General features: G+C 38.1%; 108 protein-coding genes, 1 tRNA gene, 1 other RNA gene and 2 pseudogenes (1 of these 112 running past the window's edge). 15 read left to right on the top strand and 97 right to left on the bottom strand.

Annotated features, from left to right (window positions below; genetic code table 11):
• The 8 genes from BAZO_RS07620 to BAZO_RS07585 form a co-directional block, all read left to right on the top strand.
• On the top strand, nucleotides 1–148 hold the 3' portion of the coding sequence (locus BAZO_RS07620) for a DUF421 domain-containing protein (RefSeq protein WP_003330804.1). 392 nt of this gene lie to the left of the window's left edge; only the last 148 of its 540 coding nucleotides appear in the window; its start codon lies beyond the left edge, outside the window; it ends in the stop codon at nucleotides 146–148.
• A 423-nt stretch (nucleotides 149–571) separates the two neighbouring features.
• Nucleotides 572–1,621, top strand: coding sequence for a DUF418 domain-containing protein (locus BAZO_RS07615; protein WP_003330803.1), 1,050 nt, complete (start codon nucleotides 572–574; stop codon nucleotides 1,619–1,621).
• 122 nt (nucleotides 1,622–1,743) lie between these two features.
• Entirely contained in the window at nucleotides 1,744–2,901 is a 1,158-nt protein-coding gene (locus BAZO_RS07610) for a VanZ family protein (RefSeq protein WP_003330801.1), read from the top strand.
• A gap of 106 nt (nucleotides 2,902–3,007) precedes the next feature.
• The gene (locus BAZO_RS07605) at nucleotides 3,008–3,763 is read left to right on the top strand and encodes an ABC transporter ATP-binding protein (RefSeq protein WP_003330800.1); all 756 of its coding nucleotides are present in this window, start codon (nucleotides 3,008–3,010) and stop codon (nucleotides 3,761–3,763) included.
• Entirely contained in the window at nucleotides 3,764–5,689 is a 1,926-nt protein-coding gene (locus tag BAZO_RS07600; RefSeq protein WP_003330799.1) for an ABC transporter permease, read from the top strand.
• Between the two features lie 20 nt (nucleotides 5,690–5,709).
• Nucleotides 5,710–6,072, top strand: coding sequence for a YxeA family protein (locus BAZO_RS07595; protein WP_003330798.1), 363 nt, complete (start codon nucleotides 5,710–5,712; stop codon nucleotides 6,070–6,072).
• Nucleotides 6,073–6,143: 71 nt separating this feature from the next.
• Nucleotides 6,144–6,854: a response regulator transcription factor gene (locus BAZO_RS07590; protein WP_003330797.1), complete on the top strand. Its 711-nt coding sequence runs from the start codon at nucleotides 6,144–6,146 to the stop codon at nucleotides 6,852–6,854.
• Between the two features lie 2 nt (nucleotides 6,855–6,856).
• Nucleotides 6,857–8,263, top strand: a complete 1,407-nt coding sequence (locus BAZO_RS07585) for a sensor histidine kinase (protein WP_003330796.1) — start codon at nucleotides 6,857–6,859, stop codon at nucleotides 8,261–8,263.
• Nucleotides 8,264–8,340: 77 nt separating this feature from the next.
• On the opposite strand, the pseudogene BAZO_RS22955 reads toward BAZO_RS07585, so the two are convergent.
• The 15 genes and pseudogenes from BAZO_RS22955 to BAZO_RS07520 form a co-directional block, all read right to left on the bottom strand.
• A pseudogene (locus BAZO_RS22955) lies at nucleotides 8,341–8,468 on the bottom strand (YdcF family protein); the annotation flags it as partial.
• A gap of 540 nt (nucleotides 8,469–9,008) precedes the next feature.
• Nucleotides 9,009–9,347, bottom strand: a transfer-messenger RNA (tmRNA) gene (ssrA, locus tag BAZO_RS21620).
• Nucleotides 9,348–9,542: 195 nt separating this feature from the next.
• The gene (gene smpB / locus BAZO_RS07580) at nucleotides 9,543–10,010 is read right to left on the bottom strand and encodes an SsrA-binding protein SmpB (protein ID WP_003330795.1); all 468 of its coding nucleotides are present in this window, start codon (nucleotides 10,008–10,010) and stop codon (nucleotides 9,543–9,545) included.
• A gap of 149 nt (nucleotides 10,011–10,159) precedes the next feature.
• Nucleotides 10,160–12,514, bottom strand: a complete 2,355-nt coding sequence (gene rnr / locus BAZO_RS07575) for a ribonuclease R (RefSeq protein ID WP_003330794.1) — start codon at nucleotides 12,512–12,514, stop codon at nucleotides 10,160–10,162.
• A 12-nt stretch (nucleotides 12,515–12,526) separates the two neighbouring features.
• Entirely contained in the window at nucleotides 12,527–13,273 is a 747-nt protein-coding gene (locus BAZO_RS07570) for an alpha/beta hydrolase (protein WP_003330793.1), read from the bottom strand.
• A 216-nt stretch (nucleotides 13,274–13,489) separates the two neighbouring features.
• On the bottom strand, nucleotides 13,490–13,723 hold the full coding sequence (gene secG / locus BAZO_RS07565; RefSeq protein WP_003330791.1) for a preprotein translocase subunit SecG: 234 nt from the start codon (nucleotides 13,721–13,723) through the stop codon (nucleotides 13,490–13,492).
• A gap of 178 nt (nucleotides 13,724–13,901) precedes the next feature.
• Nucleotides 13,902–15,194, bottom strand: a complete 1,293-nt coding sequence (eno, locus tag BAZO_RS07560) for a phosphopyruvate hydratase (protein WP_003330790.1) — start codon at nucleotides 15,192–15,194, stop codon at nucleotides 13,902–13,904.
• A 154-nt stretch (nucleotides 15,195–15,348) separates the two neighbouring features.
• The gene (gpmI, locus tag BAZO_RS07555; protein ID WP_003330789.1) at nucleotides 15,349–16,884 is read right to left on the bottom strand and encodes a 2,3-bisphosphoglycerate-independent phosphoglycerate mutase; all 1,536 of its coding nucleotides are present in this window, start codon (nucleotides 16,882–16,884) and stop codon (nucleotides 15,349–15,351) included.
• Nucleotides 16,877–17,641, bottom strand: a complete 765-nt coding sequence (gene tpiA / locus BAZO_RS07550) for a triose-phosphate isomerase (protein ID WP_003330788.1) — start codon at nucleotides 17,639–17,641, stop codon at nucleotides 16,877–16,879. Before tpiA ends, gpmI begins: the two co-directional genes overlap by 8 nt.
• A 260-nt stretch (nucleotides 17,642–17,901) precedes the next feature.
• The gene (locus tag BAZO_RS07545; RefSeq protein WP_003330787.1) at nucleotides 17,902–19,086 is read right to left on the bottom strand and encodes a phosphoglycerate kinase; all 1,185 of its coding nucleotides are present in this window, start codon (nucleotides 19,084–19,086) and stop codon (nucleotides 17,902–17,904) included.
• A gap of 328 nt (nucleotides 19,087–19,414) precedes the next feature.
• Nucleotides 19,415–20,422, bottom strand: coding sequence for a type I glyceraldehyde-3-phosphate dehydrogenase (gap, locus tag BAZO_RS07540; RefSeq protein ID WP_003330786.1), 1,008 nt, complete (start codon nucleotides 20,420–20,422; stop codon nucleotides 19,415–19,417).
• Nucleotides 20,423–20,497: 75 nt separating this feature from the next.
• Nucleotides 20,498–21,526: a sugar-binding transcriptional regulator gene (locus tag BAZO_RS07535; protein ID WP_003330785.1), complete on the bottom strand. Its 1,029-nt coding sequence runs from the start codon at nucleotides 21,524–21,526 to the stop codon at nucleotides 20,498–20,500.
• Between the two features lie 149 nt (nucleotides 21,527–21,675).
• On the bottom strand, nucleotides 21,676–21,933 hold the full coding sequence (locus BAZO_RS07530) for a glutaredoxin family protein (RefSeq protein WP_003330784.1): 258 nt from the start codon (nucleotides 21,931–21,933) through the stop codon (nucleotides 21,676–21,678).
• A gap of 29 nt (nucleotides 21,934–21,962) precedes the next feature.
• The gene (gene rpoN / locus BAZO_RS07525; protein ID WP_003330783.1) at nucleotides 21,963–23,264 is read right to left on the bottom strand and encodes an RNA polymerase factor sigma-54; all 1,302 of its coding nucleotides are present in this window, start codon (nucleotides 23,262–23,264) and stop codon (nucleotides 21,963–21,965) included.
• A gap of 1,184 nt (nucleotides 23,265–24,448) precedes the next feature.
• Nucleotides 24,449–24,520: transfer RNA gene (locus BAZO_RS07520), tRNA-Arg, on the bottom strand.
• A gap of 368 nt (nucleotides 24,521–24,888) precedes the next feature.
• Here BAZO_RS07520 and clpP point away from each other — a divergent pair.
• Complete coding sequence (gene clpP, locus BAZO_RS07515; RefSeq protein ID WP_003330782.1) at nucleotides 24,889–25,485, top strand: ATP-dependent Clp endopeptidase proteolytic subunit ClpP; 597 nt, start codon at nucleotides 24,889–24,891, stop codon at nucleotides 25,483–25,485.
• 60 nt (nucleotides 25,486–25,545) lie between these two features.
• On the opposite strand, the gene BAZO_RS07510 is transcribed toward clpP, so the two are convergent.
• From BAZO_RS07510 to BAZO_RS07370, 29 genes are all read right to left on the bottom strand, one after another.
• Nucleotides 25,546–25,809, bottom strand: a complete 264-nt coding sequence (locus tag BAZO_RS07510) for an HPr family phosphocarrier protein (RefSeq protein WP_003330781.1) — start codon at nucleotides 25,807–25,809, stop codon at nucleotides 25,546–25,548.
• A gap of 173 nt (nucleotides 25,810–25,982) precedes the next feature.
• Nucleotides 25,983–26,933 (bottom strand): DNA-binding protein WhiA, encoded by a 951-nt coding sequence (whiA, locus tag BAZO_RS07505; protein WP_003330779.1) that lies wholly within the window; start codon nucleotides 26,931–26,933, stop codon nucleotides 25,983–25,985.
• A gap of 18 nt (nucleotides 26,934–26,951) precedes the next feature.
• Nucleotides 26,952–27,905 carry a gluconeogenesis factor YvcK family protein gene (locus BAZO_RS07500; protein ID WP_003330778.1) on the bottom strand — a complete coding sequence of 318 codons (954 nt, stop codon included), beginning with the start codon at nucleotides 27,903–27,905 and terminating at the stop codon, nucleotides 26,952–26,954.
• Between the two features lie 6 nt (nucleotides 27,906–27,911).
• Entirely contained in the window at nucleotides 27,912–28,799 is an 888-nt protein-coding gene (rapZ, locus tag BAZO_RS07495; RefSeq protein WP_003330777.1) for an RNase adapter RapZ, read from the bottom strand.
• A gap of 71 nt (nucleotides 28,800–28,870) precedes the next feature.
• On the bottom strand, nucleotides 28,871–29,329 hold the full coding sequence (locus BAZO_RS07490; RefSeq protein WP_003330776.1) for an NUDIX hydrolase: 459 nt from the start codon (nucleotides 29,327–29,329) through the stop codon (nucleotides 28,871–28,873).
• Between the two features lie 308 nt (nucleotides 29,330–29,637).
• Nucleotides 29,638–30,582: a thioredoxin-disulfide reductase gene (gene trxB, locus BAZO_RS07485; RefSeq protein WP_003330775.1), complete on the bottom strand. Its 945-nt coding sequence runs from the start codon at nucleotides 30,580–30,582 to the stop codon at nucleotides 29,638–29,640.
• A 129-nt stretch (nucleotides 30,583–30,711) separates the two neighbouring features.
• On the bottom strand, nucleotides 30,712–32,232 hold the full coding sequence (locus BAZO_RS07480) for a tetratricopeptide repeat protein (protein WP_003330774.1): 1,521 nt from the start codon (nucleotides 32,230–32,232) through the stop codon (nucleotides 30,712–30,714).
• A gap of 246 nt (nucleotides 32,233–32,478) precedes the next feature.
• Entirely contained in the window at nucleotides 32,479–33,147 is a 669-nt protein-coding gene (gene hisIE, locus BAZO_RS07475) for a bifunctional phosphoribosyl-AMP cyclohydrolase/phosphoribosyl-ATP diphosphatase HisIE (RefSeq protein ID WP_003330773.1), read from the bottom strand.
• The gene (gene hisF, locus BAZO_RS07470; protein ID WP_003330772.1) at nucleotides 33,144–33,902 is read right to left on the bottom strand and encodes an imidazole glycerol phosphate synthase subunit HisF; all 759 of its coding nucleotides are present in this window, start codon (nucleotides 33,900–33,902) and stop codon (nucleotides 33,144–33,146) included. The genes hisIE and hisF overlap by 4 nt, the downstream gene beginning before the upstream one ends.
• Nucleotides 33,899–34,633, bottom strand: coding sequence for a 1-(5-phosphoribosyl)-5-[(5-phosphoribosylamino)methylideneamino]imidazole-4-carboxamide isomerase (hisA, locus tag BAZO_RS07465; protein WP_003330771.1), 735 nt, complete (start codon nucleotides 34,631–34,633; stop codon nucleotides 33,899–33,901). Before hisA ends, hisF begins: the two co-directional genes overlap by 4 nt.
• Before the next feature lie 69 nt (nucleotides 34,634–34,702).
• On the bottom strand, nucleotides 34,703–35,332 hold the full coding sequence (gene hisH / locus BAZO_RS07460) for an imidazole glycerol phosphate synthase subunit HisH (protein WP_003330770.1): 630 nt from the start codon (nucleotides 35,330–35,332) through the stop codon (nucleotides 34,703–34,705).
• Nucleotides 35,333–35,442: 110 nt separating this feature from the next.
• Complete coding sequence (gene hisB / locus BAZO_RS07455; RefSeq protein ID WP_003330768.1) at nucleotides 35,443–36,030, bottom strand: imidazoleglycerol-phosphate dehydratase HisB; 588 nt, start codon at nucleotides 36,028–36,030, stop codon at nucleotides 35,443–35,445.
• A gap of 34 nt (nucleotides 36,031–36,064) precedes the next feature.
• Nucleotides 36,065–37,333: a histidinol dehydrogenase gene (gene hisD / locus BAZO_RS07450; protein ID WP_003330767.1), complete on the bottom strand. Its 1,269-nt coding sequence runs from the start codon at nucleotides 37,331–37,333 to the stop codon at nucleotides 36,065–36,067.
• Between the two features lies 1 nt (nucleotide 37,334).
• A complete protein-coding gene (hisG, locus tag BAZO_RS07445) occupies nucleotides 37,335–37,979 on the bottom strand; it encodes an ATP phosphoribosyltransferase (RefSeq protein ID WP_039957157.1) in 645 nt (214 codons plus the stop codon).
• Nucleotides 37,976–39,160 (bottom strand): ATP phosphoribosyltransferase regulatory subunit, encoded by a 1,185-nt coding sequence (locus BAZO_RS07440; protein ID WP_003330765.1) that lies wholly within the window; start codon nucleotides 39,158–39,160, stop codon nucleotides 37,976–37,978. The genes hisG and BAZO_RS07440 overlap by 4 nt, the downstream gene beginning before the upstream one ends.
• Nucleotides 39,161–39,632: 472 nt before the next feature.
• The gene (locus BAZO_RS07435) at nucleotides 39,633–40,154 is read right to left on the bottom strand and encodes an acyltransferase (RefSeq protein ID WP_003330764.1); all 522 of its coding nucleotides are present in this window, start codon (nucleotides 40,152–40,154) and stop codon (nucleotides 39,633–39,635) included.
• Nucleotides 40,151–40,798, bottom strand: a complete 648-nt coding sequence (gene ppaX / locus BAZO_RS07430; protein ID WP_003330763.1) for a pyrophosphatase PpaX — start codon at nucleotides 40,796–40,798, stop codon at nucleotides 40,151–40,153. The genes BAZO_RS07435 and ppaX overlap by 4 nt, the downstream gene beginning before the upstream one ends.
• Entirely contained in the window at nucleotides 40,788–41,732 is a 945-nt protein-coding gene (locus BAZO_RS07425; RefSeq protein ID WP_003330762.1) for a nucleoside recognition domain-containing protein, read from the bottom strand. The genes ppaX and BAZO_RS07425 overlap by 11 nt, the downstream gene beginning before the upstream one ends.
• A gap of 21 nt (nucleotides 41,733–41,753) precedes the next feature.
• The gene (gene lgt, locus BAZO_RS07420; RefSeq protein WP_003330761.1) at nucleotides 41,754–42,590 is read right to left on the bottom strand and encodes a prolipoprotein diacylglyceryl transferase; all 837 of its coding nucleotides are present in this window, start codon (nucleotides 42,588–42,590) and stop codon (nucleotides 41,754–41,756) included.
• Nucleotides 42,591–42,726: 136 nt separating this feature from the next.
• Nucleotides 42,727–43,662 carry an HPr(Ser) kinase/phosphatase gene (gene hprK / locus BAZO_RS07415; RefSeq protein WP_003330760.1) on the bottom strand — a complete coding sequence of 312 codons (936 nt, stop codon included), beginning with the start codon at nucleotides 43,660–43,662 and terminating at the stop codon, nucleotides 42,727–42,729.
• 295 nt (nucleotides 43,663–43,957) lie between these two features.
• Complete coding sequence (locus BAZO_RS07410) at nucleotides 43,958–44,323, bottom strand: phage holin family protein (protein WP_003330759.1); 366 nt, start codon at nucleotides 44,321–44,323, stop codon at nucleotides 43,958–43,960.
• Nucleotides 44,320–44,526 (bottom strand): PspC domain-containing protein, encoded by a 207-nt coding sequence (locus BAZO_RS07405; protein WP_003330758.1) that lies wholly within the window; start codon nucleotides 44,524–44,526, stop codon nucleotides 44,320–44,322. The genes BAZO_RS07410 and BAZO_RS07405 overlap by 4 nt, the downstream gene beginning before the upstream one ends.
• Nucleotides 44,527–44,568: 42 nt before the next feature.
• Nucleotides 44,569–45,708, bottom strand: a complete 1,140-nt coding sequence (locus tag BAZO_RS07400; protein ID WP_003330756.1) for a DUF4097 family beta strand repeat-containing protein — start codon at nucleotides 45,706–45,708, stop codon at nucleotides 44,569–44,571.
• Nucleotides 45,709–45,750: 42 nt separating this feature from the next.
• The gene (locus tag BAZO_RS07395) at nucleotides 45,751–46,059 is read right to left on the bottom strand and encodes a magnetosome magnetite crystal formation protein family (RefSeq protein WP_003330755.1); all 309 of its coding nucleotides are present in this window, start codon (nucleotides 46,057–46,059) and stop codon (nucleotides 45,751–45,753) included.
• A gap of 224 nt (nucleotides 46,060–46,283) precedes the next feature.
• Nucleotides 46,284–47,864 (bottom strand): sensor domain-containing diguanylate cyclase, encoded by a 1,581-nt coding sequence (locus BAZO_RS07390; RefSeq protein WP_003330754.1) that lies wholly within the window; start codon nucleotides 47,862–47,864, stop codon nucleotides 46,284–46,286.
• A 227-nt stretch (nucleotides 47,865–48,091) separates the two neighbouring features.
• Nucleotides 48,092–50,962 carry an excinuclease ABC subunit UvrA gene (uvrA, locus tag BAZO_RS07385; protein WP_003330753.1) on the bottom strand — a complete coding sequence of 957 codons (2,871 nt, stop codon included), beginning with the start codon at nucleotides 50,960–50,962 and terminating at the stop codon, nucleotides 48,092–48,094.
• Between the two features lie 43 nt (nucleotides 50,963–51,005).
• Nucleotides 51,006–52,988 carry an excinuclease ABC subunit UvrB gene (gene uvrB, locus BAZO_RS07380; protein ID WP_003330752.1) on the bottom strand — a complete coding sequence of 661 codons (1,983 nt, stop codon included), beginning with the start codon at nucleotides 52,986–52,988 and terminating at the stop codon, nucleotides 51,006–51,008.
• A 331-nt stretch (nucleotides 52,989–53,319) separates the two neighbouring features.
• Complete coding sequence (locus BAZO_RS07375) at nucleotides 53,320–53,565, bottom strand: DUF2198 family protein (RefSeq protein ID WP_003330751.1); 246 nt, start codon at nucleotides 53,563–53,565, stop codon at nucleotides 53,320–53,322.
• Between the two features lie 146 nt (nucleotides 53,566–53,711).
• Complete coding sequence (locus tag BAZO_RS07370; protein WP_003330749.1) at nucleotides 53,712–55,397, bottom strand: putative bifunctional diguanylate cyclase/phosphodiesterase; 1,686 nt, start codon at nucleotides 55,395–55,397, stop codon at nucleotides 53,712–53,714.
• A gap of 263 nt (nucleotides 55,398–55,660) precedes the next feature.
• Here BAZO_RS07370 and BAZO_RS07365 point away from each other — a divergent pair, with 263 nt between their 5' ends.
• The 3 genes from BAZO_RS07365 to BAZO_RS07355 all read left to right on the top strand — a co-directional run bounded on the left by BAZO_RS07365 (nucleotide 55,661) and on the right by BAZO_RS07355 (nucleotide 57,117).
• Nucleotides 55,661–56,239, top strand: coding sequence for a DUF1259 domain-containing protein (locus BAZO_RS07365; protein ID WP_003330748.1), 579 nt, complete (start codon nucleotides 55,661–55,663; stop codon nucleotides 56,237–56,239).
• Between the two features lie 108 nt (nucleotides 56,240–56,347).
• Nucleotides 56,348–56,740, top strand: a complete 393-nt coding sequence (locus BAZO_RS07360; protein WP_003330747.1) for a hypothetical protein — start codon at nucleotides 56,348–56,350, stop codon at nucleotides 56,738–56,740.
• Nucleotides 56,741–56,808: 68 nt separating this feature from the next.
• Nucleotides 56,809–57,117 (top strand): hypothetical protein, encoded by a 309-nt coding sequence (locus BAZO_RS07355; protein ID WP_003330745.1) that lies wholly within the window; start codon nucleotides 56,809–56,811, stop codon nucleotides 57,115–57,117.
• Nucleotides 57,118–57,399: 282 nt separating this feature from the next.
• Here BAZO_RS07355 and BAZO_RS21615 read toward each other — a convergent pair whose 3' ends face one another.
• Nucleotides 57,400–57,483, bottom strand: coding sequence for a YjcZ family sporulation protein (locus tag BAZO_RS21615; RefSeq protein WP_407697156.1), 84 nt, complete (start codon nucleotides 57,481–57,483; stop codon nucleotides 57,400–57,402).
• 321 nt (nucleotides 57,484–57,804) lie between these two features.
• On the opposite strand from BAZO_RS21615, the gene BAZO_RS07345 reads away from it, so the two are divergent.
• Nucleotides 57,805–58,002 (top strand): hypothetical protein, encoded by a 198-nt coding sequence (locus BAZO_RS07345; RefSeq protein WP_003330744.1) that lies wholly within the window; start codon nucleotides 57,805–57,807, stop codon nucleotides 58,000–58,002.
• Between the two features lie 171 nt (nucleotides 58,003–58,173).
• Here BAZO_RS07345 and BAZO_RS07340 read toward each other — a convergent pair whose 3' ends face one another.
• The 12 genes from BAZO_RS07340 to hpf form a co-directional block, all read right to left on the bottom strand.
• Nucleotides 58,174–59,367 (bottom strand): PDZ domain-containing protein, encoded by a 1,194-nt coding sequence (locus BAZO_RS07340; protein WP_003330742.1) that lies wholly within the window; start codon nucleotides 59,365–59,367, stop codon nucleotides 58,174–58,176.
• A 205-nt stretch (nucleotides 59,368–59,572) separates the two neighbouring features.
• Entirely contained in the window at nucleotides 59,573–61,012 is a 1,440-nt protein-coding gene (locus BAZO_RS07335; RefSeq protein ID WP_039957152.1) for a S41 family peptidase, read from the bottom strand.
• A gap of 254 nt (nucleotides 61,013–61,266) precedes the next feature.
• Complete coding sequence (locus BAZO_RS07330; protein ID WP_268869817.1) at nucleotides 61,267–62,409, bottom strand: Ger(x)C family spore germination protein; 1,143 nt, start codon at nucleotides 62,407–62,409, stop codon at nucleotides 61,267–61,269.
• Nucleotides 62,410–62,428: 19 nt separating this feature from the next.
• Nucleotides 62,429–63,904 (bottom strand): spore germination protein, encoded by a 1,476-nt coding sequence (locus BAZO_RS07325; protein ID WP_003330739.1) that lies wholly within the window; start codon nucleotides 63,902–63,904, stop codon nucleotides 62,429–62,431.
• Nucleotides 63,894–64,994, bottom strand: coding sequence for a GerAB/ArcD/ProY family transporter (locus tag BAZO_RS07320; RefSeq protein WP_003330738.1), 1,101 nt, complete (start codon nucleotides 64,992–64,994; stop codon nucleotides 63,894–63,896). The genes BAZO_RS07325 and BAZO_RS07320 overlap by 11 nt, the downstream gene beginning before the upstream one ends.
• A gap of 436 nt (nucleotides 64,995–65,430) precedes the next feature.
• A complete protein-coding gene (locus tag BAZO_RS07310; protein WP_003330735.1) occupies nucleotides 65,431–66,651 on the bottom strand; it encodes a murein hydrolase activator EnvC family protein in 1,221 nt (406 codons plus the stop codon).
• 76 nt (nucleotides 66,652–66,727) lie between these two features.
• On the bottom strand, nucleotides 66,728–67,624 hold the full coding sequence (ftsX, locus tag BAZO_RS07305) for a permease-like cell division protein FtsX (protein ID WP_003330734.1): 897 nt from the start codon (nucleotides 67,622–67,624) through the stop codon (nucleotides 66,728–66,730).
• Nucleotides 67,614–68,300: a cell division ATP-binding protein FtsE gene (gene ftsE, locus BAZO_RS07300; RefSeq protein WP_003330733.1), complete on the bottom strand. Its 687-nt coding sequence runs from the start codon at nucleotides 68,298–68,300 to the stop codon at nucleotides 67,614–67,616. Before ftsE ends, ftsX begins: the two co-directional genes overlap by 11 nt.
• A 381-nt stretch (nucleotides 68,301–68,681) precedes the next feature.
• The gene (gene cccB, locus BAZO_RS07295) at nucleotides 68,682–69,038 is read right to left on the bottom strand and encodes a cytochrome c551 (RefSeq protein ID WP_003330732.1); all 357 of its coding nucleotides are present in this window, start codon (nucleotides 69,036–69,038) and stop codon (nucleotides 68,682–68,684) included.
• A gap of 312 nt (nucleotides 69,039–69,350) precedes the next feature.
• Nucleotides 69,351–70,452, bottom strand: a protein-coding gene (prfB, locus tag BAZO_RS07290; protein ID WP_157382088.1) for a peptide chain release factor 2 whose coding sequence is annotated in 2 segments (ribosomal slippage) — nucleotides 69,351–70,379 and nucleotides 70,381–70,452 — 1,101 coding nt in all. Because the reading frame shifts where the segments join, the coding sequence is not laid out codon by codon here.
• 123 nt (nucleotides 70,453–70,575) lie between these two features.
• Nucleotides 70,576–73,092, bottom strand: a complete 2,517-nt coding sequence (gene secA, locus BAZO_RS07285; RefSeq protein WP_003330730.1) for a preprotein translocase subunit SecA — start codon at nucleotides 73,090–73,092, stop codon at nucleotides 70,576–70,578.
• A gap of 281 nt (nucleotides 73,093–73,373) precedes the next feature.
• Nucleotides 73,374–73,925, bottom strand: coding sequence for a ribosome hibernation-promoting factor, HPF/YfiA family (hpf, locus tag BAZO_RS07280; protein ID WP_003330729.1), 552 nt, complete (start codon nucleotides 73,923–73,925; stop codon nucleotides 73,374–73,376).
• 253 nt (nucleotides 73,926–74,178) lie between these two features.
• Here hpf and BAZO_RS07275 point away from each other — a divergent pair, with 253 nt between their 5' ends.
• Nucleotides 74,179–74,745, top strand: coding sequence for a Uma2 family endonuclease (locus tag BAZO_RS07275; protein ID WP_003330728.1), 567 nt, complete (start codon nucleotides 74,179–74,181; stop codon nucleotides 74,743–74,745).
• A gap of 40 nt (nucleotides 74,746–74,785) precedes the next feature.
• On the opposite strand, the gene fliT is transcribed toward BAZO_RS07275, so the two are convergent.
• Genes fliT through flaG form a run of 4 tightly spaced genes read right to left on the bottom strand, consistent with a single transcriptional unit; the run spans nucleotide 74,786 to nucleotide 78,060 of the window.
• A complete protein-coding gene (fliT, locus tag BAZO_RS07270; protein WP_003330727.1) occupies nucleotides 74,786–75,139 on the bottom strand; it encodes a flagellar protein FliT in 354 nt (117 codons plus the stop codon).
• Nucleotides 75,139–75,537, bottom strand: coding sequence for a flagellar export chaperone FliS (gene fliS, locus BAZO_RS07265; protein WP_003330726.1), 399 nt, complete (start codon nucleotides 75,535–75,537; stop codon nucleotides 75,139–75,141). The genes fliT and fliS (BAZO_RS07265) overlap by 1 nt, the downstream gene beginning before the upstream one ends.
• A gap of 24 nt (nucleotides 75,538–75,561) precedes the next feature.
• Complete coding sequence (gene fliD / locus BAZO_RS07260; protein ID WP_003330725.1) at nucleotides 75,562–77,673, bottom strand: flagellar filament capping protein FliD; 2,112 nt, start codon at nucleotides 77,671–77,673, stop codon at nucleotides 75,562–75,564.
• A 15-nt stretch (nucleotides 77,674–77,688) separates the two neighbouring features.
• Complete coding sequence (gene flaG / locus BAZO_RS07255; protein WP_003330724.1) at nucleotides 77,689–78,060, bottom strand: flagellar protein FlaG; 372 nt, start codon at nucleotides 78,058–78,060, stop codon at nucleotides 77,689–77,691.
• 234 nt (nucleotides 78,061–78,294) lie between these two features.
• Between flaG and BAZO_RS07250 the strand changes: the two genes are divergently transcribed.
• The gene (locus tag BAZO_RS07250) at nucleotides 78,295–78,480 is read left to right on the top strand and encodes a hypothetical protein (protein WP_003330723.1); all 186 of its coding nucleotides are present in this window, start codon (nucleotides 78,295–78,297) and stop codon (nucleotides 78,478–78,480) included.
• A 118-nt stretch (nucleotides 78,481–78,598) separates the two neighbouring features.
• On the opposite strand, the gene BAZO_RS07245 is transcribed toward BAZO_RS07250, so the two are convergent.
• The 36 genes and pseudogenes from BAZO_RS07245 to BAZO_RS07070 form a co-directional block, all read right to left on the bottom strand.
• A complete protein-coding gene (locus tag BAZO_RS07245) occupies nucleotides 78,599–79,444 on the bottom strand; it encodes a flagellin N-terminal helical domain-containing protein (protein ID WP_003330722.1) in 846 nt (281 codons plus the stop codon).
• 710 nt (nucleotides 79,445–80,154) lie between these two features.
• Nucleotides 80,155–80,517: a hypothetical protein gene (locus BAZO_RS07235; RefSeq protein WP_235786712.1), complete on the bottom strand. Its 363-nt coding sequence runs from the start codon at nucleotides 80,515–80,517 to the stop codon at nucleotides 80,155–80,157.
• A 54-nt stretch (nucleotides 80,518–80,571) separates the two neighbouring features.
• Nucleotides 80,572–80,667: pseudogene (locus BAZO_RS23385) on the bottom strand (AIPR family protein); the annotation flags it as partial.
• A 189-nt stretch (nucleotides 80,668–80,856) separates the two neighbouring features.
• Nucleotides 80,857–81,138, bottom strand: coding sequence for a hypothetical protein (locus tag BAZO_RS07230; RefSeq protein WP_003330718.1), 282 nt, complete (start codon nucleotides 81,136–81,138; stop codon nucleotides 80,857–80,859).
• A gap of 784 nt (nucleotides 81,139–81,922) precedes the next feature.
• Complete coding sequence (locus BAZO_RS07225; RefSeq protein ID WP_003330717.1) at nucleotides 81,923–82,312, bottom strand: VOC family protein; 390 nt, start codon at nucleotides 82,310–82,312, stop codon at nucleotides 81,923–81,925.
• Nucleotides 82,313–82,325: 13 nt separating this feature from the next.
• Nucleotides 82,326–82,574, bottom strand: coding sequence for an acyl carrier protein (locus BAZO_RS07220; protein ID WP_157382087.1), 249 nt, complete (start codon nucleotides 82,572–82,574; stop codon nucleotides 82,326–82,328).
• Entirely contained in the window at nucleotides 82,558–84,252 is a 1,695-nt protein-coding gene (locus BAZO_RS07215; protein ID WP_039957148.1) for an HAD-IIIC family phosphatase, read from the bottom strand. The genes BAZO_RS07220 and BAZO_RS07215 overlap by 17 nt, the downstream gene beginning before the upstream one ends.
• 248 nt (nucleotides 84,253–84,500) lie before the next feature.
• Entirely contained in the window at nucleotides 84,501–85,247 is a 747-nt protein-coding gene (locus tag BAZO_RS07210) for a TylF/MycF/NovP-related O-methyltransferase (RefSeq protein ID WP_003330714.1), read from the bottom strand.
• Nucleotides 85,248–85,265: 18 nt separating this feature from the next.
• Nucleotides 85,266–86,561, bottom strand: a complete 1,296-nt coding sequence (locus BAZO_RS07205; protein WP_003330713.1) for a DUF4910 domain-containing protein — start codon at nucleotides 86,559–86,561, stop codon at nucleotides 85,266–85,268.
• A 10-nt stretch (nucleotides 86,562–86,571) separates the two neighbouring features.
• Nucleotides 86,572–87,342 carry an AAC(3) family N-acetyltransferase gene (locus BAZO_RS07200; protein ID WP_003330712.1) on the bottom strand — a complete coding sequence of 257 codons (771 nt, stop codon included), beginning with the start codon at nucleotides 87,340–87,342 and terminating at the stop codon, nucleotides 86,572–86,574.
• A gap of 242 nt (nucleotides 87,343–87,584) precedes the next feature.
• A complete protein-coding gene (gene pseI, locus BAZO_RS07195; protein ID WP_039957147.1) occupies nucleotides 87,585–88,634 on the bottom strand; it encodes a pseudaminic acid synthase in 1,050 nt (349 codons plus the stop codon).
• Nucleotides 88,635–88,659: 25 nt separating this feature from the next.
• Entirely contained in the window at nucleotides 88,660–89,718 is a 1,059-nt protein-coding gene (gene pseG, locus BAZO_RS07190) for a UDP-2,4-diacetamido-2,4,6-trideoxy-beta-L-altropyranose hydrolase (protein WP_003330710.1), read from the bottom strand.
• A 13-nt stretch (nucleotides 89,719–89,731) separates the two neighbouring features.
• On the bottom strand, nucleotides 89,732–90,460 hold the full coding sequence (locus BAZO_RS07185; RefSeq protein ID WP_003330709.1) for a cytidylyltransferase domain-containing protein: 729 nt from the start codon (nucleotides 90,458–90,460) through the stop codon (nucleotides 89,732–89,734).
• A gap of 74 nt (nucleotides 90,461–90,534) precedes the next feature.
• Complete coding sequence (locus tag BAZO_RS07180; RefSeq protein WP_003330708.1) at nucleotides 90,535–91,533, bottom strand: ATP-grasp domain-containing protein; 999 nt, start codon at nucleotides 91,531–91,533, stop codon at nucleotides 90,535–90,537.
• Nucleotides 91,534–91,540: 7 nt separating this feature from the next.
• Complete coding sequence (locus BAZO_RS07175; protein ID WP_003330707.1) at nucleotides 91,541–92,218, bottom strand: HAD family hydrolase; 678 nt, start codon at nucleotides 92,216–92,218, stop codon at nucleotides 91,541–91,543.
• Nucleotides 92,219–92,531: 313 nt separating this feature from the next.
• Nucleotides 92,532–93,710 (bottom strand): UDP-4-amino-4,6-dideoxy-N-acetyl-beta-L-altrosamine transaminase, encoded by a 1,179-nt coding sequence (gene pseC / locus BAZO_RS07170; RefSeq protein WP_003330706.1) that lies wholly within the window; start codon nucleotides 93,708–93,710, stop codon nucleotides 92,532–92,534.
• A gap of 16 nt (nucleotides 93,711–93,726) precedes the next feature.
• Complete coding sequence (gene pseB, locus BAZO_RS07165) at nucleotides 93,727–94,701, bottom strand: UDP-N-acetylglucosamine 4,6-dehydratase (inverting) (RefSeq protein WP_003330705.1); 975 nt, start codon at nucleotides 94,699–94,701, stop codon at nucleotides 93,727–93,729.
• A gap of 165 nt (nucleotides 94,702–94,866) precedes the next feature.
• On the bottom strand, nucleotides 94,867–96,696 hold the full coding sequence (locus tag BAZO_RS07160; RefSeq protein WP_003330704.1) for a motility associated factor glycosyltransferase family protein: 1,830 nt from the start codon (nucleotides 96,694–96,696) through the stop codon (nucleotides 94,867–94,869).
• A gap of 83 nt (nucleotides 96,697–96,779) precedes the next feature.
• Nucleotides 96,780–98,402 (bottom strand): flagellin N-terminal helical domain-containing protein, encoded by a 1,623-nt coding sequence (locus tag BAZO_RS07155; protein ID WP_039957145.1) that lies wholly within the window; start codon nucleotides 98,400–98,402, stop codon nucleotides 96,780–96,782.
• Nucleotides 98,403–98,622: 220 nt separating this feature from the next.
• Entirely contained in the window at nucleotides 98,623–98,856 is a 234-nt protein-coding gene (gene csrA / locus BAZO_RS07150) for a carbon storage regulator CsrA (protein ID WP_003330702.1), read from the bottom strand.
• Nucleotides 98,856–99,308 (bottom strand): flagellar assembly protein FliW, encoded by a 453-nt coding sequence (fliW, locus tag BAZO_RS07145; protein WP_003330700.1) that lies wholly within the window; start codon nucleotides 99,306–99,308, stop codon nucleotides 98,856–98,858. Before fliW ends, csrA begins: the two co-directional genes overlap by 1 nt.
• A 79-nt stretch (nucleotides 99,309–99,387) precedes the next feature.
• Nucleotides 99,388–100,530 carry a flagellar hook-associated protein FlgL gene (flgL, locus tag BAZO_RS07140; RefSeq protein WP_003330699.1) on the bottom strand — a complete coding sequence of 381 codons (1,143 nt, stop codon included), beginning with the start codon at nucleotides 100,528–100,530 and terminating at the stop codon, nucleotides 99,388–99,390.
• 15 nt (nucleotides 100,531–100,545) lie between these two features.
• Nucleotides 100,546–102,552, bottom strand: coding sequence for a flagellar hook-associated protein FlgK (flgK, locus tag BAZO_RS07135; RefSeq protein WP_003330698.1), 2,007 nt, complete (start codon nucleotides 102,550–102,552; stop codon nucleotides 100,546–100,548).
• A 23-nt stretch (nucleotides 102,553–102,575) separates the two neighbouring features.
• Nucleotides 102,576–103,070 carry a flagellar protein FlgN gene (locus tag BAZO_RS07130; protein ID WP_003330697.1) on the bottom strand — a complete coding sequence of 165 codons (495 nt, stop codon included), beginning with the start codon at nucleotides 103,068–103,070 and terminating at the stop codon, nucleotides 102,576–102,578.
• Nucleotides 103,071–103,091: 21 nt separating this feature from the next.
• Nucleotides 103,092–103,349, bottom strand: a complete 258-nt coding sequence (gene flgM / locus BAZO_RS07125; RefSeq protein WP_003330696.1) for a flagellar biosynthesis anti-sigma factor FlgM — start codon at nucleotides 103,347–103,349, stop codon at nucleotides 103,092–103,094.
• A gap of 177 nt (nucleotides 103,350–103,526) precedes the next feature.
• The gene (locus BAZO_RS07120) at nucleotides 103,527–103,931 is read right to left on the bottom strand and encodes a TIGR03826 family flagellar region protein (RefSeq protein ID WP_003330695.1); all 405 of its coding nucleotides are present in this window, start codon (nucleotides 103,929–103,931) and stop codon (nucleotides 103,527–103,529) included.
• A gap of 110 nt (nucleotides 103,932–104,041) precedes the next feature.
• Entirely contained in the window at nucleotides 104,042–104,776 is a 735-nt protein-coding gene (locus BAZO_RS07115; RefSeq protein ID WP_003330693.1) for a ComF family protein, read from the bottom strand.
• A 39-nt stretch (nucleotides 104,777–104,815) separates the two neighbouring features.
• On the bottom strand, nucleotides 104,816–106,345 hold the full coding sequence (locus tag BAZO_RS07110; protein ID WP_039957190.1) for an ATP-dependent helicase ComFA: 1,530 nt from the start codon (nucleotides 106,343–106,345) through the stop codon (nucleotides 104,816–104,818).
• Between the two features lie 58 nt (nucleotides 106,346–106,403).
• On the bottom strand, nucleotides 106,404–107,249 hold the full coding sequence (locus BAZO_RS07105; RefSeq protein WP_003330691.1) for a DegV family protein: 846 nt from the start codon (nucleotides 107,247–107,249) through the stop codon (nucleotides 106,404–106,406).
• Nucleotides 107,250–107,282: 33 nt separating this feature from the next.
• Nucleotides 107,283–107,720, bottom strand: a complete 438-nt coding sequence (locus tag BAZO_RS07100; protein ID WP_003330690.1) for a YaaR family protein — start codon at nucleotides 107,718–107,720, stop codon at nucleotides 107,283–107,285.
• Nucleotides 107,721–107,886: 166 nt separating this feature from the next.
• Complete coding sequence (locus BAZO_RS07095; RefSeq protein WP_003330689.1) at nucleotides 107,887–108,219, bottom strand: hypothetical protein; 333 nt, start codon at nucleotides 108,217–108,219, stop codon at nucleotides 107,887–107,889.
• A gap of 113 nt (nucleotides 108,220–108,332) precedes the next feature.
• A complete protein-coding gene (locus BAZO_RS07090) occupies nucleotides 108,333–109,757 on the bottom strand; it encodes a flagellin N-terminal helical domain-containing protein (protein ID WP_003330688.1) in 1,425 nt (474 codons plus the stop codon).
• A 43-nt stretch (nucleotides 109,758–109,800) separates the two neighbouring features.
• Nucleotides 109,801–110,229 carry a flagellar export chaperone FliS gene (gene fliS, locus BAZO_RS07085; protein WP_003330687.1) on the bottom strand — a complete coding sequence of 143 codons (429 nt, stop codon included), beginning with the start codon at nucleotides 110,227–110,229 and terminating at the stop codon, nucleotides 109,801–109,803.
• A 71-nt stretch (nucleotides 110,230–110,300) separates the two neighbouring features.
• On the bottom strand, nucleotides 110,301–110,600 hold the full coding sequence (locus BAZO_RS07080; protein ID WP_003330686.1) for an EscU/YscU/HrcU family type III secretion system export apparatus switch protein: 300 nt from the start codon (nucleotides 110,598–110,600) through the stop codon (nucleotides 110,301–110,303).
• Nucleotides 110,597–114,679: a hypothetical protein gene (locus BAZO_RS07075; protein WP_003330684.1), complete on the bottom strand. Its 4,083-nt coding sequence runs from the start codon at nucleotides 114,677–114,679 to the stop codon at nucleotides 110,597–110,599. Before BAZO_RS07075 ends, BAZO_RS07080 begins: the two co-directional genes overlap by 4 nt.
• A 233-nt stretch (nucleotides 114,680–114,912) precedes the next feature.
• A complete protein-coding gene (locus tag BAZO_RS07070; protein WP_003330683.1) occupies nucleotides 114,913–115,131 on the bottom strand; it encodes a hypothetical protein in 219 nt (72 codons plus the stop codon).
• Nucleotides 115,132–115,343 lie beyond the last annotated feature (212 nt).

Below are 115,343 nucleotides of genomic sequence, written 5' to 3'. Positions count from 1 at the left end.
TTTTGAGGTTACCGGTCAGCTAGGATATGAGCTAATGCAGCATGCTAAGCCTGTAACAATCGGTGATTTAGAAAAAATTCTGGATGAGAAAATACAAAAAATACTCCAACAAGTAACAGTGAACGAAAGTAAACAGTCGCCTAAATGATGATGACGTTGAATTATTTTTCTTGCCTTAGTAATTGAATTAATAAAACGGACCTACCGTTATATCGGTAAGTCCGTATAGTAATGTGACGTAAACTATATCCTTTCCATTAAATAAGCATAAACTTTCCACACTAAGAGCCACATGGCTTCAAGATACTTTTCAACCTCCTTTTCATGAAATCGAGTAAATCATCTACATTTAATTATTTATAGGTAAGCTTATACTTTATTTTTTTGTTTTAGGAATTTTTATGGTTTATTTCAAAAATGATAGCAGGAAGTCGCAAGTAAAAGGATACTTGCGATTTTTTCGTACTTAATGTTTTAAGGTTAATGTAAGGTTTGCATTAAAATAGTGTAAGGTTGGGTCGCTATACTAATTTTATAATAGAAACTACTTATTAAAGGGAGTAATTATAGTATGAATCCATCCATTACACAAAAGGAAAGAATCATTTCCTTAGATATTATCCGTGGTATTGCCTTGTTTGGGATCTTGTTAATTAATGTAGGGGCCTTTAAAATCCTTACTGATGACGTGGTGATTCCAGATTATAACGGTATAAACGAAATCGTTGCCATATTAATCGATATTCTTGTAGAGAAAAAATTCTTTTCCATTTTTTCTTTTCTATTTGGTGCAGGGTTTTATATTTTTGCCTCGCGTGCTGAAAGCCGTGGTGATAGGCCACGTTGGCGTTTTTCCAGACGTTTATTAGCTCTGTTGTTAATCGGTATTATTCATTTTTTGTTTTTTTGGGGTTCCATTCTAGCAGTATATGCCGTTATTGGCTTCCTTCTGATTCCTTTTTATCGGGCAAAGGTGTCAACGATTAGCAAGTGGCTTGGCGGATTGATTGCGGTCCATATCATATCGCTATTATTGGTAATCTTTGCTCCAAATATGGGGATGTTCTCAAAGGTTTTTACCTTTCTTGGGAATGATAGCATTACGATTTTCATCATGTTTTTATCTGGATTTTTAGCAGCTAAAGCGAATTGGATTCGAAAAATAAGTGATTTGTCCACTCAAATAAGGTTGCTCCAAATTGTTACATTTCCATTGTTTATCGGTTTTTCTATTTGGATCTGGTTCGCATCACAAGGTCATAATCAACATATTCAAGAAATCATTGCTTTAGGTACAATACCGACAACCTATTTGTACTTATCGAGTCTATTTGTAATCTTAGAAAACAAACGCATCGCCAAACTTCTGCAGCCGATTGCCCAGGTTGGGCAAATGGCGTTTACAAATTATTGGGCACAGAGCTTTATCGGGCTGGCCATCATTTCAATCATGGATTTAGAAGTTGTTTCGCCGATCAACATTGTCATCATTTCAATCATCATTTTTGCAATTCAAATCATTTATAGCGTCATCTGGTTTAAATTCTTTAAGATGGGGCCATTAGAAAAAGTATGGCGATTTATGACATATGGCAGGAATGGAGCATCCATTAGGAAGTAATTACGATTGAATGTCTTGTATACAATTAAACAATAATAAGGCAGACAAGATGCGTAATTTAGCGCATTTCGTCTGCTTTTTAAATTGATTCAAATTATGAGAGAGCAAAAAGAGGTGTATGTATGTCTGTATATATCCTACCAATAAAGGTCGCATTCATTATGTTTGGTGTATTGGGTTTTCTGCTTGTCATCCCTTGGTTGGTATATAGCTATAGAAAGTATGGATTTTTTAGCCTTTGGGCTTCCATTGTTGCTTACTCGTTTATTTTCTATATGTTATCAGCTCTATTTCTAGTTCTTTTGCCGCTTCCGTCAACTAGAAATACTTGCGCTTTTCAATCACCAAATACCGTTTATTATTCATTAAAGCCATTCACCTTTATTCGAGATATTTTTAAAGAGACCCCCATTATTTGGTCACAACCGAGATCGTATATTCAGATATTCAATCAAAGTGCCTTTTGGCAGGCGGCATTTAATTTTCTGTTATTACTTCCCTTTGGAGTATATTTAAGATACTTTTTCAAAGAAAAACGATATTGGAAAAGGGCATTCGCTTTAGGATTTGTCCTGTCTCTCTTTTACGAAGTAACGCAGGTTACGGGAATATACGGAATTTATAAATGCCCCTATCGTTTATTTGATGTTGACGATCTAATGTTAAATAGTACAGGTGCACTCTTTGGTTTCCTTATGGCTCCAGTCATACTGGCTTTATTTCCTTCTAGGGAAAAACTATTGGTGAAAGCGGAAAAAATGCAGAAGAGCCATCTAGTATCGCCGTTGTCACAATTACTTGCTGTACTTTTAGATTATATTTTCATTAAATTAACATTTTCTTTCACATTCGGACTACTAACATCCAGTGGATTCGCCGAAATGATGTATATAACAGCGGGCTTTATGGTTGTGTACTTTGTCATACCTCTTCTATGGGGTGGAAAAACAATCGGAACAAGTATAATGCGATTTAAACTTTCGAATTTGAAGGGAAATGCCCCTTCATGGCAGGCCTTGCTAAAAAGAACCGTTGCCTTATATTTACCTTGGCTTTTATCTACGTTATTTAACATTCTCGATCACATGAAATTAGAAATGGAATCTCACTTTTACGTTATCCATGTGTGGGTAACGATGGCTATCTTCACATTTATTAGCATCATGTGGCTGACTTTATCCATTCATGCCGTATTCGTTATGTTAAAAAAAGGAAAGCGCACCTTCTACTTTGACCATGTTGCAGAGATTGTCCCAAGAAAAAAGGAAGCAAATTCTTAAAACAGGATTTGCTTCCTTTTTTAAGGTTTATGTAAGGTTTAGATTAAAACGATGTAAGGTTCAGTCAGTATAATCTGATTTGTAGTCATTCAAGGAGGACTTTTTAATGAAAACAATCTTACATGCGAAAAATATTCAAAAAGTTTATGGTACAAAAGGAAATCAATATAAAGCCTTAGAAGATATTGACTTGGAAATTAAGGAAGGTGAATTTATCGGAATCATGGGGCCTTCGGGTGCTGGTAAATCCACATTACTCAATATATTATCTACCATTGATACGCCAACTTCGGGAGAAATTATTATTGCCGAGCAAAATATTGTCACAATGAAAGAAGAGCAATTATCAGACTTCCGCCGCAATAAACTCGGCTTTATTTTTCAAGATTATAACCTGCTTGATACCTTAACAGCAAGGGAAAACATATTGCTGCCGCTGGCATTATCAAAAGTGCCTGCGAAGGAAATAGAAAACCGTGTCGAGAAAATTGCAGATACGTTTGGAATTCGGGACATACTTGATAAATATCCCTATCATATTTCCGGGGGCCAGAAGCAAAGAACAGCTGCTTCCCGTGCGATGGTAACAAATCCAAGCTTAATTTTGGCAGACGAGCCGACAGGTGCATTGGATTCAAAATCTGCTACTGACTTACTAGAAAGCTTAACAGCATTAAATGAGCAGAATCAATCAACCATCATGATGGTCACGCATGATGCTTTTGCGGCAAGCTTCTGTAAACGGATTTTATTTATTAAAGATGGCAGGATCTGCGCCGAAATTCATAAGATGCAGCAAACCCGTCAAGAATTCTTTCAAAAAATATTAGATGTCCTTGCTTCACTTGGGGGTGGACACTAAATGACATTATTCAGCATTGCCAGAAAAAATATTTGGAAGAATTTTACGAACTATTGCTTATATATTGGTTCGATGATTTTTAGTATTGTCATTTACTTTACCTTTGTTTCTTTAAAATACGAGCAAACAATTCAGGAAACAACAGATTCATCCACAAAAATCAGTTCTGTCTTTAATGGTGCATCAGTTGTGTTAATGATTTTTGTAGCTGTGTTTATCTGGTATTCCAATTCGTTTTTTACAAAGAAACGCAAAAAAGAAGTCGGACTGTATTCTTTGCTGGGTGTTCGCAAAAAGCAAATTGGCCGGATGTTATTTTATGAAAATTTTATCATGGGGATTATCGCCTTATTAATTGGGATTATCCTTGGTTCAATATTGTCAAAGTTTTTTGTAACCATGTTGATGAAGGTCATGGGCTATGATGCGATTGGAAATTTTGTTATATCCCCTCAAGCAATCATAAATACTATTATCGTATTCACTCTGATTACGGCGATTACTTCGATTCACGGATATCGCTTAATTTACCGTTTTAAATTAATTGAGTTATTCAAAGCAGAGCAGGAAGGGGAACAAGAACCAAAAGCATCTGTCATCGTCGCGATCATCTCTGTTCTCTTAATTGGAATTGGCTACTGGCTGGCACTGCAGAATTTATTGGAGTCAGATGTATGGAGAAAAATAGGCTTCACGCTAACTCCACTTGTTATCTTAGTCACTGTAATCCTAGGTACGTATTTGTTATTCAATACACTAACGGTTTATCTTTTAAAGCTTTTACGGAACAATAAACGTCATTTTTGGAATGGAATCAATTTAATCAGTACATCCCAGCTTCTCTATCGAATAAAGGGAAATGCACGTACGTTAACGATTATTGCTGTTCTAAGTGCAACTACCTTAACGGCGGTTGGAGCGGTCTATAGTTTCTACTATAACAATAGACATAATGCAGAAATGGCAAATCCTAACAGCATGATGTATATTGCAAAGGATAAAAAGGGATCCAATCAGATATATGAACGAATTTCACAGGACAAAGATCATGAGATTATCTATCACGAGGCCGTCCCAACAATGCTGTTGAATGTTGATATAACAAATCTTCATAGTAAAAATTCGGCGGATGAAGTGGAATATACGATTATCGACAATAAAACCTATAACCAATTAGCGAAATGGCAAAAAAGGGATGACTCCCTGTCACTAAAAGGTAACGAGGCAGCTGCCTTAGATACCGGCTACTTTGAAGGTTTATCACCAAAGTATATAGGATCTACTATCTCGTTAAAAGTGAATGATCTCAGTGAGGATATTACTTTTACGAAATGGAAGAAATTTAATGTCCTCAATCTTCGCACAGCGGGAATAACCGTTGTTGTGAGTGATGAGTTGTTTTCTAAACTAGCAAGTGAAACAAACCTTGTAAACATGGAAGTTTACAAACTGACGAATGAAGAGGATACCAAAATATTATCGAAACAGATTCAATCGATGTTACAAGAGGATGCTGGCTTCTCAAGCTTTTATTCCGATTATTCTCAAGGAATGGAGTCATCAGGTTTACTTATTTTTATGGGCGGCTTTTTAGGACTAGTATTCCTAGCTGCAACAGGAAGCATTATTTACTTTAAACAGCTGACGGAAACTAGCCTAGATAAAGAGCGTTATGTGATTTTACACAAAATTGGTGTGAATAAAAATGAAGTAAAAAAATCCATTGCGAAGCAAATCTTATTTATCTTTGCCTTGCCATTACTAGCAGGTATTGCTCACTCTATCGTAGCTTTAACTGCGTTATCAAATTTATTGCAAACAAACTTGGTCATACCAGTATTCATCTGTATTGGTGTTTATGCTTGTATGTACATCGCCTATTATTTCTTAACCGTAAGAACCTACTACAAAATTGTCATGAAATAGAATAGAAATGGGGAATAAAAATGAAAAAACTACTCATCACTTGCGTAACCATCGTCATTATATTTGTTGGCGCACTAGTCATTTTTCAAAAGGTAAACTTTAATCGGGTAGGAGCCGATGAATATTATACTCAGATTAACGGAAAAGGAAAAGTAATCGAAGATAAAATTAACAACGGCGAAAAAATAATAAGCTATGAATATGAGCTGCCGGCTTTTGATGAGAATGGCCGACAAAAGACAATGACATTTACGGCTCAAAAACAGCTTAGGGAAAATGCTTATTTACTCTTATTTGTAAAGGATAATAAAGGTGTGACATCCTATCAGGAAGTAAAGAAGGATGAGCTTCCTAAAAAGGTAAGTGAAAAGTTAATAAACTAATGTTGTGGGAATCCTTTTAAAAAGGGATTCCTTTTTACTATAATAATATAGAAAACAAGGAGGTAGTAAGCTTGTCTATAAATAAAAAGGTTCTAATCATTGATGATGAAGAAGATATTTTACGGCTGCTCAAAACAGTTTTAATAAAGGAAGGAATAGAGCAGGTCATCACGGCAGCTACTGCTGAAGATGGGTTTATACAATTCCAAAACACTCATCCGGATCTTGTCTTGTTAGATATTATGCTGCCGGATGGAGAAGGCTATGATGTCTGTAAACAAATACGAAATCTATCAAGGATACCGATCTTATTTTTGTCTGCGAAAGCGGAGGAAAGCGATAAAATAGTAGGTTTTGCCATTGGCGGCGATGATTATATTACGAAGCCATTTAGTCCGAAAGAAGTCGCCTATCGGGTGAAGGCTCATTTGCGCCGAGTAGACTACATGCTTCAGACTGAACCTGAGAAAGAGACAAAAATAAAGGCAGGTCCCTTTGAATTAAATGAAGAAAAGGCACAACTGTCAAAGAACGGACAAGTGATTGACTTAAAGCCAAAAGAACTGGGATTAATAAAGGTTTTCCTCCAAAATAAAAATAAGGTGATCAGTAAGGAACAGCTTTACGATACAGTCTGGGGTGAGGAATTCTTCGGGATGGATAACACGGTCATGGTTCATATCCGCAGACTGCGGGAAAAAATCGAAGAGCAGCCTTCTCATCCTCAATATTTGATGACAGTTAAAGGGTTAGGTTATAAGCTGGCCATAGAGGACCTATAAGTATGAAATGGAAGTTGACGGGAAGATATTTACTATCTGTTGTATTGGTTGTCATTCTAGTTATTTTCATGAATCTTTTTCTTGGTATAGCTCTGCTGGTAGCACAATCTACTTTTGATAGCCCGCTATTTCAGGAAAGGGAAACATCTCCGGAACAATTCACGAGAAGGTTCCAAAAAGAAATTATTATAAATAAACATGGTGTAACAATTACCGAAAAAGGACAAAAAGAGTTAGTGAAAAAGAAGGCTTGGATCCAAATTTTAGATGAAAATGGAAAAGAGATTTACAGCTTTGAAGTGCCTGCGACCATTAAGAAAAAATACACGCCATCAGAAATGATTCAAATGTATAAGTACAAAGAAGTCGGTGTAAATACGGTTGTTTATATTGGAGAAAAGAAAAAAAATGGTCTTCAGTTGAGCTATTTGATTGGGATTGAAAATCGCGATTTAAATCGATATATTATTTCCTACAATAATCGAGATATTTTGATCGCAACTAAAATAGGAATGGCTATTTTACTAATAGATATCTTAATAGCGTTATTGATTGGATACCTTTTTAGTAAAAGGCTCACACAGCCATTAAATAAGCTGATTGAAGACATAAAAAAATTAGCCAATCATGAATTCGAACATCATACTGAATCAAGAGGTTTATATAAAAATGTATTCGATCATTTAAATCATTTATCTGACCAATTAAAAGTCGGTGAAAGAGAAAGAAAAAAGCTGGACGCGATGAGGGAGGAATGGATTGCTAACATTTCCCACGATATTAAAACCCCGCTATCCTCGATTCAGGGCTATGCGGAAATGATCAAGGATCCGGATTACGACTTTACCTTGGACGAAATGAGGGAATACGCAGGAATTATCGAAGTGAAGTCACTTTATATCAAGGAAGTAATGGAAGATTTAAATTTAACAACCAGATTAAAGAATAAAGAACTATCGTTAAATAAAAAAGCAGTAAACATTGTTGCTTTTTTGCGCAAGATAGTGATTGATCTATTGAATGATCCGAAATATGCAGACCGCGATATCCAGTTCCATGTAAATCAAGAGACCATAATGGTAGAAATAGATGAAATTCTTTTTCGCAGAGCAATCAACAATTTAATTTATAATGCCATCGTCCATAATGAGCATAATGTGAAAATCATCGTGAGCGTTGAAAAGGACGAATATACAAATATTATGATAAAAGATAATGGAAAGGGAATAAAGAAGGAAGAACTTGACCGGATTTTTGACCGTTACTATCGTGGAACCAACACTGGAGCAGCACATAGAGGATCCGGACTGGGCATGGCCATAGCCAATGACATTATTAAAGTCCACGATGGAAGAATTCTCATTCATAGTGAGGTTGGCTATGGAACAACGATTGACATTCAAATTTGAACGAGGGTGCTTCTTTATACTTAACTAACTCATATGGGAAAAGCCATTCACAAAAGATGAATGGCTTTTTGTATTGGTTAATTAAATAGAACTAATAAAAGGGTTAAAAGGATAGAAACTCCTAAAATGGCCCCCCTACAACGGTATGACGTTTACGTTGCATCACAATGATGGCAATATATTCTCGAATCATTGCATTTGGCCAGTTCATTATAAATGATAGTGGTATCAGTTTATAAAGCCTTTTTTATTTTGCCTATTTTTATTAGTTTACTATCAAAAAAAATATAGTTTTGCTGTTCTTTTGAACACAGCTTTAGGCTTATTTTTATTTTTCTAGAAATCAAGCATAAAATTTCCTAAAAAAATAAAGCATAAAGTTTCCAAACGGAAATTTTATGCTTTATGTCACAGTAATATGTTTAACCACCAAAGGTATGTATTTGGTGGAGACGGTGGGACGTGCTTTTCCATGCTTTCGTCATGGCACTGACTATATCTTGAACCTGAAATTTTACTCAGGCCCCTCGGCGTATTATGCGAAACTTAGATTTACCTGAACTGTCCTCAGGCAGGGTTTCACATCCTAGTACTACCAATGAAATTGGCAGCCTATAAGTCGATACACAGCTGTTGGATTGCTCCACATACTGCTCGGGATTGCCTTATTGCCTTTTGGCAACTTAGATTTCCCCGATCAAGCCGAATTTTCACTTATGTGTTACCACATAAGGCGACTAATTACTAATCGAACCCACGTCCAAAAGCATCGTGACTTAAGCTTCTACGAGTGTAGTCGATATATTGGCGCTTCGCAAACTGTTCAGCCTATCGACAGGCTTCTCAGCAGCTAGTCTGGTTGTTCTCTTCCTTCGTCCTCAGACGGCGAACTCCGGCGTAGCCCACTAAGAGTGAGTCCCTGACCCTACCACATGGGCGATGGAGGGAGGAACCGCATTAGACAGTTATTAAGCTGCTAAAGCGAAGTTATTGTTTGTTTTGCCAGTTATAGGCTTTGACGTTTTAACGAGGCCGATCCCCTCGACTCGCAACTCAAGCTCGAACTACCCCTGTCGAATCCGTAGCGTCCCCATATATAATATAAGATATATAAGGTGTACTGGATAGTATAGCTTAAATGCTTGCTGCATATTAAGTTGTGTTTGTGAAACTACCTTACGTTATTTATTATAGCACAAACATGAACCGAATCAACTGTAAATAACAGTTAAATGGCATAATATTTTACACATGTATATTGTGCGCCGCAAAACGATTGCTACATCTTTTGTCGTTCTCTGAAAGCCCGCTCAATATCACGCTTAGCTTCTTTTTGTTTTAAATCCTCACGCTTATCGTAATTCTTTTTACCTTTCGCTAATCCAATTAATACTTTGGCATATCCATTTTTCAAATATATCTTTAATGGGACTAGGGAATAGCCTTGTTCTTTTGTAATACCAAGGAGCTTTACAATCTCTTTTTTATGTAACAATAGCTTTCTAGTTCGTAATGGATCGTGATTATAGCGGTTCCCTTGTTCATATGGACTTATATGCATGTTATGTAAAAAAAGTTCGCCTTTTTCAACCTTAGCATAAGAATCCTTTAAATTGACACGCCCCGCACGGATTGATTTAATTTCAGTACCTTGAAGCACGATTCCCGCTTCATATGTATCTTCAATAAAATAATCATGGTAAGCCTTTTTATTTTGTGCAATCACCTTGCCTGCACCTTTTGGCATAAAATCTCCCCTCCTACATCCAACAAGATATAAATACTATAGCAAATACTAGGTATGCCTATCAATTATGAAATGATAACCCGCTAAGTTTCATGTGGGCACAATCAGGTGAAGTGCTCTGCCTTCACCTGATTCGAAACGTTTATATTTTATTTTCTTTTTTTCTTCTTCTTTTTCGCGACGTTTCGATAATAGGGCTGGCCGTCTTTGTTTTTGTGGTCTTTTTTAGCATTCCTGTTGCTGCCGCTGCCCTGTTTACCTTGACTTCTGGAGTTGCTTTTTCCACCACTGCTTTGGTCTCTTCCACTGCCTCGGCCTCTTCCACCACTTTGAAAGACTTTAGGGGTCTGTCTTCTTTCGGTTCTTCTTGTCCCCTTCATGCCGACAATTTCAAAGTCGACAATTCGTTCATCTTTATCGACATTGACAACACGAACGGTAATTTCGTCACCGATTCTAAAGATATTGCCGGTGCGCTCACCAATCATCGCGTAGCTAGTTTCATCATAGCGATAATAATCATCTGTTAAATAGCTTACATGGACGAGACCTTCGACGGTATTAGGCAGTTCAACGAAGAAGCCGAAGTTTGTAACAGAGCTAATAATTCCATCAAACTCTTCGCCAATCTTATCAAGCATGAACTCTGCCTTTTTCAAATCATCTGTTTCCCGCTCAGCATCAACTGCTCTACGTTCCATATTAGATGTATGTTCAGCAATGTCCGGAAGTTCTGCACGCCACAGACTCTGCGTTTGTTCATCGATTTTGCCTTCGATTAAATATGTTCTTATTAAACGATGAACAATCAAATCCGGATAACGGCGAATTGGCGATGTAAAGTGGGTATAAAACTCCGCTGATAAACCAAAGTGACCTAAACTTTCCGCATCATACCGGGCCTGTTTCATTGAACGAAGCATCACGGTTGAAATAACCATTTCCTCCGGTGTACCACGGACTTCCTCTAGAATTTGCTGCAACGCTCTTGGATGGACATCATTTGCTGTACCTTTGACGACGTATCCGAAATTCGTAATGAACTCGAAGAAGCGGCTTAATTTTTCCTCTTTCGGATCTTCATGGACACGATAAATAAACGGAAGGTTCATCCAATGGAAATGCTCAGCCACCGTTTCATTGGCAATCAACATAAAATCTTCAATTAAACGTTCACCAGACGAACGTTCTCTGATAATCACATCGGTCGGTTTGCCGTATTCGTCAACTAAAACCTTTGCTTCTTTAAAATCAAAGTCAATCGCACCGCGCTCGAATCTTTTTTTACGAAGAATTTCTGCAAGCTCATCCATTAAGAGGAACATTGGTACGAGCGGCTTGTATTTTTCAAGTAACTCAGGGTCTTTGTCATCGATTATTTTATTAACATCTGAATACGTCATTCTTTCCGTCGTTTTAATTACACTTTGAAAAATCTCATGGGAAACGACTTCCCCATTTGAGTTGATCTCCATTTCACATGACATTGTCAGACGATCCACTTGCGGATTCAAACTACAGATTCCATTTGAAAGGCGATGTGGAATCATTGGAATCACGCGGTCTACTAAATAAATACTAGTTCCACGGTTAAATGCTTCCTTGTCAATTGCTGAACCCTCTGTCACATAATAAGAAACATCGGCGATATGGACTCCCAATTTATAGTTTCCATTATCAAGTTTTGTAACGGTAACGGCATCATCTAAATCCTTTGCATCAGCTCCGTCAATCGTTACGATCGTCTGATCACGAAGGTCACGGCGATTTGTGAGCTCATCCGGATTAATTTCATCCGGCGTATTATGGGCCTGCTCCATCACATCTGGTGGGAAGTCTCCAGGAAGTTGGTGCTTATGAATAATCGAAAGAATATCAACCCCGGGATCATTTTTATGACCTAGAATTTCGGTGATTTCCCCTTCCGCATTCATCCGGCCTTCTGGGTATTTGATTAATTTCACAACAACCTTATGACCTTCCACTGCCCCATTTTTTGCTTCTTTTGCAATAAAAATATCACTGCCGATCCGCTTATCGTCCGGAATAACGAAGCCAAAATATTTATTATCGACATAAGTTCCGACGATTTGGGTGACGCCACGCTCGATGACGCGCACAATCGCCCCCTCAGGTCGACCGTCTGCCGGGTGCTTGTCAATCCGGGCTAGAACAATATCACCATGCATCGCACTTCTCATTTCTGAAGGCGGGATAAAAATATCATCTAGTGATTTATCCTCTTGCTCAACAAACGCGAACCCCTTTGAATGGGCAATCACTCGTCCTTTAACCATATTCATTCTTTCCGGCACACCATAGCGGTTGCTTCTTGTACGTACAACAAGACCTTGCTCCTCCATCTGGACGAGCATTTTTACAAATTCTTTAAAATCAGAGGAATCTTCAATCCCAAAAACTTCTTCTAGCTCTTTGATCGTTAAGGGCTTGTAGGATTCCTCGCGCATAAACGAAAGTAAACGTTCGACACGTTCTTCGCTCATTTTTTTCACTCCTTACCAATTGAGGTTATGTATAAACTGAAAAATATCTTCTTCAACTTGAAATCTTTCTTTATCAAGAGTTATCACATGTCCCGATTCTTCATACCATTTTAATTTTTTATCATCTGTTTGAACTTCGTTAAAAATAATATTGGCACTATCCGTATTAATCATATCATCATGACGTGCTTGAACTACGAAAGTTGGCGCATATATTTGATCAACATTGGCCCTCACATCGGCAATTAGTTGCTGTAATGCTTTTAGAGTTGTCATCGGTGTTTTTTCAAACTCTAGCATTTCTGCTTCTATTTGCTCTTCTGTTTTTTCTTCTCTCTTTTTATATTCTCTTGCATAGGCCAAAATCCCTTTATACATAACCTCTTCACTTTTAATATACATGGGGGCGCACATTGGAATGACTGCAGCTATAGGCTCAGTGTAGCCCAATTTCAAGGAAAAAACCCCTCCTAGGGATAGTCCACAGGCTACGATTTTTTCAAAGCCTTTATTTTTCAGAAAATGATAGCCTTCCATGACATCCTGCCACCAATCATCCGGGCCGGTGTGAACCAATTGTTCGGGCGGCACTCCATGACCTTTGTATAAAGGGGCGTGGCTTGTGTAGCCTCTTTTTTGCAGGAAACGGCCAAGCATTCGGACATCCGCTGTATGCCCTGTAAATCCATGAAGCAAGAGCACAGCCATTTCTTTGTTGTCTCCTTCAAATGTGAAGGGTCTTGCTGGAACAATCTTCATATATAAAAAATCTCCTTTTTTCTTATTCTGTGCAAAAATTAAGTATAATATAAGAAAAGCGGAAGTGCCCGTTCAGCGACGAATAAACTGGAGCCCATCGACTTATCGTAGGGAGGTGGGCGAAGTTTACTAGTCGCTGGGTGCTGGAGCTAGACATGTATACGCAAAAAGCAGCAGGCGTCGATCACCTGCTGCTTGGTTAAAGGATTTATCTTCTTAAACTTCGAAGTATGTTACCGCAATTGCCAAAACAAAGAATAGAACCGCTAAAACGATTGTTATTTTTTGTAAAACAGCATCCATACCGCGGGCTTTTTGCTTCCCGAAAAGCTGTTCAGCACCACCAGAAATTGCACCGGACAAGCCTGCGCTCTTACCTGACTGTAATAATACTACTAAAACTAATCCTATGGATACGATAATTAAAAGGGTAACCGCCACTGCATGCATTGTAATTCCTCCTAAATCCTACAACATACGCTCTTTGCAATAATCCTACTTTACCATATATGGTGGCGAATAACAAGTTTAAAACTGGCATATGGGGACAGGCACCTAAAGAAAGGACTAAGCCCCAATCCGCTTAGTCCCTCTTTGCCATACGATCTAATTGATAAAACTAATTTCGTTATTTTTTCAAATTATAGAATGCGGATAAGCCACCGTACTTGCTCATGTCGCCAAGTTGGTCTTCGATGCGTAGTAATTGATTGTATTTTGCAACGCGGTCTGTGCGTGATGGTGCGCCTGTTTTGATTTGACCTGCGTTTGTTGCAACGGCGATGTCAGCAATTGTACTGTCTTCTGTTTCACCTGAACGGTGAGAGATTACAGCTGTGTAGCCTGCGCGTTTTGCCATTTCGATTGCATCAAATGTTTCAGTTAATGTACCGATTTGGTTCACTTTAACTAGGATGGAGTTGCCTACGCCTTTTTCAATACCTTGAGAAAGCTTCTTCGTGTTTGTAACGAATAGGTCGTCTCCCACCAATTGGACACGGTCGCCAAGACGTTCTGTTAACATCTTGTGGCCTTCCCAGTCGTTTTCATCTAAGCCATCTTCAATTGAGATGATTGGATATTTATTAACAAGGTTTTCGTAGAAATCAACCATTTCAGCAGATGTTTTGACAACACCTTCGCCGCTTAAATGATATTTGCCGTCTTCTTTGCTGTAAAACTCAGATGATGCAGCATCCATTGCAAGTCGAACTTGCTCGCCTGGCTTGTAGCCTGCTTTTTCGATTGCTTCAATGATGGTTTGAAGCGCTTCTTCGTTTGAACCAAGGTTTGGTGCAAAGCCACCTTCATCCCCTACAGCTGTGTTTAAGCCTTTCGCTTTAAGGACTGCTTTTAGGCTATGGAAAATTTCTGCACCCATGCGTAATGCTTCACGGAAGTTTTCAGCACCAACAGGCATGATCATAAATTCTTGGATGTCCACATTGTTGTCAGCATGAGCACCACCGTTGATGATGTTCATCATTGGTACTGGCAATGTTTTTGCATTAAAGCCTCCAAGGTATGCGTATAATGGGATTTCTAAGAAATCAGCAGCTGCACGAGCTACAGCCATGGATACACCTAGAATCGCGTTTGCACCAAGGTTGCCTTTGTTTTCAGTGCCATCTAATTCGATTAAATAGTTGTCGATTGCCACTTGGTCCGTAACATCAAAGCCAATGATTTCGGAAGCAATTTTTTCATTTACATTTTCAACTGCTTTTAATACACCTTTTCCTAAGTAACGGTCTTTGTCGCCATCGCGTAATTCAACAGCTTCATATTCACCTGTAGAAGCTCCACTTGGAACTAAAGCTCGTCCCATTGCTCCTGATTCTGTATAAACTTCAACTTCAACTGTTGGATTGCCGCGTGAGTCTAGGACTTCACGTGCATAAACGTCAACGATAATTGGCATTTACATTCTCTCCTTCAAACATTTATTTTTCAAAAAAAACAAAGGATCCTCATCCTCGGAAACAAGAAAACTGTCTAATGTTCAAGCAAATAGCAATGTGAGTGCGCGCTTCTCACTTTTTTTGCTTTGCAATGCGAGAACCGTCCCCATGTTCCTACTTTTTAATCAACGACTTACCTGTCATTTCCTTTGGCTGTTCAACATTTAACAAATCAAGCAATGTTGGTGACAAATCACCTAAAATACCATCTTTACGAAGCTCGACGTCTTTTTTCGTTACGATCACTGGCACCGGATTTGTTGTGTGAGCCGTCATTGGGTTTCCTTCGAGGGTAATCACTTCATCAGCGTTACCATGGTCAGCTGTAATAATCGCCACACCATCTTTTTCTAAAATCTTATCGATAATTTTGCCTAAACATTCATCAACCGTTTCAATTGCTTTGACAGTAGGCTCTAGCATACCAGAATGACCAACCATATCCGGGTTCGCGAAGTTCAGAATAATGGCATCAAACTTCTCAGCCTCAAGCTCTGCTAAAAGCGCATCCGTTACTTCATACGCACTCATTTCCGGTTTCAAATCATAGGTAGCAACCTTAGGTGAATTAATTAAAATTCGCTCTTCACCAGGGAATTTCTCCTCACGACCGCCGCTAAAGAAGAAGGTTACGTGCGGATATTTCTCTGTTTCTGCAATACGCAGTTGTGTTAAACCGTTTTGTGAAACAACTTCACCGAAAGTATTATCTAAATTTACTGTTTTGAAAGCGACATAGCCATCAACTGTTTCACTGAAATGGGTTAGGCACACAAAATATAAATCCTTTGGTGCACCATCGCCACGGTCAAATTCACGGAAATCTTCATTTGTAAAAGCACGTGAAATTTGAATCGCTCTGTCCGGTCTAAAATTATAAAAAATAACAGAATCATTGTCTGAAATTTTTGCAACCGGTTCGCCATTGTCTTTTAAAATAACAGATGGTAAAACGAACTCATCATAGATACCGTTTTTATAAGAGTCGTCCACACATTCCATTGCCGTATTGTATGATGGTCCTTCACCATAGACCATCGCATCATACGACTTTTTCACACGATCCCAGCGCTTATCACGGTCCATTGAGTAATAGCGGCCGGAAATAGTTGCAAACTGGCCAACGCCAATTTCCTTCATTTTTTCTTCAGCTTCTTCAATAAAGCCTTTTGCTGTTTGCGGACCAACATCACGCCCATCAAGGAATCCATGAACATAAACCTTTTCTAAGCCCTCTTCTTTTGCCATTTTCAAAAGGGCATACATATGGTTAATGTGGCTATGGACACCACCATCTGATAGAAGGCCAAAAATATGAAGGCTTTTATCATTTTTTTTCGCATGTTTAATCGCTTCGTTGAATGTTTCATTTTTGAAAAACTCGCCATCGCGAATGGAAATATTCACACGTGTTAAGCTTTGATACACAATACGGCCGGCACCAATGTTTAAGTGGCCAACCTCAGAGTTCCCCATTTGACCTTCCGGTAAACCGACTGCTTCACCACAAGCGGTAAGTTGGGCATGCGGGAACTCTTTCCAAAGTCGATCGAAATTAGGCTTTTTCGCATGTGCGACGGCATTGCCTTTTGTCTCTTCACGACATCCAAATCCATCTAAAATAATTAATGCATGTGGTTTTTTACCCATTGTTTTTCACTGCCTCCAAAAGCTTTAAGAACGAGTCAGGCTCTAAACTAGCTCCGCCGACAAGGGCCCCATCGATGTTAGGCTGGGCCATATATTCAGCGATATTTTCTGGTTTCACACTTCCACCATACTGGATTCGTACAGAATCAGCTACATCTTTTGAATACATTTTTTCTACTACTTGACGAATGAAACCGCAAACCTCATCAGCATCTTGAGCGGATGAAGATTTTCCTGTTCCAATCGCCCAAATTGGTTCATAGGCGATCACAAGTTTTTTAGCTTGGTCTAGTAATAGACCTGCTAACCCTTTTTCAACCTGGGAGCCGACCACATCATTCGTTGTGCCGGCTTCACGCTGGTCCAAGGTTTCGCCAACACAAACAATTGGTGCAAGCTCATTCTTAAAAGCTGCATGTACTTTTTTATTAACCGTTTCATCGGTTTCTGCAAACATTTCACGGCGCTCGGAATGTCCGATAATGACATAATCGACACCGATGTCTTTAAGGGCAACAGGACTTACTTCTCCTGTAAAAGCGCCCTTTTCTTCGAAATGCATATTTTGCGCACCGATTTTTAGGTCACTTTCTTTTACTTCACTTACTAAACGCTCTAAAAACAGAAATGGTGCACAAACAACCGAATCTATCTTTTGTGGTGAAGGAATGGAACCTTTAACTTGCTCTACAAAGCTTGTTGCTTCTGTTAGAATCTTATGCATTTTCCAGTTGCCTGCAATGATAGGTTTTCTCATGTTGTGAGCCTCCTCCATTAGAAAGACACGACTTGTCGCCAATAATAGCGGAAGTTGATGTCCTTTCTTAATACTATCTACCACAGAACATAAATTCTGATAGTATAAAGTGAAACTAATCGGGGTGCTAGCGACCGTTAACTCTTTGGGTCTTACGGACGGTTGCACCGGGAAATATTTCCATACCTTATTGTAACGCAAAAGGTCGCGAATTCCCATTAAAAATGTCAGATTCTACTGACCTATTTAATTTACAATACTTATTTATCATTTAGCGCTGCTACGCCTGGTAATTCTTTACCTTCCATGAACTCTAATGATGCACCGCCGCCAGTGGAGATGTGATCCATCTTGTCAGCCACATTGAATTTTTCAACAGCTGCTGCAGAGTCTCCACCACCGATGACTGTGTATGTATTTTCAGCTTCAGCTAAAGCATCCGCCACACCTTTTGTGCCATCAGCAAACTTTTCGTATTCGAACACACCCATAGGACCGTTCCAAATAACAAGCTTTGAGCTTTGAATAACATCACGATATTGTTCAATGGTTTTCGGACCAATATCTAGACCTTGCCAATCAGCCGGAATTTGATCAATGTCGACTACCTTTGCTTCCGCATCTGGTGAAAATTCATTGGCTACGACAGAATCAATTGGCATTAAGAACTTAACGCCTTTTTCTTTTGCTTTTTCAATAAATGATTTTGCAAGTTCGATTCTTTCTTCTTCTAAAAGTGACTTTCCGATTTCATAGCCTTGTGCTTTTACAAATGTATAGGCTAGTCCACCACCGATAATGAGGTTATCTACTTTTTCTAGAAGATTATCGATAACGCCGATCTTATCCTTTACTTTTGCACCACCAATAATGGCCGTAAATGGACGTTCAGGATTGGATAAGGCTTTGCCAAGAACCTCAAGCTCCTTTTCCATTAAAAAGCCGGCAACTGCTGGTAGATGGTGAGCAATTCCCTCTGTTGAGGCATGAGCACGGTGGGCAGCACCGAAGGCATCATTCACATAAATGTCGGCTAATGCTGCAAAGACTCGCGCTAGTTCCGGGTCGTTTTTCTCCTCGCCAGGATAAAAGCGAACATTCTCTAGTAGAAGAAGATCGCCATCTTGCATTTGGCCAATTTCCTGCTCCACAATTGGCCCGTACGCTTCATCGGTCTTTTTTACAGCCTTTCCGATTAATTCACTTAATCTTGTGGCGACCGCACTTAAGCGCATTTCTTCCACCACTTTCCCTTTCGGACGACCTAAGTGGCTTGCGAGAATGACCTTCGCCCCTTGCTCACTTAAATGTTGGATGGTCGGTATAGCAGCCCGTATCCGAGTATCGTCTGTAACCTGCCCATCACTCATTGGAACGTTAAAGTCAACGCGGCAAAATACCTTTTTCCCTTTTACATCGATATCCCGTATCGATTTTTTGTTCATATCGTTTTGCGGCCTCCTTTTCCTTAAAGGGCTATCCGAGACAAAATGACCAACTATTTTGTCTTATAGCCATTTATAAAATTGTTAGAAATACCGAAAAAGAGGGACCACAGACCAATTTTTGAAAAAATTCATCCGTAGAAAAGTTAACACCCTGGACCAACATTTGGGTTTGTTACCTTTTTTCTCCCTCTATTCCTACATTTGATATTATAAACTTTCCTTGAGAACAGTTCACTATTGTTCTTAACAATTTTTTAGAAAAATGGGGACAGAGGGTCGGGTCCTCGGTCTCAGAGTGGGACACGGAACCCGACCCCATGTCTCTTTACAGTCCTTTTTTCGCGATGAAATCGATTAGGTCAACTACGCGGTGAGAGTAGCCTGTTTCGTTGTCATACCATGAAACAACTTTGGCCATGTTTCCGTCGATCACCATTGTTGATAATGCATCGATTGTTGATGATGCTGGTGAGCCGTTGTAGTCTCTAGATACTAATGGTAGCTCACTGTAGTAGAGAATGCCTTTTAATGGTCCTTCTGCTGCTTCTTGTAATGCTGCATTGATTTCTTCTTTTGTTGTGTCCTTTTCCAACTCACATACAAGGTCCACTAAAGATACGTTCGGAGTAGGTACGCGCATTGCCATACCGTTTAGCTTTCCTTTTAGCTCTGGAAGAACTAATGAAACAGCTTTTGCTGCGCCTGTTGTTGTTGGAATGATCGATTCAGCTGCAGCACGAGCTCGACGATAATCCTTGTGCGGTAAGTCTAAAATTTGCTGGTCATTTGTATAAGAGTGTACTGTCGTCATCATTCCGCGTTTTACACCGAATTTATCATTTAAAACTTTTGCAAATGGTGCTAAGCAGTTTGTTGTACAAGATGCATTTGAAATAACATGATGATTAGCTGGATCATATTTGTCATCATTAACACCCATTACAATCGTAATATCCTCATCAGTTGCCGGTGCTGAAATAATAACCTTCTTTGCGCCAGCCTCTAAATGTTTGGCTGCATCAACACGCTTCGTAAAGCGGCCTGTAGATTCAACAACTACCTCGACACCAAGGTCGCCCCAACCAAGGTTTGCAGGGTCGCGCTCTGCTTTTACAACGATTTCGTGTCCATCTACGATAATGTTGTTGCCGTTTACTTCAACCTTCTTTTCAAACGTTCCATGAACTGAATCATATTGAAGCAGATGGGCAAGCATTTTTGCATCGGTTAAATCATTAATTGCTACAATTTCTACATTCGGGTTATTAATCGCTGCCCGTAACACATTTCGTCCAATTCTACCAAATCCATTAATACCAACTTTCACTGCCATTGTTTTTCCTCCTTATATTCTCTATTCTTCGTTTTTAATTTATAAGTTTAAGGGATTTCTCCCTATTTCTTGTTTTTATTTCAGACGAACTAACTCATTTGCGGCCCCTTCATCTGTTACGAGAATCGTTTTTCGACCTTGACGCTGCTTCACGACAGCGGCTATTGCCTTTGCCTTGGAAGCACCTCCGGCTACAGCAATAATACATGGCACATTCTCCAAATTTTCTAGCTGCAGGCCGATTGTCCTTACTTTATGGACCACATTCCCATCGGCATCAAAGTAGTAGCCGAACGCTTCCCCAACCGCCTGTCCGTCAGAAATTTTTTGAATGGTCTCGGCATCAGTTTTTCGTCGTTTTGCCATTGTTATAGCATCCCCAATACCGTGAACAACCATGCTGCATTGTTGAATCATTTCTAGCGTTTCTTTTATAGCAGGCTCTTCAACCAAAGACGAATACACATCATCACTTACTTGGTCAGGTACATGGAGCAATTTATATTGTCCCATTGTTTTTTCAGCCATTTTAGCGACGATCGTGTTTGCCTGGCTTTGAACATTTTCACCTAAACCACCCCTGGCAGGAAAAAACATAATATTACGCTCATCTACAGTTGGTGTCAGCATCTCCGCAACAGCAGCAACAGTGCTGCCTCCTGTAATAGCAATAATATTATCCGTGGAAAATGCTTTTTTCATCCGACTGGCACAAGCTCTTCCCATTTCCTTTTTGACAAGTTCATTTTCGTCGCTGTCACCGGCAACAATGATGACTTCCTCAATGTTTAATATTGCTCTTAATTGCAACTCTAATTCTTCTAATCCGGAAACTTCTTTCATTACGGACTCAAGCGACCTAATTAACTGTCTGCCCTCTGATGTTAAGCTCATTCCAGCGGAAGAGACATTAACCAAACCCTGCTCTTTTAAAAAAAGAATTTCGGCCCGGAGCACCCGCTCTGTCATACCCAAATGAGTAGCTAATATCCGTCTACCAATCGGTTCCATCAAACGAATGTATTTCAAAATTTGATAGCGATGCTGCATAACCTCGAGCAAATCCGGTAATAATTTTTGTTGAATTTTTAAAACAGTATTCATCTTTACTTCCCCTTACAAGATTTTTTTACCAATAATCAGGACCTATTATGTCCCATTTAGACAAATTATGTCCCGCGTGTGGTAAAAAAAATCACTCCTGCTATATTGTTTATTGTAGCAGGAATAATTTCGACGTTCAACAAATATGCTTATATTTCATATTTTGACTGAAGAAAATGTCGAACGGCGTCTTCACTAACCATTCCATAATCCACTTCTTCACCATCAATTTCAATTACTGGAATCATAAGTTGATATTTTTCTAGTAATTCATCATCCTGATAGATGTCAATTTCATGGATTACGAGAGGAAATTCATTGGCCAGCTCCAGCAATTTTGTTTTTGCCTTATCACAGAGCGGACAAACCGGTCTCGTATAAAAATTCACCTGTATTGGCTGCTTCATATTAGTGTATGACCCCTTGCGAATAATTGTTAATATCTCTTTCGTTTGGATGAGGCTAAAATACCAAGTTGGTCCCGATATTTTGCAACTGTTCTTCTTGAAATATTATAGCCGTGTTTTTCCTTAAGTATGGCTGCAATTTGCTGATCTGACAATGGTTTCTTTTTATTTTCTCCGTCTACTATCGTCTTCATCGCTTCCTTTACTTCCTTCGAAGACGCATCCTCAAAATCTTCTGTTTGGATCGTTGATGTGAAAAAGTATTTTAATTCAAAGACACCCTTTGATGTTTGAACATATTTTCCATTAACGGCTCGGCTGACTGTTGATTCATGGACATCGATCATCTGTGCAATATCCCTCATCGTCAGCGGTTTTAATTTTGCATCATCTTTTAGGAAAAAATCCCGTTGCCGATCAATAATCGCTTTCATTACCTTTTGCATCGTTTCTAAGCGCTGCTCGAAGGCTCGTTTTAGAAAGTGGACCTGGTCCATTTTTTCACGCAAATACTTGTAGGCCTCATTATCCTTTTGTCCAATAATTGGCTCGTACGAACTATCCACCTTTATCGAAGGCATAAGCCGCTCATTAAAGCTGACCGCTAAATCTTCCTGTTCTTTTTTTATAATCATGTCCGGCACAATATAGTTGGAAACGCCTTCATTAAAGGCACTGGCCGGCCGCGGATCCAACATTTGGATAAAGTCAAACACATCTTGAATCTGCTCAATCGCTACATTGAGTTTGGCCCCGATATCTTTCCATTTACGGTCCGCTAACATTTGCAAATGATTGGCAACGACCTCTTCTGCGAGCAAATTCCGTTCAGGCAGGTTTTTTAGTTGAATTAATAAGCATTCTTGGAGATTACGAGCACCAACACCGACCGGCTCACACTCCTGAATTTTACCTAAAAGACTTTCGATCACTGAGGTCGGAACAGTAAAGCGATTGCCGATCTCTTCGATGTTGCCTGTAAAATAGCCTGATTTATCTATCGATAAAATCAAATAATTTATGATTTGTTTTTCTTCTGATCCTATTTTTAATAAACCAATTTGCTTTTGCAAATGGTCATGGATGGTCATACGGGACTCTTGTTGCTCCATTTTTGCAGAAGGCTGTCCGCTTGAAGGGGAGTTCTTTTTCTTTTTCCGGGTTGATTCTACGCGAAATGATTCAACACTTAATAGCGGATTTTCAGTTGCCTGCTCCTGAAGAAATTGATCAAGCTCTGCAGATGAATATTGAAGCAACGAAATAGCTTGCCTAAGTTCGTTTGTCATCACTAGTTTTGTAGTTTGTTGTTGTACAAGACCTTGTTTCATTTCAAATCCCCCTTACAAACATTGTACTACAGTTGTTATTATTATTGTATGGAAACGCTTACGTTTTTTGATAAAAATTTATGTAATTTTATAAAAAAATGTCATGTACATATGAAGTAACTCAGAAGCTGTAAAAAATAAGGCTTTTTTGAAGTAGTGTTTTCCTCCTATGTTTAAATAAGAATATTTGTTCTTAAAAAGAAGAATACAGGGCAGGGCTTAAAATTATGCATAAAAATACGCTACAATTATATAGCGTTGTATGTTTCACCTGATTAAATTGGTTTAATAAAATAGACCTGATCGGTACAGGTTGATTGCTAAAGTTATTTTGTTTTATAATACTAAATACCTCTTATGTTGCTCAAAACGTAATACTGTATTTTAAGCAAAAAATATTCCTACCTATCTATTAATATACAGAAAATTCGAGGTAATTTCCATTGTTCTTACAATGTTTTATACTTTTTTGCATTCTAATCACTCCTTCTAACGAAAAAAGTACCCCCGATATGGAAGTGTTTTGGTATAATAGTTTTTACGTACAATAAAGTCGGCTCACTCCCCAATAGATAGGGAGTGATGCCCATGACAACATTCGGATTACTGATTGTTGCTATGTTGTCACAAGACAAAAAGAAATAGACCATCCTTGAGCCTCAGAAACTTCTAGGTAATGGTCTATTTCACGTGACTAATTCGAGCCAGCCACTCTATGAGGGGCGACTATTGTACTCGACCGTAGGTGTTAGTAGCACTTACGTTTTCTTTTTAATTTATGCTTTATTTTCTTATATCATAACATAATCTTTAGAGGATTGAAACTTATCATCTTTTCCTGCGTTTACCTTTATTTGCTTTCCGCATTGCCTCTTTTTGCTGGACACAAATTAATGCATACATCTCCCCATATGCTTAGACACACCCATGAAACCATTTTATAGGAATCAAACGTATCGGACATTAATTATATTGGAGCTCGCCTTGGAGACGCCGATAAATCCATTTTATTAAATACGTATGGTCATATGTCGAAGCGTTCAGAACAACTTAATAATGAAAAAGTTAATAATTTTATGTGCAACTGGTTAGAGAATATTCAATAAAAAAATAAGGCCTTTTTCGAAGTAGTCGGACATTTAAATCTTAAATCTTCGAAAAAGCCTTATTTATCAATACTGTAGCGCCCTCGGAGGGAATCGAACCCCCAGCGGAAGAACCGGAATCTTCTGTGTTATCCATTACACCACGAGGGCAAGCACTTAAGTTGATACACACAACGAAGTTTATTATAAGAAAGATTTCGATTTTTTGCAAGTGGTTATTTTGGACCTTGGGTCAGAGGGTTGGGTTCTCTGGCTCAGTTTTGGTGACCTCGGGGTGGGACGCAGGGTCGGGAACCGTGGCACAACGCAGTGGGACCGGGACATAGTTCCCGACCCCATGGTCCATGGTCCACACTATGAATAAATTAAACATTTTCCGCATATGGTTTAAGTACAAAGAAAATGGGCTATCCTGAAAAAAGCACAAGATTGCATAACGTCACGTTTGACCTTCATTGACCATGGATGTATATTTAAATTAGAAGTTAATTACAGATGAGGAGGAATTTCATATGGATATGCATTTAATCCCAACAGTTATTGAGCAAACAAATCGCGGTGAAAGAGCTTATGATATTTATTCAAGACTTTTAAAAGACAGAATTATTATGTTAGGAACAGCGATTGATGATACAGTTGCGAACTCAATCGTGGCACAGCTTCTATTCTTAGCCGCTGAAGATCCTGATAAAGATATTTCACTATACATAAATAGTCCTGGCGGTTCTATCACAGCGGGTATGGCTATTTATGATACTATGCAATTTATTAAGCCTGATGTTTCAACAATTTGTATTGGTATGGCTGCTTCCATGGGCGCTTTCCTATTAACTGCAGGTGCTCCTGGCAAACGTTTTGCATTGCCTAATAGTGAGATTATGATTCACCAGCCACTAGGCGGAACACAAGGTCAAGCAACCGATATCGAAATTCACGCAAGACGTATTATTAGAATGCGTGAAAAATTAAATGCAATCATGGCTGAAAGATCCGGACAACCGATTGAAATTATTAATCGTGATACGGAAAGAGATAACTTCATGGATGCTGAACAAGCTCGTGAATATGGCTTAATCGATAAAGTTATTACTAAGAGCAACGAAGAGAAAAAATAAAGAAGTAAAAAACACGACATTAGCCTTTCAAAGGTGATGTCGTGTTTTTTTACTACAATATTAATGATGTTGTTCGTTTTCTATAAATTCGGTAAGCTTAGCTACAGCGTCTTGCTCATCATGTCCTTCTGCTAACAGCTTAACATCTGCACCAGATTCCACTGCTAAGCTCATAAGACCCATTATACTTTTTGCATTCACTTTTTTTCCTTCTTTTTCTAAAAAAATGTCAGAAGAAAAGCGATTGGCTTCTTGAACAAATAATGCTGCCGGACGGGCTTGAAGGCCAGTTTTCAGCTTAACAGTAACCGTCTTTTCTATCAAAGTGTTCTCCTCCTTGTCATACACAACCCCATTTTATCCTATTGTAACAGAGTGAGCCAGTAAAAATGTTTCATCATTGTTACAAATTATTATCTATATCTTTTCCAAAATTTAAACATCAGTAAAACGCCAGCCTAGCCCCATCTGACAAAAGTTTACCTATAATCATACGTTTAAGAATTGGAAATGGTTTCACCCAATCGTAATTTTTCTGCAATTTCATCAATCTTACGTAAACGGTGATTAATCCCTGATTTACTTATTTGTCCGCCAGATACCATTTCCCCCAGCTCCTTAAGAGTAACATCCTGGTATGTAATTCTTAGCTCAGCGATTTCCCTAAGCTTATCCGGAAGTGTCTCAAGGCCAACGGTATCTTGAATATAACGAATATTTTCCACTTGGCGGATAGCAGCTCCAATCGTTTTGTTTAAGTTCGCTGTTTCACAATTTACAAGGCGATTAACCGAGTTCCGCATATCGCGAACAATTCGGACATCCTCGAAGTGAAGCAACGCTTGATGGGCGCCGATAATATTAAGGAGTTCGCTTATTTTTTCTCCTTCTTTTAAATACGTAATATAGCCTTTCTTACGTTCCAGCGTTTTGGCATTTAATCCAAATGAATTCATTAACTCGCATAAGGAATTATTATGTTCCTCATATAATGAAAAAATCTCCAAATGGTAGGATGATGTTTCCGGGTTATTAACCGACCCTCCAGCAAGAAAAGCGCCTCTTAAATAAGAACGTTTGCAACACTTTTTCTTTAAAAATACATCAGAGATTGTTCGAATAAAGGTGAACCCTTCTCCCATAATCCCAAGATCCTCGAGAATCTCTTTTGCTTGCTGAACCATTCTAACTATATATACATTATTTTTTTTCAATCTCATTTTTTTTCTTACTAGCAGTTCAACAGAGATATTATACTCTCTTTTTAACAAAGTGTATATTCTTCTTGCAATCGCTGCATTTTCGGTTTGGACATCAACCATGATTTTCCGATTCATAAAGGACATCGAACCATTCATACGAATAAGAGCGGAAAGCTCTGCTTTTGCACAACAATTTTTCATTTCAGTATTTGTTAATTCTTTTTTTGTCTCAGAAGCAAAAGACAAGTCTCCACCCCCTCACTTTTACAATAAAGAATAGATCACCTTTGCGATTTTCTCAGTATCATGGCGGATGACACCATTTTTGATCTGCACCAAATCTTTATTGATAATTTCGAGCCCATAGTTTTCGAGTTTTTCCTTGTCATATTTCACCGGCTGGGCATTTTCAAGTTTATATCGTTGTAAAACCGCTTTCGGCAGTTCGGCATCATTTACAATGATACTATTTAAAAAGGCACATTTTAAATGATCGTACAATGCTTTGACATGGTCACTTGCTGTGTAGCCCATTGTTTCTCCTGCTTGCGTCATGACATTGCATACATACACTTTTTTTGCTTTTGAGTGACAAAGCTGCTGCCCGATTTTCGATACAAGCAAATTCGGTAAAATACTAGTATATAAACTTCCTGGGCCAATAACAACTAAATCAGCGTTATTAATTTCTTCCAATGTTTCAGGGAGTGGTTCCACATCAGATGGCGTAAGGAAAACACGCTTTATTTTCTTATTCGCATTTGGTATTTTCGATTCGCCTGTCACCACAGTCCCATCTTCCAATTCGGCATGAAGAATAATAGCCCGATTGGCTGCAGGCAATACCTTGCCTTTTACATTAAGAACCTTGCTCATTTCACGAATGCCACTCACAAAATCTCCGGTAATGCTCGTCATCGCAGCAAGCAATAAATTGCCTAATGCATGACCTGACAGTTCATTGCCATTTCGAAAGCGGTGCTGAAATAAGCTTTCGATTAGAGGTTCAACCTCTGATAAGGCTGCTAAACAATTGCGAATATCTCCAGGGGGCGGGATCTGGAGTTCACTCCGCAGTCTTCCGGAACTCCCTCCATCATCCGCTACCGTCACAATCGCAGTGATATCAATTGGATACTGCTTTAAGCCGCGAAGAAGCACCGGCAATCCGGTTCCCCCGCCAATCACTACAATTCTAGGCAGTTTTCTCCATTCCATGTATCGTTACCTTTTTCCCTTCCTTTTTTCAATATCGCGATGCCCTCGACCTACAAAATAGCCATTTTCGAAATGCTTCCCGATATATTCTGCAAGCGTCACCGAACGATGCTGTCCACCTGTACAGCCGATTGCAATCACCAACTGACTTTTCCCTTCACGCTTATATTGCGGGAGCATGAAAGTCAGGAGATCAATTAGCTTTTCAAGAAACTTTTGTGTTTCCGGCTGTTTTAATACGTATGAAGAAACTTCTTCATCAAGACCAGTTTTCGGACGCAGTGAATCAATATAATGTGGATTCGGTAAAAAGCGCACATCGAAAACGAGATCCGCATCAATTGGAATGCCATATTTAAAGCCAAACGAAATCACATTCACTGTAAAAACAGGTTGTTTATCCTGCGAAAATCCGTTGATGATTTTTTCCCGCAGCATTCTTGGGGTCAACTCGGAAGTATCAATAATATGTTGGGCTCTGCCTTTTAATTCATCAAGTATTTCTCTTTCAAGCCTAATTCCTTCTAACGGCAGACCGCTTTTTGCTAATGGATGTGACCGTCTCGTTTCCTTATAGCGGCTCACTAAAACTTGATCACTTGCATCTAAAAACAGAATTTGTGGAGTAATCCAGCTTACTTCACTCATACCATCAATCGCGTCTATTAATGTATCAAAAAATTCTCGTCCGCGCATATCCATGACTAAAGCAATTTTATTCATCTTGTTTCCGGACTCTTTTACTAACTCCATTAATTTCGGAAGTAGTGTTGGAGGTAAATTGTCAACGCAGAAAAAACCAAGGTCCTCAAAACTTTGAACAGCGACAGTTTTACCTGCACCACTCATCCCGGTTATTATAACCATTTGCACATCCTGATTTGGTGTAGCCATTTTTTACTTTCCCTTCCTTTACAAAATTCCCCAACACTAATTTGATCATTTTTATCGCATACACTTATATATTAAGATGGATCCAAGCGATATGAAATAAGTTGAAAGTCTGGTGTATACGTGAATGTGCCATACACCATTCCATTTCCATTCATACAATGGTCCAAAATATGATAATCACCAGGTGCCATTGGCAACTGCAGCACGTCTTCGGCCAAATGCCACTTAATGATACCTTCGCTAGATTCATCAAGGTTAACCCCATCATAGTCCTCGGCGAAAAATGTAAACATCATCCACTCTGAAATGACCTGATCGTTTTCTTTAATATTGATTGTAAAAATCCCTTTGACAGTTGGATCTTTTAACTTGACCCCTGTTTCTTCATGATATTCACGGATGACCGATTCCTTTACAGATTCACCTAATTCCATCTTGCCCCCTGGTGCTACCCACCAGCCTCGCCTCGGTTTCTGAAGAAGAAGAATTTTGTCACCCTTCTTTAATACACAATTCGTAATCCGCTGCAATACCATCACCTCTTTTTCCGTTCAAACCTCCACTAGAGGTAAATTTCAGGTAAAATTCCCCTAATGGTCTCCCATGAAGTCATTATACTATTATTATGTAAAGGTAACAATTTTCTTCTTTTTTCCAGTGTTAATATGTTTTTACAAAAAAAAGAGAGGCTGCCTTTATGAAGACAGTCCCTTTTCAATCAAAAATGTATTATTAAATAAAGGGGGGCTTTATTTACAATCATCATACCCCAAAAATATTTCAATCCTATTACAGCAACGTTAATTAGTTGTTAAATTTTTGTAATGTTTTCCTTTTATTAGCCTTTTAATTTTTCTTCTAGCTCTTCGATGTAATGTTGTGCACTTTGGGCAGCGATACTTCCGTCACCTGTTGCCGTAACGATTTGGCGAAGCATTTTTTCTCGAATATCCCCAGCAGCATAGATGCCCGGCACTTTTGTTTCCATCAAATCATTGGTTTCAATATAGCCATTTTCGTTCGTAATTCCGAGGCTTTTGAACGGTTCACTTAGTGGAACTAAACCAACATAAATAAACACGCCGTCTGTTTTATAGTCACGCTGTTCCCCTGTGTTCACATCTTCAATTAGAATGCTAGATACTTTTCCATCTGTACCTTTGATTTCTTTCGGAACGCTATTCCAAATGAATTCCATTTTTTCATTATCAAATGCACGCTTTTGAAGAATCTTTTGGGCACGCAATTCATCACGACGGTGGATTAATGTAACCTTTGAAGCAAAGCGTGTTAAATAAACACCTTCCTCAACAGCGGAGTCACCGCCGCCAATAACAACTAATTCTTTTCCTTTGAAAAAGGCACCGTCACAAACAGCACAATAGGAAACACCGCGTCCGCTTAATTCTTTTTCACCAGGAATGTTAAGGTTACGATGTTGGGCACCTGTTGTAATAATAACTGTTTTTGCTTTATATTGCTTGTTGCCGCAGTCTACGATTTTATATGGATCTTCGACAATGACTTGTTTAATTTCACCATAGGCATATTCTGCGCCGAATTTTTTCGCATGTTCAAACATTTTGGTAGATAAGTCAGGACCAAGGATTGATTCATAGCCCGGATAATTTTCGACATCTTCTGTGTTCGCCATTTGGCCTCCAGGCATGCCGCGCTCAAGCATTAATGTTGATAGATTTGCTCTCGATGTATATACTGCTGCTGTCATTCCTGCAGGACCTGCACCAGCAATGATAACATCCCAAATTTTTTCTTCACTCATTTTTCTTACACTCCTTTATCCAGATACCCTACACCCTATAATCGTTATATATCTATAGTATACAAATTTTTGATTGTCGTCTATTAATATGCTCACCCAACAAGGGGGTTCGGAGTTTTTTTGCTTTTTTCACACTAGATCTGTTACATAATTCATATATTTTCTTAAAGTAGATGTTGAGATCAAATATTTTTCAGCGATTTGCTTTTGTGTAACTTGCTGGTCTTCAGCTCGTAAGCAGCAATATTCAATCGCAGCTGCCCATGCATGGCTATTTTTAAAGCTGATCGGCGAATGCAAGGCATTCAGCAGTATTCTAAACCATAGCATATAAAATTTCTGCTCCAAGCTTTGAGGCCATGTACATTGATCGGAAAGAGCATCAATGACCTCCAGTCCATCGACTAGGCGTGAAGAAGTTTTCAGTTGTTGTTTGTTTGTTAGTTTGTTCAACATTAAATGCGTAAATTCTTTAACAACGTCAGATTCATTATTTGTCAATAAATAGGAGTTTATTTCCTCTAACGATCTGACATTTCCTGATCTTTTTAGTAAAAGCAAAATCAACAGCTTTTTCTCACCGCTGTCTGTTTCCTTAAATTGTTGGATTAAGGAGTGATTGATAGCTTTTCCTTTAGGCTGCGGGGCTTGAACCTTTAACCAAGGCTCTGCACCCTTTTTTTCCGGATTAAGCTTAATAACCTTTTGCCACATTTCATCCGCTAATTGCTTTTTGTTTGTATGGTAAGCTGAAACTGCAAGCCAGTAGTAAAAAGCCCCGTCTCCCTCATAGCCAAACTTTTGCAGCCAGCGCAGCCATTTGAATGCAATTTCGTATTGGCCTAATAAGGCGAACGTAACGCCAAGCTTAGAGCGATGATCCATATCGATCGGGTGTACAACGCGGAGCTGTCTTACGATATGGGCAACCTCTTTTTCACGTCCAAGATAATGGTAATAAACGGCTAAATTGCATAGAGCATGCAGATTGCCTTCACTTTTCTTAAGCACGTCCTGGGCAATTTTAATTGCTTTACTTACATTTCCAAGATAAAATTGGGCAAGCGAAAGATTGTTATGGGCAGACCAAAACTCAGGATACTCCTTAACAATCTTTTGAAGCATCATGCTTGCTTCTTCCAGTTTCCCATTTTCAAGTAGTTCCCGTGCCGCTTCCTGTCTATTAATAAGCTCTTCTTCCTCATCATGGAAGCCATCAAGCTCATTCGTTTCAATGCTTAATAAATCCAGCAAATCCTCTGTATCCTCATAGAATTCGCCATCTGGAGCGAATTCTAGATACTTTTTGGCATACTTTTTTGCTTCTTGAAAAAAACCTAAATAGGCATAATTATTGGCAAGAAATGAATAACATTCATACATTTCTGGTTCAAGCTTTTCAACAATTTCAATAAGGATGTCATTTGATTTTTCAAACTCACCCAATTCAGATAAGACAACAGCAAGCTGACACAAAAATACCGGTTCCTTCGGATCAAATTGGACAGCTCTTTCAAAATATTTTTTTGCTTTATATAAATCACGTCTGCGATAATATTTAATTCCTTTTTTAAAAAAATACTCCCCATCCTGCGAAAACTGCACAAGCTGGCCAATCGGCTGGTTCGTATTGTATTTACGAGTTTCCATAAAACCTCCATTAAGTAAAAAAGTTTACCGACCATAGTATAACACACTTCACACTTGGGCGCTTTATGGAATTAACGACAATTATGGTGAGTGGATAATATATTGAAGTTTTTGGATAATATATGGTCTAATCCAGATAATATGCAGGGCCAAATACGGTTTATGTCACTGTGTAAAAAGCAAAAAAGTATGGTGCATCGTCGTTTTTCCGAGGATGCACCATACTTTTTTCATTTCTTTGAGCTATTATTTTGATTTCTGGCTATGTCTTTCAACAAGTACGTTTAATACTTCATCTAATGGAAGCTTTTGCTCACGTAATAATACTAATACGTGATAAATTAAGTCAGCCACTTCCCATTTTAATTCCTCAGGGTCGCGGTTTTTTGCAGCAATTACCACTTCAGTTGCCTCTTCGCCGACTTTTTTCAGAATTTTATCGACGCCTTTATCAAATAAATAGGTTGTATAGGCACCTTCTGGCATTTCGGCTTCACGCTGGGCGATCACACTTTCAAGCTCGTTAATGATCGCAAAGCGGTCAAAGTTTGAAACAGCGGACTTTCGGCCGCCATCTGGTTCGCCGCTCTGACTGTCAGCTAATAAGGAGCCGCTAAAGCAGCTATATGAACCAGTGTGACAGGCTGGACCTGCGGGTACTACAAGCACAACTAAAGCATCCTGATCGCAATCATATTTGATGTCGATTATTTTTTGTGTGTTGCCTGATGTTTCACCTTTGTGCCAAAGCTCCCCGCGGGAACGGCTCCAAAACCATGTTTCTTTTGTTTCCAATGATTTTTTCAAAGATTCTTCATTCATATAAGCTAGGGTTAGTACCTCTTTACTTATCGCGTCTTGTACGATTGCTGGAATTAACCCTTTTTCATCAAATTTTACTTGTAAAACGTTCATCGAACATTCACTCCTTTTTTGCGGAGATAGTCTTTAACTTCTTTCACTGATGTTTCTTTATAATGAAAAATAGAAGCCGCCAAAGCTGCGTCTGCTTTTCCTTCCACAAAAGCGTCAACAAAGTGGTCCGCATTGCCCGCGCCACCGGATGCAATCACCGGTACGGAAACAGCTTCGCTTACCGCTTTTGTTAAAGCAAGGTCAAAGCCTGACTTTTCTCCATCTTTATCCATACTTGTTAACAGAATTTCTCCTGCTCCACGTTCGACAACCTCTTGTGCCCACGCGATCACTTCATAGTCTGTCGCATTGCGGCCACCATGGGTGTAGACACGCCATGAGCCTAACTCTTCATCATATTTTGCATCAATTGCCACAACGATACATTGGGAGCCAAAAAATTCAGCACCTTCAGTTATTAAATCTGGACGTTTTACCGCTGCGGTATTTAAGGAAACCTTATCTGCGCCGGCACGTAAAATGCGCTTCATGTCCTCTAACGTGTTAATACCACCGCCAACCGTAAACGGAATCGCAAGCTTTGCCGCTACACGTTCCACAACATCAACCATCGTTTCGCGACCTTCATGGGAGGCAGAGATATCAAGGAAAACTAGCTCATCGGCACCTTCCTGGTCATAAAATTCGGCTAATTCAACCGGGTCACCGGCATCTCGAAGCTCGACAAATTGAACGCCTTTTACAACTCGTCCTTCTTTTACATCCAAGCAAGGAATGATCCGTTTAGTAATCATCGGCCGTTCACCTCACTTAATGCTTCTTTTACAGTAAATTGCTTTGTATATAAAGCCTTGCCGACAATTGCACCAGCAACACCACTAGCTTCATATTCTTTGAGATTTACCAAATCTTTTAATTGGCTCACACCACCAGAAGCAATTACCTGTTTGCCAGTTGCCTCTTCCATTTCAACGATCGCTTTTATATTAGGACCTGAAAGCATCCCGTCCGTTGCAATATCAGTAAAAATAAACACTTCCGCCCCAGCATCTGCCAGTGTTTTGCCAAGCTCAGTTGCTTTTACATTCGATGTATTTAACCAACCCTCAGTTGCCACATAGCCATCCTTTGCATCAATGCCGATCGCAATTTTTTCACCATATTTAGCAAGCATCGCTTTTACAAAATCAGGGTCAGAAATTGCTGCACTACCAAGGATGACGCGGCTTACCCCATGTTCAAGGTAAAAAGCAACATCGTCTTCCGAACGGATCCCTCCGCCAATTTGCACTTTTACATTCAGTTTTTTGGCAACTTCAAGCACGTGCTCGTGGTTAACACGCTGTCCCGCTTTTGCTCCGTCAAGATCAACCATATGAATCCACTCTGCACCTTCGTCAGCAAAAACCTTTGCCATCTCGTATGGAGAATCGCCGTAAACCGTTTCTTTATTATAATCACCTTGTAATAGACGCACGCATTTTCCGCCGCGCATGTCAATTGCAGGATAAATCGTAAATGTCATTTTTATTCCATCTCCCCTCTGTAATGCCTAACGAAAAACGAATGTCAGTGCATTTTTTTAAAATCAAAACTACCTTGTTTCCACAACTCCCGCAAAATTCATGAGAATTGATAAGCCAATCTCACTGCTCTTTTCCGGATGAAACTGGGTTCCGTACACATTGCCTTGACCAACAACCGCCGGGACCTCAACATCATAGCTGCTGCTAGCTAGTACCACATCTTGCTCCTCAGGCACAGCATAATAAGAATGAACAAAATAAACATGGCCTTGTTCAACATTTTGGAGCAACGCTGATTCGGGTTGGTGGAAATTCAGCTTATTCCAGCCCATATGCGGCACTTTATATTTTTCACCTGAGGCTGTTACGCCTGGGAACTTCACAATTTTTCCTTTTAAAAATTGTAAGCCTGTTGTTTGTCCATTTTCTTCACTTTCATCAAATAGGAGCTGCATTCCAAGGCAAATGCCTAAAAGCGGTTTACCCACTGCAACTTCATTTTTTATAAAAGTAGTTAATTCCGTTTCATTTAAAATTGTCATTGCATCACGAAAGGCACCAACACCGGGTAGAATCAAGCCTTTGCATTCATGCAGTTTATTTTTATCGTCAGTTACAATATATTGATAGTTCATTCGTTCAAGCGCTTTGGAGACGCTGTATAAATTCCCCATCCCGTAGTCGATAATCCCAATCATTCTAACAATCCTTTCGTTTATTGCGTTTTCGGGCGGGCCATGGGGGCGGGTTCTGTGTCCCACTTGATGAGAGCCCGCACTCAGCAAATAATTGGTAACATTTTGTAAACTTACAGCATTCCCTTTGTTGAAGGAACACCTTTGACACGAGGATCGATCATCGTTGCTTCATCCAACGCGCGTCCAAATGCTTTAAAGATAGCTTCTATTATATGGTGTGTATTATGTCCGTAATGAACGATGACATGTAAATTCATTCGGGCTTCAAGCGCGAATTTCCAAAGGAATTCATGGACAAGCTCTGTATCAAAGGTGCCGACACGTGCACTCGGTAACTCAGCACGGAATTCAAGATGCGGACGGTTGCTTAGGTCAACCACAACCTGTGCTAGGGCTTCATCCATCGGAACAAACGCATTGCCGTAGCGCTTGATTCCTTTTTTATCACCCAACGCTTCTCTAAGGGCTTGTCCTAAGCAAATGCCGATATCCTCCGTTGTATGGTGATCATCAATTTCAACATCACCAACGGCGTCAATCGTCAAATTAAATTGACCGTGCTTTGTAAAAAGATCAAGCATGTGCGTTAAAAACGGCACACTCGTTTCAAGATTGGATTGCCCTTCACCATCAACAGCAAAGGAAAGCTTAATATCAGTTTCATTTGTTCTTCTTTCAACACTTGCTTCACGTGTCATCTCGGTATCCCTCCAAGTATTGGGTTGTTTATATTTATTTTAGCCTCTGCTCCACCGCACGGGCGTGGGCTTCTAGGCCTTCGAGCCTTGCGAGCGCTGCAATTTTATGACCGTTATCCATTACTGCCTTTTTACTATACGAAATGATCGAAGATTTTTTTACAAAATCATCTACATTTAATGGACTGGAGAATCTCGCTGTCCCGTTTGTTGGTAGCACATGGTTTGGTCCGGCAAAATAGTCGCCAATTGGTTCAGAGCTGTTTTCACCTAAGAAAATTGCACCGGCATGGCGGATTTGTCCGATAATACCTATTGGGTCAACTGTCATTATCTCTAAGTGTTCTGGTGCAAGTTCGTTCACTGCCTCAATCGCCTGCTCCATTGTTTCGGTAACATAAATAGCACCGTAATCGCGAATGGAAGCACTTGCGATTTCAACTCGTGGTAAACTAGCGAGCTGTTTCTCTACTTCTTCAGATACCTTTTCGGCAAGCTCCATTGATGGCGTAACAAGAACGCTTGATGCTCTCCTATCATGCTCAGCTTGTGATAATAAATCTGCCGCGATATAATCCGGATTCCCTACTTCACCATCAGCCAGAACCACAATTTCACTAGGGCCCGCAATCATATCGATATCAACATCGCCGAATACTTCACGCTTCGCTAATGCGACATAAATATTGCCTGGTCCGGTTATTTTATCAACTGCTTTAATCGTATCTGTTCCGTAGGCTAATGCACCGATCGCTTGGGCACCACCAACCTTATAAATCTCACGAACACCACTTTCATTTGCTGCAACTAACACACCTGCAGGCAGCTTGCCATCCTTACCAGGAGGCGACACCATCGCAATCCGCCCAACACCAGCAACCTGTGCAGGAATAACGTTCATCAATACGGATGATGGATAAGCTGCCGTCCCACCAGGAACGTAGACACCAACTGCATCCAACGGTGTTATTTTTTGCCCTAAAATTGTACCATCGGCTTCAGTTGTAATCCATGATTGGCGAACTTGACGGCTATGATAGCTGCGAATATTTTCTGCTGCTTCACGAATATAACCGACAACATCTTCCGGTACTAATTTGTAGGCTTCCTCGATCTCCTCTGCCGTCACTTTTAAAGAATCAAGCCGTATACCATCGAATTTAGCAGTGTAGTCTAGGAGTGCTTGGTCTCCATTCTTTTTTACATTTTCAAGAATCTCAAGAACGGCATTGCGCTGCTGTTCTGTTCCAGAGTCTAGGTCTCGTTTTAATGATAATCCTTCTGTAACACGTTCTATCTTCATATTAGTTCACTCCTTCAAGACATGCTGATAAGCGCTCAACCATATCATCGATAAATTGATCCTTCATCCGGTAGGAGACTGGATTTACAATGAGGCGGGACGTAATATCTTCAATGCGTTCAAGCTCCACCAAGCCATTTTCTTTTAACGTACGGCCTGTAGAAACGATATCGACAATACGTTCTGCCAGTCCGATTAATGGTGCAAGCTCGATGGAGCCGTTCAGCTTAATAATTTCTACCTGCTCCCCTTGTTCACGGAAGTAACGAGAAGCAACAGCTGGATATTTAGTCGCAATCTTCGGTGCCACACTTACGGCCTTTGCGTTTGGCAAGCCGGCAACCGCTAAATAACAAGCACTTATTTTTAAATCCAGTACTTCATATACATCACGGTCTTCCTCAAGCATAACGTCTTTTCCGGCAATTCCGAGGTCGGCCACCCCATGTTCAACGTAAGTCACGACATCCATCGGCTTTGCTAAAATAAACCTTATATTTTCCTCCGGTACATCGATGATTAGTTTCCGGGAATCATCAAATTCCGGAGGAAGCTTATAACCAGCCCGTCTTAAGAGTTCGGCTGCTTCTTCAAAAATACGCCCTTTCGGCATTGCAATTGTTAACATCGTTGAACTAATACTCATTGCCCGCTCTCCTTTCCAGGCTTTCCAATACAATAAGCTACATCTTGGTAGCGGCTTGTAAATAAATCTACATCTTCAATTCCAGCAATATCTTGAAGAACTACTTTTTCCCCATTCTTCCGCTTCGTGCGTGCCATTTCGATTGCTTCCTGTCTGCGCTCATGGCTGAAAATGATAAGTGAAATCGGAGTAGAATCCTGTGTCCCACCTAAAGCTTGGACTAAACGGTCAACGCGAATCGCAAAGCCTGTAGCTGCTGTAGGACGATTAAATTTTTCTAGCAATTGATCATAACGGCCACCACTGCATAAAGAGAATCCTAGATTTTGCGCATAGCCTTCAAACAAAATTCCTGTGTAGTAGCTCATATGGCTGACAATATTTAAATCGATTTTAATATGGTCTGTTACACCATAGCTTTCTAATTGGCTCCACAATTGATCAAGCTCTTCAATAGCCTTTCTAGCGGCACTATTTTCTGTAATTTCACGAGCCTCAGCAATGACACGGTGATCCCCACGGAACTGCAGCAATTGTAATAGCTGTTGTTTGTCAATCGAAGACAGCGGCAATTTTTTCACGTGCTCACGATAGCCAACATAATTTTTTTCATATAAAAAACGGCGAAGAACATTGGCTCGCTCTTCATTTCCGAGAATATCTAAAAATAAGGCATTCACAAAACCAACATGTCCGATCGCCACTGAGAAATTCTCGAGGCCGGCACTTTTCAAGACCTCCACCATTAAAGCAATCACTTCTGCATCAGCGCTAGATGTTTGATCACCGATTAACTCAACACCAACTTGCTCAAACTCAGCCGGACGTCCGCCCTCACGCTGCTGGGCACGGTATACATTGGCATCATAAGCTAAACGTAACGGATAGCCTTCACTTTTCATTCTTGAAGCAGCCACCCTGGCAATCGGTGCTGTCATATCAGGACGAAGCACTAATGTATGACCTTGTTGGTCGAGCAATTTAAAAAGTTGTTGGTTAGAAATCGCTGAAGCCGCGCCAACTGTTTCAAAATACTCTAATGTTGGGGTCTGGATAGATTGGTAGCCCCAAGCTTGAATTTCTTCTAACATTTTATTTCTTGCTTGCTTTTTCGTCTCATAAAGCTCAGGCAATGTATCTCTCATCCCAAGCGGCTTTTCGAACATAAATAGCTTTGACATTTCCCTGACTCACCCTTTATTAAATAATACCGAATCCTTTAGTTCGCTAATGTGCTAATAAATTAAAGTTATCTAGTATATTACAACTAAAATTAAAATGCGTCAAGAATCAAATGCGCCTTGGCGTATTTGCGCCCAGATTTTTAGGCCCACACGATGTGGGTCACAAAGACGTTGCCACAGGTCGTGGCGTTCTTAGTCTTTGATCTTATGCTCGAAAAACTACCTTTAAAAATCCGAGGCATCCGCCGGAGGCTTAACTTTATTCAGTAGTGACTTTCTGATGAATAAGGTTAAAGCAAAGCATCTACCACTAATTTTACCAGAAAATCCAATAAAAATTTCTACTGCTTTCGAAATATTTCAGCAATTAAAATCAGACAAAGCCTCTTTAGGTAGATTCTAATAAAAAAATTGGCTCGGAGTCTACCAAGCCATGACCCCGAGCCGTAAATCATACAATCTATTTAAACTAATTATTTGCTTCCATCTCCCGTGCTTCCATTTCCTCTTTCGTATAAATCACCCGCATCGGATTGCCGCCAACGAAGGCACCAGCTGGCACATCTTTATGAACGAGCGTACCGGCGGACACGATCGCATCATCACCAATGATCACACCTGGCAAAATCGTTGAGTTGGCCCCAATCATGACCCCACTGCCGATCTGTACTTCCCCTAGTCGATACTCTTTAATTAAGTATTCATGAGCAAGAATCGTTGTATTGTAGCCAATGACTGTGTTGTTCCCGACTTTAATTTTTTCAGGAAACATAACATCCAGCATAACCATTAAGGCAAACGATGTACTTTGTCCGACCTCCATATGTAAAAAAGTCCGGTAAAGCCAATTTTTCAACGGCAGAAACGGCGTGTACCGGGCGAGCTGAATGACAACGAAATTTTTGACAACCTTCCAAAAAGGAACGGTTTTGTACACATGCCATAAGGAATTTGCCTCTGTCACACTGAAACGCGTTGTCCTTCTGCTCACCTTTCGAAGCCTCCGAGGATATCGAGTAAATCAGACATGTTTTCAAGCACATAATCAGGATGAAAACTTTCTATATATTCACGGCCCTTTATCGCCCATGCCACACCGGCTGTGAGTGTCCCAGTGTTTTTTCCGCCTTCAATATCATGATTATTATCGCCGACCATAATTGCATTTTCCGGCTTTGAACCAAGCTGCTCCAACGCTTTTAAAAGCGGCTCTGGATCTGGTTTGGCATGGGTGACATCATCTAACGTGATAACGACATCAAAAAACTGATCAAGCTTTGTAAGCTTCAAACCCATCTCAACTGTATATCGCTTTTTCGTTGTCACAATCGCAAGCTTATAGCCTTTTTCATGAAGGGTTTTAATCGTATCATAAACACCATCAAACTCCGTCACTAGTTCATCGTGCCTCTTGTGATTATAATCCCGATAAAACTGTGCCATTTCCTCCGCCTTTGCTGAATCAAGCTTGTTAAAGCTATCCATAAGCGGCGGCCCCATAAACTGGAGAACGTCCTCTTTTTGATATTGACCGGGAAAATAATGCTCAAGTGTATGCATGAAAGAAGAAATAATTAATTCATTTGTATTGATCAATGTTCCATCTAAATCAAATAATAGTGTATCAATTTTCATAAGTTGCTTCCTTTCTACTAGTTACCTCGACCCGTCTCCAAACAATGGAAACAATCATCGTTAGTAAGATAGCTACTGTTAAACGGATGAGCAATAGCGGCCAAATCGGAATTCCAAGTGGTGCAAAAAGTAATGTGTCCTCAATAACGGCATGGCATGATACTAAAAAGAGTAAGGCCAAATACAAATCCTTTTTGGAAACGCCGTCCTCTTTTGCTGCCTGAATCATCACTCCTGCACCATAAGCAAGTCCGAATACAATGCCAGCAGCTAATGTTGTAGATGTATTTTCTTTCATTCCTAATAGTTTTAAAAATGGCGCCATCCAATTTGAAAAACGGTCGATCCATTTAAAATCCTTTAAAAATTGAATCATAATCATCAATGGGATAACGATCATAGCTAATTGCAAAATGCCAAGCGATGCTTTTTCAAGCCCTTGTAATAAAATGGGTCCGAAGCCGCTGACTTGCTCGTTTGCTGTATTGGAAACGAAACCGTATTGAGCGATCTCATTGCCGCCATGCCAAACAAGATTAATAATAATCCCTGATGCTACGGCAAGAAAAATCCTTACGGCTACCACAATCCAAAGCTTTACACCAACCTTGGCAGCAACCGTTGATTCAATGATCAAGTTGTGGGCGAACGATGTCATAATCGCTAAAATAAACACTTCTTTAACTGTTAACTCCATCGTTAAAATCGCGCCGATGGCCGCATATAAGTTAAGAACATTCCCCAAAACTAATGGGATGGCTGCATCCCCTGATAATCCTAGCACACCCATAAAAGGTTCAATCAAGTTGACAATCCAAGGTAAAACAGGCGTATATTGCAGCAACGTAACGAGTAATGTAATTGGAAAAATGATTTTACCTAAAATCCAGGTTGTCTTTAAGCCAACCGCCAAACCCTTTTTTATCGTGTTCAATGATGCTCTCCCCTAAAATGCTTAATATGTTTTTCCCTGACGGTTTTCCTGGTCTAAATAGCGTACCTTCGCATAGCCTTTGGAACGGCGATACCACCAAGCCACTACCGCAATAACGATCAAAACGATGGAAATAAACTGCGCCATTCGAAGGCTTTCTGTTAACATTAAACTGTCTGTTCGCAAACCTTCGACAAAGAAACGACCGATGGAATACCAAATCAGATAACTTAAAAAGATTTCTCCACGCTTTAAATTCACTTTTCTTAGTGATATTAAAACGACAAATCCAAGTAAACTCCAAAGCGACTCATATAGAAACGTCGGATGATAGTAGACCCCTTCAATATACATTTGATCGATAATAAATTTCGGCAGATGCAACCCTTCTAAAAACGAACGCGTCACTTCCCCACCATGGGCTTCTTGGTTCATAAAATTTCCCCAACGACCGATCGCTTGAGCAAGGATAATACTTGGCGCCGCAATATCCGCAAGCTGCCAAAATGATAATCCACGCTTTTTAGCAAAAACATAGCCTGTAATGAAGGCACCAATCAAACCACCATGAATGGCCAGACCGCCTTCCCATATTTTTATAATTTCTCCTGGATGCTGTGAATAATAACCCCATTGAAAAATAACATAGTAAGCCCGCGCTGATAATATCGCAATTGGAATGGCATATAATACAATATCCATAAATGTTTCTTTCGGTAACCCTCTTCGGATGCTTTCTCGTTGGGCGATCCATAACCCAATCATTGCACCAACAGCAATGATCACGCCGTACCAGTATATCGTTAATGGTCCTATTGCTAAAAACACACGATCAAGATGCTGGATTTCAGATTCCATTGTTTCACTCCCTTTAATCAAATGCGCCTTGGCGTATTTGCGCCCAGATTTTTTTCGAGCTTGCTCGAAAAACTACCACTGAAAATCTGTGGCATCCGCCGGAGGCATTAACTTTATTCAGTTCTACTGAATAAAGTTAAATATCATCATGTTCCCCTTCTTCAATTACATCGGTTAAACGGTTGGAAAATTGCTCAGCCGCATTAACGCCCATTCGCTTCAACCGGAAATTCATCGCCGCCACCTCTATGATAACAGCTAAGTTCCGTCCAGGGCGTACCGGTACAGTGAGCTTTTGAATATGGGCATCAATTATTTTTATTTTTTCTTCATCTAGACCAAGTCTGTCATAAACCTTTGTTGGGTCCCATAATTCGAGATTAATGACTAAGCTAATTTTTTTATAATTACGAACGGCTCCTGCCCCGAATAAGGTCATTACATTAATAATGCCAAGACCACGGATTTCCAGTAAATGTTTAATCAATTCTGGTGAACTTCCAATTAACGTATCTTGATCCTCTTGACGAATTTCAACACAGTAGTCGGCAATCAAACGATGGCCGCGCTTTACGAGCTCCAACGCCGTTTCACTTTTACCGACACCACTTTTTCCTGTTATCAACACACCTACCCCATAAACATCGACTAATACACCATGAATGGCGGTAGTCGGCGCCAATAGACTTTCAAGGTAATTGGTGAGGTGGCTTGATAAACGCGTTGTTTTATAATGGGAACGAATCACGGGCACATCATTTTCCGTCGCCGCCTCAATAAGCTCAAGCGGAGGCTCCTGACCTCGCGAAATAATGATCCCTGGCGTCATATCAGTACATATTTGCTCCATTCGTTCTCGACGTACTTCTGGATCTAAATCATAAAAAAAGGACAGCTCGGTTCTTCCTAGCAATTGGAGACGCTCAGCGGGGTAAAAATCAAAAAAGCCTGCCAGTTCAATTCCAGGTCGGTACAAATCACTAGTCGTAATCGGACGGTTAATCCCATCTTCCCCACAAATCAGCTCAAATTTAAATTTATCAATAACATCTTTCGTGCGCACTTTTACCATATAAAGCTTCCTCCACAATCCGTTCATACTATTTTTTTATTTTAGCATTTTTTTAGGTAAACACGAAATTTATTGTTGTGTGGGGCGGGAATTTTGCGGAAGAAGTTCGTTTTTTGCGATGGTGGGATGCTTTACCCGGAAATTCAGGGAACTTACCCGGAAATTCGTATTTTATAAAAAAAGACGCCGCTACCCTGGACGGTAGCAACGTTTCACTTTACTTCAGATAGGGGGATCGTGAGGAAAATAGGCTTATAAATCCGCATTTTCCTGACGCTATTCCAGATCGATTCCGTTATCGGTCATCCTTCCTACTAAGCGGCTCAATGACGACCTTTTGAATAAGCAGATTCAAAATTGAGATAAAAATAGCTGCCATAACTGCCGCACCAAATCCATCAATCTCAAAAGCCGAGCCCATGATACTGTCGGCCATCATCAAAGTAATCGCATTGATGACAAAGAGGAAGAGCCCAAATGTTAAAACGGTAACGGGTAGAGTCAACAGAATTAATATCGGCTTCACAATCGCATTCAACACCGAAATGATTAAACTAGTTAGGACGGCGGCACCGACACCTTCAATATAAAAAGAATCAAAGTACCCAGCTACCACGATCAGGACTAAGCTGTTAACAAGTATTTGGGCAAGCCATCTCATCCTTCAATCACGCCATCATCGTATGGAATAACAAAAATTAAAATTAAATAAATAAGCGCAAATGGAAATACTACTGTTCCAATTAAAAGGAGGATAAATAACACACGTAATATTGTTGGATCGATTCCAAAATATTGTCCTAACCCTCCTAGTATGCCCGCTACCTTTTTATTCGAGCGCGACCTATATAACCTTTTACTCATCACCATGCATCCTTTCATTTTTTCAAAATTTGAATTCAGTGCTTATAAATTTTTCACTAAAATCGAACCAGCATTGGAGCTTGCTTCAATATATAGTTTGTCTGTTTTGCCACTGTTGGCGATGAAATTCAACTCTTTTTGAATCACATCTTTTTTCTCATCCAAAATTTCTAAATCTGTCAGTTCGCATTTGAAGCCGCCGATATTGGATTTAATTTTTCCTTTTACCTCAAGATCTGTTGGTAAAAATAAATCGATACTTCCCGTTTTAGTGTTCAAATAAACAATCTTGCTCTTTGAATCTTGCAGTTTACAAATAATATTGCTGCTGAAGCTTTGTAAATCGACTTTTTCAAAAGCACCGTGAACATTGATCGTGCCGTTGATTGTTTCCGCCTCGATTTCTTGTGAAAAGCTGTCTACTATTTTTATATGCCCGTTTGCTGTTTCAAATTCAAAATCTTGTCCTTGTAAACGAGAAAAATCAATATTTCCATTTGCGGTATTTACTTTTAGCTTGTTCGCTTGAAGCCCTTCCCCGGTAACATGTCCATTAAACATTCGAATTTGCATTTCATTGTACACAGCTTTTGGAATGTAAAGCACCGTACTCATTTTAATTTGTTTCGGTTCAACTGAAAATTTCATGCTTTCGCCATCAATGGAGAAGCGGACGCTTTTTAAGAAATAGGTTTTGGCGTCATCAAACGAATCAGATTTATAAACCTTCGCATTGCACTCGATCCGAACGTCCCGCTCCTCCCAAGGAATAATTTTAATATTTCCATTTGAAATATCTAAATTGATATTCGATAAATACACATCTTTATGTTGAAAAATATGATTCACTTCCACGGGTGTTCCAAAGTTGAAATCGAGATCAACATCTTTAATCTTTTGCAAAGCACTATCGATAAAATCAGTAAATTTGTCTATAAACGAATGGCGTTTATAACCTTTTTGTTCCCCGCTTGCGCTTGAATAATTTGAATCATAGTTTACGAAAGTGGATGGCTCAAAACTTGTTTCTGGTTCCTGTTTTGTTTGGTTTGCGCCACTTCCATTATTCGGTTCCGGATCCTGCTTCGTTTTTTCCATTGCTTCCATTAATTTAAGAGCTTCCTCTACTGTTATTTTTCCTGACTCTACCATTTGTAAAATTTGTTTGCGTTCTTCATTCATCGTACATTCCTCCATTTAAGTTTGATAAAGTTAAATAAACGTTTAATTAACTAACACTTTAATACCTTTCACAACATTCCAAATTAAAATCCCTAGATTAATCACTCCGATAATTAAAAATGTCATGATGCCGCCAACCGCCAATAATGTTGGTTCTCCCCCTGTGAAAATAAGTGGGAAAAACACGAGCGGAATCGTAATAAATGGGATCAAATGTGATATTAAAGCCTTTTTGGCGTGCATTTTAACTTCTGGGCAGTCTACAATAAAGTAAACGGCAATTGGAAAAATAAAACCCGCAAAGAAAATACTGAAATAACAAAGTGAGGACACCAATCGATTTGTTTCCATTGGAATTTCATCTCCTTTTCGATTCTATAAAATATACGAATTTAAAACTATTTAGTTTCGCCAAATCCTTAAATTATTACAAAATCAGTCTTAAGACGGAGAAGGGTGGATTCTTGGAGAAGAGTAGACATCATTAGCTATCAATATAATAGCAATAAAATAGCATGGCCAAACTTTGTGTAAGTAAGCCATGCTGCGAATTCATTAACAGTATTGGTTAATGGTTAAACTATATTTTTATATTTGCTATTGAAAACGGTGGTTTTATTTCTTCCTGTTGTTTTTGACTCGTAAAGAGCTTCGTCGGCCCTACTAATTATTTCTTCAGGTGCTTGGTCTTCAAACGATACCGACGTTACCCCTAAAGAAATGGTGATCGGTTTTCCCGTTGGGCTTGGCGTTCTTGCCACATCAATCCTTAACTTCTCAGCCACATCAAAGGCAATATTCGCATTTTCACTTTTAGTTAAAATTACAAATTCCTCGCCTCCATAGCGAAAGAAGCAAATTTTACATGGAGTGGCAATACTTTCAATCATTTTTGCCAAGTATTTTAATACTTCGTCCCCGACAAGATGCCCATAGGTGTCGTTGACCTTTTTGAAGTGGTCGATATCAAGAAGGATAAGTGAAAATGGCACTTTTTTTGCAATAAATTCTTTCATAACGGAATCAAATGTTTTTCGATTATATAAGCCTGTCAGTCCATCAATTTGAATTTGTTTATTTAAAAGATTGAAATAATTGTTAATATGATGGTACAGATAGTGAACCTCAAAAATACTAGTATTTATTTTTAAACTTTTAAAAGGAACGAAGCTATTTTCACGCAGGGCATTTTCGGAAAACTTCGCGAGTTTATTTATTGGTCTAGTGATCATACTTCCAAGCACCCAAGCTAAAATAAGAATGACTAATAGCAGCGGCAGGCTTTGGATAATCATGCTTTTAGATAAGCTTTCAAGCGGCTCCTCAATGACTGAAATCGGAGTCTGCGAAATGATTCCCCAACCGGTCTTTTTTTCATAAGCGTACCCGGCAAAAAATTGATTCCCTTCCGTGTTCATTACTTTTTCCTGCCCACTTTTACCGCTGATCACTTTCTCGACAATTGGATTTTCCATAACATTGTCATTGATTCGCTTAGCATCCGGATGAAAAATAATTCGCCCTTTCTGATCAACGACATATACGTATGAACCGTTTGCGTATTGATGATCGTTCATCGTATTTTTAATAACATTATCACTTTCTAGATAAATCGTGCCGGCAATCAGCCCTTTATATTGACCCGCTTCGTCAAAGATGGGCGCTGTCATGAGCAAGATCCGTTGGCCTGATAACGCCTTATATGGTTCAGAAATCAGTGGCTTTTTCAGGGCCAATGAGCGCTGAACAGCTTCAGATTCAACCTTAATATTGGCCTTCACCTCGTAGCCCTTATTAAATTGAATAACAGCAGGGCTTATTAATTGAATCACTCCATTTGAATCGGTAATGAATAAGGAATTGAAATATTTATTATTTGCTGCCCGCCACGCGTCCAAATCAGCTTGATTATAGGTCGACTTACCAAAGGTTTCACCGATTGCAGTTAAATTTTGCTGCATATGCCCGATTAGGTCACCTGTACTTAATGAAAGCTTGCGGGCGTAATTGGAATTGCTTTCTAAATAATTTTCTGTCAAAGATCTTTTTAACGCACTCATCGACGAGTACCAAGCAACAATGGCAGTCAGGATTACCGACATAAGCACTAGAATGCCAATGGCATAGCGAAGCTTTATTTTGTTTCCAAAACCCATACTTTTTTCTACTTCCAATCTATTTAAATCTGATATTGATATTTTTTAAAATAACGAATATCATCATACCAAAATTATACACCTTATCCAACTGTATTTTTATAAATATTTCGAAAATAGGAAAAACTTGTAACTTCTTTAAAAAAACCTGTTGTATGAATTTTAAAAAACACCAGAAAGGTTGGTGGCCTCTCTGATGTTTTTATTAGGTAGACTTTAGTTTTTCGTTACGATTTTGCTTCCAGCATTTGCAGGCGCTCTTCCATTCTTGCCCGGTCCCGCTCAATCACAGGTTTTAAGAACTTTCCTGTATAAGAAGCTTCGACTTCACAAATTTTTTCAGGGGTTCCGGTTGCGACAATCGTGCCCCCCTTGTCCCCGCCTTCAGGACCTAAATCAATTATGAAATCGGCTGTTTTAATGACATCTAAGTTGTGCTCAATGACGAGGACCGTATCGCCATTTTCCACAAGGCGCTGCAGTACCTTCAACAATCTTGCAATATCATCAACATGCAAGCCTGTTGTTGGTTCGTCTAGGATATATAGAGAACGGCCGGTTGAACGGCGGTGAAGCTCTGATGCCAGCTTCACACGCTGGGCTTCCCCACCGGATAAGGTTGTGGCCGGTTGTCCGAGCTTAACATAGCCAAGGCCAACATCGGCGATCGTCTGCAGCTTTCTTTTGATTTTTGGTAGATTTGTAAAAAATTCTAAAGCATCATCCACCGTCATATCTAATACATCTGAAATATTTTTATCCTTATATTTAACCTCTAATGTTTCTCGATTATAGCGTTTTCCGCTACAAACTTCACATGGGACATACACGTCTGGTAAAAAATGCATTTCAATTTTAATGATTCCATCACCACGGCAAGCTTCACAACGTCCACCTTTGACGTTGAAGCTGAATCGGCCCTTTTGATAGCCGCGAATCTTGGCTTCATTTGTTTGCGCGAAGACATCACGAATGTCATCAAAAACTCCTGTGTAGGTTGCCGGGTTTGAGCGCGGCGTGCGGCCAATTGGTGACTGGTCAATATCAATGACTTTATCTAATGCCTCGATGCCTTTCATTTCTTTATGCTCACCCGGTTTAACCTTAGCCCTATTTAATTGGTGGGCTAGTGATTTATAGATAATCTCATTGACAAGGGTACTTTTCCCTGACCCGGAAACACCGGTAACACAAGCGAATGTACCAAGCGGAATTTTTACCGAGACATTTTTCAAGTTGTTTTCTTTTGCTTTTACAACTTCAAGGAAATTTCCGTTCCCTTTGCTGCGTTCGACTGGCAATGGGATGAATTTTTTTCCGGATAGGTATTGTCCTGTAAGGGAGTTTGGATCAGCCATAACTTCCTCCGGCGTCCCCATAGAGGTCACTTCCCCGCCGTGAACGCCGGCACCTGGACCGATATCAATTAAATAATCAGCAGCAGCCATCGTGTCCTCGTCATGCTCAACGACGATGAGTGTATTGCCGATATCGCGCATATCCTTTAACGTTTGGATCAGCCTGTTATTATCACGCTGGTGCAGACCGATGGATGGTTCATCCAAAATATAAAGCACGCCTGTCAACCTTGAACCAATCTGCGTTGCCAACCTAATACGCTGTGCTTCCCCACCTGATAGAGTTCCCGCTGTGCGTGACAGTGTTAAATAATCCAAGCCAACATTAACTAAAAATCCTAGACGTTCGTTGATTTCTCTTAAAACAAGTCTAGCAATATTCATTTCTTTTTCCGAAAGCTGAATCGTTGCGAAAAATTGGTGGGCTTCCTCAACCGAATAATTTGTAATTTCACCAATGTTTTTTCCATCAATTAATACAGCAAGAGATTCTTTTTTCAGACGATGCCCTTTACAAGTCGGACAAGGCTTATGCGCCATGTATTGCTCCATTTGCTCACGGGTCCATTCCGATGAGGTTTCGTGGTAACGGCGCTCCACATTGCGAACGACGCCTTCAAATTCAATTTGTTTTTCCATCGTTTGACCAAAATCCGTTTCATAGCGGAATAGGATTTTTTCTCCATCGCTGCCATAGAGAATTTTATCAAAAAGATGTTTCGGAATATCTTTCACTGGAATTTCCATGTCAATGCCGTAATGCTCACAAACGCTTTTCAGCATCTGCGGGTAGTACTGTGAACTCGTTGGCTCCCAAGGTGCGAGCGCATGCCCAAGCAAAGTCTTATCCCAGTGCGGAATGACTGCATCGAGGTCAACCTCAAGCTTCATTCCTAAACCGTCACAGCTTGGGCAGGCCCCAAATGGGTTGTTAAATGAAAACATTCTTGGCTCAAGCTCGCCAATCGAAAAGCCGCATTCAGGACAGGCATAATGCTCGCTGAATTGGAGTTCTTCCTGGTCAATCACATCGACGATAACGTAGCCATCCCCAAGCTTTAACGCTGCTTCGATCGAATCAGCTAAACGTGAAGTGATGCCTTCCTTCACAACAACACGGTCGATAACCACTTCAATCGAATGCTTTTTATTTTTTTCAAGCTTGATTTCATCGCTGACTTCCATCATTTCTCCGTCTACACGGACACGTACATAGCCTTGTTTTTTGATATTTTCAAATATCTTTACATGCTCGCCTTTTTTCCCTCTGACAAGCGGTGCCAGGATTTGTAGCTTCGTCCGTTCAGGAAACTCAAGAACACGGTCAACCATTTGCTGAATCGTTTGTGATTGAATTTCGATGCCATGGTTTGGACAAACCGGATGGCCAACCCGGGCATACATTAAACGTATATAATCATAGATTTCCGTAACCGTTCCGACGGTTGAACGCGGGTTATTACTCGTTGTTTTTTGATCGATCGAAATCGCCGGTGATAATCCTTCAATGGTATCCACATCCGGCTTATCCATCTGCCCTAAAAATTGGCGGGCATAGGCAGATAAGGATTCAACATAACGGCGCTGGCCTTCCGCATAAATCGTATCAAAGGCCAACGACGATTTCCCCGAGCCCGACAACCCTGTTAGGACAACAAGTTTATCACGCGGAATGGTGATATCAATATTTTTCAAATTATGTGTACGGGCACCTTTTATTACTATATTTTCAACTGCCATGGGGTAGGGCTCCTTTCTTTCAATTAAAACTGACTAAACTACATTACCTCTCAGCCTTCAATTCCAACAATAAATCACGAAGCTCGGCAGCACGTTCGAAATCGAGTGCTTTTGCCGCTTCCTTCATTTCTTTTTCAACATTCATAATTAACTTTTCACGTTCCTGCTTGGACAGCTTAGCTTTTGGTTTTTCAGCCACATATGTTTCCTGCTCTTCAGCAGCCATTGTGGCACGGATGACATCACGGATTTCTTTTTGAATCGTTCTTGGTGTAATGCCATGCTTTTCATTAAATTCTTCTTGAATGGTTCGGCGCCGTTTTGTTTCATCCAGCGCAATTCGCATTGAGTTTGTTATTTTATCAGCATACATAATTACGTGCCCATTGGCATTACGTGCCGCCCGGCCGATTGTCTGAATTAATGAACGTTCGGAGCGCAGGAAGCCTTCTTTGTCCGCATCTAAAATGGCAACGAGCGAAACCTCTGGTATATCGAGCCCTTCCCGAAGTAGGTTGATGCCGATTAACACATCATATTTTCCAAGACGGAGATCCCGAATAATCTCAATTCGTTCCAGCGTTTTAATTTCAGAATGCAGATAAGCAACTTTAATGCCAATGTCTTTTAAATAATCCGTTAAATCTTCGGACATTTTTTTCGTTAACGTCGTCACAAGGACGCGCTCATTTTTTTCAACCCTTGCATTGATTTCTCCAATTAAATCATCAATTTGACCTTCGATTGGACGGACATCAATTTCTGGATCAAGAAGTCCGGTTGGGCGAATGATTTGTTGGATCACCTCTGGCGTATGCTCTTGCTCATATGGGCCAGGAGTTGCTGATACAAATATGGCTTGGTGCAGCGCTTTTTCAAATTCATCGAACATTAATGGACGGTTGTCCAAGGCGGTTGGCAGACGGAAGCCGTGGTCGACCAACACTTGTTTACGTGCCCTGTCACCGTTGTACATGCCACGAACCTGCGGAAGGGTAACATGTGATTCATCCACGATGAGTAGGAAGTCCTTTGGAAAATAATCAAACAATGTATATGGAGTTGATCCCGGAGGCCTTAACGTTAAGTGCAGCGAGTAGTTCTCGATTCCTGAACAAAAACCCATTTCCCTCATCATTTCGAGGTCATAACGGGTGCGCTGCTCCAACCTTTGAGCCTCCAGAAGTTTATTATTTTCACGAAGCTCCGTTAATCTTTCTTCAAGTTCTGCTTCAATTCTCTCAATCGCAATTTTCATTTTTTCCTCACGTGTAACGAAGTGGGAAGCCGGGAAAATCGCAACATGCTCACGGTCACCGAGAATTTCGCCAGTAAGCGCATCAACTTCACGAATGCGGTCAATTTCGTCACCAAAAAACTCCACACGAATACAGTGCTCATCCCGTGATGCCGGAAAAATCTCAACAACATCACCACGAACACGGAATGTCCCGCGCTGGAAATTAATATCATTTCTTGAGTATTGCACATCAACCAAGTCGCGAAGTAGCTGATCCCGTTCTTTTTCCATTCCTACCCTGAGCGAAACAACTAAGTCACGATATTCTTCCGGCGAACCCAAGCCGTAAATACACGAAACACTAGCCACGATAATGACATCATTCCGTTCAAAAAGTGAAGATGTTGCCGAGTGGCGCAGCTTATCAATCTCATCATTGATGCTGGCATCCTTTTCGATATAGGTATCGGTGTGTGGTACATACGCTTCAGGCTGGAAGTAATCGTAGTAACTCACAAAATACTCAACAGCATTGTTTGGGAAAAATTCCTTAAACTCACTGTAGAGCTGACCCGCTAATGTTTTATTGTGAGCCAGGATTAGCGTTGGTTTGTTGATTTCCTTGATAACATTCGAAACCGTAAATGTTTTTCCAGTTCCCGTTGCACCAAGCAAGGTTTGATACTTTTTCCCCTGTCTAACACCTTCTACCAACTTCGCAATCGCTTGCGGCTGATCTCCTTCTGGCTTATATTTCGACTTGAGATCAAATACATTATTTTGCACTGGTAAATTACCTCCGTTCAAGCATGAGATTTATATATCGGTATTGTTCCGTAGTTTGCTATGTATATATCCCGTTCGTCTACTAATTTGTGTACTTATTGTAACATACGTGTATATGAAATATCCAATTTTAACGAACGAATATTCGTTGATTTTGGTAATTCATTTCTGAGTTTTGAAGTTTATCCACGTATTGCGGCAGTTTATTCGATGAAATGAACACTATTGCTGCTCATCTAACAATATTTCCAATATTAAGGATAAACAAGGCGCTTTGCACGCACCGCCACAGACAAAAATAAAAGCATGGGGCAATTGCGTTACTCCATGCTTAGCGATCGTATTTTCTTTTATTGGTGTTTTTTAATTTTTTCATCATTCTGGCTGAAACGAGAAAGCCGGCGATGACGGAAACGATCCAAGTGGCTGTGACAAACGATGGCTCTCCATATCCTTTAAAAATAGCAAATATAATTCCAATAGTTAATAGGGTACTAATGTAATGATTAAAGGTGACTCTTGTTAAGAAAATAATCATTAAAAAGGGTGCCAGTACAGCAAGTATAACTTTTGTCATGTAGGTAAAGATCCCCTTCCAGGTCATTCGAAACTAACAAAATGCAATAGCAGGTGTAGTCTCAATTTTCAAATTATCATAATAATTCTCGAATAACAAGTTTGATTACCTTTTCCATTAACAATAGTTGCCTCCCCGTTACCACTCTAGGAAATATATTTAATTATATTAGTAGCAGGTAAGGGCTTGTCAAAATAGAAGCCTTGCACTTCATCACAATGATTTGATTTTAAAAAATTATATTGTTCGATTGTTTCCACACCTTCCGCAACCACTGTCATCTCCAAATTATGAGCCAATTGAATCATCGCTTTTACAATCGTTTGATCGTCTTTATTTGCTAACATGTCTTGTAAAAAAGACCGGTCAATTTTCAAGCGATCCAATGGTAACAGTTTCAAATAACTTAACGAAGAATAATGGACCCCAAAGTCATCCATTGAAATCTGAACACCAATCGATTTTAGCCTCTTAATATTTTTCAAAGCAATTTCAGGGTCGTCCATGATTACTCTTTCCGTGAGTTCAATTTCCAGATAGGAAGGGTCAATACCTGTTTCCTTTAAAATGGACCTTACAATATTCAAAAAATTTTTTTGCTGAAACTGCAGCATCGATAGGTTTACGGCAATTTTTACAGGCTTCAATCCTTGGGCTTGCCATTCTTTTAATTGAAGACAGGCTTGATATAACACCCACTGATCAATATGAACAATCATTCCTGTTTCTTCAGCTAATGGAATAAAGCAGTTGGGTGAAATCATCCCATGCTTTGGATGGTCCCATCTAATTAACGCCTCAAATCCATTTACCTTTTCAGTTTTACACGAGAATTTCGGCTGATAATATAATAAAAGCTCATCATTTTCAATTGCTTTTCGCAAATCACTGGCAAGAATCAATCTCTCTATCGACTTTTTCATATAACTCTTTTGAAAAAATTTATAAGTATTCTTGCCTTCCTGCTTTGCATGATACATCGCTGAATCGGCATATTTTATAAGAGTGTCTCCATCATCCCCATCATTCGGATACAGGCTAATCCCAACACTCGTTGTAATAAACAATTCAAACCCATGAAGTGTAAACGGTTTCGAAAAACTATCCATGATTCGATTCATAATGCTGATACATTCGAACTTATTTTGTAAATTATAAAGGATGATCGCAAATTCATCGCCGCCATACCGAGTCACGACTCCTTTATTTTGTAGCCTTTCCCTCAAACGGTTGGCTGCAGCGATCAATAACTCATCGCCTACACTATGTCCTAGCGTATCATTAATATCTTTAAAGTGATCTAAATCTAAAAAAATCACTGCACATAGTTTATCCTTACCGTCAGTCCTTTGAATCACTTGATTCAATTCATAATAAAAATATTTCCGATTCGGAAGTTTTGTTAAATCATCATGATACGCTTGGAATTTTAGTTTTTCCTCAAGCTTTTTCCGTTCCGTAATATCGATAAAAATAGAGACGTAATTTTTTATTTTACCATTGTTATTTTTTATCGCCTTGATCGTGATTTCTTCGAGAAAAAGTTCTCCATCCTTTCTTTTATTCCAGATCTCGCCTCTCCAAAAACCTTTTTTGTTGAGACTACTCCACATTTCCTTGTAAAAATGTTTTTCATGGATCCCCGAACTTAGGATGCTAGGATTTTTACCGATCACATCATCCTCGCTATATCCCGTTAATTCGGTAAAGGCTGGATTAATTAATTGTATTTTATTTCTTGCATCCGTCACGCTTATGGCATAAATCATATTTTCATATACATCGACCAATAATTCTTTTTTAAGCTCGATAGTAGTTTCCTTATTTAACATGTTACCCACCCCTTTGCAGTAGAGTACACTTAAGACCAAACTTCTTTTTATACTTTTTCTATAAAAATATTCTTTTTCCTTTAATTTTGTGTAATTTTCCACTTTACAGCACGGCCATATTGTTTTGGAGCCACGGGGTCTGACTCTCTAGCCCAAAACTATCTGGCCCCCAAAAAAAGGCATTTTTCCTCGTAAATATATCCATACATTCCTTGCTTGTCAGAATAAACTGTTAGGGAAATTAGACAAGGAGATGATATTTTGTGGTAAGAAAAGAATATGATGACTTAGGAAATCAGAATTTCGTAAGTGTATCAAATAGGAATGACAATTTTGATCTAAATGATGAGTTCAATGATGAATTTGAATTAGGTTCCGAGGTGCAAAATCAAATGATGGGTAGGAGTGGTAAAAATCCTATGACTGCCCGAAATGCAAATAGAGGTTTCAGTACATCCACCTGCCAACAACTTGCAAATATTATCGGAGGCGAGGTTATTACATCTACCCCAGTCTGTTTAGTTCAGCGACTCCGAAATATCAATGCTACAATTTTAGGTCGCCGAACACGCTCCCCACTTGCACTTCCATTTGCACTCTCCTTTGAAAATAATCGAAATGGCAGAACTCTAAATCTTGGTGAAACGGTTATCCTTCAAAAAGAAATTAACCCCTTTTTATCAGCATTGCGTAGCAGAGGTATTATAGTAACGGCCGTCCATAACCACTGGCTTTTCGATGAACCACGTTTAATGTATATGCATTGGGAAAATGTTGGGGACCCGTTTGTTTTTGCTAGAGAAAGTTTTGCAGCAGCAAGGGAAGCTGGACTTTTTAATTAATATCCAATAATATGCAAAAAAACAGGCTAATAGACTCGGTTTTTCGCTTATACGAATAATAGTGAGCGGAATACATTGAATTAAACCATTAAGAAAGGGGGGATAATTATGGATTCAAAAGAATACGATAGCACTGGAAATCAAAGCTTTTTCCGTTCCTCAAAAAGGCAGAGAAATAATCAAAGAAATAATCAAAGAAATAATCAAATAAATGATCAAAGAAATGATCAAAATGTAGATGTAGACGTTGAATTTGAGAATGATAACGAATTTAGGAATACTACTGATTTTCGAAATCGTTCTAATTCAACTGCAGATTCTGAAGCAGATGTTAGAAATACAGACAAAAACACAAATATCGCACGAGTCATGAATTCCGGAAATTCCACGGTAAATGTTACCTTAAATAGCAAAAGCAAAGCTAGGGTAAGAACAGATCAAGAAGCTGATCAAGATAATGATCAAGACCAACAGTTCGAAATTGATATAAAACCAAAATAAAGATAGTGGGATTTCTCCCACTATCTCTTTAAAAGGTATGAATAGAGTTTAAAAGGAAAGATGTTTTTATGCAAGAAGAATCTATGAATATAAATTTAGAGTCAGATGAACAAAAAGTGATTCATATCCGCAATTCGAACTCAACTGAAGTAGGTCAAAGCGGTAATTCCGATGTAGATTTAAAAATAGATGTGCATGTTGATACTACGGCCATTGGGTACGCGATTTTATGCTCCCTTCTAGCAACAAAACAAATGGACAATGATGAATTTAATAAGGCTGTTCGTAAGTTAGAGGAAATGACACGTAAAACCTTTTTCGGAAAAGATGTAAACGATCCATCCAATGTAAAGCTTTTTAATAAAAAAACAATATAGAGAATCAGTACATTATGGGGCCATTATGTACTGGTTCTCTTTTTTAGTAAACATCGTACCTTTTGGTATTTTTCATAATCATCCAGAAAAAATGAGAGGATGATATTCAGTTTATTCCAATCTAGAAAGCGGCTTGTACTTTAGATATTGAACCCATAAGCATTACTTTTTTAGTCATATTGATTAAAATTCTGAATCCTCTGCATTTGAAAAAAAGGAAGCACCCAACATCAGTGCTTCCAAGAGGTGTCAAGTGGAGGAATGTGGATTTTTAAGCAGGACTTAATAACCCCCGTGAACAAAAGCTGTTCCAACAATTATCAATAAAATGAAAAGCACCACAATTAATGCAAAATTGGTGCCCATTCCGCCGCCATAAGATTGACCCATAAGTATCACCACCTTTGTAGAAGTTACTATAGTTTATGAATAACTCGTCTTATTCGAAATGGACAAGTGTGGAAATTATTTTAGACATTAAGATCATTTTAAATTAATAGAAAGTAACCAGCGCCTTCTTCCATTAGTCAAATATGGAATTTTAATACCTATCAAGTGTTTGTCCATGTCAATCCAATTTAGTAAACATAGATTATGATTAAGGATCGCTTTTGCGGTTTCCTGATAATCCATAGGAGGTGAACGCCTACTTCTAACTGATATTACATTTTAGGAAGGAGGGGTGAAATGCATAATTTAGTTATGAGACATAGAGGCCAAGCTGTTGAGGTCATAGAGCGTAATGGAAGAGTTCATAGAGGAATCATTGAAGGAGTGGATCCACGGGGAGGAATGTTTATTCGTTCAGGTTTTCGAAGAAGATTTATTCCCTTCTTTTTAATTGCTGCAATTTTCCTTTTAAGCCGGAGACGACGCATTTTCTAAGGATGGCATAACAGCTGTATTCAAATTATTTTGTCAATTCGAAAAGCCAATGCTGCCTATGAGGCAAATTGCATTGGCTTTCCTTAGTTCATAATGAACTACTCGCTTATTTAGTACTAAACGGACACCCGAATTAGAAAAACCATTCGGGATAATTATGAAAAATCACACCTATACTGCCTCATTTGTCCATTGTTTTCCATCATGCACGAACAGAATTCCGAGTTCATGATGCTCACCGTCGTATAGTGCTCTTTGAGCAAAACGAACTTCACCGTTATAGTCCAACACCTCGAGCTTACAATAGGCGCGATTCACTTGTAATGCTTCGTAAAATTCTTTTTCGCTCCGAACTTTGTTGCCATTTACTTTTATAATGATTTCTCCTAATTTAAGTCCCATTTTTTCAGCTGGGGAATTGGGGATCACATCTAGGATCACCATGCCTTTTTCATTGGTTGCGAAGAATGATACTTTATCATCATCTAACATTTTCTGCCTTACCGTAATATATTCACGACCGACCATCGCCACTACAGCCGCAGCAATCGCCAAGACTGGGAGCCAATAAGCTCCAACCGTTAAAGCTGCCACGACAACTGCCAATAGCAGAACCCTTCTGCCCGTCTGCTGAATGGCAACCTTAGGCAGTGAAGCCTGTACCTCCTGATGGAAACCGACTCCAAATGGCACGACTAGTAGAGAAAAAGTCATAAACGGCGTTTGAATAGCCGGCCACCATTCAAATGTCGAGGTGAGCGCATCCCCTGGGATCAATAAAAGCACAGGGACCATCCACATTTTTTTTGCCTCATGGGCACCGATTTGCTTCCCGCGTTTACTTTTGAGCAACTTAGGTGACGTATGGACATGTCCTTTTCTTAAAATTAGCAAGCCTTCTGCAAAAATCAAAACCGAAAGCAAAATCGCCATTACCAGAACCGGACTGTTTGTTACATCTTTTATTAAATTAGAAACTAGTAAATTATTAAACGACAGACTAGGTAGGAATAAGGATATGATAATCGAAAGTCCTAATACAATCGCTGGTGAAAGCAAGCGAGGTTGCATAGCTAGTGCAAAAAGAATAGTTAAAGATGATGCAATAACTATAAACCCTAGCGGAAGCACTGCCCCGATCGCAATCATCACAGCAGAAACGCAAACGCCTGCAAGAATTCCAGACAAAGTCAACTCCGTCCACTCAAGATTAAAAGGATAAATGCGAACATTGAAATCCTTTCTCTCTCTTTTAATGCGGCGAAAGCCTAGAAATAATGCAACTAGTAATAATATATATGTAGCCGGATTAAGGAAAAACCGTCCAATCCCAAACAATAGCTCCAACAGCCATGCTTCTACCATAAAGCACCATCCTTTGTTAACCAAGCCAAAAACTGAGCCAGAGGGTCGGGAACTGTGTCCCATAATTATAGCGTAATGAATAGTTTCCATTTTGTCCATATGGAAATGAATGTAAGCCAGCGGATTTTATCTATAAATAAAAAAATATACCCGTATTCATATACGGATATATTCAACAAAGATTCCCTGACTCCTGCCAGTTTTATTATTTATAAAGCATTTTGATTGCTGTTTGAAGCTGGATGTCGTTTTTCTCATCTCGAACTTCTTCGATAATTTTTTCTTGAAGCTTTTGTGCTGTATCCTTATCAATTTGACCGGAGGCTGAAATTCCGTTTGCCTTTTGGAAGGCTTGAACAGCAACCTCTGTTTGTTTGCTGAAGTAACCATCATGGCGTCCCGGTTCAAAGCCAAGGCCTTTCAACATTAATTGCGCGCTCTTCACTTGTTCATTATTTTGATCAAAGGCAAGTGGTTGCTCTTCAATTTGAATCGGGCTTGAATAGAAATAATCCGGTTGCTTCATTTCAACTGTTGGTTCAACACCTTTTTTGTGAATCCAATTGCCATCCGGTGTTAACCATTTAAACAACGTCAGCTTAATATTACTGCCATCACCAAGTGGAACAGCTTGCTGCACAGTCCCTTTTCCGAATGAAGTTTCACCAATGATGTCGTAGCCGCCCGCTTCTTTTAAACCACCAGCTAAAATTTCAGAGGCAGAAGCACTCCCTTTATCAATTAAAACTGTAATTGGATAGTTTTTCTTTTCTTTTAAAGATGAGAAAAAACGTTCCTTTTCACCGTTTCGATTTTCAATTTGCACATATGGCTTTTTATCCGTCACGAAGAGCTTTAAAATATCTTCCACGCTTTGTAGATAACCACCTGGGTTGCCACGAACGTCAATGACTAATCCGGCAATTTTTTGACTTTCAAGGTCCTTTAGTTGAGTTGCAAAGTCTTTCGCTGTGTCTTCTGAAAAACTTGTAATTTCAATATAACCAACTTTGTTTCCTTTATAGTCTTTCACTGAACTGTACACAGTTTCAATTGGAATTTCATCTCTTGTCACTTCAATTTTTAAAGTACCAGTAACACCTGGTCGCTCAACCTCAAGGATGGCTTTTGAACCTTTTTCACCACGGATTTTCAAAACCGCTTCGTACAGATCAAGGCCTGCTAAGCTTTTACCATCAACACTGAGAATAAAATCATTGGGCTTCAGTCCGGCTTTTTCAGCAGGAGAATCTTTAAATGGCGCTACAATCGTAACCTTGCCATCCGTCATACTTACTTCTGCCCCGATTCCTTCAAACGAAGAATCCAATGACTGTTCAAATTGGCCGGCTGTTTCTTTATCCATATAAACGGAATATGGGTCCTGAAGCGTGTTGACCATACCAGAAATGGCTCCTTCAACAAGCTTATCCCGTTTAACCTCTTCCACATAGCTTCCCGAAATCAGCTCCAACGCCTGCTTGATTTTAGCTAAATCCTCTTCTGTACTTTTATCCCCCTTAGCAAACACACTGCCCGGATGGGGGGTTCCATTGATGCCATTTAGTAAAAAATAAGAAATCCCCGCGCCAACAATAAGTGAGAATGCCATTAACACAAATACTATTCTTTTTCGAAATATCATACCACTCACCCCAATATCTATCTCTAAAATATTTTAACATATATCTGCTTGGACAGGAAAAGGCATCTCACCCAATCAGTGCGATGCCTTTCAAGTGTCCCTATAACTATATGACAAGCTTGTACGAATTATGAATTTTTTAGTGGATCACATTTCACTGTTTAATTACAATTAAAAGCTTAAAAAAGCACTTTTGGTGCTTTAACTTTTATGCATTATAATTTTAACATAAAGAAATCAAAAACAACATAATCTTACTCGAGTGTTGGATTTCTTCTTTGTTTTTCGCCATTGATTAGTTTTACATGGGTGAATATTTCAATACTATCCTCCGTCAACGGGATTTTTCCGTTATGTTCAATAGCTTGCCATTCTTTAATATCTTTGCGATAAAGCACCTCAGATAAACGGTAAAGGTCCAAGTTATTCTTTAACCCGGTTAGAAAAGTTTGGTGTATTTGAGATTTTAATAATTTCTCTGTTTCTCTTTCGATTTTATTAAGTCTTTCTTTTTGAACGATTTCTCTTAATTTTGCAAGAACTTCGATAGTAATTTTAAAGTGGATTTTCTCGTTCTTGATGAATAACTTCTTCTTTATTCTTATATTGTCAATTATAACATTAATATCTGATAAATCATTGCGAAGACGTAAATTTTCACGGGTTATGTCTTCATTCATCCATTTTAATCCTTCGACCTCTTCAATAGTAAAGGTTCCTTTTAAAGCACTATCCGTAATAAAACTAACTCCAATGACTTCAATCGTTTTGATCTGTTTTTTGTCAGTCTCCCATGTATGATTTTGGGATAGCCCTACATAAGGAATTGCTACTACATGGGGTGGTTCATTTAATCCAATTAATAATTCCCTTAAGCTTATTGGACGAATTAATGAACTTTGCCTATAAGTAGCTTTAGGGTCACTCAGCCGCGAAAGAGCGGTTGACATTTCCAAAGGTGGAAGTGCTGTTAAAAGTTGGAATAGCGGTTCTTTTGTCGAATACATCAATATTCTGTATCGAGTTTCTCGATACCTGTCAAACATATCAACTGTTGCTTTTAGTCCATCCTTTTTTTTTAATAGCTTTTCAGAAAAAACTATAAAGGATAAATGCCCCCAAAAGATATGACGTTGTGAAGAACGGTAGGCATCAAAAATCGCTTCATTAATTGTTTCTCCCGTGCCACGACCAACGACAACCTTTGTATCTGTCTCTCCACCAGATGCTTCAGATTTTGCTAATAGGGAAGGATTAACAATTTGCAAGTAAACATTATATTTACCATCTTCGTAGTCTACACCTAACCCATGAACATAAATCATTCTCTCCGGTTCATTCGTATCCCAGCAACCAGCAAGTGTGAGGTTAATCAAAAGAAAAATTAAGAAAAAAATAATTTTTTTTTAAAATGATTCATGAGGAGCCTCCTTGGTTTGTTTCATCATTCGGTTTTACTGCGCTTGGACGTTTAGTATTTATGTGTGCAGGCATTTTTAGGATAGATTTAATGGCATTTTTTAAGCTTAGTCGACTTGCGACTTGCAGGTAAGGAACATCAAATGATTGAATTCGCGCAATAATAATCCCAAAAAAGTAAATAGATGCAAATAAACCTAAAAAGCCAAATAAGGATGCAATAATCACGGTTAGAAAACGCATTAATGAAGCAATACCTACGAGTGTCTGATTGACTAAAGTAAAGGTCGCAATTGTGGAACCAGCGATGATAACAAGCATAGCAGGGCTCGTTAATCCTGCTCTAATTGCTGCATCACCTATAATCAATCCACCAATAACGCTAAAGGTTTGACCAATAGATAGAGGCAGTCTCATACCAGCTTCTCTAAACACCTCAAACAATGACAGCATTAGAAAAGCCTCCATTGCACTCGGAAGAGGGACGCCCTTTCTAGCTTCAATGATGGTTGCTAATAGAGTAAAAGGAATCTGATTTTGATGGAACGTTGTCAAAGCAACCCAAAATCCTGGAAGCAGAATCGCTGCAGAAAGCGCAATAACTCTTATTATTCTTTCAAAGGCATTATATAAGTAATGGGTCTCGCTATCTTCCGCAGTTTTTAGTAAAAAGAATAAAGTGACCGGAGTTAAAAGCGCATAGGCAACGCCATCAATTAAAATAACAAACCGCCCACTTAATAACGCTTGAACAGCAAAGTCTGGACGCCCAGTGTAACTATAGCGCGGGAAGATAACATAAGGATTCTCATTTAATAATTCTCCTAATTGAGCTCCACTATATAATCCATCAATATCGATATCATTTATTTTTGAGCGAATTTGTTTAAGAATATTTTGGTTAGCAATATCTTTCATATAAAGAAGAAACACTCTTGTTTTCGTTCGTTTCCCAATTTTAAATTGTTCACTAATAAATGACGTTGTCGGTAATCTTTTTCGAATTAATGCATGATTAACAATAATATCTTCAATAAAATTATCACGTGGACCTCTAAAGCTTATTTCCAAAGATGTTTCTTCTGGTTTACGCTGAGGCTTATTTGAAATATCTACAGAATAAAGCATGTTAATCGCTTTAAAATACATCAGCAGTTTACCAGAAAAAATTTCATTTTCTGCTTTTTCTATACTTTCAACAGAACGTAATGAAGGGAGTTGTAGTTTATTGGTCAAATTATTATTTAGTTCATCTGATGATTTGAAATATTCTTCAAGTCGTAAAAGAATAGTTTTATAAAATATTTCATTATCGATTAAACCTGAACAATAAATAAGAGTGACGTCATGTTGATTGAATTGCAAAGTGGAAAAGACAACATCTGAGCATTGTTCAAATGTTTCTTTTAACTTTTGTTCATTCATAATAGGCATTTCTTTCTTGTTTTTTGTGGAATACCGCTTAAATCTCATTAGATTTCCCTCTTTTCTGCCTTGAATAGATGATTGTAAGAATACAAATTATTATTGAAGAGCAAAAGAAAAACCAAAACGAAATCGGTAAAATGTAAGTCCTTAACAAGTAAGTAAACTGAAAATCAGTAATTGGTACCATTACAGCTGCACCCGCTACAATTGATAGGAAAAGCAAAATTATGTTTTTTTTTCGATCGTCTTTTATTTGTAGTGCCTCTTTTATAATAAACAGTAGTAAAGAAATACGAATAAAAATGCCTGACAACCACTGATAAATGGATAAGAAATCAACATGTTCAATATACGTGCCGATAGAGACTAACCCCCACTGTTCGTAGGGTGGAAACCTTTGTTTCTTGGCCTCAATTGGTCCAAATTCTATAATAGACCCTATTAGTGGTCCGAGTGTTAATAGAATCAGTAAAATAAGGGTGATAAAAAAATGTCGGAACCGAAGCGGCTCATTGATTTTATGCTGCAATAATAAAAAGAAGAAAATTTCAATAACTCCTGAGGCTTGATAAATAATTCCTTCAAAAACCGGGCGATATCCATGCTCTAGAATCGGTAGAAGTAAAGAATAATCTTTATATTGAAAGTTAGCGATACTTACAAAAAAACCAAATATTATTATAAACAATAAGAGGAAGACATTAATCGTATTCATTATTCGAAAGCTTGAACTTGCTAGGAACCAGCATAATATAATTAAAATTAGACTTACTAATACCTGAGGTGTTTCCGGTAAATAGGCAATCGTTGTCCAGGTAATGGTTTCTCGCAATGCAACTGCTGCTAAAAAAACAAAGTATGTAATAATAATAAAGAGGAAGACATTTGTCACTTTCGTACCGAGTACTTCTGCCATCAGTTTGAATAAGGAAAATTGAAAAGTCTTTTTATGAATATACATCAGCAATGGTATCCACATAAGGATTAATACTATTGTGAGAAGCACACTTAACCATGCATCCCTCCCTGAAGTGTATAGTAAGGGGGAGATCACAAAAACATGCGTTTTTATACCTATTGCTGTTACTAATAGAAGAACAATATGAAGCGGCGAAACAGTATCAAATTTTTGCATCTAATTTCACCTTTTTGAGTTGATTTTTACTGGTATTTTCTTATAAAAATGTATTTATTATACATCATATTTTTAAAAAGTATTAGAAACTAGAAGTAACATAATAAATTATGGGCGGCCCTTTTTATGAATAAGCCTGCCATGACAAAAACGGTAATTAGAAGTACGATTGTATTTTTACGGTAAAATAAAAAAGAGTAATAGAGTAATAATGAAATAACCTGTTAAGAGGTGATTAAATGAAGCAACCAATAGGAGTTCAAATTGAAGGTGCTATATATCGACATTTGTTCATGAAAACACATTATAAAAGAGCACATCATTATCTACCTCTAGGTGTCGACAAGATGTGCTCGTTTTATACATTTGTTTGTATGTTTATTTGGTTTTTAAGAACTTTTTTGTTTTTTAAGGACTTTTTTGTCGCTCAACAACACTAGAAATTAATATACTTCCGTGGGTCTACTGAGTTAGACTTTGATGCATTCCATGAGCCTTCATGAATTTCAAAGTGCAAGTGGGCCCCATAGGATCGGCCTGTATTCCCCATGTATCCTAATATGTCACCCTTACTCACGGTTGCACCTTCAGAAACTTTACGGCTTTCCATGTGCGCATAAACGGTAGTGTACATTTTTCCGTTAATATTATGAGATACAAAGACACAATTTCCATACGAAGATGAATAATAAGAACGGAAGACAATACCGTCTGCTGCTGCAACAATCGGTACATCTGACCCCCGTTTACCAATATCAATACCAGCATGAAGCTTGCCCCAGCGTGAGCCGTAATTTGACGTTACCGGACCGTTCGCTGGTCTACTAAATGAACCGTCACTAATAGGTGGCTTTTCTCCCCTTTTCTTCGCTTCCTCAATACGGCGCTGCTGCTCCTGCCACTGTGCCAGCAATTTCTTATAGGATGCTTCTTGTTTACGAAGAATTTCATCTTGTTCAGCAAGGTCCAGTAGTTCTTCTTCAATTTGTTGTTCTTTTTCCTTCAATTCAGCCATTAATTTTTCCTTTTGGCCTTTTTGTGAAAGAAGCGTTTGCTGATCGGACTTAAGCTCTTTTTGTTTTTGTTCCAAGCCAGCAAGTTCTGCCTGCTCATCAGCCTTCAGCTGTTCAAGCATTTGTTGGTCATTCACATGTGCTTGTAAAATATCTTTATCCTGCTGGACAATAACCGTCACCGCATTGACCCGATCAAGAAAGTCACCAAAGCTTTTGGCTCCAAGCAACACATCTAAATAACTAACAACACCGCCGCTTTCTTGAACAGAACGAACTCTCGTTTTCAATGCCTCATCCCGTTTTTTTATTTTAATTTCAAGTTCTTTTATTTGAGCACCCAGTTTTTCAATTTCAGCTTTTGACGTCTTTATTTCCCCTTCTTTTTTTCGAATCTTTTCAGAGGTTTCCGCAACAGCCAAATCTATTCTTTTTATCTCAGCATTGACCTGAGCTTGGTCCCGCTCAATTTGATTAATTTCACTCTTCTTTTCCTTCGAATCCTGATGCAATTCAACACGTTTGCCATGCACTTCGTTGATCTTACTCTTAAGTTGTTGGTTGGCAGATGCGTGATCGCTAAAAAAAGTGTAGCCACTTAAAGCGACCGTTACTGATAAAACTATTGAAAAAACCTTCCGCACTTCGCTTCCACCTTTCCCTGCTTGTTTCTATTTCTATTTCTGTAGGCTTGTCCACTACGAATCAAAATCTATCAATTTATGCTTTTAAAAACTTCCGCACTGACATTAAGCTGCCCCAAACACCAATAAAGGCCCCGATTGATATAAGAATGAGCGCAATCTGAAACGCAAAAGGACTAAACGGCAGCAATTGAATGAAGAAAGCATCGTCAATCTTTGGCTCAATCGTTTTATATAGGTAACTATAGCCTATTAATATCAGCACAATCGGAATAATCGAACCCATAACCCCGAGGAGCAGTCCTTCGATGAAATGCGGCCAGCGGATAAATGAATTAGTTGCCCCAACAAGCCTCATAATTTCAATTTCCCGTTTTCTCGCCATAATTGTGATTTTAATAGTATTTGAGATTAGGAACATCGCTGTAAAGACCAGACCGATAATTAAACCGAGACCGATATTTCTGGCGATATTGACAAATTTAAATAATTTTTCAACTGTTCCTTGACCATAATTGACTCGTTCGACGTTCTCAAATTTCTCGATTTTTTTAGCAACGTCCGGCGTCATTTGCGGATCTTTTGTTTTTACAACAAAAACGTCACGCAGTGGATTTTCATCTTTTAATGATTCAAACGCTTTACCTTCCTCACCAAAGCTAATAATAATTTCCTCTAACTCTTTTTCCTTTGGCGAAAAAGTAATAGTATCCACTTGGGCTATTTTTTTGATCCGCTGCTCGAGTTCTTTAATTTGTGCATCATTCGCAACAAGGTCAATGTGAACCCTTATTTCAACATCCTTTTCAACAGTTGTTGCAAAGTTATTTAAATTCATCATGATGACTAGAAAAATTCCTACTAAAAGCAACGTAACCGTTACCGCACTCACAGAGGCAAAAGTCATCCAGCCATTTCTACCAATATTTTTGGTGCCTTCTCTAAGATGTCGAACCAGTGTATTAGCTGTCATAGCCGTAATCACCCCTGTTTTCGTCTCTTACAATCCGTCCGCCCTCGATTGCAATAACGCGCTTTCGAATCTTATTCACAATTTCTCGGTTATGAGTCGCCATGACAACCGTCGTTCCACGGTTGTTAATCTCTTCGAAAATTTCCATGATACCCCAAGATGAATCAGGATCCAGGTTTCCGGTAGGCTCGTCCGCAATCACGATTTTCGGATAATTGACGATCGACCTTGCAATCGAAACACGCTGTTGCTCCCCACCTGAAAGCTCGGACGGAATAAAACGCGCTTTATGCTTTAATTTTACAAGGTCAAGAACCTCAAGAACGCGGCGCTTAATATTGCGCGGATGCTCCTCAATTACCTCAAGCGCAAACGCCACATTTTCGAAAACCGTCAGCTTTGGCAAAAGCTTGAAATCCTGGAACACAACGCCGATATTCCTTCTTAACAGCGGCACTTTGCTCGACCTTAATTTCGAAAGATTAATCCCGTTGATCATAATCGTGCCTTTTGTCGGCTTCTCTTCACGATACATCATTTTTATAAATGTCGATTTCCCGGCGCCACTCGGGCCGACCACATAGACAAATTCACCTTGTTTAATCTGAACATTGATCCCGTTCACGGCCAATACCCCATTCGGATATTGCTTATAAACGTCTTCCATTTCTATCATTTCAATCACACCTAATTAAAGTCTATTTACAGCCCTATGCTATTTTCATTTATGTTGTTATAGTTCAAGTCTTATGTTGTTTGGAAAAATATAGATAAGGGCTGCATGCATGTGGTAAAGTGGAGCTTGTTGTTTGTTATAAGCCATTGTCGACGTTTCAAATTCAGTTCAAAGGAAAAACGCCATGAAATGCTATTTCATGACACACTATTTTATTATACCACCGTTATTCGCTATTTTGAGGCAAAATTTTATTAAAATTATGTTTCAAACTGAATGAATTTTCGACAAATGTGGATTTAAGCGAAGGTAAAGGTTTGTTTCAATTTTTAGCGATAAAAAAAGAGCCTCTTATATAGAAGCCCTTCTCACTGAAAATAATTACTTATGAGTTGCTAACCACTCAGCAACAGCTTTAGCGTCGTCGCCTTGTAGTAATCCAGCCGGCATTGCACCTTGTCCGTTAGTAATAACGCCTTCGATACCAGCAGCATCTAATTTGCTTCCTACTTTAGTTAAGTCAGGACCTACGCCGCCTTCAAGATTTTGACCATGACAGCTTGCACAGCTTTGTGCGAACAATCCCTCAGCTGCTGCATTATCTGCTGCAGGAGCTGCAGTTTGGTCGCCATTTCCAGCGTTGTTGTCAGCTGGCTCTTTAGCAGTGTCGCCACCGCCGCCACATGCACCAAGAATAAGTGCAGAACCCATGAATAATGCTAATAACTTTTTCTTCATTGGTAATCCCCCTTTGTGTATTTGGTGATTTTTGTCAAGCGTACCATAAGTATGTACACTTCCCTATTATAAACAATTTTCGACACTTGTAAAACCCTCTACAATAGGTTTATGAAGCATCCCTTACAAGAAAAACCTGAAAATGTGACAACTTTTCGAACAAACTCTTATAAAGCTAATGGCGGCTAATCCGTGGCTCCGCGGCATTGTAGGATTACAGGAATTAGTATTTGCAATTGGTTCCTAGTATATCCATAGTGGTGAAATATTTTTTATAAAAACTTTTTTGATAAGTTTCCTTTGAATTTAAAATTAACTTAATCTGGATCTTAGATAAGCATCGATGAATGGATCAATTTCGCCATCCACGACAGCTTGTGTATTACCAATTTCCACGTTTGTGCGGTGGTCTTTAACCAATGAATAGGGGTGGAAAACATAAGAACGGATTTGGCTTCCCCAACCGATTTCTTTTTGCTCCCCACGAATTTCATCAAGTTCGGCTTGCTGCTCTTCAATTTTTTTCTGATAGAGCTTTGCTTTTAACATTTTCATTGCTTGTTCACGGTTTTTAATCTGTGAACGTTCTGATTGACATGTCACGACGATACCAGTTGGTAGGTGGGTGATTCGAACCGCAGAATCGGTTGTATTGATGTGCTGACCACCGGCACCTGTTGAACGGTACGTATCAATTTTTAAATCAGCATCGCGAACTTCAATTTCGATTTCCTCATTAAATTCAGGCATAACATCGCAGGAAACAAACGATGTATGACGGCGGCCGGATGCGTCAAACGGTGAAATTCGAACGAGACGATGCACGCCTTTTTCAGCCTTCAAGTAGCCATACGCATTGTGGCCTTTAATAAGCAATGTCACGCTTTTAATACCCGCTTCATCACCAGCAAGATAGTCAAGCGTTTCAACCTTAAAGCCTTTCTTTTCAGCCCAGCGCGTGTACATGCGAAGAAGCAAAGAACCCCAATCTTGTGACTCAGTTCCGCCCGCACCGGGATGCAGCTCAAGAATTGCATTGTTCTTATCATATGGCTCACTTAGTAAAAGCTGAAGCTCAAACTGACTCACACTTTCAGAAAGTGTTTTTATTTCTTTCTCAAGTTCCTTTTGAAGATCTTCATCATACTCTTCCTTCAAAAGCTCATGTGTTACTTCAAGATTGTCGAAGCTTTCATTTAAAGCTGTATATTCACCGACAATGTCTTTCAAGGCATTTGTCTCATTGATAACCTGCTGGGCAGCCTGTTGGTCATCCCAAAAGTTCGGCATCGACATCATTTCATCAAGCTCAGCAATCCTCTTTTCCTTCTCTTCGAGGTCAAAGGGACCCCCTAAAGCCAGCTAATACTTTAGCAATTTTATCAAGTTCCTGTCTTACTTCTACTAATTCCATTAACACAATCACCTCTTAAAAGATTTAATTAATTTATTCTATCCTATGTTATGAACTCAAAAGCTCTCTCCACATGCGATAGAGAGAGCGAATAAATGTAGCAATAGCGCAGTTCACTATACCTTACTGATTCCCATGACAATGTTTATATTTCTTACCGCTGCCACATGGGCATGGGTCGTTGCGGTTAATGTCTTGGCGTTTCACGTAGGGCTTTTTCTTTGTTTCGCCTTCGCTGCTGCTTTCTGGCTTGACTGCTTGGCCTTCCGCTACTTTTTGACGCTCTAGGTTGCTGCGGATTTGAGCTTTCATAATGTACTTCGCAACATCCTCTTCAATGGATGCAATCATAGCTTCAAACATCGCAAAGCCTTCCATTTGGTATTCGCGCAACGGATCGATTTGTCCGTAGGCACGTAAATGAATACCTTGACGGAGTTGGTCCATAGCGTCGATATGATCCATCCATTTAGAGTCAACGGAGCGAAGCACAATAACTTTTTCAAACTCACGCATTTGTTCAGGTGAAAGCTCTGCTTCTTTTTCATCATAATCCACTTTCACACGCTCAAGGATAATGTCAACAACCTCTTCAGGTTCTTTACCAGTAATGTCAGCTACCGTTAAGTTGCCTTCATCTAACAGATTACCCTCAACATACGTAATGATGCCTTTATAATCCCATTCTTCCGGTAAGGCATCCTTCGGCATATGGGCATCAATATTGCGCTCAACTGTTGAACGAATCATTCTTTCAACAACTTCTCTTAAATTCTCGGCATCTAAAACATCAAAACGCTGCTTATAGATGACATCACGCTGCTGGCGTAAAACATCGTCATATTGCAGCAATGTTTTACGAGCATCAAAGTTATTGCCTTCAACCCGTTTTTGCGCAGATTCAACCGCTTTTGTTACAAGCTTACTTTCAATTGGTTGATCATCATCCATACCAAGGCGGTCCATCATTGCTTTCATGTTATCTGAACCGAAGCGGCGCATTAACTCATCTTCCATTGATAAATAAAATTGCGTAATACCAGGGTCTCCTTGACGACCAGAACGTCCACGAAGCTGATTATCGATACGACGGCTTTCATGACGCTCCGTACCAATAACCGCTAAACCACCAAGCTCGAGCACACCTTCACCAAGCTTAATGTCCGTACCACGACCAGCCATGTTAGTCGCAATTGTAACGGCCCCTAGTTGACCTGCATTTTCAATGATTTCCGCTTCTCTTTCATGGTTCTTCGCATTCAAAACATGATGACGAATTCCTTTTTTCTTCAACAGACCTGAAATTAATTCAGATGTATCAACGTTTACTGTACCAACTAGAACAGGCTGTCCTGTTTGATGGCGTGCGGCAATATCCTCAACAACCGCATTAAACTTCCCTGCCATCGTTTTATAAATTAAATCGGGACGGTCATTACGGGCAATCGGTCTGTTCGTTGGAACGACAATAACATTCATATTGTAAATATTACGGAATTCCTCTTCCTCTGTTTTTGCCGTACCCGTCATCCCAGAAAGCTTTTCATACATCCGGAAATAGTTCTGGAACGTGGTTGTTGCAAGTGTCATGCTTTCATTTTGAATCTTCAAGCCCTCTTTAGCTTCAATTGCTTGGTGCAAGCCTTCGCTATAGCGGCGACCCTTCATCAAACGACCAGTAAATTGGTCAACGATGACAACTTCTTCATCTTGAACAACATAATCCTCATCACGATGCATACTCACATGGGCTTTTAAAGCCTGGTCAATATGGTGAACAAGTTGAACATTGGCAAGGTCAAATAAATTTTCAATCTTAAACGCGCGTTCAGCTTTTTCCATACCTTCCTCGGTCAGCTGCACACCTTTTGTTTTTACATCATATGTGTAGTCCTCATCCAACTTCAATGTCCGGACAAATGTATCAGCAGTAATATAAAGTGAGGCTGATTTTTTCGCAGTGCCAGATATAATAAGCGGTGTACGTGCTTCGTCAATTAAAATCGAGTCAGTCTCGTCAATGATCGCATAATGAAGCGAACGTTGAACCATCTGCTCTTTGTAAAGCACCATGTTATCGCGCAAATAATCAAAGCCAAACTCATTGTTTGTACCATATGTAATATCTGCTCGATAAGCTTCTTGTTTTTCCTCTTGTGTAAGGCTATTTAAGTTCAAACCTACTGTAAGGCCAAGAAATTCATGAAGCTTGCCCATTTCCATAGCGTCACGGCGTGCCAAATATTCGTTGACAGTTACAATGTGGACCCCTTTACCAGTTAGCGCATTTAAGTAAGCAGGCATTGTTGAAACTAGCGTTTTACCTTCACCGGTTTTCATCTCAGAAATATTACCTTCATGTAGGGAAATCGCCCCGATCAACTGCACTGGATATGGTCGCATACCTAAAACACGAACAGAACCTTCACGGACAACCGCAAAAGCCTCTGGTAAAAGATCATCCAATGACTCACCTTTTTGATAACGGGCCTTAAACTCTTCCGTTTTCGCACGAAGCTGGTCATCTGACAACTTTTGAATATCTGGTTCAAGTGCTTCAATTTGATCTGCTATTTTTTGATAACGATTTAAATAGCGTTGATTTGAATCCCCAAAAACCTTCTTTAACATTCCAAGCATATCTGTTTTACGCTCCTCTATAATCAATTCATTACGGAAATCGCCTATTGCCGGCACACTCCGATGTGTTTGAAAATATGAAAAAACTGAAAATAAAAGCAAAATTCTATGTAATGGACTTCCCTTAAAAAATGAAGAGTCCTACCCTCTATATTAACATTTTATTAAAAAGTATTACAACCGGTAGGTATTGTGGAATGGTAGTAGAATTTGTTGGAAATGTGCAATTCAAAAAGCGCAGCCAAAGTTGACTGCGCCTAAGAGATTCAAAATTAACTCCATTATTGAGCTTCAATTAAACCGTATTTGCCATCATTACGACGGTAAACAACGTTTGTGCTATTTGTCTCAGCGTTCACGAATACGAAGAAGTTATGACCTAACATATTCATTTGAAGAATTGCTTCCTCAGAATCCATAGGTTTTAGGTCAAAGCGCTTATTACGAACTACTTCGAAATCTTCGTCGCCATGGTCTTCTTGTCCGTTTGCATTAACAGTTTCAGCAAATCCATATCTTGGAGACTCTTCAGCCTGACGAAGCTTACGGTTTACTTTTGTCTTATGTTTGCGGATTTGACGCTCTAGCTTGTTTACTACAAGGTCAGCAGCTGCATACATATCAACATGACTTTCCTCTGCACGAAGCAAAAGATTTGTCATAGGAATCGTAACCTCTATTTTTTGCTCGTTATTATATACACTTAAATTTACATTCACATCTGAAGTTGGCTTTTGCTCAAAATACTTTTCAAGCTTTCCAATTTTCTTCTCCACATATTCTCTGATTGCTGGAGTAACTGTGATGTTTTCTCCCCGAATGTTGAATTTCATAAGGGTACCCCTCCTTGATTTGTGCTATGTTATTATATTTCTATTTTACCCTATCCAATTCCTGCTGAAACAGTAAAAATGTTAAACTTTTTTGTAAAATATGGAGGAAATGTGACACGGCGAATTTTGCAGAAATTTATGTTGACAAAAAAACATTGCCGTAAAGCCTTTTTGCTCGGCTAGATATCAATTACCAATTCTCTTAAAAAATATTGTATACTAATTACAAAAACCTAAGAAGGATGTGAGTGCAATGTCAAGTAAAAAAAACAAAGTAACAGAAGAACTGCATCCATATGATTACCAAGAGGAACGGTATGAATTAATAGAAGGAATCCGCTATGAAATGCAAGCAGCACCGATGATTAGACACCAACAACTAGTCACTTATTTTTGGAAATGTTTTGAAGATCTTTGTGCTCCTGAAGGTCTTGTGCTTACCGCACCAATCGACGTCAAGTTCGATGAGGAAAACGAATTCCAGCCTGATGTCGTTTATATTACGAACGAAAATCTTCATATTGTTACCGAAAAAAAGATTATTGGAGCCCCTGACATCATCATTGAAATCCTTTCACCTAGTACAAGCTACAATGACAAAATCCGCAAAAAAAGAGTATACGAGCGATTCGGTGTAAAAGAATATTGGATTGTCGACCCCGTTCATCTATACGTTGATCAACTTGTTCTTACAGATAAAAAATACCTTCTTGCTAACACATACGGATATATGGATGTTGTCCGATCGGAACTACTCTCCTGTATAAAAATTGACCTTGAAACTATTTTTAGTAAGTTGTTAGTGTTTGATAAGGATTAAACGGAAAACGGGGACTAAAACTTGTCCCCGTTTTTTATCTTTAATTTCTTTTATCAAAAAACATCCCGTCCATTGAAAGAGATTCATATGGATTCGAATACAATGTCGATTTTGCTCTTTTAACTTTTAACTCTTTAATATCCATTTTGATGTCAGCAAAAATTTTTTGAAGTTGGCTGTCAATGACCTGATTAAGTTGGACCATTTGCTGTCCTAGTTTATTTTCTTCCTCGTTAAAAGGAGGTTGAAGCCGCATATCCAAAAGGTTTTGGCGATCTTCAAGGAGTTTATTAATTCGTTCGATTTGCTCTTCACGATTATCCTTTGATTCTTGCTTTTGAACCTCACGGTAAAGTGCTTCTGTTATCTGGTACAGCTCTTGTATTACACTCACTATACTTGTCCACCAACTGCATATTTTTGCTGACGGCTAATACGGATAACTTCCTTCCACGTATCGCGGAACTCAGCAACATAGCCTTCTACTTCATTTAGAATTGCAATATCACTTTTTGTATTGGCCTCAATTAAACGACGCTTCATGTAATCATACATTTGCATCATATTTTTTCCTACTTCATAGTCCGTGTTCAATGTAACCATTAATTCAGTAATAATATTTTGTGCCTTTACTAGATTCATATGTTTTGTCTCTACATCTTTATTTTCAATCGCTATTTTAGCTTGTTTGATAAACTTTAAGCAGCCATTATAAAGCATTAACGTTAAGTCCCCAGGGGATGCTGTATTCACTGCGTTGTTTTGGTACGTTTGATATGGATTTACTGACATATCATCATTCACTCCTAGTAAAAATTAATTGCCTCCGCTAAATTGCTGCATCAGGTACGACGACTGAGAATTCGCACGTTGAATCGCTTTTTCCATTGCTGTGAATTGACGCCAGTAACGGTCTTCGATTTGTTTCAGGCGGTCCTCAAAATGATCAATTTGATCATCAACACTTTTTAAGCTTTTTCCTATCGTAAATTGCTCATTAGTAGAAAAAGCGTTACCAGCTCTTGCCTTCAATTTATCCATCGTTCCATTCACAGATTCATAAAGTCGGTGGATGATTCCTTTCTCGCTTTCTACGGAAGAATCCCCTCCGCTTCTAAATAACGCCTCCACAGCTTCAGGATTATTATTAATCGCTTCCTTCAATTTTGCTTCATTAATCTCAAGCTTACCGCCCTCTAAATAGTTGGCAGTGGTAGTAATTCCGATAGAAGCTAGTTGCCTATATAGCGGGTCTGTTTGGTTATTTGAAACTGGTGAATAAAAGTCTTGTCGCATAGAAGATAAGGCACCTGTTAAAATCGAGTCTCGACGCAACAAACCGCTTTTTGCTTTTTCTTCCCATTGCTCCTGCTGTTTATCACTCAACTGTTCACGCTGATCATCTGTTAACGGCGTATAACTTCGATATCTTTCTTCTGAAACTTTCTTATTTATCTTATCAATTAGCTCATTATATTTATCAACAAATGCCTTAATATTGTCGAAGACGGTGTTGCTGTCATTGTTAATAGCCAAAGTGGCTGTTTCCCCAGGTCCTTCCTTTTTAAGGGTAATGGTGACACCGTTCATGTCGAAGGTGTTGGACGAGCGGCTCGTTGTAAGACCGTTGATTGTAAATTCGGCGTTTGTTCCTTTCTGTTTCTTTGCACCATTATTAGTAATGTCATCATCATTTAATAATAATGAACTACCCAAGCTCCCTGAGACAGTCATATCATCTTCTGACGTTCCACCAAAGTTACCTGTCTCTTTTCTCATTAGTGAAATTTTATCTGATGCAGAATCATATAACATGGACACACCAGCATTAGATGCATTTACTCTATTAATGACCTGATTCAAAGTTTCAGAAGACTGAATCAAGAAATTCTCTTTTACTTCCCCTTTTGACGTTTGGGATGTAACGGAGAAATCTGTGTAGTTTTGAGTATACGTAACCTTTATTGTTGTTCCACTTGTCTGTTTATTATTAAAATGGATAGTACCTTTTTCATTATCAAATGTTCCCAAAACTTCATTATCGTTTTCACTATTAATAATATTTCCATTTGTATCAACCGAATAGCTTATACCGCCAATTTCCAGTTTGAACTGTATATCATTTTCATCAACTACACCATCATTATTTACATCCGACTTGATATTAATATTAGTCTTCGAAAGTTGAAAAGTTGTAGCATCAGCATCTAATGTAGTTTCTTCTACCTTTTTATCTGTGACATAATCAACTTTTACAATAGCTCCTTCTTTAATTGTGGTACCAAATTCTAAATTCCCCGTCTCATCAATCTTCACCTGATTTTTACTGACTTTGGGGTCTGTATCCAATTCCGCCACTACTTCATATGCAACCCCGTTGACTTTTACAGACATCGATGAAATACTATCAGTCAGGATCTTTACCCCGCTTTTTTCCAAGTCGAGATTTAAACCCGATGTTCCTCCATTGCCAGTTAAAGTTTTGCTTTCGACAGAACCTTGTTTCCAAGATATATTAGATGCAAAATTAGTTGTTTGTGAATCAAGTGATTTACTAGCGTCTATTTTGGGTCCACTATCCCCAGTAACTTTACCACTCACCCGATAGGCAGCAGTAGCTAGTTGAGTTACATTTGAAATCGTATAAGACCCCCTCGAAGCCGCACTTGAAGCCGTAGCCGTTGCCAGCGCTTCATTGGATGAAGTCACCGACCGTGCCCGATATTTCGTTGTCAGTTTCATTTGCGTTAATTCCGTACGGAAATCTAGAAGCGATGTATTCATTGAGCGATAATCATCCCGCTGCCATTCTAATGTTTGCTTCTTCTGTTTCAGCTTATCAAGCGGCATTCGTTCTGCCTTCATTAAGTTTTTTACAATTGAATCAATATCCATGCCACTGGCAAGACCACCAATTCGCATATTCATTTAATGCACACCACCTTAAATTTTTCGATCGACAACAAGTCCTAAGAAGTCCTTCATGGCCGCATACATATCTAACATTTTCTTAGATGGAATTTCACGAATGACTTCTTTTGTTTTTTCGTCGACAATTTGTACGTAGTACTCTTTCAATTCCTCATGCATTGTAAACTTTAATGTAGTATTAGTAGGCATTAAAAATTGATTCATACTTTTCACAATCTCTTCTAGTTTATCTTTGCTGACACTATCAGTTATCTCTTTTGGTTGCTCCTGATGTTTTGCTTTAACTTCAATGTTTTCCTTATTAATTTCGGGAGATGCCTTTTCTATAGTTTGACTTTTAATTTGCGAAGGAAAACTATGGGTTGACACATTGCTAATTTCCATTTTAAATTCTCCCTTCAAAGGAAGTTCATATTCTTATAGTTTATATCGGTTCACCCCTACTATCTTTCAAGTATTTGAGAAAGGAATTTTTCTCGTTACAACTGCTGTTAAAAAGTTGTCTTTTTGATATTAATTAGTCGAATTTTTAATATATTCAAGTAAAGGAATTTTTGGTAATATTCAAATTAGGTACTAAACTACTTTTTTGTCATGCGCAAAAGAAAGGAGCACAATATGAGCTTTAATATTGGGGGGCTTCCTGTTAACGGAATTATTGCGGATATTGTAAAAAGCAACAGAGAGGCAAATGAACAAGCGTTGAACCAAATGGTGCGGGAAGCAAAAAACGACCCTACAAAGACACTACGTGAAATCCAACAGCCATCACCTTTCAGTCAGTTTTTGGATATAAAAATATAATTTATTAACTATTATTGAAAACATGCGGTTAAACAAATACCGGTGTTTTTTATTTTGCACTGAAAATAAAGGACCCAACTCCTCACGAAAGGGTTGGGTGAAGAAGACAGGGAGCTTGCTATGTTAATAATTTTAAAATCATTTGTGATTGCTGGTTCGCTTGTGCAATCATTGCTAGTGCGACTTGAGAAAGTATAGATCTTTTCGTATATTCCATGATCTCTTTGGCCATATCCGCATCACGAATACGTGACTCTGCGGCTTGTAAGTTTTCTTCCGTATTCATTAGATTGGAGATTGTAAAATCCAAGCGGTTTTGATAGGCGCCGAGTTTAGAACGTTCTGATGAAACCTTTTTAATTGCACCGTCTAGACGTTCCAATGCCGATGTTGCTTTTTCATGTGTAGAAACATCTATGTAATTTTCACTGTTCGGGTCCTTACTTAACCCCAATGAATCTAAACCCATATCGTTAATTTCGATCAACATAGTTTGACCAGCATTCGCTCCGATTTGCAATGAAAACTTCGATTTTCGATCACTTTCTTTATTTTTCAATAAAGGTCGCGTATTAAATTCAGTTGTTTCACTAATATGTTGAATTCCATCCAGTAGTTGATTAATTTCATTTTGAATGGCTTCACGATCAGAAGCTGTATTTGTGTCATTTGCAGCTTGCACTGTCAGTTCCCTAACCCGCTGCAAAATCGCATGGGTCTCCCCCAAAGCGCCTTCAGCAGTTTGAATAAGCGAAATACCATCTTGTGCATTCCGTGCTGCTTGATTCAACCCCCGAATTTGCGCTCTCATTTTTTCTGAAATTGCCAATCCAGCCGCATCATCTGCAGCACGGTTAATTCTTAACCCAGAAGATAACCGCTCCAATGCACGTTGTTGCAAGCTTTGATGTTTCATATAGTTATAGTATGCCGTCAATGCGATTGGATTATGATTAATACGCATAAAGATACACCCTTACCTAGGTTATTAACTCAATCTGATTTCCATCCTTTTCCTTTTTATCGGCATGTAAGAAGTTTTATTAAGTTTACAATGAATCTTCAAACCCTCTTTAATCGTAAAATTTAGTGGGGAGTTTGATCGCAATGTTAATAACAAGTAAAAAGCTTTATATAAATGGTTTGGCGTATGCCTTGGTACTTGGCAAGAAATTTTATACACAAAGAGGAACATTTTTAATTATTCCAATTCACCTTATGGTTTCAATTTTATACTTTATTACAGATTTCATATTTAAATTAAAACATTCTGCAAGATCATTTATTTCTTGATTTTCACCCGAAAATCGATGAGTTCCATTAGTCATAATTCATCACCGACAGCAAAGAATTAGAAAATATTTCTGCGTTCAAGGGAATATACTGAATAATTGTGATGGGGTTTCAAAATCAACTTGTTCATATAAATCGGGGGGTGAATAATAGGAGAAATTCTTCAAACAGTTCCTAATGACATCTGTCCAAATTGGTCATAATCCGGATGGTTCACATTCAAATTCCATCAACACCTTTCAAGATTACATTGGTCCTATAGTCCTACAGTAGATTATAATTCGACAAATTAAAAAGAACAGGCATACCCGTGAACTAACCGACTTACCAGGGCGGTGCCTGTCACCCAGAACCCAGATGGCATGGTTTCTGGAAACCTTTTTATTTGTTCTCTATTATTTCAAGTTTTTTTAATTCTAACAATAAATCCTCCCGTCTAAAGGTTGCCGACAATCGTCTTAATTCAATTTTTTCATATCCATCCGAATATAACCTATTTAAGGATTTTATTAGTAATTCATTTCCTTGCTGAAAAAGTTGTTTCTTGTTGTTTTCGAAATAATCCTTAACTTCACCAAATGTAACATGCGTTAATTCTCTATACTCTTTGTTCGTTTCTTTTAAAATCAATTTACCAATAAGCATCGCTAAAAAGTATGTGCTATATGGCAAATGCGGGTATTGTTGTACAAGATTTTGTTGCTTTCGTAACCGATCACAATAGCGATAAATTCTTACTGCCATCACAAGTTGAGCACCATTTACATTATTAAACGCCTCATCGTAGAATCTACCAAATAACTCATTTTTCCTAAATTTATTACAAACCATTGTAATACCATTATTAAAAAAGTAAAAATCCCCTTGTTTTTCACTTAATAGCGTTTCTCTAATACTTTCATTTACTCTACTTTTTTCAGCCCTAAAAATTGCCTTACATTTTTCTCTAGTAGTCCATTCCCATGACGGTCCATTAACTCGGCAATTTCATTTACATTAATCTTTCCAATTAACACTCGTTTAAAATTCCCTTGCCTGCAAATCGTATTGAGTCCCTAATTGGCTTCGAGGCGCGTAAATCCCTCACAATAGCGTCATGTTTGTAATGTTCAAAACAACTTGATCACTAGAGAAACCAGAATTGTCGATTTGTTCCTGCCCTTGAGTATTCCAAGCTAATCCATTACTTAGACAGACACATTTAATAAATGGTATGTAGCCTTCAGACATCAATGAACGAATTTCTGCCACTTTCGTCTTTAAGGTTTCATTTAAGGTCATTTCTTTTGACGGATCAAAAATGGAGCGAATGCTACCGATCAATCGAACTAATGCATTCTCTGGAAAATGAGCATCTGTTGTCAATTTCCGACGATATTTCGCCTGAAAAATGGTTACAGTAAACTAGAAATTATCCGCATCCGATATATGAAGTGCATCAACTCCTGCATCATTTGCACCTTCCGTAAGCAACTCAGCAGCTTCAGATATATCCATTTTTAAATAAGAAGAAACCCCTAGTAATACAAATGCTTTGGATATTCTTCTCTCATCATCAAGATTCGTACCAAACCACTCATGATTATCATCAACGATTTTACGAACCCGCTGATCAACTATTTATTTATGAAGGTCCAAATTGTTCACCCACAATCTATTAGATCTTATACTAAATATCATACAAATGGATTACTTCTTAAACCTTTCGCTAAAAAGAATAACCATGTAGAAAAAAACGACAAATTTCGAGTAGCATAGTGACAAATCTATTATCCCCTCAAATTTTCACAGCAAGCTAGTCCAAACTTCAATGCTAATTGGGTTAGCTCATAGTAAGACCATTGTTTCACTTATAGATTTCATCATCATAGGTTTCGCCTTAGATGGTTTATCCTAGTCCTTGAACCTTCTCTACTCTCTCGAGACAGGAGCTTAGTTGTTAATTGCCCAATCTTTTCTTTTTTTTCAAACCATCACGCTTGTCGTTTCCAACTACGTTACGGCAAGAAAAGCTCTAAGGAGTTACTAGCAATTCACATGGAGTGGATTCGCATTAATAATATGCCATACTTATGTTCTTCAATTCTACAAACCTAGACATTTTTCGAGCAGTGACAGAAGCGAATATTCATCCCATCACCTAGTCTTTCTACTCTTCAATTAATTCAATTAGCATTTGTGTACGTAAATAAAGAAAGGCAATTTTTCGTTTATTAAACGCCACAGCTTCAATTGGTTCAACCACTAAAAGAGCTCCCTCGTTTGTTAAAAATTTAATCGCAGCATCAAGATTTTCAGTAGTAAAACATTGATGATACATTCGAATTCCCTTTTTCAAATAATTATTGATAGGTGATTCTTCATCAATAGCCTCTAACAACTCTATACGAAACTCTCCATTAACCATAAATACACCTTTAATTTTTTGATTAACGTCTTCAAATATAGATGATTCTTGGACATAGTTTAACATTTTATGTGCTTTTATTTCTTTATCAAGATTTTTGCATGCTAACCCAATATGATGAAATTTAAACATTTTATCAAGTTCCTTATATATATAGCTTCTTTTCAACAATTTTATATAAATCAGATGCATTCATTACTTCTGTTACTTCAATTGCACTAAAACGAATATCAAATTCTTCTTCAATCGCCATAATAATTTCTAAATGTTTTAATGAATCCCATGTTGCGTTACTTTCACGGCTCAAAAGTGATTCATCTACACTTTTTATTTCAAATACTTCTTGCAATATTTCATCGATTTTTTGTTTTATATTATTATTCATGCTTTTCAATAACCTCCGCTGGATAATCTAATAGCTTTGCCTCTAGCCTATTTTTAATATCAACTAAATTTTCAACATAATTTAAAGTTACAGATTGAATCCAATCAAGTGCAGGTTTGTTTCGTGGTCCTCTAACAGTATCAAATTGAACAAATTGAATATGCTCTTTTTGCAATTTCTTTAAAATAGAGTGCAACGCAGCATCCTCTACTTTTCTACCAAGAGCCCTACAACTAAATAGAATTTCCTCAAAACGTGCAGTTACACCATTGATATGACATATAAATACTCCAATTATTCCACTATAACTTAAAATATCTGAAAGTGTAATTGAATAAATTTTATAATCTTGGGATATAAATTTTTCCTCCATTTGACCTTTCGTCAACCGTTTCAATGCTAAATTAAACTGATTCGTTTTTTGTCCAAGTTCAAATATACGCTGCATGTGCCCTTTCTCATTTTCATATATACCAATTTGCATCTGCAAGCTATTTAAATAGGCATTACCATCCACCGCGTTTGCCTGAAGTACTTGCCTTTTTTGATTGGCTAAAATATCTTGTTGACGCTGTTCAGCCATTTCATCTTTTTTCAACGAATACAATCTTGGGTAATTAATCAAGCGATGCACCGTTTCTTTCCCAGTTGCATCTGCCAATAGTAAATGAATCGCAGGAAGATCTGACACCACATGCATCAATTCCGCAGGATTATCATCAATAAAAAGCATTGACGAAACATCAAAATTAAATTTCTTAGCCATAATCTTGATATTTTCTGCCTTACTACTCCAATTAGCTTCTATAAAAGTAAAATCATTTCTTTGTAGTGGAAAGTCCGTTCGTTTTTCAAATAACTCTAGGACATCCATCTCATTATTTTTTGAACTAATCGCCAGTAAAATGCCATTTTCTTTAAGATTCTTTAATACTTTCTGTAATTGTATATGTTCCTCAGTTAAATGAATTCCATCATTACCATCTTCCCCTAAAACACCGCTATAAAGTGTATTATCCAAATCTACAACAATTGCTTTCAGTTTTGGTTCTAGCATTGCTGGCAAGAGGTTTAAGGAAATATACCTTGCAACTTGCAAAGTTAGTTGATTTGAGAAAGGATAATTACTTACTTTGTCATTTCTAGAATCATATGAACTCATGCCAATCTGGCTACTTAGCAAATCTAAATCGATTATTTCAAGCTGCTTAAACTCCTGCTTTAATCGCTCAAGTTGCACATTAAACTGATAAATCCACCCTCGTTTTGATAGATTTGCACTATATTGCTTCTCATCCAATTGCCAAAAACTCGGCCAATTATTGACTAAAATTGAACAATTGCTTTTTGTTTTTATAAGCCGCTCAGAAAACCATATTGCGCATTGTTCTGGACTCATATTTTCCATATATAGGCGCCAATCCATCCAAAAAATATACACATCTATATCATCTTCTCTAGAAATTTGCGCCAACGACGTATCATAATCTGAATATGAAAAAATACCCTCCTTATCCCAAAGAGAGAGAAAAGGGGGCATAAACTTGGCAATATATTCAAATGGAAGAGTGCGTTCAATAGATAACTTAATTGATTTTAAAGTATTTATCTCAAAGCTAAACTTTTTTACGTCACGTGAATTCAATTCTGGATTTAAAAGACAACAAAATTGAGTCAATTTCATCATTATTCTTCACCCGTTTCTCTTATCATCAAAATTAATTTCAGATAAAAAATAAATTTATATATCTCTTTATAACCTTAAAATGCTTTACTTCAAAATACACAAAAAATCTCTTCAAGTGGAATGCAGTTTTCGTATTTAAACCCAATGAAATAAAATAATATTGGAAATCAAGACTGTTCCACTATTTTTAGGGTTTGTTAATAATCAGTTTCTAAAACACCAAAAATGATATGATGTATAGGCTTAATTTATTCTACCACAATGTATGAAACATATGGTGTTAAAGATGATCTCCTCAATTTGCAATTGCGTACTCCTATGACCTCAAGAAACGCTTGTGTTTCACCTGGAAATCCAGGATGATTTAATTCATCAAAAGCAATAATCGAGCCTTTTGTAACTCTATCTTTGATTAATTCTAAACACTTTTTAGTCGGCTCATATATATCAAAATCAAAATAAGCAAATGCAATGATTGTTTCAGTATGTTGTTCTATGTATTCTTTTAATGTAACTATTGCATCACCTTTAATTAATATAGATTTTTTAATATGTGCAACTGGGCTTTCAGATTCATGATAATTTAATAATTGCTGTAAATATTCTTCATAATATGGTGTAACATTGTAATCTCCTATTCGATTTAATTTACCATCCTTTTTGTGCACGCTTGGAAAACCTTCAAAAGTATCAAAACCTATGATTTTTCTTGTATAATTATAAGGCTCGTATATCGCTCTAAATATTTCGAATAAACATAAGTTTTGTCCCCATCTAACCCCGAATTCCATTACTACACCATTCACATCAATAATTTTCTTATATAATTCATGCATTAATAGTATTCTAGATAAATTTTGGCGATTGATAAATAGGCCAAGATTATTTAATATTTCATCTTCAGGCAACGGATTATTTTTGTACAATTCATAAAAGGAGGCCCTATTCCTTTTTTCACTATCACTGGCAAAGCTAGCATTAAAATTATTGTCCATATAATCACCTTTACTTTTTTATTCTAGGCATATAATTACCTTCGAGTCTATTAACTGCTCTAATATAGAAATTAAGTCTGTTGCAGGCACATTTATAATATCTGCAATTTCAATTAAATCATGTTTACCATCAGCATAAGCAATAAAGTTCATCATCGTCCGTACTTGTTTACCTGATTCCTTTGTGCTGAGTGTTGGATATAATCCCCGCTTTCCTAACTGCGGCTCGCAAAAACAAGTAACCTGATAGTAAGCATTTTTTTCTATTAATTCTAGACAATCAGTATATACATCATAGCAACCCTGTAGACCAGCGGGCGTAACTAGTTCTAAATTATCAAGCGACGTATGATATTCGGGATATTGACCAAATTTAGTACGCATAATACTTGCAATTGGGAGATCCACTCCTGGACTACAATATTGCCGTTCATCACTACCACGATCTAAAAACGTATAACGTATAAAATCAGGGTGCTTATACTTTAACACGTTTAGTGCCACTCTATCTGACAAAGTATCACCACTTCTTGAGGGCAGATAAGAAAATTCACGTTCATCTCCTACACAAGAAATATTATAACCAGCAATCACATTTTGTTTTAAATGTTGAAGATGCTTACTTAAATACGTTATCGAGCCAATTGTTTCAGGAATAAATACAATTCGATATGTATATCTTCGTGGTTTCTGCAAAATCCATTTAATAAGCTGTGTTGCCATTACTGGGCCTGATAATTCATTATTTGCCATTGATGGGTGACATATATAGGTTGATAGAAAAACCTCTTTTTCAGACTCACCTGGAATAACAACTTCACCGTATGTTAGGGACCCCACTTTCAGCTCGCTATCAATAAATACATGATAAGTTCCTTTTTTTAAGGTTTGACGCTGGTTATGTGTTATACAAAATCCCCATCTCTCTTTATAATATGATGTAACATACGGAATTGCATCTGGCTGATTCTCCAGTGAATACAGATGTTCCTGAAGCTCTTCTAATGTAATTTTCCTATTTACTGGGATTGAATATCCAACTACATGTAAATTATGCTCTTTAAAATCAACAACTTTATTACCCTCTGGATCGATTATGTAGGCATCACGAATATTCCACTCTCTTGGAATCTCCCAATCAAATACTTTTGTTCCAGAAGGCACCTCTACAATACTTAATGGAATATGTTGCTGTAGGATAGACAATGTTTGGCGTATTCCTTCACCTGTAATACTACGGCAAATTGGAAAGAGCCGACTCATGAGTTCATACATTATTTTTCCTTCACTTTTTACAGCATTCATAATATTCATCATAACCTTCCTATTCAGTCACTATATGAAGCCTTTTTCCTCCATTGTACACAATATCATCTTTTATAATTCTATAAGCCTTTGGCAAATCAATTAAATAAAAGTCTACTGTATTGATAATAAAATGATGGGAGGCCCCCTGCCTTTCAAGCTCATTTCCTATAGGATTTATCTGTGTAAATACTTCTGGTTTGAGATTTCGTACATACATCGAATAGGTACGCACATCCTCTATACCATCTTCATTAATATAAGGAGCAGTAAAATTTTTATGATAACGATACGGGGCTTTTTCCATTTCTTCCACATGATGTACAAAGGTAAACGACCTTTGATAATCTAGTCCAATTATTAACATTTTTGCATTTTGTTTATGCAAGTAGCCAAATGGGGAATCGCTACCAAATGAACTAACATTTTCCAAGTTACATAAATACCGCTGATCCTTTCCCCATACAGCAAAAGAATAAATTGGATGCTTTGTACGTTTGAAATCCTTTCTTTTTAACGCTACTGTTGTTAGAGCACCCGTCTTGGAAGGCGTTTTATTATAATCAAAGCCAACACCCTTACAAAAGTCCCAATTATAGGTTGGGAACATAATAGTACCGTTGTCACCAACTTTTTCAATGATACAATCAATAAAATTTTCAGCATTAAACTTTTCACCATTACGTAGTGATTCTAATGCTAATAGAGTAACATCTGAACCGATTAATAATATATCTCCAGCTCCGATTTCTATTTTAAAAAAAATTTCATTTAATGATTTATAACTCATAATAGCTACCACCTCATTGGTGCTCCTTTGGCTAAATTAGTCTTTGCTGTTTTACCCAAAATAACTTAAAAATACATCGGCTCTAATCCACACCTAGACCTTACTATTCTAATATTCTCATTTATATATGTTTTACCAGCTTTAATTTTTGCTACATAAAGGAAGCTACAGTATTTTAGAGCGGAAACCCCACCCGCTATATGTTGCACCCTAAGCCCAGTCGCTCTGAAAGGCTTGTAGAACTAAAATAACTCCCACGATAATGGCGTACCTTTCTTTATGTCTACTTTTGCTTTTTTCCCAAGTACGTTTTTAAAATGCTTAGGTGCCAGACCAAATCCTGGGCGAATCGCTCTTATATTCTCTTTTGTTAAAATCTCACCTGCACAAATGTCTTCGGCAACATATAACGAACGTCGATCCTTTAATGATGCTTGCTCCGCTTTTGTTGGACCATAGCTGATTGCTCCAAGACTTTTCCATGCCTTTTCTGTTTCCGTCACTAAGGCTTTCATCTCATCTGGCTCCATTGAAAACGCCGCGTCTGTTCCACCTTCGGCCCTTGAGGTGGTAAAATGCTTCTCAATCACCGTTGCGCCTAATACAACACTGGCAACACCGACCCCTATACCCATCGTATGATCGGACAATCCTACTTCACATTGGAACAATTCCCTTATATGCGGAAGGGTTAAAAGATTAGAATTTTCTGGTGAAGCCGGGTATGTACTTGTACATTTCAAAAGGATTATATCTTTGCAGCCTGCCTGTCTTGCCGCCCACACTGTTTCATCCAACTCCGCAACGGTTGCCATTCCGGTTGAGATAATAAGAGGCTTTCCTGTAGAAGCTGCTTTCTCAATCAGCGGTATATCCGTATTTTCAAAAGAAGCAATCTTGTAACAGGGCACATCTAGTTTTTCTAAAAAATCAACTGCTGTTTCATCAAAAGGCGAACTAAAAGCAATAAGCCCCAACTCCCGGCAACGTTTAAAAATCGCTTCATGCCATTCCCAAGGAGTATACGCTTCTTTATATAAATCATAATAGGATTTACCCTTCCATAAACTGTCTGGGTTGTTAATGAAAAACTCGCCTTTATTGATATCTAGCGTCATGGTATCAGCCGTATAGGTTTGTAGTTTGAGTGCATCAACCCCTGCTTCGGCTGCTGCTTCAACGATTTGCAACGCTTTTTCTAATGATTGATTATGGTTGCCGGACATCTCCGCAATGATAAAGGGTTTATAACCTTTTCCTATTTGCCGGTTGCCAATTTTCAATTTGATCACCTCATTAATGTAGGTTGTAACGTTATTATCTAAGAATGTTTATGATTGCCTCAATAACTGGATGTGTCCGATATTTTACATCCGATTTCAGCAGCTGCTTTGCTTTTATCGACATATTCTTCAGAACATCAGGATTTTCGATGGCGTTATTTATTATATCGACAAGATTTGAAACTGTTACATTTTCATGCCATCCTAAATTCCAAACCGCACCATATTTAGCAGCTGCTTCCGTTGAAGCTTTCTGATTTTCAGCGACAACCGTTATTATTGATGGTAATCCAAGGTAACAGCGTTCCCACATTGTTACACCGCCTGCCCCTAACGCTAAATCCGCTTTTTTCATCAATTGAGCAAGATAATCGATTTGTACATAAAAATGAAAGTTCCGATCACGGCACCTATTTTCAATTAATTTTAGATTAGCATTAGACAATCCGACCACAATACGGATAGTAAGATCAGTAAGTTTAATTTGATCCAGTGCCTCTAACACTTTCACTGTTTCATTTGTTGGATCGGAGCCTCCATAAAAAATTAAAAGATCTTGAATTGGTTTGCATTTTTTATCGATGACTGTATTCTCTTCATAAAATTCCGGCCGCAGCAATAAATATTTGAGCCCAAGGAGTTTGTTACAACCCGTCGGAACTAAATCATCATATCTTATTTCAAAATTTTTAAAATAATTTTGGTCAAGAAGGATATCACAATCATGCTTTCGATTAGCTAAATCATCTATGACCATAATATTTGGGATAGCTGTTCGTACAGCTTGCTCCCATAGCGAATCAATAAGATAATGGTCAATGATTACAATATCAAATTTCAATCCGTTAAATTCTAGTAAAAGCAAGGTTTCCTGCGCATCTTTTTGTTGATCAAACGTTTGTTTAAGATGTGGAAGTCGTAAGCAGTGATAACCTTTTGCTTCTATAAGTCCGCAAAGGTGACCTTTTAGCTCCCGACAAACAAAATAGACCGTTGCCCCCTCCTTCCTAAGCATATCAGCAAAAGTTAAACAACGCATAATATGACCGGAACCTATTTCAGTAGAGGCGTCTGCTCGGATAAGAATTTGCATACATTCACCTCAATTAAATCACCTGCTTCTGCTGAATATGGGCATTTAGCTTCGCTATTTCCGGATGCTCTACTAGAAAATTCACAACTGTTTGCGACAACACTAGCTTGTCCCCTTGAAAATAATCAGCAACAGCCTGGCAGAGCTTATAGTCTTCCTCAGTGTCCAATGTAATCCGCAGTTCTGGATGTTTCTTCACTTCTGGCACTTCTAAAGAAATTGCTTTAAATTGCTGAGGATGCTCATAGGCATAATATGTAACATGTTCACGATGGCGCGGCTCATGGCCATTTTCAAAAATATATTCTAAGGCTGAAAAGGAAATCATTTCAACCGCCAGCCCTCGCGGCAAACTTCCATTAAGAAGTACGATATCGGCAGGATGCTCTTTCATTTCAGCAATTACTTCATTCGCAAGCTCGTAATCAACAAATGGACAGTCAGCCGTCACGCGAATGACATAATCAACTGGTTTGTATTGAAGTGCACACTCATAATATCGGGATAGAACATCATCCTCTGACCCACGGAAACACGAAACATTGTTTTGTAAACACCATTGTTCAACTGCATCATCTTGCGAAAGAATTGACGTAGCTACTATCACTTCCTCCACATTTTCAACCAGCTTACATCTTGATACAACAAAATCCAGCACAACACTTCCACCAAGCGGCTTCATAATTTTTCCTGGAAGACGTGTTGACCCCATGCGGGCTTGGATAATTATAACTGTTTTCATGGATTGTGCACCTCTATATAATTTCAAAGATAATTTATCCTATTATATTATCTTAAACCACTGATATAAAAAATTTACTTAGGGTAAAACATTTCATTTTTATTTTTTAAAAGTTTTTCTTTTTCCTCAATTTCTAAAATCCAATCTTTTGGATAACGAATTAACCTTTTTTCACTTTTACTTCTCTCAAATGATATGTCATCCAAATTAAATCCTCTAACTTCTAGCAAAAACCAATAAAAACTATCTAAGCCAACTGCAATACTTAACGTTGATGCTCCGCCAAATCTAGGGTTACACTCAATGAAATGAATGTTACCTTCAAGATCAACTATTACCTGCATTATTATATGTCCATAAAATTTCAATTCAGAGGCAAATTGTTCACAAAGTATCTCTAACCGTGTAAAGTTAATAGTAGTAGTAATTTGTGACTCACCATTTAGAACTAAATCCCTTTTTCTTACCACACTGCCTTTAATCTTACCCACCATATCAATAAAAATATCAACACTATATTCTTGACCTTTTATAAAAGGCTGGAAAATAGGCTTTTTTAAATATTTAGCATGTCTAATAGCTTCTTGCTTAGTTAAATTTATACCTATTTTTTTTGCTCCAGCACCATACCGTTCTTTTACAACAAAACTATCACAAGTAAGATCTTCAATATCAACATAGGTATTTATTACTGGATATCCCATTTCTTTTGCAATCGAAAAATAAGCAAGCTTATCAAGACAATTTTTAATTGTAGTTTCATCTGAAATCATTGCATTAATATTATTCTCACGCAATAATTCTCTATATTTTGAGAAAAACACCAACTCTCCATCCCTAGTTGGAATAATCGCTTTAATATCATTAGATTTACAATATGTTATTAGGTCTTCTATTTTTAATTCGTTTAATAATGGCATATGCCAAAAATTGTCGACAAAAAATTTTCCGATTGCCTCACTGTTACTATCTGCGCCATATATTAAACTATTTATACCAAGCTTATTGCCTGCTTTTTGAACTTCATTTATTAAAGGAATTTTCCTTGAAATACTTGTTACCAAAACATTCAACTAAAAATCAGCTCCAGTTCTCTAGCAATTCGATTAACGAATATATTTCTTTATCGGCCTCATATGTCTTATTGAGTCTTGTTTTCGCATGATCACCAACTGGACGAACAATTCTGATAGTGTGCATTCCTAATTTCTTTGCAGTTACAAAATCTTTATTTGGGTTATCTCCAATATATACACATTTTTCAATTGGCACATTAAGTATTTTCGCAGCCTTTTTATATGGAGCCGCATTGGGTTTCCAATATTCAAAACCTAAATCATCAGTTACTATAATAACATCTATTAATTCATCTAATTTTAATGATTTAATCTTTCTCCATTGCATAGTCGAATTCCCATCAGTGATTAAACCCATCGGTATTTTCTTAGTATTAAAATACGATAGTACTTCCTTAGCATCATCGTATAATTCTAATTTGGGTTGATGTTCTCTGTATACTTGAACTAGTTTTGCTATATCAAAAGGGATACTAAGGTTTTCACAAACAATATCAAAAACTTTCCCTCTTCCATGTGATAGCCAGACATTAATGAAATTATTATAAATTAACCCTGCATTTGCGGTGTTATTTTTGCTAGTAATAAAATTAGCTACTGACTTAAACCCCGATCGAACATAATCATGTTCACAATATAACGTATCATCAAGATCAAAGATTGGAATTAAAGTTTTATACATATTCTTCTTCCTTTTATCGATAGCAAATTCTAATGATTTAGACGTTCTTCCAAATGTTCAAGGTACTTCGATAAATGGGTTATGCTCCCAACTCATTGGTCTGAGCCAAAATAAGTGGTTTGTGAAGTTATCTTCATTCAGGAGATTCTTCTTATATTACGATTTAGATTGGAATAACTAACTTGTTATGCTTTTTATACTAAGTAAGACCTTGTCTTAACATAAACTCCATATAATATTAATAACCCATTTTTTTAACTTGATAAAAACAGAATTATTTAACCCTAAACAAATGAACTTTCATTAATTTGCTCTACTTCCGATTATAAATTAAGACCTCATTTACTGCCGATATAACATCATTCACATCATCTTCTGTCATTGCAGGAAAAAGTGGTAATGTAATAATTTCCTCATACAATTTTTCCGCATTTGGACATACCCCTCTTTGATAACCACATTTCATATAATATGGATGAAAATAGACGGGAATATAATGCACATTAACTCCGATATTCCGCTTTTGTAATGATTCAAAAATTTCTTTTCTACTTTCTTTTAATTTTTCCAAGTCTAGCCGAATGATATATAGGTGCCAACTTGATGATCCTTCTTTATTTTGATATGGAATTTTTATTTCATCCATATCTTTAAATGCCTCATTATATATTGATACATATTTTTTCCTAAAATTAACAAACTTATCAATCTTCTTCAATTGACTAATACCAAGAGATGCTTGAATATCTGTCATTCGATAATTATAGCCTAAAAATTGCATTTCATAATACCAAGGTCCTTGTTCAATATCATTTAATTTAATTTTATCCCTTGTTATCCCGTGGCTACGAAACTGGAGAAGCTTTTCATAATAATCTTTGTTATTAGTTGTAATGACCCCACCCTCACCTGTTGTTATATGTTTAACTGGATGGAAGCTGAACATGGTCATATCACTAATAGACCCGATTCTTTTACCCTTATACGTTGCACCTAATGCATGTGCTGCATCCTCTATTACAGCTAAATTATGTTTTTTAGCAATAGAAATAATTTCATCTAGCGCAACGGGTTGTCCAGTAAAATCTACTGGTATAATCGCTTTTGTTCTACTTGTTATTTTCCTTTCTATTTCAACTGGGTCAATATTGTATGTTTTATTATCGATGTCTGCAAATACTGGCTTTCCCCGTTGGTAGAGGATACAATTTGCACTTGCTACAAATGTCATAGGCGTTGTAATAACTTCATCTCCATCACCTATTCCTGCGGCAAAACAAGCACCATGCAGTGCAGCAGTTCCGTTTGAAAAAGATACTGCATATTTTGCTCCAACGTAATTTGCAACGGCAGTTTCAAATTCAGAAACATAAGGTCCAGTAGTTAAATAATCACCACGTAGTACCCTAATAACCGACTCAATATCCTCTTCATCAATCCATTGTCTACCATACGGTAAATAGGAATCCCTGACTGGTTTGAAATTCCCCATCTCTATTCGCCTCTATTCAATGAAACTGCATATCCTCAACTAATTCTCTTAACTCATCAACAGATAGCCATTTTGTGTTTGTGTCACTCGTATATTTAAACCCTTCTTCTAATGATTTACCAGCAGCTGTGTACCCTTCAGACCACCACGGGAATTCCGGTTGAATAATATAATATGTATCAAATTCTTTCGTATGGCGGGCATCGTCTTCTGTAATCATCGATTCATGAAGTTTTTCCCCTGGGCGGATGCCTACTATTTCAATTTCACAGTCTGGTGCAACTGCTTTTGCAAGATCTATTACCTTCATACTTGGAATTTTAGGGACAAAGATTTCCCCACCATGCATGCGCTCAAGGTTATCTAACACAAATTGTACCCCTTGGTCTAAAGTTATCCAAAACCGCGTCATACGTTCATCTGTTACTGGAATTTTGCCCGTTCCTTTAATTTTTTTAAAGAAAGGTACCACACTTCCCCTGCTACCTACAACATTCCCATAACGTACCACAGAAAATCGTGTATCTTTTCCCCCAACATAAGCATTGGCTGCGACAAATAGTTTATCTGACGCTAATTTTGTAGCTCCGTATAAATTAATCGGGCTACAGGCTTTATCGGTACTTAAAGCAATTACCCTTTTTACTCCTTTATCAATTGCCGCTTCTATAATATTTTGCGCACCGTGAATATTCGTTTTAACTGCCTCAAAGGGATTATATTCACAGGCTCCTACATGCTTTAAAGCTGCTGCATGAATAACAATATCTACACTGTCAAACGCCCGGTAAAGTCTGTCTTTATCACGCACATCGCCAATAAAAAAACGTATACGTGAATCAGTATACTCCCTAGACATTTCATACTGTTTCAATTCATCACGACTGAATACAATGACTTTCTTAACATCAAACTCAAGTACTTTCTGAATGAATTTCTTACCAAATGAGCCCGTACCACCTGTAACTAATATTGTTTTTCCTGATAGCATTGTTTTTCCCTCGCAATTGTATCGACATTTGCATTATGCAATTTATTATACTTGGTTATTTTCCAAAATTTATCGGGCTTTGCAATAAATTAAAAAACTATATTATTATAGTTAAAATTTACGAAATTAACCCTGAGAACGTTATAAATAAAATCATATTTTCTATTAAATATAATTTTTTAGTACATCATTTATATAATCTTCTATTTGTTCAACGCAAACAATAGTAGGAATTAACATCTTTATTTGAATCTCTTTATTCTTAAGTATATTTTTGGCATTAATTACTTGTTCAACTCCATTTATATCCCAAAGGAATTTTACAACAATAGATTGCAGGTTATGCCTTAATAAATCATGTCGTATAATCTCATTCATTATATAATTTGATTTTTGTAGCTCTTTAATAGCCTTCGTTAACTTCTTTTGTGAACTTGAATAATTAATTTTTAATTCCTTAATACTTTTAAGCTGATCTGTACATTTTTCTTTAAATGTAGAAAAGTAATCTAATTCTTTATAAAGAGCATCCTTCATATCTCCAATATTTATACCGTATGTATTGATGGTCTTAACCATTCTTTCGACTGAATCAATCTCTTCCAAACAATACGTATCTATTGTTTCTTTCAAGGGCTTTTGAACGGTAAAGCTAATTTTAGCTCCTCCTTCAGTTGCATTGATAACAAATAGTTGTTGATTACTAATTTGCGCTTCAAACCACTGTTTAAAATATCCCCATATATAAGTTGTACTTACTAATCCTCCATAGTAACCTTCTATTTTATAATCTTGGATTAAAGACTCAGCTTTTTGATCTTGAACTTTACTTTCATATATTGTTCCTGATGCGTGAGATTCTCCCTCTTTAGAGCCATATGCTAGATCTTGCCCTACAAGAATTATCGGTGATGCTCCTATATGCATGGCTAATCCGAAAGCAACATGAGCACAAGAAGACCCCATTTCGATAAAGCTATCATCGTTTAGTACTAATAATTGTTTTAACCAATTATACTCTGCCACTCCTTTTCTCATTGGTAATATTATTTCCCCTTGAAACTCCGAAAAAATTCGGGTATCTAAGAGTGGAGGGCCTACAAGAGTTACTTCCTTAGGAATATTTTTATCCTTATAAAAGTATTCATATACTTCTGGAACCCGTTCAACTGAACATACAAAATCAGGAACAATATCCTCTATTAATAACTTGTTAACTATCGTATCAACTGCAATAATAACTGCTTTATTTTTTGCCCTTTTAAGTTCCTTAATATTCTTATTTAAGGATGGACCAGCCGAAACAACAATAGCTGGTTTATCTTTATATCTATTTTTTAATTGAGAAACATCCTTTGACTTTTCGAGCCATTTTAAATTTTCAAGATTATTTTTTAGTCCATCCAAACCATCTTCTATGCTATTTCCTACTGATAAAATAAGATTTCTGACTACCTCTCGAATGATTTGTAAGCACTGCTTCGTTATCTCCATATCATATTTCCGATAATAATCCGTTTGATAAAAGTTAATATTTTTTGCTAATCCAAGTAACCCATAATTCGAAAAGAAACCTCGAATAAAATCATTCAACCGTTCGATATTATCAGAAAATAATATAACATTTTTATTTTGGAATAGATCTAGGTTTTTATAATATAAAACATAGTTTAAAAAAGATAAATTTGGTTCTATGACAACTAAAAACGAATCCTTATTAATTCTTTTATATAATTCTTTCAGTTCATTAATCGAATTAATCCCGATTACAAAGATAATTTCTTTTTTTAATGGGGTAATATTGTATGTTTTATCGTATAAATCCTCTGTTCTATATACTTTACCGTACTTATCTTTAAAATATTCAGCTCTTGAATCCTCTGAAGAAATAAATTCATGCGTAATAGATGAAGGAGTTAAGTTTCCAATCCAATGCATTTCATTTTGTTGTAGAATTTCTATGTTTTTATCAATTAGCATACCTTCACCTTCCAAACATTATTTTACCTGAATTTTAAGGGAAATATATTTTATTAAAAAAGGATCGAGGAAATTCCCCGATCCTCTTCCTTTTATCATTAACGTAATAATTGAAGAACACCTTGTGGTTGTTGGTTTGCCTGAGCCAACATAGCTTGAGCAGCTTGAGAAAGAATTGAATTCTTTGTTTGAGCCATCATCTCTTTCGCCATATCTACGTCACGGATACGAGATTCCGCAGCTGTTAGGTTTTCAGAAGACGTACTCAAGTTATTGATTGTATGTTCTAAGCGGTTTTGTATAGCACCAAGTTTACTACGTTCGGAAGATACGTTCTTAATAGCTTTATCCAAGCTTTCAAGAGCATTTGAAGCTCCAGCTTGTGTAGAAACATCAACACCTGCAATTCCTAGAGCTGCAGAACGCATATCATTAATACCAAATGTAATAGTTTGGCCTTTATTTGCACCAATTTGGAAGGTCATTCCCCCATTACCTGATGCATCAGTTTGTGCTGAAGATAAGCCTAGGTCCTTGACTGTAGTTTCTCCAACTTTATCAGATAACTTAACTGGACCTGTTTCACTAACAATTTCAAACCGACCATCTTTTGTAACATTTACTTTGACGTCAGCAATAAAACCAGGATTCGCATTTGAAGTAGCTCCTGCGGTATTGTTTGCATTAGAAATCGCATTATTAATAGCTGTTTGTAATAAATCGGCCGCAGTTGACATGTCAGAACCATTTGCGATTCCTGCGCCAGTGAGTGTAACCTCCATCGTTACACCATTAATATCTGCAATAAAACTAGAAGTTGCACTTGCAATAGTTGTTCCATTATATTTATTTGTTCCAGCAGTTGATGTCCCTGCTCCACCAAGAGCTTGATTTAATACACCCGCACTACCTGCTTCAATTTTAGAATTCGTTCCTTCGGATCCACTAGTTAGTGTAATAGCACCCCCACTTAGATAACCACTTACATGGGCAACTCCGGTGCCAGATTGATCAATGGCCTCGTTAATTTTACTTACCATTAAATCAAGCGCTTTTTGTTGAGAAGTGGCATCACTGCTAGCGCCGTTTTTAATAATATTTTGCTCATCTGTACTTAAGTTCTGCCAATTTACAGTAATTTCAGTGCCATCAATTTTAAGAGTTTCAGCTACAAAAGACGTTGAGAATGCAGACGATGATAGTGTATGGGATCCGGAGACTGTAAGGGTTCCAGCTGCTAATTTACCAACAGTAGAACCAGTCGTTGTATTTTGTCCAACTGATGCACCACCAGCAGATTTCAAGTTACCATTCAACAACTTCTGTGTATTAAATTCTGTAGTATTACCGATACGGTCAATCTCTTGTTTTAATTGAGTTACTTCATCTTGAATTGCTTTACGATCCTCAGCAGTGTTCGTGCCATTTGCAGATTGGTCGGCAAGTTCACGTACACGTTGAAGGATTGAATGCGTTTCATTCAAAGCACCTTCAGCTGTTTGAATCATTGAAATACCGTCTTGAGCATTTGCAGATGCTTGATCTAAACCACGTACTTGTGCACGCATTTTTTCGGAGATTGCAAGACCCGCTGCATCGTCCCCAGCTTTGTTAATACGAAGACCTGAAGATAATTTCTCCATTGATTTAGTTTGACCTGTTGATGCGGTATTCAACTGACGATACGTGTTCAACGCTGCAATGTTGTGATTAATTCTCATTTTAATTTCCTCCTTGAATTGTCGTTTATTCACATCCATGTGAATTTTGGTTAAGTTAGCCATTAAAGTCGGCCGCCTTTAATGGCTAACTTGTACAATTTATATATCGACATTATTTTTGGAAGTTTAATAGTTTTATAATAAATATTTTTTAATGATGATTTCTTTAGACAACTAAAAATCCCACTTAGATTTACTTGCTTTTCTAAGTGGGTTAGATTTATTTTTTCCGAATCTGTAATGATAAACCTTTAAGTGAATCGATCGATACTTCTGATGCTGCTTGGTGGTTTTCTTCTTGAATTGCCAAATAGATTTCTTTTCTATGTATTTCTATTTGTCTTGGGGCGTTGATGCCGATTTTAACTTGATCACCTTCAACAGAAAGGATTGTAAGTTCAATATCATCACCGATTTGGATGGATTGATTTGGTTTTCTTGTAAGTACAAGCATTATTTCCCCTCCTTGCTTATTGCGGTTGGGGTTTTGATGATGTGGTGCTTTGTTGTGTATTTTTCGTTGTTTAGGATGATTTGTTTTCCCAGTTGATCTTTGACGTTGATAACGATTGGGCCACTTAGGTTTGTGGTTGTGTTTTCGAATGGCTCTTGGACGGTTAGAATTGTATAGATTGCTACTTGGTCTTCGCTTTTGATTTTCAATTTTTGAATAGTTGATTCGGATAAATCAACGGTATAATCTGTAAAGTAATCGAATGGGCTAATGATTACAAATCCTAAACTTGGTGTTGTTAAGGATTGCAAGATTAGGAATGGGCTGTCTTCGTCTAATGGTATGATGACAAATTGTTTTTCATCTTCGAAGCTTGGGATGCCTTCTTTAAATTGAATGATGGCTTTGTCTTCTATTTCCATTTCACCATGGTATTTTGTATTTATTTTCATTTATCTCACCATTTCTTTTTAATTTTTAAAAGCAGACTGATATTTATGAAAAAAAGCTATCAAGTTGCAGATAGCTTTTTCATCTTAAAAAGTCCATTAATGTTGGTTGGATGATCCGGGCTCCTGCCGCTAATGAGGCGCGATGGATGCCTTCTTGGGTTATTAAATCGATAATGGCTTGTTCAAAGTCGATGTCTTCGTTGTCTGATACGGTTTTTTCAGCGGTGATTTTCTGCTCCTGCAGACGGTTTTCTACTAATTCAGCCCTGTTTTGGCGTGCACCTAGTTCTGATCTCGTCGATACAACACCGTTAGAGATTTTATCTAATGATTCAAGTGCTTTTGTGATATCTGTGCCTTTAGTATCCGGATTTACCAACATTTTTTTGATAGATTCCAACCCACTAAAAAGTTCGATTGAGAAGGCATCTTGTGGTCGGACGTTTACTGGAATTTTGACACCCTTCATGACTTCTACTTCAAAATCCTGGGTATTCGTGGATATAGCATTTTTATTGGCAATAGCCAAATTATCTCCATTTATTCTTTCTTCTGTTGTTGTATTAGATGTATTTGTATATTTATGGGTGATATCCCCTGTCGTTATATCGATTGTAATTGTGTTTCCAGCTGTAGATTTATATTCAAGTTTATCAGCTGTACTATTATCTTTGTCATATTGGAATGTATAGCCTTGATAATTGACTACGTAATTTTCCGGATCAATGGCACTTGCCGCAATATCAGATTTAAACGTGTTAAATTCAACGAACAATGAATCTTCCTTAACTGGTGCTGTACCAATATCGGTTCCATTAAAAATATAATTCTCACCAACTTTTGTATTTGCGACTGATGCTAGATGTTTTTGTAACTGTTCAATCTCTTTCGCAATATTTCCACGTGCAGCTGAGTCATAGGTGTCGTTTGATGCTTGCACGACTAATTCTCGGACACGCTCTAATACTTTTGCTGTTTCATCAAGGGCAGAATCTGTATTTTCCAACCAAGTAAAGCCTTCGGTTAGATTCCGATAAAATTGCTTGACCTCCGTTAATTGACTTCGATATCGCATCCCTTTCATAGCAACAACAGGATCATCAGAAGGGCGGGTTATTTTTTTGCCTGTATTAATTTGGTCTTGTAACTTCGCTAAGCGTTCATAGTTTTTACTTATATAACTGAGGTTGCTGTTCGTTAACATATTTTGTGTAACTCGCACTATTTTTCACCTACCCTATCTTCCTACTAATCCCATACCATTGATAATTTTATCGAGCATTTCATCAACTAGAGTAATTTGTCTTGCTGCTGCATTATAGGCATGCTGGAATTTAATCATATTTGTCATTTCTTCATCTAGAGATACATTGCTAATGGACATCCGGCGTTGCTCAACAGAATCTTTTAGCGTTGTCGATGTATTTAGCATTCTTAGAGCTTCAGATGTTTGGTCACCTAATGCTCCGATCATACCTTGGTAAAAGGTAGAAACATTCGTTAAGCTACCGCCATAATTTAAAAGAGCATCTTTAACCTTCGAAAGCTCTAATGCATTTGAGCCGTTGCCGATGAAAGCTTCGTCGCTTGACTTAACTCCTTCTGCTGAAAATGTATATGACCATGTTTGTATGCCACTATCGTCATCCTTTGGTTTAACAAGTGTTGTATCGATATCAATGCCATATAGTGAAATTTTCCCACTTGTGCCAATAGTGCCTTCTGATATATCAAGGTTAGTTCCATCACTTTTATAAGATGTAAACTTATAGCTCCATGAGTTGGAAGTTTCATCAAAGCTTAACTCTACTTTTATTTCTTTTGCTTCATCTGAAAAAGAGGGAGTTGTTTTTGTCCTATCGTAAATCCCTTTAATACTTGGATTACCAACAGTCTTATTGTCAACATTGCTTGTTCTTTCCATTGAGCCGACAATCACATTTCCTTCTGCCGCCGCCGCAATATTATCGACATCATCCATAATGGCCTGGGCTACCTTTATTAACGCGGCTGCTCCTGCAGGATTGTCAGCTGTCAATCCTCCGAGGTCAAAGAAATTGTAATTATGCTCCACACCATCTCTTATTTCATTTAAGCTCCAGCCAGATTGGTGAACAAGATTAAATTGTTCGGCAAATGTAAAAGCCATCTTATCAAGGTCGGACAGCATATCATTGTATAGCCCTTTTGTATCTGTACCCTCTTTATAGCCGTAGCCTTCGATAAATCCTTTTAACCTGCCGTTTGTATTAAAGGAGGAAAACTTTGAAAGCTCATAAACCGGGGTAGCATTGTCATTATCGGCGGCAGCGTCATCCGCTAGACCAACAAAGCCTTTTTCCGTTTCTTTTAATTCAAAGAATCTAATTTCAGAGACAGGGCTATCTAGTACTGTTCGGTCTTCATACTTAATATGAATTCCATAGGCCTTGCCATCCGTAGTATTCACTAGCTGAATTTCTTTACCATCAGAATCCTTTAGCTTATCCCCCTGTGGTGTAGCAAGGTAAATATCATATAATCCTTCCGCATTCGCTGATGCTAAACCACCACTTGGCTTCACTTCAACTTTTATATTGACTAAGCTCGATAATTCATCTACTAATCTATCACGTTCATCGTACAAATCATTTGGCAAATAGCCATGTGGCTCGATCGATCCAATTTGTTTGTTTAATTGATTAATTTGTCTTAAAAGAGAATTGATTTGCGTTTCGGAAATATCAATTTCGTTCCGATAATCCTTTTGGACAGCCTTTAAAGAATTGTACATATAATTAAAAGTGTTGGCTAAAGCTATACCGCGTTGACGCACAACCCGTCGAGCCCCATTGTTTTGCGGTTGTACGGCTAAATCCTGTAATGAGTTCCAAAATTCATCCATTGATTTTGCTAGACCTGTATCTGAGGGCTCATTCATAATATCTTCCATTTGTGTAAGCATTTCAGCTTTTGCTTGCCAAAAACCAAGCTTGCTATTTTCGCCTCTAAATTGCGTATCAACAAATGAATCCCGAATTCGTTGGATATCTCCTGCTTGTACACCAGTACCTATTTGACCTGGAATTTTTGCATTATTCCTACCTACAGGTGGATACGCTTGTGTTGCTTCAAAATTAACCCGCTGCCTTGTATAGCCGGGTGTATTGGCATTTGCAATATTGTGTCCCGTAACGTAAAGCGCAGCCTGTTGTGTCATCATTCCCCTACGGGCTGTTTCTAATCCATGAAACGTTGAAACCATTTAGTTTTCACCTCCGTTAAAATTTATGCCTTTGAATTAAAAATTGAGCGGCCTTCCTCGTACTGAAACGATTGACCTGGGCGCTCATAATTATAAGTATCTATTTCAGGTTTTAAGATATCCAATGATAAATTTACAAACTGCAGGGACTGTTTGAGCAGCTGCTGATTTAGTTCGTTTTGATTGGATAATATTTTAATTTGTTGTTGTAATTTAGACTTTATTCGAGTTAATTTTATTTTCTCAGCCGTGTTGGCAAAATTAATACAATCTTCAATTGTTGGATTAGTAAAATCATTGGATTGTTTCCTTGCTAAAAAAGCGATTGAAACCTGTTGACGTTCGGTTTCAAATTTTTGTATAGCTTGGATATGTTTTTTTTCCTCCTTTAACAGGTTATTAAGGGCTGCAGTGTCTCCAGTCTTTAATATTTCTGTCTTTTGTTTTGCCAATTGATTTAAGCTTTTGTGCAAAAAAAGTATTTTTTCTAGTGTTTGAATTAGTGTTTCTGCAGACACTGACTGATCCTCCTTTATCTGTTAGTTGTTCCAGAACTCATACATTTTCTTCGCCACTTCACGTGGATTTACTTGATATTCTCCGGATTCAATTTTGTTTTTTAGTTCTTCAACTTTAGCTTGCCGTTCCGTTTCGATTCGACTGCCTTTTTGCAGCTCCATTGCTTCAGTTGAAATTTGGACTTGGTCTGTACTTGACGTTTTTTGTAATTGATTCATTTTTTCAATTTGTTTTTTATATGGATTCATATTTACAGGACCAAAATGATTGATTTTCAAATCCGTTCACCTCTTTCATTAGAAAAACACGTTATTTGCCTATGGCAAATAGCGATGTATTTTCTTATACTATCAACCAAATTCTTAACAATATTTGATAGTATAACAATACCTTTTCTTTATTATCGGCAATTTTTCTTAAAAGTTTACTTATATTGGCTAATTACGGTTATTATTTCAATCCTCCGTGAAATAGGTCTTTTTTTCTCTTTCTTCAATTTTTCGTTTCCGTTCTTCTTCATGTTCAAATTGTTTTAGATCCGATTCAAGTTTACCAGCACATATTGCACAAAGCTTGCCTGATTGAATGGTCGTTCCACAGCGTTCACATGGATAGCCCAAGTTTGGAAATTGCGCTGGTTTTAGACGTCCTTCTTTCACAAAGCGCATAATGGTTACTTCAGGAACTCCTGTTGCTTCTACAATTTGTAGCATGGTAGCTGCACGATTTTGGCGTTTCCTAATAAATTGGTATACTTTATCGAATAATTGATCATCTTCTTTTCGACAGACATCACATAATCCACTAAGGTTACGGACATATATACGACCACATCTCGAACAATTATCTAGTTGTGACATAGTTAGTTTTCCTCCTTGAGACGGTTCTTTTCTTATATTTATTATATCGTCACAGGTGTGAAATTTATTTAGTTATTGGTTCCGAATTTTGTGAAATGGAGTCCGTACCATTAACTTCTAGCTAATGTTAGCGATTTGATTGAATTTGGTGAGAGTGGTTGAAGTACTTTTGCTATTTGTCTTAATGTTATGCCAGTGGTGTAGATGTCATCTATGATGAGGAAATTTTTGTTTTTGTATTGGGCTGGGTTGATATCGGCCTTAAGATGGAATGGTGAATCTGTTAGTAGCCTTTCTGAGCGTTTCTTTTTACTTTGTTTTTCGGTATGAGAGCGTTCTAGTATTTCTTCTATTGGTTGTTGGCTTAGAAGGCTTGCTAATGATTGTGCTTGATTAAATCCTCTTTCATATTGGCGTTCTATGCTTAATGGGACTGGGATTATGATCGGTGGTTTTTTTTGATCAAACATTTGTTTAAATTTCGTTTGTATCGGTTCGGTGAAAATCTTTACTAATTCGTGGTCACCGCGAAATTTAAATTGGGCAAGGAGGTCTTTTAAAAAATCATTGTAATTAAAGATCGATGTGTTTTGGGTAAGGAGTCCTTGCCATTCTGAAGTTCGTTCCCAATTGTAGCAGTCGTAGCATAGGTCTTGTTTGCGGAATTTGGGTTCTAATTTGGAAAAAGGACGGCTGCAGATTCGGCATTGCTCACCAGTAATTGGTTCTAGTTTTTGATTACATTGGTTGCAAATTTGAGGTTGATCATTTTGGGTTGATAGGGTGAAAAGTGAACTCCAAGTGATGATTTCGGTGAGTGGCTGATGGCAGATTAGGCAGTGCATATTTGGGTCTTCTCCTTTTTATTAATTGGGCAATTATTTTCAATCTAGCAAACCTAGGTGTTTCCCTTGTTTATTCATTTTTAGAATTTGCGTTCGGGCATCTTTCATTGCTTTTGTTTTTCCATAATGAAAGAAGATTACCTCACCTGCTGGATATTTAGGACTGCGGCCAACCCTTCCGGCTATTTGCACAAGGGCACTTTCGGTAAAAATATCATCCTCAGCACCGAAAACAGCAACATCTGTATTTGGTACTGTTACTCCTCGTTCTAGGATCGTTGTTGTGACAAGAATTGGGACTGTTCCTTCACGGAAGGCTTGGACCTTTTGTTTACGGTTCGGATCCTCGGAATGGACACCTTCGATGCTTGCATTTATCTTTTTCAAGATGGGCACTACATCATTTAATGTTGTGATATGTGGGACAAACAGAAAAGCTTGCTTATTATTTTGAAATTGGCCTGTGATCCAGTTCTTAAGGTTTGTAGGGATGGCATGTTTCTTTTTAAGTCGGCTTTTCCAGTTGCCACACCAAGTAAAGGTCGGAACAGGTAGTGGTTGGCGATGATACCGGGCTGGAATTGTAACGGTTTGTATTTTGTTTTTGTTGGACTTTTGTTTGAATTCTGCGTTTGGAGTGGCGGTTAGGTAGATCATCGCTGATATTTCTTTTTTCGCTTGATGGACAGCATATTGTAGTGATGGGTCAGCTGAATAGGGAAAGGCATCTACTTCATCGATGATAATGACGTCGAAGTTTTTGTAGTATCTAAGGAGTTGATGAGTGGTTGATATTGTTAGTTGGGCTGTTTTGCTGCGATCTTCACTGCCACCATATAAAGATATTAATGTTGTATTGGGAAAGGCTTGCTTAAGACGTGGCGTCAGTTCATGGACGACATCTGTTCGTGGTGTTGTGATGCAAACTTGTTTCCCATGTTGAAGTGCTGTTTTTATACCTTGGAAAAGTACTTCAGTTTTTCCAGATCCGCACACGGCCCAGACTAGTAAGTCTTGATTGTTGTTGATTGTTTCAATTACTTTGTCTGAGGCAGTTTGTTGGCCGGGTGAGAGCTGGCCGGACCAGTTTAAAACTGATTTAATATGGGCTGTTTTTTGTGAAGAAGGACCTGTCCAGGTAATGAGCGGAGTACATTGACTGACTCGCCCCATCATAATACAATTTCTACAATAGGTGCAGCCTTGTTCACGGCAACGGGCACAGTGAAATGATGCAAATATATGTTGATTTTGATTGCCACAGCGTTGACAGATGAATTGTTTTTTAGGGTTTGTTATGATTCCATGGTGGTATTGGATATAGCCATTTAGATAGTGTTGATGAATGTCTGATAATGGAAATGGTAATTCGTCTAGTAGTAGTCTTTTGCCTTGAAGATGTTGTTGGAGTTCTTGGGAGTATTGAAATTCCTCATTTAATTTTTGTGGTAGTAGGGTTGCTATTTTGTAGATTGATTGAAAAGTTTGTTGGTTTGGAGTGTCCTTTGAAACTAGTAATTCAGGAAGTAGGAACTGGGTTTCATTTTGGTTTTGGATCGTAAATCTCATCGCATCAGCGCCTTTCATTATGATTATAGGCACTAACAACAAGAGTTTTGTCAGTGCCCTACTTTTTATACCAGCCTAATCCAATTGCTCCTTCACCCAAATGAGTACCAATTACCGCACCAAAGTAGCTAATATCGATTTCTACATTTTTATATTCAGATTGAATTTGATTTTTCAATTCCTCAACTATATCTAGTCTATTTGCATGAATTAACGAAGCTTTTATTGGTACTCCTGTTTTTGCATCTTCGTCGAATAACTCCAGAATACGCTTTATTGCTTTTTTATGTGTACGGATTTTTTCAAAAGGAACTATTTTTGCATCTTCAAAATGCAAGATTGGCTTTACTTGAAGAAGACTTCCTATTAATGCTTGAGCGCCATTTAGTCGGCCCCCGCGCTGTAAATGAGCTAAATCGTCAACCATGAAATAAGCACACATCGATTTTTTCATTTCATTCAGACGTTCTAAAATCTTTTTTGGTTCCTTTCCTTGAAGCGCCATTTCGGCTGCTTCAATTGCATAAAACCCTTGCGGCATGCAACTAATTTCTGAATCAAAGGAATAAACTAGAATTTCATCAACCATTCCACCAGCTGTTACTGATGCTTGAAAAGTCCCGCTGATTCCACTTGATAAATGAATCGAAATAACTGCTTCATAACCCTTTTTAGCTAAATTTTTAAAAGTCTGTTCGAATAAGCCTATTGCTGGTTGAGATGTTTTCGGGAGTTCTGAAACATTTCTTACTTTTTCATAAAAATCATCAGCCGTTAGTTCAAGCTCCTCTTGGTAGGACTCTGATTCAAAAATTACGTTTAACGGGCATATTTCAATATGTAATTGTTCACGAAGACTTTGGGGTATGTATGCCGTACTATCCGTAACAATTGCAGTTTTCATATGAATATCTTTCCTTTATTTAAGTGTGGTGACTTATGTGTAAATATTAATTAGCAACCCTTTGATTTCTCCCACCATACTTAAGATATCTAGGCTCTTTTTTTCTTTATCTAGGACGGCATTGGTGAGGTCGATCAGTTTTTTATCAACTTCTTTGACTATCTTATAGATTTTTGTACGACCACGGCGATTGAAACCACGACGTTCCTCCAACTGTAACCCGTTTTGAACCGCTTCATCCATAAATTCTTTAACCATCTTTTTGTATTTTCGAAGTTCATCAACGGTTCTGGATTCTGAAAGAACTTTTCCTTGATCTTCAATTTCTTGAACTAATTTTGTTAATTTTTCATGGACCATTTCCTGGCGATTTTTTCCCATTACTTCTTGGAAGGAAATGCTTTCAGTAGGTCCGCTTTTTTTTGACTTTATATTATTTAGGCCGGTTTTTCCGATTTTTTGAACGTCCATTATTTTCCCGCCTTTTTGCTTCAAATATAGTGATTATTATATCAGATAACTTCTGTATTTATTATAGGAATGAAAGGATGAGGTCTATTACGATGAATTTATTCATTAGTGAAAAATAATGGGGCGGGGTATGCGCTTAGACTTAGACTACCATAAACAGCCGTCTTCATTGAGCTCCCTTAATGACTCTTATTTCAACATCATGCTTTTCAACCTTTTGATCAATTCTATCGATTTTCTCTTCGAGGATGTTTAGCTTTTCATATGTTTGTTTGTACCCATCAAATAGCGCCTTATGATTAGTATCTACTTTGTTTTCAAGCACAACCAGGTTTTGCTCTAGCCTTCCAACCCTTCGTTCAACTTTTGACAAATCTTGTTTTGTTGCCATGTTGGCTTTCATTTCATGCATTTCAATTTTCATATCTTGCATTTCAACTTTCATTTCATGCATTTCGACATACATTTTTTCTAGTAAATTAAAAACTTTTTCTTCCATGGTTTACACCTCCTTTGAAGGTATTATAACATGGACTAGCTATTTTGAATCAAATTTTTTTGTTTTTAAAAAAGGCTGCCCAAACGAACTTGGACAACCTGGTTCTTTTTTTATTAGCGTTGTAATAACTGAAGAATACCTTGCGGCAATTGGTTTGCTTGAGCAAGCATTGCTTGAGCTGATTGGTTAAGAATATTATTCTTTGTGAACTCAGTCATTTCAAGTGCCATATCAGCGTCACGAATACGTGACTCAGATGCTGTTAAGTTTTCAGATGTAGTTTGCAAGTTGTTAATTGTATGCTCCAAGCGGTTTTGTGTTGCCCCTAGCTTAGAACGTACCGCTGAAATTTGTGTAATTGCATTATCCAATCTAAATATGGCATCACTTGCCGCTTCATATGTGTTAACACGAATTCCGTCTATTCCTAACTTTACAGTACTTAGCTGTGGAATGTCGATGTTAACTCCTTGATTAGAGTTCGCACCAATTTGGAATGATAAAGCTTTGTTAGTAACAGTGAATTGAGAGTCACCAGTTTTCATATTTGATCCAAACTGTAGCTCTAGTCCACCATGCTTAATAAGACCATTTTCTGTTGTTATTTTCTTTTTAAATGTAATATCCTCATAAACTGGAGTCGCTGCATTATTTTTTTTCTTCACTGAAATCTCTGCTTCATATTCTAATCTTACTTTCGCAGTTCCAGCCTGTGTGATTAATGTTGTATCTATTTTTATCTCTTGGTCATCAGTTCCTATTGTAATCGGACTACCAGTTGCACCTGTTCCAATTTCACTTGCCTTTTTACCTAGCGAAAATCCATCTGGATCAAAAACTTCAATTGTGGCACTTGGCTTTGCCCCAGTTGTATCAACATTTGTTACGACAATAGAATATTCACCTAATTTTAGCTTTTCACCTTGCAGATCACTTAAACTACTTGCTATTACATCTGCGCTATTAACACCAGCTCCAGGCTGAGTAATCGCTTTAACCTCTTTAATGGTACCTCCAACTGTTACTTGGTAATCCCCGGTTACAAGTGAAGGGTCAATAACTGTTGGAACCTTTGTGATATTAGCTGGGTTATTATTAGAAAATTGAGTATCGACAGCACTTGAACCATCAAGAAGCTTTCTTGTATTAAATTCTGTTTTTGCCGCAATACTATCAATCTCAACTAATAATTGATCAATTTCTTTTTGAATTGCATCACGGTCAGTATTCGTGTTTGTTTCATTCGCTGCCTGTACGGATAGCTCACGCATACGTTGTAGCATGGAGTGGACTTCAGTCATAGCACCCTCAGCTGTTTGCATTAAAGAGATTCCGTCCATGGAGTTACGTTCCGCTTGTTTAAGTCCACGGATTTGAGAACGCATTTTTTCAGAGATGGCTAGTCCTGCTGCATCATCTGCTGCGCGATTAATACGTAGACCAGATGAAAGTTTTTCCAGGTTTTTTGAAGTTGCGGCTTGGTTTGAATAAAGGTTTCTGTATGCATTCAGAGCTTGAATATTATGATTAATTTTCATGTTATTTCTCTCCTTATTTTGAGTTCATAGAATTTAATTTTTTCTATTTATCTTCCATTAACACACTTTTTTCATAGGCCATTGCTTTATTTTTCAAGACGTTTGCGGTTTGGGCCGGCTTTTTCTTCAAAGCTTCATTCCATGCGATGGAAATTGGCTCCATTCCTTTTATTACCTCTTCAATTAGCAGTGTATCCTTTTTATAATTAGCCTCAACTACTTTATCAGCCATATAGTTATATAGGACATCCAGCTGGTCAGCAATTATTCCAGCTTCATAGTTTAAGCCAGCACCTAAGCGTTGTAAGATGTCATTGGCCTTTTGTAATTTTTTGTTCGCAATTACGTAGTCTTTATTGTTTATATCATCAATTGATTCTTCCAAATTAGTTAGGCACGCTTCATATAATAGCGCTGTGATTTCTTGAGGTGATTTTTTATATAATGCTTCTTCCGTTAAAATGCCGGTCACGTAATGTGCACCTCCGTTTTGGTTATCTGTATTATTTATCGGCTCGAAATTTGTAGAGTTTAATAGTTTTATTAATAGTTTTTTTCCATCTCTTCAATCAGCAGCAATATTTCCGCCATAACCTGATAGAGTTGTGGGGGAATATTGTCCCCCAGGTCCATGTCTAATAGGTTTTCAACTAGCTTGGAGTCTTCTTGCATATGAATATTATTTTTTTTCGCTAGTTCTATGATTTCTCTAGCAACTTGGCCTTTACCGTGAGCAACGACGACGGGGGCGTTCCCGGATTCCGCATCGTATTTAATAACTGCAGCGGAAGGACCGTTGATTTCTTTTCGCTTTTTCTGATTGTAGTATTTTGATACGATCATATTTTGAAGTCCATCCCTTTCTCGGTAAAGACTGGTCTCATTTGTGACTGGTGTTCTTGCTTGTTTGTGTCATTTTGTTGGTTTTGGGTAGCTTGGCTATTGATTGATGTCATTCTAGTAAAATTAATGCTATTTATGCTATAACCAACCTCTTGTAATTTTTCTTTTGTGATTGCCGCGATAGGCTCCATTTTTTGTTTGAAACCAGGCCTATCATTTTTAATCGTGATTGATAGATTTCGATCAGTTGATGTTAGCATAATTCCAACATCGCCCAACCTTTTTGTTTCGATTAAAAAATAGAGATTACAGTTTTCCCAATCAACCTGCTGCCCTTCTTTTTTCGAATGCACAAATACCTGAAGATTTTCTGGTTTTTCTCCTAGTAAGAGTGGTAAGGTGAAAAACATGCTTTGTAAACTGTTGCCTGAATCCGATTTACTTAGAAGCTGCTGGCCTGTAAGGTTGTTAAGGGCTTGTTCAGCTTGTTGGGCAATCCTTGTGGATGCTTCATCTCCACCAGTTTGGGCTAGTTTCATCAGGGCTGCTTTTAAGTTTTCCTGTTGTTGCTGGTTTTGCTGGTCTTGTTGACCTTGCTGGAAGGGTGATTCCCCGCCTTTTTGGAATACTAAAGATTTTGCTAGATCACTGTCATGGTTAAGTCCTAATGAACGGACTATTTCAAACATCTGGCGAGCAGACGGTTCTTGTCTCACATAGGAACGTGCCGTTTCATCAAATTGATTTAATAACTGTTGGGTAGGTGGCTTTTGTATTTTTTCAAGATTTGTAGTTTCTTTGGAAACAAAATGCATCACCTTTTGTTCTGATGGTTTGAAGTTAATTTTATCTAGTAATGTTTTTATGTCATGAACGATTTTTGCTGCTTCAGTATGGTTACCCTTTGCTAGCAACTTTTTAGCATCTGCTAGTTGGGAGCTAGCTTGCATTAATTGCTTCTCAGTTTTCATATCGGTAAAAAGCATCATATCGCTTTTTAAAATGGCATTATCTAGTTTGCTAATCGTTGTTTCAAGCATTTGCTTTGCTTGCGGATAGGCATTCTTCTTAAACGTATCTATTAAACGTTCCACAGTATCCAAATTTTTAGTAATCTCACGTTTTAACTCACGGAAATCATGGGTTGCCTGTGCGAGTTTCTGGGTTACTTTTGTTACCAAAATATTTTTCGCTTGAAGCGGCAGTGTTTGGAATTCTTCGTTTTGATCGAATTGTTTTATAAGTTCGTCTTGGATTCCTTTTTGTTGGTCCGTTGGTTGGTTTAGCTGCTTAGGCTCCGTTTTTGTAATTTCTTGTTCTATTTCATTTAATGCATTTGTGATTTGCTGTCGCGCGCCTAGTTCGCGGCCTTTTTCTAAGAGCTGAGTGGAACGCTCCATTGCCTTTTCGATTTTTTCTATTGTATTTAGATCTAAATTTGGGTTACTTAATAGTTCTTTGCGTATTTGAGCAAATGCCTGATCGAGATTTGACTCTTTTTGGATTTGTTTTAGAGCTTCATTTAACTGAGCACTTGGGCTTGGTTTTTGATTTTCAGTTGTTTGTTCTTGGTTTAGTAAGTTAGCAAGTATTTGACTCAATTTTTGATTGTTTTCCTGTTGTGCAGTTTGTTTCTGCTGACTTTGTTGTTGGTCAGTCTTGATTTTGGTCGAGTTTTCATCTGGTAAATCAGGGCTCTGGGTTTTCGTATTTTCGGCTGTTGCCGTATTTGATTGTTTTATTTGATCTACGGCTTGGTCCAAAATATTAGAAATTCTTTCACGCCCTGCTTGGTCTAACTGGCTTGCTTGATTTGTCATTTTTTCAATCATGTTAATAATTTTGGGGTCGATATCCTTATTGTTTTTTAATAGGTCACGGACAACTTCAATGGCACGCTGAAAGTTTGGTTCTTTTTGAACTGCTTCTTTGATTTGCTTTATTGTTTCGATTGTACGCTGTTCGGATTGATTTTGATTGATGTTTTGTTGCTGCTGTTGGCGCGTTTCGGTTTGCTTTAATTCACTTTCAGCCTGAGCTAATGCCCGAGATAGATGTTCACGGCCCATTATTTCCCGACCTATTTGCTGAAGTTGGTGGGCTTCGTTCACAGCTTTATCTATTTTTTTTGCGACTTCAACGTCTATCTTTGGATTGTTAACAACCTGGTCACGGACTTTTTCGATTGCACGTTGGAGATTCGGATCCCGTTGGACATCTTCTTTTGCCTGTTTTACGATCTTACTTGCCGGTTGTTCATTTGTTTTTTGCACTGTCTGTGTTGGTTGTTGTGCTTGGGCTACTTTTACATCGTTCGTACGGGCCTCATTTGTTTGAGCCTCGCCTTTCGGTCTTGCATCCGGTTGTGGTTGTTCTATTCTTGCAGATTGAGACTGTTGGCGTAACTCCATTTGTTTTAATTCATTTTCAGCTTGGGTTAATGCTTGGACTAAGCGTTCCCTGCCCATCGGTTCTCGACCGATTTGTTGTAGTTGGCGAGCTTCGTTCACGGCCTTTTCTACTTTTTGCGCTACTTCAACGTCTAGCTTTGGATTGTTAACGACCTGTTCCCGAACCTTTTCAACAATCCGTTGCAAATTAGGTTCACGCTGAACCTCGGCTTTTACTTGTTTTACTACTTCACTTGTTCGAGGTTCATGTTCACTATTGGCCACCTGTTGTGGATTTATTTTTGCAGGCTGTGATTCACCCTGTTTAACCTGCTGTTGATTTTTGTTCATAGACTCCAAAGCTTCCAAGTCCGCTTCAACTGAATTCAAAATATTTACTAATGTTTCTTTTCCAGCCGTAATACGCCCTTGTTGCTGTAATCTTCCCGCTTCTTCCACAGCCTGCTTTACTTTGGTCACAACCGCCTCCGGAATTTTTGGGTTGTCCACGATTTGTTTTTGGACTGTTTCAATCGAACGTTGCAAACTAGGCGTCTTCGATACATCTTCTTTTACCGCTTTTACAATTTCTCTAGGTGTTGCCTCACGTAAGGCAGAACCTTCTGCACCTTTATTTTGACTCACAGTTACCCGTAAATTTTCCTGTCTTTGTTGGTGACGCTTTACTAGTTGCTCCTCAGCATCTTTTAACGCTTGGACTAGGCGCTCTTTTCCAATGGACTGTAATTTTTCAGCTTCATACGCTGCCTTTTCAACCTTTTGGGCTAACTCCCGATCTACTGCTGGATTTTTGACAATTTCAGCACGTACTTTTTCTATAGCCTGTTTTAGTTCAGGAGCTTTTTCTACAAAATCACGATTTTTTTGTAAAAGGTCAACTAACTCCTTGTCCTTTGAAACGGATTGCGTACTGGTTTGTTCAGCTTTTGTTGTAGAAGCAGTAGCAGGTGCTGTAGTCCCTTCAGCCTTAACCTCTTTCGATGTAGTTTCAACTGTTTGTTTTTGCAAATTCTCTACATTCTGCTGTGTTTGACGACGCAATGCATCTTTTTGCTCGTTTTTTGCCAAATCAAACTCTGGGTCAATTTCTTTTGCTAAATCCGTTAATACCTCATTCAATGGACGACCGTGCAAAGCTTCGTGAATGGGACGTAAATGGGACTGCGTTACCTCTAGCTTTTTATTAGCCAAGGCTTTCACTGTATCTAACTTAGCCGCAGTACTGCCTTGTGCTTTTTCAAAAAAATCACGCAGTTCTTGAACGGCTTCCTTAGTAACAGGAATACCTTTATTTAATAAAACTTGGACACTTTGCTTTAGTTCAAGAGTGTCTTTTTCAGTAATGCCGACATTTTGAAGCAACTTGATATCGCTTGACATTTGAGCCTGCTGTACCTGAGTTGAACTAGTTTTTGGAACATCTGTAGAAACTGTTTTCACAGCTATAGCCTGGTCTTTTTGTCCCGTAACTTGTACTGTAACCCGATCCTCTGCCGGCATTTTACCTTCAAATATCGCTTTTACTTCTTTTCCACGAATTTGAATAACTGCTTCTGTGTCTGAAACTCGTTCTTTAATTTGTGCGTTATATAGTTCCCCTTGCTTTAGTTCAAGTGGGCGATCTGTTGGTTGTAATTGATTAGCAGAATACTGATTGTTAATCTGCATATTTCTCCACTCCCGTACAATATGCTTGTAGTCTTTATATCGGTTAAAAGTTCGGGATGTTAATGGAGGATTGTTTCCAGTTGGGGAATTGGTGTTGTTAATGTGGTTGATAGGTAGTACCTTCTGATTTTATATTAGGGGTTGGTTGTTAGTAGAGGATTGCATGTTACAGCATGTGTGGTAGCTAGCTAAGGAAATTAAGTAGATTCCTGTTATGAATTCATAGACCGAGTTCACGTTATATATCCTACAGAGTTAATTAAATCTCCATTCGGAATATCCTTCTCTGCTTTTTCAATCGCATTTTTCTCTTGAGGAATTAGTGGTGAATTATCAGCCTGAATTTCAGATTCATCCTTTTGAAGCATCATAATGAAATCAAAAACCCGCTTTAAATTTTCTTGGCTAACTTCTTCAATCATTTTATGAACCTTTTCGCGGTCGACCGCCATTGCTAATCACTCCCTATACAAAATTTAATTCGTATTATTTCATAATTAGTTCCATAGGAGGTTTTACACTAAATTAAAATTGTATTCCTTTTTTACATAAGTTTTTTACTTTGTTCTGAACAATAGAGGGATAATCTGCAGTAGGCATAGCAGGAGGACCGAAACTGGCTTTCCAACATTGCGGACAGGGAGTGCGGGGTCTGCCCTTGGCG

Origin of the sequence: Schinkia azotoformans LMG 9581 (assembly GCF_000307855.1) — a bacterium.
GTDB classification, from domain to species: Bacteria; Bacillota; Bacilli; order Bacillales; family Bacillaceae_J; genus Schinkia; species Schinkia azotoformans.
This window is presented reverse-complemented; position numbering and strand designations above follow the sequence as displayed.

Coding starts and splice junctions, on each gene's coding strand:
- secA (WP_003330730.1), bottom strand. CDS start 73,092: ATGCTTGGAATGTTAAAGAAGGTTTTTGGGGATTCAAATCAACGCTAT.
- BAZO_RS07075 (WP_003330684.1), bottom strand. CDS start 114,679: ATGCAGATTAACAATCAGTATTCTGCTAATCAATTACAACCAACAGAT.
- BAZO_RS07225 (WP_003330717.1), bottom strand. CDS start 82,312: ATGTTTAAATTTCATCATATTGGGTTAGCATGCAAAAATCTTGATAAA.
- hpf (WP_003330729.1), bottom strand. CDS start 73,925: ATGAAATTCAACATTCGGGGAGAAAACATCACAGTTACTCCAGCAATC.
- BAZO_RS07375 (WP_003330751.1), bottom strand. CDS start 53,565: ATGACAAAAGTTATACTTGCTGTACTGGCACCCTTTTTAATGATTATT.
- trxB (WP_003330775.1), bottom strand. CDS start 30,582: ATGAGTGAAGAAAAAATTTGGGATGTTATCATTGCTGGTGCAGGTCCT.
- BAZO_RS07535 (WP_003330785.1), bottom strand. CDS start 21,526: ATGAATACTGTTTTAAAAATTCAACAAAAATTATTACCGGATTTGCTC.
- BAZO_RS07175 (WP_003330707.1), bottom strand. CDS start 92,218: ATGTATAAAACTTTAATTCCAATCTTTGATCTTGATGATACGTTATAT.
- BAZO_RS07080 (WP_003330686.1), bottom strand. CDS start 110,600: ATGATCGTATCAAAATACTACAATCAGAAAAAGCGAAAAGAAATCAAC.
- smpB (WP_003330795.1), bottom strand. CDS start 10,010: ATGCCAAAAGGTGCAGGCAAGGTGATTGCACAAAATAAAAAGGCTTAC.
- hisG (WP_039957157.1), bottom strand. CDS start 37,979: ATGAGTATTAGTTCAACGATGTTAACAATTGCAATGCCGAAAGGGCGT.
- pseC (WP_003330706.1), bottom strand. CDS start 93,710: ATGGGGAATTTCAAACCAGTCAGGGATTCCTATTTACCGTATGGTAGA.
- BAZO_RS07325 (WP_003330739.1), bottom strand. CDS start 63,904: ATGAGATTTAAGCGGTATTCCACAAAAAACAAGAAAGAAATGCCTATT.
- rapZ (WP_003330777.1), bottom strand. CDS start 28,799: ATGGCTACACCAAATCAGGATGTGCAAATGGTTATAATAACCGGGATG.
- BAZO_RS07070 (WP_003330683.1), bottom strand. CDS start 115,131: ATGGCGGTCGACCGCGAAAAGGTTCATAAAATGATTGAAGAAGTTAGC.
- BAZO_RS07610 (WP_003330801.1), top strand. CDS start 1,744: ATGTCTGTATATATCCTACCAATAAAGGTCGCATTCATTATGTTTGGT.
- flaG (WP_003330724.1), bottom strand. CDS start 78,060: ATGGAAATTAGCAATGTGTCAACCCATAGTTTTCCTTCGCAAATTAAA.
- pseB (WP_003330705.1), bottom strand. CDS start 94,701: ATGCTATCAGGAAAAACAATATTAGTTACAGGTGGTACGGGCTCATTT.
- hisF (WP_003330772.1), bottom strand. CDS start 33,902: ATGATTACTAAACGGATCATTCCTTGCTTGGATGTAAAAGAAGGACGA.
- cccB (WP_003330732.1), bottom strand. CDS start 69,038: ATGAAGAAAAAGTTATTAGCATTATTCATGGGTTCTGCACTTATTCTT.
- BAZO_RS07410 (WP_003330759.1), bottom strand. CDS start 44,323: ATGAGATGGCTTGCCCAAATACTTGTTAACAGCTTAGTCCTGATCGTG.
- BAZO_RS07095 (WP_003330689.1), bottom strand. CDS start 108,219: ATGGAAGAAAAAGTTTTTAATTTACTAGAAAAAATGTATGTCGAAATG.
- BAZO_RS07155 (WP_039957145.1), bottom strand. CDS start 98,402: ATGAGAATTAATCACAACATTGCAGCGTTGAACACGTATCGTCAGTTG.
- BAZO_RS07320 (WP_003330738.1), bottom strand. CDS start 64,994: ATGCAAAAATTTGATACTGTTTCGCCGCTTCATATTGTTCTTCTATTA.
- BAZO_RS07215 (WP_039957148.1), bottom strand. CDS start 84,252: ATGATGAAATTGACTCAATTTTGTTGTCTTTTAAATCCAGAATTGAAT.
- pseG (WP_003330710.1), bottom strand. CDS start 89,718: ATGCAAATTCTTATCCGAGCAGACGCCTCTACTGAAATAGGTTCCGGT.
- BAZO_RS07390 (WP_003330754.1), bottom strand. CDS start 47,864: ATGGGTTTTGGAAACAAAATAAAGCTTCGCTATGCCATTGGCATTCTA.
- BAZO_RS07250 (WP_003330723.1), top strand. CDS start 78,295: ATGAGCTTTAATATTGGGGGGCTTCCTGTTAACGGAATTATTGCGGAT.
- gpmI (WP_003330789.1), bottom strand. CDS start 16,884: ATGGGTAAAAAACCACATGCATTAATTATTTTAGATGGATTTGGATGT.
- gap (WP_003330786.1), bottom strand. CDS start 20,422: ATGGCAGTGAAAGTTGGTATTAATGGATTTGGTAGAATTGGACGAAAT.
- csrA (WP_003330702.1), bottom strand. CDS start 98,856: ATGCTTGTACTTACAAGAAAACCAAATCAATCCATCCAAATCGGTGAT.
- BAZO_RS07235 (WP_235786712.1), bottom strand. CDS start 80,517: ATGGCAGTAAGAATTTATCGCTATTGTGATCGGTTACGAAAGCAACAA.
- BAZO_RS07605 (WP_003330800.1), top strand. CDS start 3,008: ATGAAAACAATCTTACATGCGAAAAATATTCAAAAAGTTTATGGTACA.
- BAZO_RS07100 (WP_003330690.1), bottom strand. CDS start 107,720: ATGGACGTTCAAAAAATCGGAAAAACCGGCCTAAATAATATAAAGTCA.
- rnr (WP_003330794.1), bottom strand. CDS start 12,514: ATGAGCGAAGAACGTGTCGAACGTTTACTTTCGTTTATGCGCGAGGAA.
- BAZO_RS07110 (WP_039957190.1), bottom strand. CDS start 106,345: ATGAGATTTACGATCCAAAACCAAAATGAAACCCAGTTCCTACTTCCT.
- BAZO_RS07440 (WP_003330765.1), bottom strand. CDS start 39,160: ATGTCAAAGCTATTTATGTTCGAAAAGCCGCTTGGGATGAGAGATACA.
- BAZO_RS07275 (WP_003330728.1), top strand. CDS start 74,179: ATGTCAAGTAAAAAAAACAAAGTAACAGAAGAACTGCATCCATATGAT.
- ppaX (WP_003330763.1), bottom strand. CDS start 40,798: ATGAAAATTGATACACTATTATTTGATTTAGATGGAACATTGATCAAT.
- BAZO_RS07340 (WP_003330742.1), bottom strand. CDS start 59,367: ATGGTAGAAGCATGGCTGTTGGAGCTATTGTTTGGGATTGGACGGTTT.
- BAZO_RS07335 (WP_039957152.1), bottom strand. CDS start 61,012: ATGATATTTCGAAAAAGAATAGTATTTGTGTTAATGGCATTCTCACTT.
- rpoN (WP_003330783.1), bottom strand. CDS start 23,264: ATGAAACAAGGTCTTGTACAACAACAAACTACAAAACTAGTGATGACA.
- hisH (WP_003330770.1), bottom strand. CDS start 35,332: ATGATTGGGATTATCGACTACGGGATGGGGAATTTATACAGCGTCTCC.
- secG (WP_003330791.1), bottom strand. CDS start 13,723: ATGCATGCAGTGGCGGTTACCCTTTTAATTATCGTATCCATAGGATTA.
- BAZO_RS07615 (WP_003330803.1), top strand. CDS start 572: ATGAATCCATCCATTACACAAAAGGAAAGAATCATTTCCTTAGATATT.
- BAZO_RS07545 (WP_003330787.1), bottom strand. CDS start 19,086: ATGAACAAAAAATCGATACGGGATATCGATGTAAAAGGGAAAAAGGTA.
- BAZO_RS07395 (WP_003330755.1), bottom strand. CDS start 46,059: ATGGAAACAAATCGATTGGTGTCCTCACTTTGTTATTTCAGTATTTTC.
- BAZO_RS07185 (WP_003330709.1), bottom strand. CDS start 90,460: ATGAAAACAGTTATAATTATCCAAGCCCGCATGGGGTCAACACGTCTT.
- BAZO_RS07245 (WP_003330722.1), bottom strand. CDS start 79,444: ATGCGTATTAATCATAATCCAATCGCATTGACGGCATACTATAACTAT.
- flgK (WP_003330698.1), bottom strand. CDS start 102,552: ATGGTTTCAACGTTTCATGGATTAGAAACAGCCCGTAGGGGAATGATG.
- ftsE (WP_003330733.1), bottom strand. CDS start 68,300: ATGATAGAAATGGAAGACGTTTATAAGCAATATCCGAATGGGGTATTG.
- fliD (WP_003330725.1), bottom strand. CDS start 77,673: ATGAATATGCGAATTGGTGGTCTTGCCAGTGGCATGGATATTGATTCA.
- BAZO_RS07120 (WP_003330695.1), bottom strand. CDS start 103,931: ATGTCACAACTAGATAATTGTTCGAGATGTGGTCGTATATATGTCCGT.
- hisB (WP_003330768.1), bottom strand. CDS start 36,030: ATGACACGTGAAGCAAGTGTTGAAAGAAGAACAAATGAAACTGATATT.
- hisA (WP_003330771.1), bottom strand. CDS start 34,633: ATGACATTTACGATTTATCCTGCAATTGACATGCGCGGCGGAAAATGC.
- BAZO_RS07205 (WP_003330713.1), bottom strand. CDS start 86,561: ATGAATATTATGAATGCTGTAAAAAGTGAAGGAAAAATAATGTATGAA.
- clpP (WP_003330782.1), top strand. CDS start 24,889: ATGCATTTAATCCCAACAGTTATTGAGCAAACAAATCGCGGTGAAAGA.
- BAZO_RS07115 (WP_003330693.1), bottom strand. CDS start 104,776: ATGCACTGCCTAATCTGCCATCAGCCACTCACCGAAATCATCACTTGG.
- BAZO_RS07345 (WP_003330744.1), top strand. CDS start 57,805: ATGCATAATTTAGTTATGAGACATAGAGGCCAAGCTGTTGAGGTCATA.
- BAZO_RS07200 (WP_003330712.1), bottom strand. CDS start 87,342: ATGAGTTATAAATCATTAAATGAAATTTTTTTTAAAATAGAAATCGGA.
- ftsX (WP_003330734.1), bottom strand. CDS start 67,624: ATGACAGCTAATACACTGGTTCGACATCTTAGAGAAGGCACCAAAAAT.
- uvrA (WP_003330753.1), bottom strand. CDS start 50,962: ATGGCAGTTGAAAATATAGTAATAAAAGGTGCCCGTACACATAATTTG.
- tpiA (WP_003330788.1), bottom strand. CDS start 17,641: ATGAGAAAACCTATCATTGCAGGCAACTGGAAAATGCATAAGATTCTA.
- fliS (WP_003330726.1), bottom strand. CDS start 75,537: ATGTCAGTAAATCCATATCAAACGTACCAAAACAACGCAGTGAATACA.
- BAZO_RS07405 (WP_003330758.1), bottom strand. CDS start 44,526: ATGAGTAAAAGGTTATATAGGTCGCGCTCGAATAAAAAGGTAGCGGGC.
- BAZO_RS07370 (WP_003330749.1), bottom strand. CDS start 55,397: ATGTTAAATAAGGAAACTACTATCGAGCTTAAAAAAGAATTATTGGTC.
- BAZO_RS07570 (WP_003330793.1), bottom strand. CDS start 13,273: ATGAAGATTGTTCCAGCAAGACCCTTCACATTTGAAGGAGACAACAAA.
- BAZO_RS07090 (WP_003330688.1), bottom strand. CDS start 109,757: ATGAAAATTAATCATAATATTCAAGCTCTGAATGCATACAGAAACCTT.
- lgt (WP_003330761.1), bottom strand. CDS start 42,590: ATGGAATCTGAAATCCAGCATCTTGATCGTGTGTTTTTAGCAATAGGA.
- BAZO_RS07595 (WP_003330798.1), top strand. CDS start 5,710: ATGAAAAAACTACTCATCACTTGCGTAACCATCGTCATTATATTTGTT.
- BAZO_RS07600 (WP_003330799.1), top strand. CDS start 3,764: ATGACATTATTCAGCATTGCCAGAAAAAATATTTGGAAGAATTTTACG.
- BAZO_RS07400 (WP_003330756.1), bottom strand. CDS start 45,708: ATGAATGAAGAACGCAAACAAATTTTACAAATGGTAGAGTCAGGAAAA.
- BAZO_RS07530 (WP_003330784.1), bottom strand. CDS start 21,933: ATGAAGCAGCCAATACAGGTGAATTTTTATACGAGACCGGTTTGTCCG.
- hisIE (WP_003330773.1), bottom strand. CDS start 33,147: ATGAACGTTTTACAAGTAAAATTTGATGAAAAAGGGTTAATTCCAGCA.
- BAZO_RS07480 (WP_003330774.1), bottom strand. CDS start 32,232: ATGGAAACTCGTAAATACAATACGAACCAGCCGATTGGCCAGCTTGTG.
- BAZO_RS07355 (WP_003330745.1), top strand. CDS start 56,809: ATGCAAGAAGAATCTATGAATATAAATTTAGAGTCAGATGAACAAAAA.
- BAZO_RS21615 (WP_407697156.1), bottom strand. CDS start 57,483: ATGGGCACCAATTTTGCATTAATTGTGGTGCTTTTCATTTTATTGATA.
- BAZO_RS07585 (WP_003330796.1), top strand. CDS start 6,857: ATGAAATGGAAGTTGACGGGAAGATATTTACTATCTGTTGTATTGGTT.
- hprK (WP_003330760.1), bottom strand. CDS start 43,662: ATGGTAAAAGTGCGCACGAAAGATGTTATTGATAAATTTAAATTTGAG.
- BAZO_RS07210 (WP_003330714.1), bottom strand. CDS start 85,247: ATGGACAATAATTTTAATGCTAGCTTTGCCAGTGATAGTGAAAAAAGG.
- BAZO_RS07105 (WP_003330691.1), bottom strand. CDS start 107,249: ATGAAAACTGCAATTGTTACGGATAGTACGGCATACATACCCCAAAGT.
- hisD (WP_003330767.1), bottom strand. CDS start 37,333: ATGAAGATAGAACGTGTTACAGAAGGATTATCATTAAAACGAGACCTA.
- BAZO_RS07360 (WP_003330747.1), top strand. CDS start 56,348: ATGGATTCAAAAGAATACGATAGCACTGGAAATCAAAGCTTTTTCCGT.
- eno (WP_003330790.1), bottom strand. CDS start 15,194: ATGCCAATTATCGTTGACGTTTATGCACGTGAAGTCCTAGACTCACGC.
- fliW (WP_003330700.1), bottom strand. CDS start 99,308: ATGAAAATAAATACAAAATACCATGGTGAAATGGAAATAGAAGACAAA.
- BAZO_RS07500 (WP_003330778.1), bottom strand. CDS start 27,905: ATGGAATGGAGAAAACTGCCTAGAATTGTAGTGATTGGCGGGGGAACC.